At 35.5% G+C, this 115,343-nt stretch carries 101 protein-coding genes and 3 tRNA genes (2 of these 104 only partly in view); 68 read left to right on the top strand and 36 right to left on the bottom strand.

Annotation, left to right across the window (positions count from 1 at the left end; genetic code table 11):
* The 4 genes from recA to FT993_RS07555 form a co-directional block, all read left to right on the top strand.
* Positions 1-367, top strand: the end of a protein-coding gene (gene recA / locus FT993_RS07570; RefSeq protein WP_147861935.1) for a recombinase RecA. Its footprint begins 647 nt before the window's first position; 367 of the gene's 1,014 nt are visible here — the last part of the coding sequence; its start codon lies beyond the left edge, outside the window; it ends in the stop codon at positions 365-367.
* A gap of 157 nt (positions 368-524) precedes the next feature.
* Positions 525-950 (top strand): hypothetical protein, encoded by a 426-nt coding sequence (locus FT993_RS07565; protein WP_147861934.1) that lies wholly within the window; start codon positions 525-527, stop codon positions 948-950.
* Positions 950-1,492 (top strand): RNA polymerase sigma factor, encoded by a 543-nt coding sequence (locus FT993_RS07560; RefSeq protein ID WP_147861933.1) that lies wholly within the window; start codon positions 950-952, stop codon positions 1,490-1,492. Before FT993_RS07565 ends, FT993_RS07560 begins: the two co-directional genes overlap by 1 nt.
* Complete coding sequence (locus FT993_RS07555; RefSeq protein WP_147861932.1) at positions 1,492-2,955, top strand: PorT family protein; 1,464 nt, start codon at positions 1,492-1,494, stop codon at positions 2,953-2,955. Before FT993_RS07560 ends, FT993_RS07555 begins: the two co-directional genes overlap by 1 nt.
* Here the strand turns inward: FT993_RS07555 and FT993_RS07550 are convergent.
* Positions 2,952-3,692: a 1-acyl-sn-glycerol-3-phosphate acyltransferase gene (locus tag FT993_RS07550; RefSeq protein ID WP_147861931.1), complete on the bottom strand. Its 741-nt coding sequence runs from the start codon at positions 3,690-3,692 to the stop codon at positions 2,952-2,954. The genes FT993_RS07555 and FT993_RS07550 overlap by 4 nt on opposite strands.
* Positions 3,693-3,759: 67 nt before the next feature.
* Here FT993_RS07550 and trpS point away from each other — a divergent pair, with 67 nt between their 5' ends.
* On the top strand, positions 3,760-4,731 hold the full coding sequence (trpS, locus tag FT993_RS07545; RefSeq protein ID WP_147861930.1) for a tryptophan--tRNA ligase: 972 nt from the start codon (positions 3,760-3,762) through the stop codon (positions 4,729-4,731).
* A gap of 28 nt (positions 4,732-4,759) precedes the next feature.
* On the opposite strand, the gene dprA is transcribed toward trpS, so the two are convergent.
* Complete coding sequence (gene dprA, locus FT993_RS07540; RefSeq protein WP_147861929.1) at positions 4,760-5,854, bottom strand: DNA-processing protein DprA; 1,095 nt, start codon at positions 5,852-5,854, stop codon at positions 4,760-4,762.
* A gap of 100 nt (positions 5,855-5,954) precedes the next feature.
* On the opposite strand from dprA, the gene FT993_RS07535 reads away from it, so the two are divergent.
* From FT993_RS07535 to FT993_RS12300, 6 genes are all read left to right on the top strand, one after another.
* Positions 5,955-6,887, top strand: a complete 933-nt coding sequence (locus tag FT993_RS07535) for an SPOR domain-containing protein (RefSeq protein ID WP_147861928.1) — start codon at positions 5,955-5,957, stop codon at positions 6,885-6,887.
* A 44-nt stretch (positions 6,888-6,931) separates the two neighbouring features.
* Positions 6,932-7,444 carry an acyl-CoA thioesterase gene (locus FT993_RS07530; RefSeq protein ID WP_147861927.1) on the top strand — a complete coding sequence of 171 codons (513 nt, stop codon included), beginning with the start codon at positions 6,932-6,934 and terminating at the stop codon, positions 7,442-7,444.
* Between the two features lie 19 nt (positions 7,445-7,463).
* Positions 7,464-8,792, top strand: a complete 1,329-nt coding sequence (locus FT993_RS07525) for an MATE family efflux transporter (RefSeq protein ID WP_147861926.1) — start codon at positions 7,464-7,466, stop codon at positions 8,790-8,792.
* Positions 8,793-8,870: 78 nt separating this feature from the next.
* Positions 8,871-9,989, top strand: coding sequence for a VWA domain-containing protein (locus FT993_RS07520; RefSeq protein WP_147861925.1), 1,119 nt, complete (start codon positions 8,871-8,873; stop codon positions 9,987-9,989).
* Between the two features lie 180 nt (positions 9,990-10,169).
* Complete coding sequence (locus tag FT993_RS07515) at positions 10,170-11,633, top strand: magnesium chelatase (RefSeq protein WP_147861924.1); 1,464 nt, start codon at positions 10,170-10,172, stop codon at positions 11,631-11,633.
* 73 nt (positions 11,634-11,706) lie between these two features.
* Positions 11,707-11,877, top strand: a complete 171-nt coding sequence (locus tag FT993_RS12300) for a hypothetical protein (protein WP_187240777.1) — start codon at positions 11,707-11,709, stop codon at positions 11,875-11,877.
* Positions 11,878-12,431: 554 nt separating this feature from the next.
* Here the strand turns inward: FT993_RS12300 and FT993_RS07510 are convergent.
* Positions 12,432-13,073 carry a 2OG-Fe(II) oxygenase gene (locus tag FT993_RS07510; protein ID WP_147861923.1) on the bottom strand — a complete coding sequence of 214 codons (642 nt, stop codon included), beginning with the start codon at positions 13,071-13,073 and terminating at the stop codon, positions 12,432-12,434.
* Between the two features lie 208 nt (positions 13,074-13,281).
* Here FT993_RS07510 and FT993_RS07505 point away from each other — a divergent pair, with 208 nt between their 5' ends.
* Entirely contained in the window at positions 13,282-13,734 is a 453-nt protein-coding gene (locus tag FT993_RS07505; protein WP_147861922.1) for a 6-carboxytetrahydropterin synthase, read from the top strand.
* A 13-nt stretch (positions 13,735-13,747) separates the two neighbouring features.
* Positions 13,748-14,197 (top strand): GreA/GreB family elongation factor, encoded by a 450-nt coding sequence (locus FT993_RS07500; protein ID WP_147861921.1) that lies wholly within the window; start codon positions 13,748-13,750, stop codon positions 14,195-14,197.
* Here the strand turns inward: FT993_RS07500 and FT993_RS07495 are convergent.
* Positions 14,189-15,163 carry an ABC transporter ATP-binding protein gene (locus FT993_RS07495; protein WP_147861920.1) on the bottom strand — a complete coding sequence of 325 codons (975 nt, stop codon included), beginning with the start codon at positions 15,161-15,163 and terminating at the stop codon, positions 14,189-14,191. The genes FT993_RS07500 and FT993_RS07495 overlap by 9 nt on opposite strands.
* A gap of 104 nt (positions 15,164-15,267) precedes the next feature.
* Between FT993_RS07495 and FT993_RS07490 the strand changes: the two genes are divergently transcribed.
* Entirely contained in the window at positions 15,268-15,687 is a 420-nt protein-coding gene (locus FT993_RS07490) for a CBS domain-containing protein (protein ID WP_147861919.1), read from the top strand.
* 80 nt (positions 15,688-15,767) lie between these two features.
* Here FT993_RS07490 and FT993_RS07485 read toward each other — a convergent pair whose 3' ends face one another.
* The 7 genes from FT993_RS07485 to FT993_RS07455 all read right to left on the bottom strand — a co-directional run bounded on the left by FT993_RS07485 (position 15,768) and on the right by FT993_RS07455 (position 24,867).
* Positions 15,768-17,915 carry a prolyl oligopeptidase family protein gene (locus FT993_RS07485; protein WP_147861918.1) on the bottom strand — a complete coding sequence of 716 codons (2,148 nt, stop codon included), beginning with the start codon at positions 17,913-17,915 and terminating at the stop codon, positions 15,768-15,770.
* A gap of 64 nt (positions 17,916-17,979) precedes the next feature.
* A complete protein-coding gene (locus FT993_RS07480) occupies positions 17,980-18,546 on the bottom strand; it encodes a hypothetical protein (RefSeq protein ID WP_147861917.1) in 567 nt (188 codons plus the stop codon).
* A gap of 17 nt (positions 18,547-18,563) precedes the next feature.
* Entirely contained in the window at positions 18,564-20,966 is a 2,403-nt protein-coding gene (locus FT993_RS07475; protein WP_147861916.1) for a TonB-dependent receptor domain-containing protein, read from the bottom strand.
* Between the two features lie 561 nt (positions 20,967-21,527).
* Positions 21,528-22,517: an aspartate-semialdehyde dehydrogenase gene (locus FT993_RS07470; protein WP_147861915.1), complete on the bottom strand. Its 990-nt coding sequence runs from the start codon at positions 22,515-22,517 to the stop codon at positions 21,528-21,530.
* Between the two features lie 131 nt (positions 22,518-22,648).
* A complete protein-coding gene (gene mscL, locus FT993_RS07465) occupies positions 22,649-23,068 on the bottom strand; it encodes a large conductance mechanosensitive channel protein MscL (protein WP_147861914.1) in 420 nt (139 codons plus the stop codon).
* Positions 23,069-23,114: 46 nt separating this feature from the next.
* Entirely contained in the window at positions 23,115-24,215 is a 1,101-nt protein-coding gene (alr, locus tag FT993_RS07460) for an alanine racemase (protein ID WP_147861913.1), read from the bottom strand.
* A gap of 7 nt (positions 24,216-24,222) precedes the next feature.
* Positions 24,223-24,867: a thymidine kinase gene (locus FT993_RS07455; RefSeq protein WP_147861912.1), complete on the bottom strand. Its 645-nt coding sequence runs from the start codon at positions 24,865-24,867 to the stop codon at positions 24,223-24,225.
* 103 nt (positions 24,868-24,970) lie between these two features.
* On the opposite strand from FT993_RS07455, the gene FT993_RS07450 reads away from it, so the two are divergent.
* On the top strand, positions 24,971-25,834 hold the full coding sequence (locus FT993_RS07450) for a hypothetical protein (RefSeq protein ID WP_147861911.1): 864 nt from the start codon (positions 24,971-24,973) through the stop codon (positions 25,832-25,834).
* Positions 25,834-26,508, top strand: coding sequence for a 16S rRNA (cytidine(1402)-2'-O)-methyltransferase (gene rsmI, locus FT993_RS07445; protein ID WP_147861910.1), 675 nt, complete (start codon positions 25,834-25,836; stop codon positions 26,506-26,508). Before FT993_RS07450 ends, rsmI begins: the two co-directional genes overlap by 1 nt.
* Here the strand turns inward: rsmI and FT993_RS07440 are convergent.
* On the bottom strand, positions 26,505-26,918 hold the full coding sequence (locus FT993_RS07440) for a hypothetical protein (RefSeq protein ID WP_147861909.1): 414 nt from the start codon (positions 26,916-26,918) through the stop codon (positions 26,505-26,507). The two genes, rsmI and FT993_RS07440, sit on opposite strands and share 4 nt — an antisense overlap.
* Before the next feature lie 43 nt (positions 26,919-26,961).
* Here FT993_RS07440 and FT993_RS07435 point away from each other — a divergent pair, with 43 nt between their 5' ends.
* From FT993_RS07435 to FT993_RS07370, 14 genes are all read left to right on the top strand, one after another.
* Positions 26,962-27,528, top strand: a complete 567-nt coding sequence (locus tag FT993_RS07435; protein WP_147861908.1) for a uracil-DNA glycosylase family protein — start codon at positions 26,962-26,964, stop codon at positions 27,526-27,528.
* Between the two features lie 24 nt (positions 27,529-27,552).
* The gene (gene recJ, locus FT993_RS07430; protein ID WP_147861907.1) at positions 27,553-29,253 is read left to right on the top strand and encodes a single-stranded-DNA-specific exonuclease RecJ; all 1,701 of its coding nucleotides are present in this window, start codon (positions 27,553-27,555) and stop codon (positions 29,251-29,253) included.
* A gap of 186 nt (positions 29,254-29,439) precedes the next feature.
* On the top strand, positions 29,440-30,522 hold the full coding sequence (gene atpB / locus FT993_RS07425; protein WP_147862020.1) for a F0F1 ATP synthase subunit A: 1,083 nt from the start codon (positions 29,440-29,442) through the stop codon (positions 30,520-30,522).
* A gap of 33 nt (positions 30,523-30,555) precedes the next feature.
* Positions 30,556-30,777, top strand: coding sequence for an ATP synthase F0 subunit C (gene atpE, locus FT993_RS07420; RefSeq protein WP_147861906.1), 222 nt, complete (start codon positions 30,556-30,558; stop codon positions 30,775-30,777).
* A gap of 90 nt (positions 30,778-30,867) precedes the next feature.
* Positions 30,868-31,362 (top strand): F0F1 ATP synthase subunit B, encoded by a 495-nt coding sequence (locus FT993_RS07415; RefSeq protein WP_147861905.1) that lies wholly within the window; start codon positions 30,868-30,870, stop codon positions 31,360-31,362.
* An 8-nt stretch (positions 31,363-31,370) separates the two neighbouring features.
* The gene (gene atpH, locus FT993_RS07410; protein ID WP_147861904.1) at positions 31,371-31,916 is read left to right on the top strand and encodes an ATP synthase F1 subunit delta; all 546 of its coding nucleotides are present in this window, start codon (positions 31,371-31,373) and stop codon (positions 31,914-31,916) included.
* A gap of 47 nt (positions 31,917-31,963) precedes the next feature.
* Positions 31,964-33,544: a F0F1 ATP synthase subunit alpha gene (gene atpA / locus FT993_RS07405; RefSeq protein WP_147861903.1), complete on the top strand. Its 1,581-nt coding sequence runs from the start codon at positions 31,964-31,966 to the stop codon at positions 33,542-33,544.
* 61 nt (positions 33,545-33,605) lie between these two features.
* Complete coding sequence (gene atpG / locus FT993_RS07400; protein ID WP_147861902.1) at positions 33,606-34,472, top strand: ATP synthase F1 subunit gamma; 867 nt, start codon at positions 33,606-33,608, stop codon at positions 34,470-34,472.
* 155 nt (positions 34,473-34,627) lie between these two features.
* Positions 34,628-36,052: a lipopolysaccharide biosynthesis protein gene (locus FT993_RS07395; protein WP_147861901.1), complete on the top strand. Its 1,425-nt coding sequence runs from the start codon at positions 34,628-34,630 to the stop codon at positions 36,050-36,052.
* A gap of 8 nt (positions 36,053-36,060) precedes the next feature.
* Positions 36,061-36,492 carry a dUTP diphosphatase gene (gene dut, locus FT993_RS07390; RefSeq protein WP_147861900.1) on the top strand — a complete coding sequence of 144 codons (432 nt, stop codon included), beginning with the start codon at positions 36,061-36,063 and terminating at the stop codon, positions 36,490-36,492.
* A gap of 25 nt (positions 36,493-36,517) precedes the next feature.
* Positions 36,518-37,531, top strand: coding sequence for a sugar phosphate nucleotidyltransferase (locus FT993_RS07385; protein ID WP_147861899.1), 1,014 nt, complete (start codon positions 36,518-36,520; stop codon positions 37,529-37,531).
* A gap of 1 nt (position 37,532) precedes the next feature.
* A complete protein-coding gene (locus tag FT993_RS07380) occupies positions 37,533-38,888 on the top strand; it encodes a lipopolysaccharide assembly protein LapB (protein ID WP_147861898.1) in 1,356 nt (451 codons plus the stop codon).
* A gap of 4 nt (positions 38,889-38,892) precedes the next feature.
* Positions 38,893-39,666 (top strand): DUF4292 domain-containing protein, encoded by a 774-nt coding sequence (locus FT993_RS07375; RefSeq protein ID WP_147861897.1) that lies wholly within the window; start codon positions 38,893-38,895, stop codon positions 39,664-39,666.
* Positions 39,663-40,889: a murein hydrolase activator EnvC gene (locus FT993_RS07370; protein ID WP_255504445.1), complete on the top strand. Its 1,227-nt coding sequence runs from the start codon at positions 39,663-39,665 to the stop codon at positions 40,887-40,889. The genes FT993_RS07375 and FT993_RS07370 overlap by 4 nt, the downstream gene beginning before the upstream one ends.
* Before the next feature lie 157 nt (positions 40,890-41,046).
* Here FT993_RS07370 and FT993_RS07365 read toward each other — a convergent pair.
* From FT993_RS07365 to FT993_RS07345, 5 genes are all read right to left on the bottom strand, one after another.
* Positions 41,047-41,120, bottom strand: a tRNA-Ala gene (locus FT993_RS07365).
* A gap of 97 nt (positions 41,121-41,217) precedes the next feature.
* Positions 41,218-43,899, bottom strand: coding sequence for a PD-(D/E)XK nuclease family protein (locus FT993_RS07360; protein ID WP_147861896.1), 2,682 nt, complete (start codon positions 43,897-43,899; stop codon positions 41,218-41,220).
* 62 nt (positions 43,900-43,961) lie between these two features.
* A complete protein-coding gene (locus FT993_RS07355) occupies positions 43,962-45,338 on the bottom strand; it encodes an OmpA family protein (protein WP_147861895.1) in 1,377 nt (458 codons plus the stop codon).
* A 115-nt stretch (positions 45,339-45,453) separates the two neighbouring features.
* Positions 45,454-46,650 (bottom strand): glycine C-acetyltransferase, encoded by a 1,197-nt coding sequence (gene kbl / locus FT993_RS07350; protein WP_147861894.1) that lies wholly within the window; start codon positions 46,648-46,650, stop codon positions 45,454-45,456.
* 18 nt (positions 46,651-46,668) lie between these two features.
* Positions 46,669-49,815: an exodeoxyribonuclease V subunit beta gene (locus FT993_RS07345; RefSeq protein WP_147861893.1), complete on the bottom strand. Its 3,147-nt coding sequence runs from the start codon at positions 49,813-49,815 to the stop codon at positions 46,669-46,671.
* Between the two features lie 166 nt (positions 49,816-49,981).
* On the opposite strand from FT993_RS07345, the gene FT993_RS07340 reads away from it, so the two are divergent.
* Positions 49,982-50,590, top strand: coding sequence for a superoxide dismutase (locus FT993_RS07340; protein ID WP_147861892.1), 609 nt, complete (start codon positions 49,982-49,984; stop codon positions 50,588-50,590).
* Between the two features lie 293 nt (positions 50,591-50,883).
* On the opposite strand, the gene FT993_RS07335 is transcribed toward FT993_RS07340, so the two are convergent.
* On the bottom strand, positions 50,884-52,782 hold the full coding sequence (locus FT993_RS07335; protein WP_147861891.1) for an amidophosphoribosyltransferase: 1,899 nt from the start codon (positions 52,780-52,782) through the stop codon (positions 50,884-50,886).
* Positions 52,783-52,835: 53 nt separating this feature from the next.
* Positions 52,836-53,759 (bottom strand): PfkB family carbohydrate kinase, encoded by a 924-nt coding sequence (locus tag FT993_RS07330; RefSeq protein WP_147861890.1) that lies wholly within the window; start codon positions 53,757-53,759, stop codon positions 52,836-52,838.
* Between the two features lie 383 nt (positions 53,760-54,142).
* On the opposite strand from FT993_RS07330, the gene FT993_RS07325 reads away from it, so the two are divergent.
* On the top strand, positions 54,143-54,478 hold the full coding sequence (locus FT993_RS07325; RefSeq protein ID WP_147861889.1) for a hypothetical protein: 336 nt from the start codon (positions 54,143-54,145) through the stop codon (positions 54,476-54,478).
* Between the two features lie 339 nt (positions 54,479-54,817).
* Positions 54,818-55,153, top strand: a complete 336-nt coding sequence (locus FT993_RS07320) for a hypothetical protein (protein ID WP_147861888.1) — start codon at positions 54,818-54,820, stop codon at positions 55,151-55,153.
* A 229-nt stretch (positions 55,154-55,382) separates the two neighbouring features.
* Here FT993_RS07320 and FT993_RS07315 read toward each other — a convergent pair whose 3' ends face one another.
* Together FT993_RS07315 and FT993_RS07310 are read right to left on the bottom strand one after the other, a co-directional pair.
* Positions 55,383-56,021, bottom strand: coding sequence for a viroplasmin family protein (locus FT993_RS07315; RefSeq protein WP_147861887.1), 639 nt, complete (start codon positions 56,019-56,021; stop codon positions 55,383-55,385).
* Positions 56,021-56,608: a phosphoribosylglycinamide formyltransferase gene (locus FT993_RS07310; protein WP_147861886.1), complete on the bottom strand. Its 588-nt coding sequence runs from the start codon at positions 56,606-56,608 to the stop codon at positions 56,021-56,023. The genes FT993_RS07315 and FT993_RS07310 overlap by 1 nt, the downstream gene beginning before the upstream one ends.
* 151 nt (positions 56,609-56,759) lie before the next feature.
* Between FT993_RS07310 and FT993_RS07305 the strand changes: the two genes are divergently transcribed.
* From FT993_RS07305 to FT993_RS07280, 6 genes are all read left to right on the top strand, one after another.
* Positions 56,760-56,996, top strand: coding sequence for an acyl carrier protein (locus tag FT993_RS07305; protein ID WP_147861885.1), 237 nt, complete (start codon positions 56,760-56,762; stop codon positions 56,994-56,996).
* Positions 56,997-57,008: 12 nt separating this feature from the next.
* Positions 57,009-58,262: a beta-ketoacyl-ACP synthase II gene (gene fabF / locus FT993_RS07300; RefSeq protein ID WP_147861884.1), complete on the top strand. Its 1,254-nt coding sequence runs from the start codon at positions 57,009-57,011 to the stop codon at positions 58,260-58,262.
* 14 nt (positions 58,263-58,276) lie between these two features.
* Positions 58,277-59,008, top strand: a complete 732-nt coding sequence (rnc, locus tag FT993_RS07295) for a ribonuclease III (RefSeq protein ID WP_147861883.1) — start codon at positions 58,277-58,279, stop codon at positions 59,006-59,008.
* 113 nt (positions 59,009-59,121) lie between these two features.
* The gene (locus tag FT993_RS07290) at positions 59,122-59,607 is read left to right on the top strand and encodes an IPExxxVDY family protein (protein ID WP_147861882.1); all 486 of its coding nucleotides are present in this window, start codon (positions 59,122-59,124) and stop codon (positions 59,605-59,607) included.
* Positions 59,607-61,037, top strand: a complete 1,431-nt coding sequence (gene pyk / locus FT993_RS07285) for a pyruvate kinase (RefSeq protein WP_147861881.1) — start codon at positions 59,607-59,609, stop codon at positions 61,035-61,037. The genes FT993_RS07290 and pyk overlap by 1 nt, the downstream gene beginning before the upstream one ends.
* A gap of 132 nt (positions 61,038-61,169) precedes the next feature.
* Positions 61,170-61,658, top strand: coding sequence for a hypothetical protein (locus FT993_RS07280; RefSeq protein WP_147861880.1), 489 nt, complete (start codon positions 61,170-61,172; stop codon positions 61,656-61,658).
* A gap of 59 nt (positions 61,659-61,717) precedes the next feature.
* Here the strand turns inward: FT993_RS07280 and FT993_RS07275 are convergent, their stop codons facing one another.
* The 3 genes from FT993_RS07275 to FT993_RS07265 all read right to left on the bottom strand — a co-directional run bounded on the left by FT993_RS07275 (position 61,718) and on the right by FT993_RS07265 (position 66,245).
* Complete coding sequence (locus FT993_RS07275) at positions 61,718-63,604, bottom strand: M1 family metallopeptidase (protein WP_147861879.1); 1,887 nt, start codon at positions 63,602-63,604, stop codon at positions 61,718-61,720.
* A 90-nt stretch (positions 63,605-63,694) separates the two neighbouring features.
* Positions 63,695-65,374 (bottom strand): S8 family peptidase, encoded by a 1,680-nt coding sequence (locus FT993_RS07270; protein WP_147861878.1) that lies wholly within the window; start codon positions 65,372-65,374, stop codon positions 63,695-63,697.
* 7 nt (positions 65,375-65,381) lie between these two features.
* Entirely contained in the window at positions 65,382-66,245 is an 864-nt protein-coding gene (locus FT993_RS07265) for an MBL fold metallo-hydrolase (RefSeq protein WP_147861877.1), read from the bottom strand.
* A 143-nt stretch (positions 66,246-66,388) separates the two neighbouring features.
* On the opposite strand from FT993_RS07265, the gene FT993_RS07260 reads away from it, so the two are divergent.
* Entirely contained in the window at positions 66,389-68,275 is a 1,887-nt protein-coding gene (locus FT993_RS07260; protein ID WP_147861876.1) for a sodium:proton antiporter, read from the top strand.
* Position 68,276: 1 nt separating this feature from the next.
* Here the strand turns inward: FT993_RS07260 and FT993_RS07255 are convergent, their stop codons facing one another.
* Entirely contained in the window at positions 68,277-69,032 is a 756-nt protein-coding gene (locus tag FT993_RS07255; RefSeq protein ID WP_147861875.1) for a YebC/PmpR family DNA-binding transcriptional regulator, read from the bottom strand.
* Between the two features lie 288 nt (positions 69,033-69,320).
* Between FT993_RS07255 and FT993_RS07250 the strand changes: the two genes are divergently transcribed.
* A complete protein-coding gene (locus tag FT993_RS07250) occupies positions 69,321-69,590 on the top strand; it encodes a hypothetical protein (protein WP_147861874.1) in 270 nt (89 codons plus the stop codon).
* 49 nt (positions 69,591-69,639) lie between these two features.
* On the opposite strand, the gene lepA is transcribed toward FT993_RS07250, so the two are convergent.
* A complete protein-coding gene (lepA, locus tag FT993_RS07245) occupies positions 69,640-71,436 on the bottom strand; it encodes a translation elongation factor 4 (protein ID WP_147861873.1) in 1,797 nt (598 codons plus the stop codon).
* 143 nt (positions 71,437-71,579) lie between these two features.
* Between lepA and FT993_RS07240 the strand changes: the two genes are divergently transcribed.
* The 5 genes from FT993_RS07240 (at position 71,580) to dusB (ending at position 79,742) form a co-directional block, all read left to right on the top strand.
* A complete protein-coding gene (locus FT993_RS07240) occupies positions 71,580-73,988 on the top strand; it encodes a TonB-dependent receptor domain-containing protein (protein ID WP_147861872.1) in 2,409 nt (802 codons plus the stop codon).
* 245 nt (positions 73,989-74,233) lie between these two features.
* Positions 74,234-74,488: a hypothetical protein gene (locus FT993_RS07235; protein WP_147861871.1), complete on the top strand. Its 255-nt coding sequence runs from the start codon at positions 74,234-74,236 to the stop codon at positions 74,486-74,488.
* 56 nt (positions 74,489-74,544) lie between these two features.
* Positions 74,545-75,312 carry a GLPGLI family protein gene (locus FT993_RS07230; RefSeq protein ID WP_187240776.1) on the top strand — a complete coding sequence of 256 codons (768 nt, stop codon included), beginning with the start codon at positions 74,545-74,547 and terminating at the stop codon, positions 75,310-75,312.
* Positions 75,300-77,954, top strand: a complete 2,655-nt coding sequence (locus FT993_RS07225; RefSeq protein ID WP_147861869.1) for a TonB-dependent receptor — start codon at positions 75,300-75,302, stop codon at positions 77,952-77,954. Before FT993_RS07230 ends, FT993_RS07225 begins: the two co-directional genes overlap by 13 nt.
* Before the next feature lie 792 nt (positions 77,955-78,746).
* Positions 78,747-79,742 carry a tRNA dihydrouridine synthase DusB gene (gene dusB / locus FT993_RS07220; RefSeq protein WP_147861868.1) on the top strand — a complete coding sequence of 332 codons (996 nt, stop codon included), beginning with the start codon at positions 78,747-78,749 and terminating at the stop codon, positions 79,740-79,742.
* On the opposite strand, the gene FT993_RS07215 is transcribed toward dusB, so the two are convergent.
* Entirely contained in the window at positions 79,732-80,931 is a 1,200-nt protein-coding gene (locus FT993_RS07215; protein ID WP_147861867.1) for an FtsX-like permease family protein, read from the bottom strand. The two genes, dusB and FT993_RS07215, sit on opposite strands and share 11 nt — an antisense overlap.
* Positions 80,932-81,327 (bottom strand): 30S ribosome-binding factor RbfA, encoded by a 396-nt coding sequence (gene rbfA, locus FT993_RS07210; protein WP_147861866.1) that lies wholly within the window; start codon positions 81,325-81,327, stop codon positions 80,932-80,934.
* Positions 81,328-81,389: 62 nt separating this feature from the next.
* Between rbfA and mce the strand changes: the two genes are divergently transcribed.
* The 3 genes from mce to FT993_RS07195 all read left to right on the top strand — a co-directional run bounded on the left by mce (position 81,390) and on the right by FT993_RS07195 (position 82,278).
* On the top strand, positions 81,390-81,794 hold the full coding sequence (mce, locus tag FT993_RS07205; RefSeq protein ID WP_147862018.1) for a methylmalonyl-CoA epimerase: 405 nt from the start codon (positions 81,390-81,392) through the stop codon (positions 81,792-81,794).
* 53 nt (positions 81,795-81,847) lie between these two features.
* Positions 81,848-81,921 (top strand) — tRNA-Ile (locus tag FT993_RS07200).
* Between the two features lie 111 nt (positions 81,922-82,032).
* Positions 82,033-82,278, top strand: a complete 246-nt coding sequence (locus FT993_RS07195) for a hypothetical protein (RefSeq protein WP_147861865.1) — start codon at positions 82,033-82,035, stop codon at positions 82,276-82,278.
* On the opposite strand, the gene FT993_RS07190 is transcribed toward FT993_RS07195, so the two are convergent.
* A complete protein-coding gene (locus FT993_RS07190) occupies positions 82,275-82,865 on the bottom strand; it encodes a riboflavin synthase (protein ID WP_147861864.1) in 591 nt (196 codons plus the stop codon). The two genes, FT993_RS07195 and FT993_RS07190, sit on opposite strands and share 4 nt — an antisense overlap.
* A gap of 100 nt (positions 82,866-82,965) precedes the next feature.
* On the opposite strand from FT993_RS07190, the gene pdxA reads away from it, so the two are divergent.
* The 12 genes from pdxA to FT993_RS07130 all read left to right on the top strand — a co-directional run bounded on the left by pdxA (position 82,966) and on the right by FT993_RS07130 (position 102,419).
* Positions 82,966-84,009 (top strand): 4-hydroxythreonine-4-phosphate dehydrogenase PdxA, encoded by a 1,044-nt coding sequence (gene pdxA, locus FT993_RS07185; protein ID WP_147861863.1) that lies wholly within the window; start codon positions 82,966-82,968, stop codon positions 84,007-84,009.
* A gap of 71 nt (positions 84,010-84,080) precedes the next feature.
* Positions 84,081-84,620, top strand: a complete 540-nt coding sequence (locus tag FT993_RS07180) for a DUF177 domain-containing protein (RefSeq protein WP_147861862.1) — start codon at positions 84,081-84,083, stop codon at positions 84,618-84,620.
* A gap of 7 nt (positions 84,621-84,627) precedes the next feature.
* A complete protein-coding gene (gene rpmF / locus FT993_RS07175) occupies positions 84,628-84,825 on the top strand; it encodes a 50S ribosomal protein L32 (RefSeq protein ID WP_147861861.1) in 198 nt (65 codons plus the stop codon).
* A 223-nt stretch (positions 84,826-85,048) separates the two neighbouring features.
* The gene (locus FT993_RS07170; RefSeq protein WP_147861860.1) at positions 85,049-86,044 is read left to right on the top strand and encodes a beta-ketoacyl-ACP synthase III; all 996 of its coding nucleotides are present in this window, start codon (positions 85,049-85,051) and stop codon (positions 86,042-86,044) included.
* Between the two features lie 27 nt (positions 86,045-86,071).
* Positions 86,072-86,578 (top strand): acetyl-CoA carboxylase biotin carboxyl carrier protein, encoded by a 507-nt coding sequence (accB, locus tag FT993_RS07165; RefSeq protein ID WP_147861859.1) that lies wholly within the window; start codon positions 86,072-86,074, stop codon positions 86,576-86,578.
* Positions 86,579-86,625: 47 nt separating this feature from the next.
* On the top strand, positions 86,626-87,981 hold the full coding sequence (gene accC, locus FT993_RS07160) for an acetyl-CoA carboxylase biotin carboxylase subunit (RefSeq protein WP_147861858.1): 1,356 nt from the start codon (positions 86,626-86,628) through the stop codon (positions 87,979-87,981).
* A 261-nt stretch (positions 87,982-88,242) separates the two neighbouring features.
* Positions 88,243-93,786: an Ig-like domain-containing alpha-2-macroglobulin family protein gene (locus tag FT993_RS07155; RefSeq protein WP_255504444.1), complete on the top strand. Its 5,544-nt coding sequence runs from the start codon at positions 88,243-88,245 to the stop codon at positions 93,784-93,786.
* A 10-nt stretch (positions 93,787-93,796) separates the two neighbouring features.
* Entirely contained in the window at positions 93,797-96,151 is a 2,355-nt protein-coding gene (pbpC, locus tag FT993_RS07150) for a penicillin-binding protein 1C (protein WP_255504443.1), read from the top strand.
* Positions 96,152-96,234: 83 nt separating this feature from the next.
* A complete protein-coding gene (locus tag FT993_RS07145) occupies positions 96,235-96,705 on the top strand; it encodes a GbsR/MarR family transcriptional regulator (protein WP_147861856.1) in 471 nt (156 codons plus the stop codon).
* An 18-nt stretch (positions 96,706-96,723) separates the two neighbouring features.
* A complete protein-coding gene (locus FT993_RS07140) occupies positions 96,724-97,842 on the top strand; it encodes an efflux RND transporter periplasmic adaptor subunit (protein WP_147861855.1) in 1,119 nt (372 codons plus the stop codon).
* A gap of 18 nt (positions 97,843-97,860) precedes the next feature.
* Entirely contained in the window at positions 97,861-101,019 is a 3,159-nt protein-coding gene (locus tag FT993_RS07135) for an efflux RND transporter permease subunit (protein ID WP_147861854.1), read from the top strand.
* The gene (locus FT993_RS07130) at positions 101,019-102,419 is read left to right on the top strand and encodes an efflux transporter outer membrane subunit (protein ID WP_147861853.1); all 1,401 of its coding nucleotides are present in this window, start codon (positions 101,019-101,021) and stop codon (positions 102,417-102,419) included. The genes FT993_RS07135 and FT993_RS07130 overlap by 1 nt, the downstream gene beginning before the upstream one ends.
* A gap of 54 nt (positions 102,420-102,473) precedes the next feature.
* Here FT993_RS07130 and FT993_RS07125 read toward each other — a convergent pair whose 3' ends face one another.
* A complete protein-coding gene (locus tag FT993_RS07125) occupies positions 102,474-102,941 on the bottom strand; it encodes a CYTH domain-containing protein (RefSeq protein ID WP_147861852.1) in 468 nt (155 codons plus the stop codon).
* Positions 102,942-103,035: 94 nt separating this feature from the next.
* On the opposite strand from FT993_RS07125, the gene dinB reads away from it, so the two are divergent.
* The 4 genes from dinB to FT993_RS07105 all read left to right on the top strand — a co-directional run bounded on the left by dinB (position 103,036) and on the right by FT993_RS07105 (position 107,097).
* Entirely contained in the window at positions 103,036-104,133 is a 1,098-nt protein-coding gene (dinB, locus tag FT993_RS07120) for a DNA polymerase IV (protein WP_147861851.1), read from the top strand.
* A 34-nt stretch (positions 104,134-104,167) separates the two neighbouring features.
* Entirely contained in the window at positions 104,168-104,530 is a 363-nt protein-coding gene (rnpA, locus tag FT993_RS07115) for a ribonuclease P protein component (protein ID WP_147861850.1), read from the top strand.
* A gap of 101 nt (positions 104,531-104,631) precedes the next feature.
* Entirely contained in the window at positions 104,632-106,242 is a 1,611-nt protein-coding gene (locus tag FT993_RS07110; protein ID WP_147861849.1) for a S41 family peptidase, read from the top strand.
* A 9-nt stretch (positions 106,243-106,251) separates the two neighbouring features.
* Positions 106,252-107,097 carry a DUF1853 family protein gene (locus tag FT993_RS07105; protein WP_147861848.1) on the top strand — a complete coding sequence of 282 codons (846 nt, stop codon included), beginning with the start codon at positions 106,252-106,254 and terminating at the stop codon, positions 107,095-107,097.
* Positions 107,098-107,100: 3 nt separating this feature from the next.
* Here FT993_RS07105 and FT993_RS07100 read toward each other — a convergent pair whose 3' ends face one another.
* The 4 genes from FT993_RS07100 to rpiB form a co-directional block, all read right to left on the bottom strand.
* Positions 107,101-108,645 (bottom strand): SulP family inorganic anion transporter, encoded by a 1,545-nt coding sequence (locus FT993_RS07100; protein ID WP_147861847.1) that lies wholly within the window; start codon positions 108,643-108,645, stop codon positions 107,101-107,103.
* 106 nt (positions 108,646-108,751) lie between these two features.
* A complete protein-coding gene (locus FT993_RS07095) occupies positions 108,752-109,201 on the bottom strand; it encodes a GNAT family N-acetyltransferase (protein WP_147861846.1) in 450 nt (149 codons plus the stop codon).
* Positions 109,202-109,203: 2 nt separating this feature from the next.
* Entirely contained in the window at positions 109,204-110,109 is a 906-nt protein-coding gene (locus FT993_RS07090; RefSeq protein WP_147861845.1) for a cation diffusion facilitator family transporter, read from the bottom strand.
* 1 nt (position 110,110) lies between these two features.
* A complete protein-coding gene (gene rpiB / locus FT993_RS07085) occupies positions 110,111-110,542 on the bottom strand; it encodes a ribose 5-phosphate isomerase B (RefSeq protein WP_147861844.1) in 432 nt (143 codons plus the stop codon).
* Positions 110,543-111,425: 883 nt separating this feature from the next.
* Between rpiB and rnr the strand changes: the two genes are divergently transcribed.
* Genes rnr through FT993_RS07070 form a run of 3 tightly spaced genes read left to right on the top strand, consistent with a single transcriptional unit; the run spans position 111,426 to position 115,033 of the window.
* Positions 111,426-113,618 (top strand): ribonuclease R, encoded by a 2,193-nt coding sequence (rnr, locus tag FT993_RS07080; RefSeq protein ID WP_147861843.1) that lies wholly within the window; start codon positions 111,426-111,428, stop codon positions 113,616-113,618.
* Positions 113,619-113,628: 10 nt separating this feature from the next.
* Positions 113,629-114,309, top strand: coding sequence for a head GIN domain-containing protein (locus FT993_RS07075; RefSeq protein ID WP_187240775.1), 681 nt, complete (start codon positions 113,629-113,631; stop codon positions 114,307-114,309).
* A gap of 40 nt (positions 114,310-114,349) precedes the next feature.
* A complete protein-coding gene (locus FT993_RS07070; RefSeq protein ID WP_147861841.1) occupies positions 114,350-115,033 on the top strand; it encodes a LysE family translocator in 684 nt (227 codons plus the stop codon).
* 50 nt (positions 115,034-115,083) lie between these two features.
* On the opposite strand, the gene FT993_RS07065 is transcribed toward FT993_RS07070, so the two are convergent.
* Together FT993_RS07065 and folB are read right to left on the bottom strand one after the other, a co-directional pair.
* A tRNA-Cys gene (locus tag FT993_RS07065) sits at positions 115,084-115,154 on the bottom strand.
* 47 nt (positions 115,155-115,201) lie between these two features.
* Positions 115,202-115,343 carry the final stretch of a dihydroneopterin aldolase gene (gene folB / locus FT993_RS07060; protein WP_147861840.1) on the bottom strand. It continues 215 nt past the right edge of the window, so 142 of the gene's 357 nt are visible here — the last part of the coding sequence; its start codon lies off the right edge, out of view — the gene reads right to left on this strand; the stop codon is at positions 115,202-115,204.

The raw sequence follows: 115,343 nt of genomic DNA, 5'->3' as shown, positions 1-115,343 counted from the left end.
TAATGCACTTAAGTTTTACGCCTCTGTTCGTTTAGATATAAGAAGATCTACCCAAATTAAAGACAGTAATAGCGAAGTAAAAGGTAACAAAACTAGGGTAAAAGTAGTTAAGAATAAAGTTGCCCCTCCTTTTAAAACAGCCGAATTTGATATTATGTACGGCGAAGGTATTTCTAAAGTAGGTGAAATTATTGACGTGGGTGTAGACTACGAAATTGTTAAAAAAAGTGGTTCTTGGTTCAGTTATGAAGACACCAAATTAGGGCAAGGTAGAGACGCCGTGAAAAACTTATTGAAAGACAATCCTGAATTAATGGAGGAGCTTGAAACAAAAATTACCGATGCCATTAAAATAGCGAAAGGTTAAAACAAATTTTATTGTTTTTTACTTAGACTGTTTGTGTTAAATTTATTTCTTGTTTTATCCTAAAGCTTGAAAAAAAAATAAACTTAACACAAACAGTCTTTTTTATTTACGCAACCTAAAGACTTTTACTGCATCTAATTAAAAAATACCTATTTTTATGAAAGGCAAATTACGCTATTTAAGCTTTATAATCTTGGCACTACTTGTTTGTACCGCCTGTTTAAATGATGATTTAGACGAAAACGATTTTAATATTGAACTAGCGCCAGCCATTAGTACAAACTTACCCGATACACTGGTATTTGGAAAGTCTTTCAACATTGAAGTAGAATACCAACCTAAAACCACCTGCCATATGTTCGCTGGCTTTAACTATTATGACGGCAACCAGCAACAACAATTGGCTGTAATTACATCCTACTCTTCCAACGAGCAGGACTGCCAAACAGAAGATTTAAAAATAGCCACTTTTGAATTTACCCCGCGTAGAACAGATTTCTATAATTTTGAAATTTATAGTGGAGAGTCTGAAGAAGGCAAGGCCGTATTTTTAGAGAAAAAAGTTTTTGTAAAATTAGAATAATGAAAACTCAAAACCTGATACGTCAATGCCAGAAGCAAGACTTAGCGTCTCAGGAACAGTTATATCATATCTATAACCAAAAATTATTTAGTGTAGCTTTAAAATACGCCAGGAATTACAAGGAGGCCGAAGATCATTTACAGGATTCTTTTATAACCATTTTCAAAAAGATTCACCAATTTAAATTTAAAGGTTCTTTTGAGGGCTGGATGAAAAGAATTGTAATTAACACTTGTCTACAAGCCTATCGCAAGGAGCCTTTTTTTGAAATTATTAATGAAAATCAAATTAAGCAAACCGAAGAAGAGATAGAAGACCAAGATCTTCCGCTTGATTTTTTGCTTAAAATTGTGCAAGAACTCCCCAATCGCTACCGGTTGGTGTTTAACTTGTATGCCCTCGACGGTTATTCACATAAAGAAATTGCAGAATTACTTCACATAAGTGATGGCACTTCAAAATCTAATCTGGCCCGGGCCCGACAAATTTTAAAACAAAAGGTAGAAGCTTATCAAACCTTAACCAACCAAAAATCTGTATAATGAAAGACAAAAAACATATAGATAGATTGTTTCAAGAGAAGTTTAAAGATTTTGAAGCTGCTCCCTCAAATCAGGTTTGGAAAAACATCGAAATGGAGCTAAAACCTAATAAGAAAAAAAGAGCGGCTTTATTTTGGTGGCGCTTAGGCGGATTAGCAGCTGTACTAACAATTGCATTCCTGGCAGGAAATTGGTTTTTTAAAACTCAAAATCAACTATCTAATAGCTCACCTTCTCAAGTTGAAATAAGCGAACCCAAGCTAAGAGATGAACCAGAACAAAATCTATTAACATCAGAAGATAAAGAGGTTGAATTCAGCAATACGACGACCCCTTTAGATATTCAAAAAAACGCAAGTGAAGAAAAAATAATTAAAAAGGAAAAAAGAAGTAACTGGCACGAGCAAAAATTCGTGAAGTTTAAGCAAAAGAAGTACCTAACCCAATCAGCCTTCTCAGCTGCTCAACCAAAGAACAATAAACAAATCGGTCACAAAGATGATAATCAAAGACAATTAAAAGTTTCGCCTAAAATGCAGGTAAAAAACAATGCTATTGCTACCATCAATTCAAATGTCAATGATTTCAATTCTAATAATAATAACACATCTAAAAAGCAAGAACCTAAAGAGATTTTAAACTTTGTAGAAAGTAGCGCCTTCAATCCTCTTGAAAAAGGTATAGAAAAGGCAAATGCCTTGACGGAAAAAGCAAAAGAACAGAAGGATACACCTAACAAAACTGAAGATTTAGTAGCTCAAAACCGTTGGTCTGTTACCCCACAAATGAGTCCGATTTACTTTGGTAATTTAAACGCCAAAGGAAACCCTATTGACGCTCGATTTGCGAGCAATGAGAATGATGGAGCCATCAGTATGAATTATGGTATTCAATTTGGTTATCAAATTAGTACTAACTTTAAAATCAGAAGCGGTATAAATCGTATAGTTGTTGGTAACAAGACCAAGGAAATTGGTTTTACGGCAAGCGCCGAAAATGTAACAACTTTACGTAATTTAAACATCACCCCTACCGCAATGAATCTGAAAGTAGTACCCAATCCCGAACAGATGAAGGGGGTGCAAGGTTTTAGCAATTATATAGCCGGAAATATTCAACAACAAATGGGCTTTATTGAAATACCGTTAGAATTAGAGTATACCTTGTTACAGCGTAAAATAAATATTCATTTAATTGGTGGGGCAAGTACACTTTTATTAAATAAAAATGAGGTGGCAATTAACAGTGAGTTAGGTAATGTTAACCTTGGAGAAGCAAACAACTTAAACAACGTAAGCTTTACCACCAATTTAGGGGTTGGATTGGGGTATAATTTTAGTGAAAAAATCCGTTTTCAATTAGAACCTACCTTTAAATACCAACTCAACACCTATACTGGTAACACCGCCGGTTACTCTCCCTTTCTTTTTGGATTGTATACCGGTATCAACTGGAAGTTTTAAGCCTTATCTGCAGTTAACTTGTTTAAGATGGCCTCTCTCACCTGTTGCTTTAAGACTGTCTTTTCTTCAGTTTTTAAACCTTGCGTAGAAAAGAATGGTAATATCTCTGCACGTAGTTTACCAGGTTTACCCTTGAAAAAACTATAAGGAAATCGTTTTTTGTTATCATAAAAAACCAGAGGCACCACAGCGATTTGGTGTTCTATCGCCAGCCGAAAAGCGCCATCTTTGAAGCTATCTAGCACCAAGTTTAAATCATCTGGCACGCCTCCTTCGGGAAAAATACATATACTATTTCCTTGTTTCAATCTGCGTTGCGCCGAATCGTACACTAGCTTTCTACTTTTTATATTATTTCGATCAACCAATATGCACGTGCGTTTGTAAAAAAATCCGAAAAGGGGGATTTTAGCTAATTCTTTCTTGCCCACAAAAACAAATGGATTTTTTATCACTGCAAGCATTAACATGATGTCAAGCATAGAAGTGTGGTTAGCCACAAACATATAACTCGTATCTTCTTGGGGCACTTGCAGGCGCTTTATTTCTGGATAGCAACCCATGCCATACAAAATGAATAAAGCCCACCAACGGGCAAGCATAAAAAACTGTTTATAATATTGTTCTGATGCTGTAAACAGAAGTAAAAATGGTAATAAAACTATAATGGGTATTAGCACCAATAAATAAAACCAAATACGCCATAATAAAATGGCTAGCTTGCTAAAAATTCTCATAGCTCAAAAATATAAAAAAGCCAAGACCAAATTCTATAAAAAAAGTACCTTTACAAAAATTTTTATTATGTCTAGAATACTTACCGGGGTTCAAAGTACAGGAACGCCGCATTTAGGAAATTTATTAGGAGCTATTATTCCTGCTATTGAAATGGCTAATGATGACAAAAATGAGTCTTTTTTATTTATAGCAAACCTGCATACACTTACGCAAATTAAAGACCCTAGTATTTTAAAGGAAAATACCTATGCTGTGGCAGCCGCTTGGCTAGCTTTTGGTCTAGACACTTCAAAAACAGTTTTTTACAGACAAAGCGACATTCCACAAACTACAGAATTAACCTGGTACTTGAGTTGCTTTTTTCCTTATCAGCGGCTTACCTTGGCTCATTCTTTTAAAGATAAAGCCGACCGATTGGCCGATGTTAACTCGGGTTTATTTACCTACCCAATGCTAATGGCTGCAGATATTTTACTCTACGATGCCGAATTAGTACCAGTAGGCAAGGATCAATTGCAACATATAGAAATGACGCGAGACGTTGCCTCTCGATTTCACGCTCAAATGGGAGATACTTTTGTGCTTCCTGAGGCAAAAATTGAAGAGCAGACCAAGTATATTCCTGGTACAGATGGTGAAAAGATGAGCAAATCTCGCAACAATTACATCAATTTATTTGAAACAGATAAGGTTCTAAAAAAGCAAGTTATGAGTATTGCTACCGATAGCACCCCTCTAGAGAGCCCTAAAGATCCTGATGCCTGCAACGTTTTTAACCTGTATAAGCTCTTGGCTAACGATGATGAAATTTTTAAAATGCGAGAAAATTACTTATCAGGAGGGTATGGTTACGGCCACGCTAAAAAAGAACTTTATCAATTACTACTTGATAAATATGCCGACCAACGCGCCAAATTTGCTTATTACATGAGTAACACCAACGAACTTGACGCCATATTAGAAGAGGGAGCTAAGAAGGCCGAAAAGGTTGCCAATGAGGTTTTAAATAGAGTTCGCAAAAAATTAGGTTATCTTTAGAAAAAAATCCGCCAACGAGCGGATTTTTTTATATCACCTCAAATAATTTTCCTGGCAAGGGCCGTAAAACGCCTTTAAGCTCTAGATTTAGTAAAATAGGGTTGAGTTTAAAAGTAGGTAAATCACAATTTAAGGCAAGGTTGTCAACCTCTGCTTTCCCCATACTTTTGAGTGTTTCATATACCCGCTTCTCCTCGCCTTCTAATTCTACAAACAATTGGGTTTGGATAGGTTTTTCCTTGACATCCCAGTTTAATTGATAAATTAAATCTTCTACTCCCGTTAGAAGCCTAGCTTGATGAGTTTTTATAAGTTTATTGCATCCAATACTCATACTATCTGTGGTACGACCGGGCACAGCGAATACCTCTCGGCTATACGAATTAGCAATTTCTGCCGTAATTAATGACCCCCCTTTTTCTGCGCTTTCAATAACAATTGTAGCTTCGCTAAGTCCCGCAATAATACGGTTACGCCGGATAAAATTTTTACGATCAAAATTAGCATTGCTCCAAAAATCAGTAAAAAAACCTCCATGGTTTAGGATATCAGGCATATAACAAGAGTGTGTTTTGGGGTAAATAGTATCTAAACCGTGGGCCAAACAGGCAATAGTCTGCAAGTTATTTTTCACCGCCGCTTTGTGTGCAGCAATATCTACACCATAAGCAAAACCTGATACAATTACGGGATTAAGCGGCTTTAGGGCTTCTATTAAAGATTCACAAAATGCAACTCCGTGATTGGTCACCTGTCGCGTACCTACAATACTCAACATACGTTTGTTGCTTAAATTAAATTCTCCTTGAGTAAACAATAAGATAGGAGAATCTACACAATGCTTAAGTAAACCAGGGTAATCATCATCTTCAAAAAAAATAGGCTTGATATTATTTTTACGGATGAATTTGAGTTCTTCTTCGGCTCGACTTAAAGTTTCCCCTTCGAGAATGGCTTCTACTCGAAAATCGCCAAAACCATCTAAGCTTTCGAAATCTTTTCGACTAGCCTTAAAAATAGCTTCTGCTTTACCAAAGATTTTTAAAAGCTTTTTAGCTAAGATGTCCCCAATCCCATTTACTCTTTGCAAAGCCAGCGTATAAAGTAGTTCGTTTTCTGTCATTCTACTGAAAATTAATACCTTAAAAATAAGCAAAAAGAATTGTTAATAAAATTAGCTTCATCTTTTTTTAAAACTAATAAAATCTATTAAATTTGTTAATATGAGTTTAGAGCAACAAATAAAAGATTTATTGTACCGGCACGATTGCGTGATTATTCCTGGATTTGGCGGTATATTGGCTCAACGCCAATCGGCTAAAATTCATGAAAGCACCCAAAATATAGCCCCCCCGTATAAAAAAATATCGTTTAATGCTCAACTCAAGCAAGACGATGGTTTGCTGGTTAACTATGTAGCGAAAGCCTTAGATCTATCTCATTCACAAGCAAAAGCAAAGGTTAATGGTGAAGTTAATGACTTAATAAACAGCTTAGAAAAATACAATGAAGTTTGTTTTGGTAGTTTAGGGAATTTTAAATTACATCAAAATAAAGTATTATTTGAAGCTAACCATAGAATCAACTTGCTTACAGAAGCTTTTGGTTTAACTACAACCCAGTTACCCGAAAGTAGAAAATCAGCCGTTGTAAACTTACCTAAAGAATCAAAGCAAGAAAAAGAAAAAACGCTACAACCAAAAGAGTCGAAATTTCCCTTTCTGCGTGTTGCATCGGCGGGTATCATTTTTTTAGGTATTGCTGGATTTTTAGGCTATCAACAACTCAAGCAAGAAGTTAACAGTCATAATTTAGCAGCGCAAGAAGCGGCTAACCAAAAAGTAGAGCAGAAAATTCAAGAAGCTACTTTTGCGTTAAGCAACTCATTACCAGAGATTATTTATAAGGTGAAGCAAGCTCCTAAAGGTAACTACCATATTGTTGCAGGAGCATTTAGAGAAAAAGAGAATGCAAGCAAAAAAACCCAACAACTTCGCGATTTAGGTTTTCCTGCTAGAGAGGTAGGTAAAAATCAATACGGTCTTCACCAGGTTATATATGCTAGTTATCTATATCGTTCTGAAGCACTTAAGGCTTTAAAAAACATACAAACTACTCAAGAAGAAGGTGCTTGGTTACTAGTAAAAGCACTTTAATCCTTATTTTATAAGAATAGCTTATCTTTGCTGAAAAAATTTGAATGAAGGCGAAGACCCCAAGTGAATCACACACTATTTTATCTGATTTGGTTTTACCAGGAGAGACCAATCCATTGAACAATCTGTTTGGAGGAGAACTACTAGCCCGCATGGATCGTGCTGCCAGTATAGCCGCTCGTAGACATAGCCGAAGAATTGTGGTAACCGTCTCTGTTAATCACGTAGCGTTTAAAAAAGCTGTACCCTTAGGTAGTGTGGTAACTATAGAAGCTAAAGTATCACGTGCTTTTAAAAGTTCTATGGAAATTGTAATTGACGTATGGATTGAAGATCGCGAAAGCGGAAACCGCACTAAGGCCAATGATGCAATATATACGTTTGTAGCGGTAGATGATATGGGAATTCCCGTAAGTGTACCTCCAATAAAACCTGAGACAGACGAAGAAAAAATGCATTACGATGCTGCTTTAAGAAGACGTCAATTGAGTTTAGTTTTGGCCAAAAAAATGAAGCCAGAAGAAGCAACCGAACTTAAAGCGCTTTTCACTAGTTAACAGCTAAAATAAATAGGTTTTGGGTCATAAAATTTCTTTCAAAGAAATTAACCAAATTGCTATTCCTGCGATTATCGCAGGAATAGCCGAACCCCTTATCTCTTTAACCGATATTGCCGTAATTGGGAACGTACAAAACAACTCGGTTGAAGCCTTGGCAGCCGCTGGAATTGTAGGTAGTTTCTTATCGGCTATAATTTGGATTGTAGCACAAACCAAAACCGCTATCTCGGCCATAGTTTCACAACACTTAGGTGCCAATAGGCTACACGCAGTAAAAACTTTAGTGCCACAGGCTATTTTTTTCAATTTCATTTTAAGTCTATTTATATATGCTCTAACCGCCTACTTTGCCAGGGCTATTTTTAGCGCATACAATGCCGAAGGACTCATCTTAAATTATGCGCAGGAGTATTATACTATAAGGGCACTAGGCTATCCGCTTACGCTTGTTACATTTGCTATTTTTGGTGTTTTTCGTGGTTTACAAAACACGCTATGGGCAATGAAATGTAGTTTGCTAGGTGCTGTGGTAAATGTAGGATTAGATTTCGCATTAGTATATGGAGTTGAGGGCCTTATTAAACCTATGCATTTGGCCGGCGCCGCCTATGCAAGTGTGATTGCTCAAGCTTGCATGTTAGCGTTAGCGTTTTATTATTTTTTTAAAAAAACTCCTTTTCATCTTAAATTAAGTTTTAGACTCAACCCAAGGTTAAAACCACTTTTAAGCATGGCAGCCAATTTATTTGTGCGTACAGCCGCTCTTAATTTTGCTATTTATTTAGCCAATGCGTATGCCACAGGCTACGGTAAAAATTATATTGCTGCGCAAAGTATTCTTATGAATATCTGGTTGTTCTTCTCGTTTTTTATAGACGGCTATGCCAATGCAGGAAACGCAATAAGTGGTAGGTTGCTAGGCGCAAAAGATTATCAAAAATTATGGTACCTTAGCAAAGACATTAGTAAGTACGCACTCTTAATCGCTCTATTTTTAATGGGGGTTTGTGCCATTTTCTATAATGAAATCGGATTGCTTTTCAATAAAGATCCTAAAGTGCTGGCCTTGTTTGCCAGTGTTTTTTGGATGGTTTTACTAATGCAACCTGTAAACGCTTTGGCTTTTATGTTTGACGGTATTTTTAAAGGCCTGGGCGAAGCAAAGTATTTACGCAATGTTCTTTTAATAGCTACTTTTCTAGGTTTCACCCCTGCCTTATTACTGGCAGATTATTTCGGTTTAAAACTCTATGCGGTGTGGATTGGCTTTTTTGTCTGGATGCTCATTCGTAGTAGCGCTCTCATCATTCGTTTTAGGCAAAAATACCTTAAACAAAGCCTCTAAAACTTCACAAGGCTTTAACAGCTGTCTTAAGAAAATTCTCCGAAATTTCTCTTAATTTTAAGCAACATAAGAATACGTATGCAGTTACATAAAAAAGGCTTTATTTTTAAAACTTACGAGCCAAAACATACTACCCCATTTGAGCGTCTTTTTGAAATTTTTAAAGAAGTCATAACTCATACTTCTGGAGATTTTGATGAGGCCATTGATTGGATGCGAGAACTAGATAAAGAATACCAACTCACCACGGCAGATTATACCCTTGATGATTTTATTGCCGATTTACTTAAAAAAGGATATATACAAGAACGATTAACGCCAGATGGAACGGGTAAAGAAATAAAAATTACTTCTAAAACAGAACAAGCTTTAAGACAACGCGCTTTGAATCAAATCTTCGGTAAAATGCGTAAAAGCGCAAGCGGGAATCACAAAACTAAATTTAAAGGAAATTCAAATGAAAAAACAGGAGAATTCAGGGCTTACCAATATGGCGATGCGCTAGATAAAATATCAATAACCGAAAGTTTAAAAAATGCGCAGATAAATCATGGTTTAAACAATTTTAATTTAACCGAAAATGATTTGGTGGTTGAAGACAGTCAATTCAAATCTCAAATGAGTACTGTATTAATGATAGACATTAGCCATAGCATGATCTTGTATGGTGAAGACCGCATTACGCCTGCAAAAAAGGTAGCCATGGCCTTGGCTGAATTGATTATTACGCGCTACCCCAAAGACAGCCTAGATGTGATTGTATTTGGTAACGATGCTTGGCCTATAAAAATCAAAGATCTTCCCTATTTACAAGTTGGGCCATTTCATACCAACACCGTAGCCGGCTTACAATTGGCCATGGATATTTTACGCCGAAAGAAAAATGCTAACAAACAAATTTTTATGATTACAGACGGTAAACCAAGTTGTTTGCGTTTACCCGATGGCAACTATTACAAAAATTCGATGGGTCTTGATGAGTACATTACTCAGAAATGTTACAATATGGCCGCTCAAGCCCGTAAATTAAATATACCTATTACCACATTTATGATTGCTAGTGACCCTTATTTAATAGAATTTATAAAACAATTTACTGCTTCAAACCAAGGCAAAGCATTTTATACAGGATTAGACAATTTAGGCGAAATGATTTTTGAAGATTATGAAACCAACAGAAAGAAAAGATTACGTTGATATTGCGTTCAAGACGGATTTTGAGGCAGATTTTACTAGCATTAAACCATAATAACTGCGCCAGGGATTGAGCAACTGTTGGAGCTCTTTTTGCTGGCGACAGAAAAAAAGCGACTTGCGAAAGCCCGGCCCTTTTGGGGGCGCCCTGAAAAAGATTAAAAAAATTAAAATCGAAAACTTATGAATCCCAACGCTATAAAAACCTTAGGAGACTTAAAAGCGAGTGAGTATAAATCTAAAACTATTAAAACAGAACTCCGTGATAATTTAATTGCTAAAATGAAGGCGGGAGAACAGGTATTTACGGGAATTTTTGGTTATGAACATACGGTGATACCTGAACTTGAAAGAGCAATTTTATCTAAACATAATATCAATTTATTGGGTTTGCGCGGACAAGCTAAAACACGTTTGGCGCGAATGATGGTAAAACTTTTAGATGAATACATTCCCGTAATTGAAGGTTCTGAAATCAATGACGACCCTTTAAATCCTATATCTAGATACGGAAAAGAAAAGATAGCCGAACATGGTGATCAAACTCCGATTTCGTGGTTGCACAGAGAAAATCGTTTTGCAGAAAAATTAGCCACCCCAGATGTAAGTGTAGCCGATTTGATTGGTGATATAGACCCAATAAAGGCGGCCAATCTAAAATTAAGTTATGCAGATGACCGGGTGATTCATTATGGAATGATACCGCGCGCGCATCGATGTATTTTTGTTATCAATGAACTACCCGATTTGCAGGCCCGGATTCAAGTGGCTCTTTTTAACATTTTACAAGAAGGCGATATACAAATTCGCGGTTTTAAATTAAGGTTACCGCTAGATTTACAGTTTGTTTTTACGGCCAACCCAGAAGATTATACTAATAGAGGGAGTATTGTTACTCCGCTTAAAGATCGCATAGGCTCACAAATTCTAACACATTATCCGCAAAATATTAGCATAGCAAAACAAATTACACAGCAGGAAAGCGGCATTGATAAACATCAAAACGCTGCTATTTATATACCAGAGTTGGCTCGTGATTTGATTGAACAAATTGGTTTTGAGGCTCGCAAAAGTGAATATATTGATGCTAAAAGTGGTGTAAGTGCTCGTATGAGTATTACAGCATTTCAAAATTTAATGAGTACAGCAGAACGACGTATGTTGTTGAATGATGAAAATAAAACCAGTTTACGTTTTGCAGATTTTATGGGTGTTATTCCTGCTCTTACCGGTAAAGTAGAGCTGCTATATGAAGGGGAACAGGAAGGACCAGATTTTGTTGCTAAACACCTTATTGAAAATGCGGTTAAAAGTATTTTCCCTAAATTGTTCCCAGAGATTAAAAAACTTAAAAAGCAAGAGGAAGCGAGCCCCTATGATGAGGTGACTGCTTGGTTTGTCTCGAATGATGGTATTCATCTAGATGAAGACTTTGGGGAGCAAGAATATCTGCAAACCTTAACCCAAATAAAACCATTGGTTAATCTTGTGCAAAAGTACTTGCCAGAGCTTAAAGAGAAAGATCTAGCTTTTACACTTGAGTTTGCTTTATGGGGTCTTACCGCTTTTGATATGCTTAGCAAGCATCAATATAACAACGGCACTCAGTTTCAAGATCTATATAGCAGTTACCTTAGCGGATTGTAATACTAAAGTAAATCAAAAGCAGGCTTAGTTTTTGGCTAGTTGAACAAATTAAAGTATCTTAATTTAAAAAATTATGTTTTTATTGCAACAAACTTTTACCCCAAATCAAGAAAACACCGGCACTCAACAGCAATTTGGCTGGTACAGTTTAACCGACTTTTTAACGGCAAATTGGTTGTATATTATTGCTCTTGTTTTTATTGTAGGTTTGTTTATTTATGTGAATAAGAAAAATAAAAAGTAATTAAGCAGAGCCACTTAAATTTTGTTTAAAACGCATTTATATCTTTTGGCCTTGAGCATAGCATTAGCATCAGGAAGCTTTGGCTTGTTTTCAAGACACCCTAGTAGATTCATAAAATTAATCAGAACTAAAAAACTGATAGCCTATTAATTTTAGAGTATCGCTTAATGGTTTTAGCTTAATAGAACCCCACAAAAGACAATATGTTTCTAAAGCAAAATTAGTCGCCATTATTTTAGAAAAATCGAATCAAGTATGCCTTTTTCTTCAGTAGAAAAACAACCAAGACCTTATATTTACAATAAGGATATTTTACCCTAATCAAGGGAGTAGGTGTTTAATACTGTATTAGGCGCACCACTTTTATTTTTCTGGCTTTAATTCGGTAAACACGAGTTACCGTAAATCGTGTATATAAGATGCTCTATAATAGATTGCCGATAATTTTAGTAGTATTAATAGAATCATCAAACGCCTTGTTTCTGCTCGAGGTATTGAAATTTGCCTCGAATCTTAAACCTGTAATGGCTGTCATTTTAAGACAGCCTATTTTTTTATCTTGTCTTTAGCCATCCGGTAATACTCAGTCGTTTATCATGAGTTACTTTTTTCACTTCATGTTCTAAAACTTGACTTTCAAAAACAACTAGTCTACCTGGTTTTGGTACCACACTTACCTCTCCATTTGGAGTATAAATAATCAATTCGCCACCGTTATCGGGTTTCCAAGTATTATCATTTAAATAACAGACTACAGATAATTTACGCCGTTGGTCATTCATAAAAGTATCTAAATGCCTTTGGTAATAAGTTCCTTTAGGATAAACTGCAAAATGAAACTCTTTATGTAGTATTCCTAAAAAGCAAGTTCTGTTTAAGTAGTGCACCAGATTATTAATTTTATTAAAAAATACCTGCTCGGCTTGATGAGAAGCTTGGGCTTCATCTATCCATAAAATAAAATCGCCACGTATTTCTTTTTCAATCAATTCATTGGTTTTATTACCAATGGCAGATTTTTTAAACTGTTCTTGATCATAAAGCTCCAGTAACCTTTTGCGTAGGGTATTTATTTCTTTTTCGTTAAAAAAGCCATCTACAATACTATATTGCTGCCCTACAAGATTGGCAATAATTTTTTCAAATTGCGGATTTTCTTGAAAATCCAGCTGCTCAAATAATTCGGTTGTATTCAATTTTTCAATTCTAAAAAAAAGCCCAACAAAAATAGATTATTCTTTCTTTAGTTGTATCCTACTAAAATATTTTTTTCGCATTTAAATTGTAACTTTGTCGGAAAATCAAACAAATGGATATTTTGCAATTTTTGAGCGGTAACGGCCTTTTTGTCATTTTAGGTTTGGTGCTTATAGGAGTGGTTTTGTATAATAAATTTAAAAAGTAATGAGTAAAATAAGAATTACCAAGCAATTTAATTTTGAGACCGGACACGCGCTTTACGGATATGATGGAAAGTGCAAAAATGTGCACGGCCATAGCTATAAACTAAATGTAACTGTTATTGGCACGCCTATTCACGATAGCAATCACGTAAAAAATGGCATGGTGATTGACTTTGGGGACCTAAAAAAAATAGTAAAAGAAGAGATTGTAGATCAATTTGATCATGCTACTGTACTCAATAAAAACACTCCACACATTGAGCTGGCCGAAGAATTAATGAAACGGGACCACAACGTTATTTTAGTAGATTACCAGCCTACCAGCGAAAAAATGATCACCGATTTTGCCGATAAGATTAAAGCTAGACTTCCTAAAAATATTGAGCTTTTTAGTTTGAGATTGCAAGAAACAGAAACCAGTTTTGCTGAATGGTTTGCTAGTGACCAAGATTAAGGCTATTTATTAAATGTTAAGTAAAATCGAATTTATTGAACTTTGTGAAAATCAGCTAGAGCAGCATATCAATCTGCTCCAAAATGAAATAGAAAGTCTGCAAAGCGATATGGCGGGAGAATCAAAATCTTCTGCAGGTGACAAGTTTGAGACTAGTAGAGAAATGTTTTCGGCTCGGTTAAATCAATTAGAATTCAGTCGTAATCATTTTTTGCAGCAACGTACACAGCTAAAGCGCTTAAAAATTCAGAAAACTTCAACGGTAGTCGCTTGGGGTAGCTATATAAAAACAGAAAAAGCTAGTTTTTTAATTGGTATACCTTTATCTAATCCAAAACTCGAAAAGAAAGGCATTTATTCCATCGGATTGCAGTCACCTCTTGCTCAAGCCTTTTTAGGCAAAAAACAGAATGACAAAATACAATATGCTAAGCTTACTTACCGCATTATAGAATTAGATTAGTCTTGATTCTAGTAAATCGTCTTTAAGTTCTAACCAGCCTTTTTCTCCCGTTTGCAATTGATTTGGTGTTTCAAAGAATATAATTTCATCTTGATGCCTAGCTTGGTTTAAAAAATGCGTCCCTTGATATAAAGACTGCTCTATTTGTACTGCAACTCCATTCTTTTGCTTTTGACGGTGCCACTTTAATTCAAAAGGATACACTAAAAAAGTACCCTTAAAAGCATCATTAAACCACGAGGCCGGTAATTCATTTACCTCATAAAATAAGGCCGCCACAGCTTTGCTTCTCGGATTTTCGAATAATGCCTTAGGATTTCCTTGAGCGATTGTTTTACCCTTCTCTAATACCAAGACCTCATCAGCGAAAGCTAACATATCATCCCGATCATGGGTAGCAAAAATACAGGCAATATTCTCTTTTTTAAGGTAATTAAAAATACTCCTTCTTAAAGTATTCTTTTTAAAATTATCTATAAAGTTAAATGGCTCATCGAGCAATAATAATTGAGGTGCTTTGGCTAAAACTTGGGCAAGAGCTACTCGTTGACGCTGACCACCACTTAGATTTTTCACTTGAGTATGGGCAAATTCTTCTAAACCTATTACCCGTAACAATTCAACACAACGTCGCTCGTTTTCTTCTGGATGCTGTCTGCTCAAATGCTCTTTTATATTTTCTGAAACGCTCGTATAGGGCATAACATTATCATACTGAGCTAAATACTTCATTTGCGGGTGCCCAGGCACCAAATTATAAGCTGGCCCTAAAACGCGTTCAGCTTTAAAATGAATGCTCCCTTGCTGTAAATCGAATAAGCCATATATACACTTTAATAGTGTGCTCTTCCCACAACCACTAGGACCAATTATGGCTAAATGCCGACTGGATTGTAGGTTAAAACTAATATTTTGTATTCCTAAATTACTTTGATGTAAATAACTGATTTGATGTATCTGGAGCATAATAATGCAAATTTAATTGAAGCTGAAATAAGCTGATTTAAATCAGTTTTTATTTATCAAATTTTTATGAAATTTAAGGTAGAATTTAAATCAAACCAAACCTTATGAAGAAAAGAGAACCCATTTCAAAAATTATGAGCCAAGACGTTATTACCCTAAACACCCAACAAGGTCTTGCCGATGCAGAACGTTTATTTAAAAAACATAAAATACGACACATACCAGTAATAAGCGGTGATAAAATTAAAGGTATGCTAAGCTATACTGATTTGCTGCGCATTAGTTTTGCTGATGCAGTAGACGATGAAGATAAAAATGTAGATACTGTAGTATACGAGATGTTTACCATTGAACAGGTAATGGCAAAGGCATTAACCTCTGTAACGCCCAATCAAAGCATTAAAGAAGTTGCAGAAATTTTAGCCGAAAAAGAATTTCATGCGTTACCGGTTATTGAAAACGAAAAACTAGTGGGAATTGTAACCACTACAGATTTAATTAAATATTTAATAGATCAATATTAAAAAATAAGGCTGTTTAAAAACCAAATATAAAGTTATTAAAACTGGTTTTTAAACAGCCCTATTTCAATTTTGTGCAGTGTTTATAAGTTTTTCACCCCCATATTCCACAGCGTAAAGCCATAAATATCGGCATATTGGTCTATAATTTTACTTACTGGTGTTCCTGCTCCATGACCTGCGTTTACTTCAACACGAATCAAAACTGGGTTGTCTCCTGTTTGCTTTTCCTGCAATTCTGCTGCAAATTTAAAGCTATGTGCAGGTACCACACGATCGTCATGATCGCCAGTAGTAATCATTGTAGCTGGATAGGAAACCCCTTCTTTTACATTGTGTACAGGTGAATATCCCTTTAAATAAGTAAACATTTCTTCGCTATCTTCTGCTGTTCCATAATCATATGCCCATCCAGCCCCGGCGGTAAAGGTATGGTAGCGTAACATATCTAGCACGCCTACGGCTGGTAATGCTACTTGTATAAGCTCTGGTCTTTGCGTCATTGTTGCTCCTACCAATAAGCCTCCGTTTGAACCTCCTCGAATAGCCAAATAATCACTGGAAGTATAATTTTTATCGATTAAAAATTCCGCGGCAGCGATAAAATCATCAAACACGTTTTGCTTTTTTAATTGAGTACCAGCGTTATGCCATTTTTTTCCGTACTCACCACCTCCACGTAAGTTGGCCACGGCGTAAATCCCACCTTGCTCCATCCATACCGCATTGGCAATACTAAAAGAAGGCGTTAAACTTATGTTGAAACCACCATAACCATAAAGTATTGTAGGGTTCTTACCATCTAAAGCAAGGCCTTTTTTATGGGTAATAATCATAGGAACCTTAGTCCCGTCTTTAGAGGTAAAAAACACTTGCTTACTTTCATAATCTTCTGGATTAAAATCGATTTTTGGTGTATTAAAAACTTCTGAATTTCCACTTTCTATATCATACTTGTAAATACTACCAGGAGTTACATAATTGGTAAAAGAATAGTACAATTCTTTATCTTCTTTTTTGGCTCCAAAACCATTTACAGTACCTACACCAGGAAGCTCGACCTCACGAATTAGTTTACCCTTGTAATCATATTGCTTAACCATAGAAACGGCATCTTTCATATAATTAGCGAAGATATACCCCCCTCCTTTGGTAGGTGTTAACACAAATTCTGTTTCGGGAATAAGATCTTTCCAGTTTTCTGGTTGTGGATTTTTAGCATCTACCTGTACCACTTTTTTATTGGGTGCATTTAAGTTGGTTGTTAAAATCAACTGATCTCCTTGATTATCTAACAAATAGGTGTCTGATTTGGTGTGATCTAAAATAGTTACTAATGCACTATTCGGTTCTTCTAAATTTTTAAGAAAAAGTTTATTTCCAGATGTACTTACACTGGCTGCAATAAGTAAATATTTATTGTCTTGGGTAACGGCAGATCGCACATAACGATGTTTTTCTTCTGGGGTTCCTCCAAAAATTAAACGATCATTTTTCTGGGCAGTACCCAATTGATGATAGTAAAGCTTATGCTGATCTGTTTTGGCCGATAATTCACTACCTTTTGGCTTATCATAACTTGAGTAAAAGAAGCCTTCATCACCTTTCCAAGAGATTCCACTAAATTTCACATCTACCAATGTATCTTCTACAATCTCTTTAGTTTCTGCATTCATCACTATAATTTTTCGCCAATCGCTACCTCCTTCAGAAATAGAATATGCTAAAATTTTACCATTCTCAGAGAAACTAAATGCATCTAAAGAAGTAGTACCGTCTTCGCTGAATTTATTAGGGTCAAGAAAAACTTCTGCTTTAGACGCATCCTCATTTTTCTTATGACGATAGATCACATATTGATTTTGCAAACCATCATTTTTACTAAAATAAGTATAATCACCTTCTGTATATGGCGCACCTACTTTTTCGTAATTCCATAATTCTGCCAAGCGATTTTTTAATGAATCTCTGTACGGAATTTGATCTAAGTAATTAAATGTAACTTCATTTTGCTGCTTAACCCATTCTTCGGTTTCAGCACTTCTGTCATCTTCTAGCCATCGGTAAGGATCTTTTACTTCTTGACCGAAGTAAGTGTCAACACTATCTACCTTTTTGGTTTTAGGATATGTCAAAGCAATATCTTTTTGTTGGTTTTGATTATCTTCTTTTGGCGTTTCTTTGCAAGCCATTACGCTTACGGCCAAAAGTGGTAATATTATTTTTTTCATGCTACTGCTGTTTAATTGCCCCTCAAAAATAACAAATTATATCTGAGAAAGTAAGGTTTAAAATTTAAAGGCCTATTTGAATTTGAAAAGCCACCTCAACATCTGTTTCTCCTCCCGTAAAAGAACCCATTGGGTTAGTTACATCTTTAAGGGTTGGTTCATGAATTAATTTCACAACCAATGTGCCGTTACCTGCGGTTTGGGTTTCCCAAATGGTATTTAGCCCAATAGGGATACCTGCTGCATCTATTCCCGAAGCGCTATCATTTCGTGTTAAATCTACCGCTACTTGACCAAAGGCATAAGTAACAAAATGATCATTGCGTTCCTCACGAACTTCATTGGTAATATCTTCAATGTCTTGCGGATTTGATTTGTTAAAAAATTGTAACCCCACTTGATAAGTAGATCCCGGTTTTAGCATAATTACCGGTTCTTGGTAATTTTCATCTCGGTAACTAGGATCGGTATAGGTGTAGGTTTGAGTTTCATTATCTTCATTAACAAATGTTAGCGTCACATCGGTAATTACTTCTTCCTCATTAATGATTTCTGGGGCATCATCATCTGAGCAGCTAGTAATAAGAGTTAAAAATAATAGACTAAATAGGGTAAACGGAATTGTTTTCATGGTATTTAAATTTAAAATTAATAATTATAGGTAAGGTTAAGAATAAAATTGCGTCCCGGTTGATAGGCATAATAACGCAATCTGTTTAAATAATCGTTGTATTGAGTATTCAATATATTTTGAACTTGGAAATTTACTTCTAAGTTGCCTGTATTAAAAGGTGTAAAGCGCGCAGACGATTCAAAACCAAAAAGGATATAGGCTTCTGGCGGCGTACTTATATCGACCAGTACCTCCTCATAGTTACCTTCGTTAAGCACTTCATAGTAAAAATTATTATTAGGATAATTATGTTGTCTTAGGCTATGTTTAGCTTGGACAGTCATTTGAAAATCTTTCCAATTTTCCCGCTTATAGGTTAGCTGATACAAAAAATTAGGCGCGGGCATCTCGTTTAGATAATTATCTGCATCTAGATCACGTCCTACCAAATAAGCAAAACTAACTTGGCTTTCAAAATTTCTGGCTATTCTGTAATTGGCCTGGGCATCTATTCCCCACAACAAGGCATCTACCTGTTCGTATTCCCAGACTGGAAAAGCACCTCTAACAGTGGTTTCTAGCCCCTTTGGAACTAAAGTGATAAAATCTGTAAACCTATTTAAATAAGGATTAGCCACGAAGCTAAACGCATTTAGGTCTTGGGCTAAGTTAAGACTTATTTTATGTGATGTTTCGGGTTTAAATCGCAAGTCGCCCAATTCAATAATAGCTGCTGAATGGTGTAATCCATCCGAAAATAATTCGGCTACATTTGGTGCACGCTGCCCTCTTGTATAATTAAAACTGGCTTCAAAATTATTTTGTTCATATTTCAAACCTCCAATCCACGAAAAGTTTTGAAAATCAAATTTAGGATTGGTTAAGTACTGCGTTCCAAAATCTGCTACTATAATATTAGAAAAATCTTGCTGGTATCCTTTTTTATCCCAACTCGTTTTCAGGTAAAATTTTTGAGCATCGAGATGTGTATAATCAAAACGCAGACCTGCTTCTGCAGTCCAGTATTCATCCCATTTATAATTTCCTGTGATATAACCCCCTACCTTGTACTGCTTGTAATCTGGAATTAAGCGTTTAACACCAGTAAGGGGATTGGCAAAATTATCTTGATAGGTCAGAACCACTCCCGCGTTGACATCATAATTTTTGTCGTAATCAACCTGCAAATTTGTTTGAAACTCATGGGTTTTCAAATTAAGATCTAGTGAGGCTTTTCCTGCATCATCACCTCGACGGATGTCATACTCTAATCTATTGTTTTCCTGATAGGCATAATGCATTTTTATTTTACCTATATTCTCCAACCTTCTGTAATAAGACAGCTTGGCTAAATGATGGGTTACCGATTGTTTGGGTTCATTTATCTTATAAGAAAAGCCGCTCGATCTTAAAGGTTTCTCTCGATTAATCGCTCTGATTAAATCAGACACATTACCAATATGAGCATCTCTTAAAATACCGTTTTCGCTTTGGTAATAGCTATAGTAAACCTCAAAGCCTTGTACAAATTTATTTAAACCACCTCTTAAACTTAGAGCCTTCTCTAAATGGCCGGTATTCGCTAAAAAATTATCTGGCGCCTTTGCATCGCCAAAGCGTTTAAACGACGCATCTGCCTGAGCATACCATCCCTTCTCAAAAGACCTGGTAAGCTGGGTATGTAAACCCCCTCCTCTACCATTACTGGCAGCTACAAGACCAGTATAACCGTAAAGGGTATCTTTTACAGGTATTTTTGCTGGTGAAGTAATTATGGCTCCTCCTAAAGCATCCCCTCCAAGGGCCAAAGCAGACGCCCCTTTAACCATCTCTACTTCTTGGGCGGCTTGCATAGCAATACTAGGTGCGTGTTCTACCCCCCAATCTTGGTTTTCTAAACGTACGTTGTTTTGCATCAATAAAACTCTGCTACTATGTAATCCTTGAATAACGGGTTTTACAATACTATTTCCCGTAGTCAAAGAGGAAACTCCAGCTATTTCTTGCAAGGCATCCCCCAAACTCCCACCTCTGTGTTTGTCTAAAACGGCTCGATCTACCACAACACTAGGGTTAGATTTTGTTTGATCTCTATTAATTTTGCCTACCAAGCTTACCACTTCTAACTCCTCTAAATGATGTTCTAAGTAAATGGTGGTCTTAGTGTTTCGTTCTATCAAAATTGGGTAGATTAGTTCTTGACAATCAGGATGGTTGACGCGTAGATTTTGAGCTCCCTCGCATACCTCTTCAAATTTAAATTCGCCCTTAGCGTTAGTGTATATTATTTGATTGGTATTTAACAATTCTACTTTTGCATTGGCTAAGGCTTGCCCGTCGTGAAAATCAATTACCTTGCCTTCTAAACTGAATGAGCAAGATTGACTATAGACAAAATAGCTTGCAGAAAACAGAAGTAGTTGAACAAAAAACTTCATATTTAATTAATTATGTTTGATTTAATTTACGGTATGTTATTAATAGCAATAAACAAGCACACCATTAATATAATAGCTTAGCGTAAATTGTACTGCAATACAACCGAATCGAAGCCCGATGTATTGATAAAAAAGTTCTAAACGAAAACTAAATTAAATAAGGAGGGGGTTTGTTTTTTAATCCACAAACCGGTAGCTTTTGATAAAGCAAATTTGCGTGCTCCACTATTTTTTCTCGCTCAAGGCGGAAGACGGGAGATTCAAGATGATATTCGAAAAATGTATCATGACTAGCAACTGGTGTTTTTTGGGCGTGAGAAAGCTGACACCAAACACAGTCGTGACCATTGCTTAAGTCATCTTTGTGAGAAACATTATGCAAAACTCCGAACTGGAGCATTACAAAAATTCCTAGCAAAAATGTAGTTACTATATTTTTGACACCATTACTCATCTTGCAGCAAAAATAATCAATAAAAAATCAATTTTTATAAAATTATCTTAAATTCAATAGAACTGAAAACATTTCTTAGGCAGCAAACCTTTTTCTATATCTACTTTTTAGACTAAATTTTGCGCAATTAAATATTCGGCTATTTGCACTGCGTTGGTTGCAGCCCCTTTTCTTAAATTATCGGCAACGATCCACATATTAATAGCATGAGAATGGGAATGATCGGCACGTATACGGCCTACAAAAACCTCGTCTTTACCTTGTGCATAAACCGGCATAGGATAAGCATTAACATCTGGATTATCTTGAAGTTGAACGCCCGGTGTTTCTTGCAAAGCAGCTTTAATATCGCCCACACTAACCGTTTTCTCAAATTCAATATTAACCGCTTCACTATGGCCGCCTACAACGGGAATTCGCACAGCAGTAGCCGAAACCAAAACATTTTCATCTTGTAATATTTTTTTGGTTTCTTGCGTGAGTTTCATTTCTTCTTTAGTGTAATCGTTTTCTAAAAACACATCGCAATGCGGAATAGCATTTTGGTGTATAGGATAAGGATATGCCATCTCCCCATTTTTAGATTGCATCTCGTTCTCCAACTGCTGAACCGCTTTTACGCCAGTTCCTGTAATAGATTGATAGGTAGAAACGATTACCCGCCTCACTCTAAATCTTTGATGTAACGGACTTAATACCATTACCAATTGTACCGTGGAACAATTTGGGTTGGCTATAATAAAATCTTCCTTGGTAAGCTGGCTAGCGTTAATTTCGGGAACAATAAGTTTTTTTGTGGCGTCCATTCTCCAAGCCGAAGAGTTATCGATAACTCTAGTTCCTATCTCGGCAAACCTTGGCGCCCAAAGCAACGAAGTATCTCCACCGGCAGAAAAAAGAGCAATGTCTGGTTGCTTCTCTAAAGCGGTCTGCAAGCCTACAATAGGATATTCTTTTTTCTTAAAAACTATAGATTTTCCAACCGATCTTTCTGAGGCTACGGGAATCAATTCGGTAAGGGGAAAATTGCGTTCTTGTAAAACTTCTAAAATTACTTGGCCTACCATACCAGTGGCACCAACAACAGCTAATCTCATTGTATTTTATTTGGGGTTATGCGAGCAAATATACTATTTTACAAATTTTCGTTTACTTTTAAAAAACAAAAAACCCTAAAAATCTGGTTTTTAGGGTTTCAAATTATCTACTGTTTAATTAAGAATAAACCTTATTTTTTACGCAGCTCGTCTCTTATCTCAATAAGCAACTCTTCTTGACTAGGGCCTTTGGGTGCTGCTGGTTTTGCCTCCTCTTTCTTCTTTGTTTTCTCATAAGCTCTTAAAAACAAGAAAATAAACAAACCTACAATTATAAAATTAATAATTGCTTGAATTAAATTACCATAGGTAATTACTGCTGCGTTGGCTTCATTAGCAGCCTCTAGACTCGCATAAGTTGCCCCATCTAAAGCAATGAATTTTTGGGTAAAATCTGTACCCCCTGTAATTACACCAATTATTGGCGTTATTACATCTTTAACCACAGAATCAACAATGGTTTTGAAGGCAGCACCAATAACCACCGCTGTGGCCAGTGCTACAATGTCTCCTTTCATAAGGAACTTCTTAAAATCGCTAAAAAAACTCATACTATTTAATTAAGGTTAATAAAGCAATTTAATAAAAAATTTGAATTTAATGTATAATTTTGCGCCTAATGCGTTGAGATACCGAAGTAATCAGTTCATAAGATATACTACCTGCCAAATTAGCAAATACTTCAGCACTTAATTCGGGGCCAAAAACAATTACCTCATCGCCCTCTTTGCAATTAATATGGGTAACATCTATCATAATCATATCCATACAAACGCTTCCTATGATGGGTGCTTTCTCTCCATTTATAGAAACATAATTTTTGCCCTTTCCATAAATTCGGTTAATCCCATCGGCGTGACCGAGAGGGAGGGTTGCTGTCTTAGTAAATTTTTCTGCTATAAATTTGCGATTATACCCTACAGATTCACCTGGTTGCACTTCATGAATCTGTGAAATTATTGTTTTTAAAGTAGCTATAGGCTTAAGTGCAGCATCAACCGCAAAGTCATTACTATAACCATGCAAACCAATACCTGTGCGAACCATATCATGGTGCGCTTCTGGGTAATTTAATATACCACTAGTATTACACAAATGCTTTAAAGGCTTATATCCCAATTGATTGATTAATTGCTCACTCATTGCCTCATACTTATAGATCTGTGAACGGGAAAATTCTTTCTCTTCTAAGTCTTCACTGGCCGCTAGATGAGAATAAATGCCCTCAACCTGAACAGCCTTAGAGGTTTTTAACTTTTTAATCACCCCATCCAACTCTTTATTGGCAAAACCCAAACGATTAAAGCCGGTATTCAATTTTAGGTGTATAGGGTAATTTTTTTGTTTATGCGCTTCCGCGGAAGCGATAAATTGATCAAGTACAAATTTACTATAAATGCTAGGAGTAAGACAGTTTTGTAGTAGGGTCTCAAAATGCATAGATTGCGGATGAAGCACCAAAATAGGTTGGGTAACTCCCACCTCTCTTAATTTAACCCCTTCATTTGTATAGGCTACGGCAAAAAAATCTATACCCAAATCTTGTAATTTAAGCGCTACTTCCCCTGCTTCGCTCCCATAAGCGAAGGCCTTAACAACGCCCATTACTTTGGTACTAGAATTAATTTTGCTTTTTAAATATTCAAAATTATGTGCTAAAGACTTTAAATTTATTTCTAATACTGTTTCTCCTATCATTCCTACATTATTTTAAGGGCTCTTGGTCTGTACTTATTTCATTATCAATTATAGACGAATCTTCTCTTTTCTTTTGTTCTCGCATCGCCTTTACATAAGCCGCCCGACTTAGGGGTTCGTATTCTAAGGTTTCTCCCAGTAACACTAAATCTTTACTAGCAGCTTTGCGAAAACTATATTGCGCCAGGTTTCCCGTACGCGTACAAACCGCATGTACTTTAGTCACATATTCTGCGGTGGCCATTAAATTAGGCATAGGACCAAAAGGATTACCTTTAAAATCCATATCTAATCCAGCAACTACCACTCTTATTCCTTTATTGGCCAAATCATTGCAAACGCTTACAATTTCATCATCAAAAAATTGAGCTTCATCAATGCCTACTACTTGACAACCATCGGCTAGAAGGCGAATATTCGCAGCTGCAGGCACCGGCGTAGACCGTATTTCGTTTTCATCGTGAGATACCACAAAATGATCATCATACCGTGTATCAACGGCAGGTTTAAAAATTTCAACTTTTTGTTTGGCAAATTGGGCGCGCTTTAATCTTCTTATCAACTCTTCGGTCTTACCAGAAAACATACTACCGCAAATAACCTCAATCCAACCAAATTGCTCTTCGTGATTTACTGTATTTTCAAGAAACATTTTGTATTTTTCAGCCTTTAATTAATGGGATATATTTTTGTCTTTTTTCTTAAAGTAAAATTAATAAAAATACCACCGCATAAATAAACTTATAAAGAAAGTTATGAAAAAGCAACTAGAAGCCGAGTTAATGAGTCTTGCACACCGTATTTTACAATTACGAAACAGAGCAGATGTGCACGAGTTAAAAGCAATTAGCGCAGAATTGCATGAAAAACTAAGCGTGCTTTCTTTTACCGAAAAACATTTTCAAGGTCACCAACCTACAATTGGTAAATCTCAGGTTGAAGAACGCTTGGCAAGATTTGATGAATCTACCCAGACCCAAACAAAAATCACCCCAACCAGCCAAGAACAGCCCATTGAGAAAACTTCAGAATCTGATCATAAAGATAGTACTGAGTCAAAAAAAGACTCCCAAAAAGAAGAAAACACATCAGATTTAAAAACATCTGAAACTTCAAAATCAATTAACCAAGAGAAAGTTGAAACAGAGGCTAGCCTTAAAAACGAAGAAAACACCACAGATTTTGGAGTTCATTTTGATGAATTACCTCAATTTGAACCAATAAGCACCACAAAAGAACAAGAAAAAACCAACCAACCAGCCCCTACAAAAAAAGAGCAGTCTTTACCAAAACAAGAGATGCTTTTTGGAAGCGAGTTGGCCGAATTTGAACCTAAAAAAACACACAACAACCAAGTTGAACAGAAAAAATCACTCAATCAACGTTTGAAACAAGGCATACAGATTGGTTTAAATGACCGTTTGGCCTACATCAAACATTTGTTTGATGGCGATGCAAACGATTATAATCGCGTGATTTCTCAACTTAACACCTTAGAGCATTGGCAAGAAGCGCATAGTTTTCTTCAAGAACAAGTAAAACCCGACTATAACCATTGGGAAAACAAAGAAGAAATAGAATCACGCTTTATGAATGCAATTGAAAATAAATTTATATAATGAGTAAATTATTTCTAGTTCCTACCCCTATCGGAAATTTAGAAGACATTACCTTAAGAGCTTTACGGATTTTAAAAACGGTCGATTTTATTTTAGCTGAAGACACAAGAACAAGCGGTAAACTTCTAAAACATTTCGAAATAAGCACTCCCATGCATAGCCATCATATGCATAATGAACATAAAACTACAGCCAAAATAGTTGATCGTATTTTAAATGGTGAAACCGCCGCACTCATTAGCGACGCGGGCACACCTGCCATTTCTGACCCTGGTTTCCTGCTCACCCGAGCTTGTATTGAGGCCGGCATAGAAGTAGACTGTCTACCAGGAGCTACGGCTTTTGTTCCCGCATTAGTCAATAGCGGATTACCAAATGACAAGTTTGTGTTCGAAGGTTTTTTACCCGTCAAAAAAGGAAGACAAACCCGCTTAAAGTTTTTAAGCGAAGAAACTAGAACAATGGTATTTTATGAATCTCCTCATAAGTTGCTTAAGACCCTAAACCATCTTGCCGAACACCTAGGAGAAGGGCGATTAGCCAGTATTTCGAGAGAAATTTCAAAAATGCACGAAGAAACTCAAAGAGGCAGTTTAACAGAATTAACCAAACATTATACCGAGAAACCACCCAAAGGCGAAATAGTTCTCATAGTTGCAGGAAAAACCTCTTAATCGGCTTGTGCTATAAGTGCTTTTATTAAATCTATAAGTGCCACTCGGTCTTCCTTTGGATAAGATGTTAAAAAAAAATGTTTCTTCTCCAGATTCAACAGCAAAACTAGCTCATCATCCTGAAGATATGCAGATTTAATATCGGTTATTTTAATTTTTTGCTTTTCATAATTTCTAAGCTTAAAGCGGATAAAAATAGGGTCATAAAGAACTTGATGTTCCCGCAATCGCATAAGAAAGAAACTAGTGATTAACAATAGATTACCTAGTATTATAATGTATAGGTAAATAATGCTATCACTAAGAACATACCCTAGCAAACCAAGGAGTAAAAGTAAGCCCCCAACTAGTATCAACAAACCTAAAATTAAAAGGTTAATTTGCTTAAATTCTAAGGTATCTTGTTGCATAATTGTTTATGGTTTTTCAAAAGTAATTAAATAGCTTTGCTTTATGAAAGACTTATTAAAAGATATTCGTTCTTGTACCTTCTGCGAAAAAAATTTACCCCTTGGTGCCAAACCCATAGTACGCTTCAATCAAAATACAAAAATTCTGTTGATAAGTCAGGCTCCAGGAAGAGCTGTTCACAACACCGGTATTGATTGGAACGATCCTAGTGGCAGAAAATTAAGAGAATGGCTTGAGGTTTCAGAAGAGCAATTTTATAATACCGATAACTTTGGCGTGATGCCCATGGGCTTTTGTTATCCTGGCAAAGCCAAAACTGGTGACTTACCGCCTAGAAAAGAATGCGCGCCTTTGTGGCACAAAAGCATATTGAGCGCTTTTAAAAAACAACCTTTAAAAATACTCATTGGGGCGCACGCATGTAAATATTACCTTGGCGCAAAAAAAAATTTAACCCAAAAGGTTGAAAATTATAAAGATTACCTTCCTCAATATTTACCTTTACCACATCCTTCTCCCGTAAACCGATTTTGGCGAAGCAAAAACCCTTGGTTCGAAAAAGATGCAATTCCTTATATAAGACAATATATACAGCATAAAGTTTTGTAACTTTATCTGTTCAAATCCATAAAAATGCGCTGGACATTAAAACCAATACCCGATATTGATAAGGTCAAACAACTACAAGAGGCACTTCAAGTAGACCAGAATATTGCCACTTTATTGGTTCAGCGCGGAATTGAAAATTTTGAGCAAGCCAAAGCTTTTTTTAGACCAAGCCTAGCCGACCTGCACGACCCATTTTTAATGCAAGACATGGATATCGCTGTAAACAGAATTGAACAAGCCATAAAGCTTAATCAAAGAATTCTTGTATACGGAGATTATGATGTAGATGGTACTACAAGTGTTGCATTAATGAGTTCTTATTTACGCAATTATACAGAAAATGTAGTTTGTTATATCCCTGATAGGTACAAAGAAGGTTATGGTATTTCTTATCAAGGTATTAATTTTGCACACGATAATGAATTCGATTTAATTATTGCCTTAGATTGTGGTATCAAAGCGGTAGATAAGGTAGACTATGCGCAAAAGAAAGGGTTAGACTTCATTATTTGCGATCACCACAGACCAGGACCCGAAATACCAAAAGCAGCTGCCGTTTTAAATCCTAAACGACCCGATTGTAATTACCCTTATAAAGAACTTTGCGGATGTGGAGTTGGTTTCAAATTAATACAAGCTTTAGAAAAAAACCAAGGTAGAGGTATAGAATTTTTAACCCCCTATTTAGATCTTGTAGCTACAGCTATTGGCGCAGATATTGTACCCATAACAGGAGAAAATAGAATTTTAGCTTATTATGGTTTGCAAGTGATCAACAGCTCGCCTCGTGTTGGTTTCCAAGCAATTATTAAAGAAATCAATAAAAAAAATCTAAGCATAACCGATGTTGTATTTATCATTGCACCCCGAATAAATGCTGCAGGAAGAATGGAACACGCCTTACGCGCGGTGGATCTAATGCTTACAACCGACCCAAAAGAAGCACAAGAAATGGCTCAAGCCATTGATAGATTTAACCAAGACCGTCGAGAAACAGATAAAAAAATAACTCAAGAGGCACTAAGTCAAATAAAAAGTTTAAAAGAAGAAGAAAGAACAACCACAGTAGTTTATCAAAAAAATTGGCACAAAGGAGTAATAGGAATAGTGGCATCGCGTTTGACCGAGACCTATTACAGACCCACTTTAGTGTTTACAAAAAGCGGAGAAAAATTAGCCGCCTCGGCGAGATCTGTAAATGGATTTGATTTATATGCGGCTTTAGAGGCCTGTCAAGATTTTATTGAGCAGTTTGGAGGCCATAAATATGCTGCAGGCCTAACCTTGAAAGAAGAGAATTACAGCCTTTTTAAACAAAAATTTGAACAAGTCGTACAACAGCAAATCAACCCAAAATTATTAGAACCCGAAATAAACATCGATTTAAAACTAGATTTCAAATCAGTAACTCCAAAATTTTATAGAATCCTGAGCCAATTTGCGCCTTTCGGTCCAGGAAATCCGGCCCCAATCTTTATGACTGAAAATTTAAAAGAAAATGGGTTTTCTAAACAAGTAGGAGCAGATAAAAATCACCTTAAATGCAGTCTTAACCAAAGGGGCAGTACCTATATCTTTTCTGGGATAGGATTTAATTTAGGTAAGTACCACCATAACCTACGGAAGGCAAAAAGCTGCTCTGCAGTTTATAGCTTAGAAGAAAACGAATGGAACGGCCAAACCACTCTTCAACTCAAGCTAAGAGATTTGGACTTCAGGAATTAGGCCAACCTGTAACTCCATTTAATTCTTGTTAACTGAAAACGAAGTCCTTAAACCAAAAATACGCTTCATCTAGTATTGTCTTACAGCCTGTATAAAAAATTTAATTACAAGTCTTTTAAATAAGTTATAAAAGACTATCTTTGCACAAAATTTTTTAAGCGCAATCCATTAAGTTGATCAGCTATGATGACAACATTTAAATCGTTTAAGTTTCTAATTGCACTAGCAATAACCTTAACTGCGATCCCTTTTAACTCATTGGCTAAAGAATCAAATTCTGAAGCTGAAAAGCAGTTTAACCCTACAGACATGATAATGCATCATATTGGCGATGCGCATGGATGGCACTTTTTAGGAAGTGGTGATAACTCATACACCTTGCCATTACCCGTAATTCTTTATACTGAAGACGGAGTGGTTTCTTTTATGTCTAGTGAATTTCATCACGATATTGAAGGCGAAGTTGTGGTAGAGAAAGACGGTAAGCGCTTTGTTAATTATCACGAGACAATTTATCAACTTAATGCAGGTGAAGAAAAACTAAGTTTTGGCGAAGACCATTACCCTAATAATGCTGCAGCTCCAACTGATTTATCGGTAACCAAAAACGTAGCGGCTATGTTTTTAACGGTAATAGTAATGCTGATTTTCTTCTTTAGTCTAGCGCGTCACCATAAAAAGAGCGACAAAGCGCCAAAGGGCCTTAATAATGCCTTGGAAGCATTGGTTTTGTTTGTTCGTGATGACATCGCAATACCAAATATTGGTAAGAAAAAGTATATGAAATTTATGCCGTTCTTACTAACCGTATTTTTCTTTATTTGGATTACCAATTTATTAGGGCTTTTGCCTGGGGCAGCAAACGTTACTGGAAATATTTCGGTTACGGTTGCTTTAGGATTATTTACCCTGATTTTGATCTTAATCAACGGTAATAAAGACTACTGGGCGCATATATTCTGGATGCCCGGTGTACCAGTGCCTGTTAAAATATTATTAGCACCAATTGAGTTGATTGGTTTATTCATAAAACCAATTGCCTTAATGATACGTCTATTTGCGAATATCACGGCGGGGCATATTATTATTTTAAGTTTATTAGGCTTAATTTTTATTTTAGAAAATGTAGGTGTAGCCGGAATTTCGGTTCCATTCGCCTTATTTATAATGGTATTAGAGCTATTAGTAGCATTTTTACAAGCTTTTATTTTTACCATGCTATCGGCCCTTTTTATTGGAGTGGCCGTTGAAGAACATGAACATCATTAATTTTAATTTTTTAATTTTTTAATTTTTTTTACTATGGAATTATTATATGTAGGATTGGCAGCTTTAGGAGCTGGATTAGCAGTTTTTGGAGCAGCATTTGGTGTTGGTAAGATTGGTGCAGCCGCAATGGAGGCTATCGCTCGTCAACCAGAAGCAGCAAACAAAATCCAAACAGCAATGATTATTGCGGCAGCTCTTGTAGAAGGGGTGGCGTTATTTGGTGTAGTAGCAGCCTTATTAGGGGTGTTAAAATAAGCCTTTTGAAAAAACACTTCTTTTTAACGGTTGGTTAAAAAGAAGTGTTTCTAAAAAAAATTAAATTAATTTTAGATAGTATAAAAACCTATGGATTTAATTAAACCAGATTTTGGATTATTTGTGTGGCAAACGGTTGTCACCTTAATTTTAATATTTCTTTTAGCCAAATTTGCTTGGAGACCTATCCTTGATTCCATAAAGAAAAGAGAAGACTCTATTAATGATGCCCTAGACGCTGCCGAAAAAGCACGTTTAGAAATGCAAAACTTAAAGGCGAACAACGAGAAACTATTAAAGGAAGCGCGTGAAGAGCGTGATAAAATGCTTAAAGAAGCGCGTGCGATTAAAGAACGAATGATCAACGAAGCCAGCACAGAAGCAGAGCTAAAGGCAAGCAAAATGATTAGTGCTGCACAAGAGGCGATTGCACAAGAGAAACAAGCCGCACTGAGCGAAATCAAACAGCAAGTAGCCGAATTGTCAATCGAAATCGCAGAAAAAGTAGTAAAAAAAGAATTAAACAGCCAAGAAAATCACATGCAGTTAGTTGATAATATGCTAGCCGATGTGAAGCTAAATTAATAAAAACTATGGCCAATACTAGAGCAGCACAACGCTATGCCAAAGCAATTTTAGAATTAGCTAAAGAAAAGGCGGTATTAAAAGAAGTGAATTCAGATTTTCGTTTACTAGAGAATACGCTAAAAGAAAATAAAAATTTAGCTAATATCCTTAAGAGCCCTGTGGTAAAGGCAAGTGATAAACAAGCGATTTTAAATCAGATTTTTACAAACGTTAATGCCATCACCCAAAACACCTTTGCTGTACTTATAGAAAATGGTCGCATAGCTCTTATACAAGATGTAGTAAAGCAATTTATTCGTTTGTATGATGAAGATCAAAATATTAAAGTAGCTCACGTAACTACCGCAACCGCATTAACACCGGCTATGCATACTAAATTACTGGATAAAGTAAAACAACTTACCGGTAGTGAAGCTACCTTAACCAATGCTATTGACGAAAGCATTTTAGGTGGTTTTATTTTACGTGTGGGCGACTTACAATATGATGCTAGTGTAGCAGGCAAATTGAATTCGCTTAAAAAGAAGTTTAATCAAAACGCATATATTTAACAGAAATAAAAACGATACGTGCACGTATTCATTTATACTAAATAATTATGGCAGAAGTAAATCCTGCTGAAGTTTCAGCAATTTTAAAAAAACAATTATCCGGATTTGAGGGAAAAGCTTCCTTAAATGAAGTAGGAACCGTACTTACCGTAGGTGATGGTATTGCCAATGTTTACGGCCTTACCAATGCAGAATACGGAGAACTCGTTGAGTTTGAAGGAGGTTTAGAAGGAATGGTACTTAACCTAGAAGAAGATAATGTTGGAGTAGTACTTTTAGGTGCTTCAAAAGCAATTAAAGAAGGGGATACCGTAAAGAGAACTCAGAAAATTGCTTCTATTCAAGTAGGAGAAGGTATCGTTGGTAGAGTAGTAGATACACTTGGAAAACCTATTGATGGTAAAGGGGCTATTTCAGGGGATACTGTTCAAATGCCACTAGAGCGTAAGGCTCCTGGGGTAATTTACAGAGAGCCCGTTACAGAACCTTTACAAACCGGAATCAAATCTATTGATGCTTTGGTACCAGTAGGAAGAGGACAGCGTGAATTGGTGATTGGAGATAGACAAACTGGTAAAACCACCGTTTGTATTGATACTATTCTTAACCAAAAAGAATTTTACGATAGAGGAGAACCTGTTTACTGTATTTATGTAGCTGTAGGTCAGAAAGCATCTACCGTTGCCGGAATTGCTAAAACTTTAGAAGATAAAGGGGCATTAGCCTACACTACTATCGTGGCTGCAAATGCATCAGATCCTGCCCCTATGCAGGTTTATGCTCCATTTGCCGGTGCTGCTATTGGTGAGTATTTTAGAGATACTGGTAGACCAGCCTTAATTATTTATGATGATTTATCAAAACAAGCCGTGGCTTACCGTGAGGTATCTTTATTATTAAGAAGACCACCGGGACGTGAAGCTTATCCTGGAGATGTATTTTACTTACACTCAAGATTATTAGAACGTGCTGCAAAGGTGATCAATGATGATGATATCGCAAAAAACATGAATGACCTACCCGATTCTTTAAAAGATCGTGTAAAAGGTGGAGGTTCTTTAACTGCTTTGCCTGTTATTGAAACTCAAGCGGGCGACGTTTCGGCTTATATTCCAACTAACGTAATTTCGATTACTGACGGTCAGATATTCTTAACTTCAGACTTATTTAACTCCGGTGTACGTCCAGCAATTGATGTGGGAATCTCGGTTTCTCGTGTAGGAGGTTCGGCTCAGATTAAATCGATGAAAAAAGTTGCCGGTACTTTAAAATTAGACCAAGCGCAGTTTAGAGAGCTAGAAGCTTTTGCTAAATTCGGATCTGATCTTGATGCCTCAACTTTAAGCACTATCGAAAAAGGTAAGCGTAACGTTGAGATCTTAAAACAAGCTCAAAACGACCCTTACCCAGTAGAGGATCAAATTGCAATTGTTTACGCGGGTTCTAAAAACTTGTTGAAAGAAGTTCCTGTTGATCGCGTAAAAGAATTTGAAAAAGAGTACCTAGAATTCTTAGATGCTAAACATAGAGATGTTTTAGACACATTAAAAGCCGGTAAGTTAACCGATGAGACTTTAGATGTGATGACAAAAGTAGCGAAAGAGTTATCTGGAAAATATAAAAAATAAAAATGAACTTTAGCAGTACTAGTTTATTAGTACTGCTGAAGTTTAAATTCATAATTTTATAATGGCAAATTTAAAAGAGTTACGCAGCAGAATTAGTTCGGTATCTTCAACTATGCAGATTACCAGTGCCATGAAAATGGTATCGGCAGCAAAATTGAGCAAAGCGCAAGATGCCATTACCGCTATGCGTCCTTACGCAGATAAGTTGACAGAATTGCTTCAAAACTTAAGCGCGTCTTTAGACGAGGGTGCAAATAGTAAATTTGCTGAACAGCGTGAAGTAGAGAATGTATTGGTCGTGGCTATCTCGTCAAATAGAGGTTTGGCTGGTGCTTTTAACTCAAACATCGTAAAAGGAACAAAGAATCTAATTCAAAACGATTTAAAAGATAAAAAAGTTAGCTTACTTACTCTGGGTAAAAAAGCCAATGATATCTTGAAAAAAGATTTTACTATCGCTAAAAACGATACCGCTATCTTTGATCATTTAGAATTTGACCAGGTTGTTCTTCTTGCTGAAGAAATCATGCAAGATTTCATCGATAAGAAATACGATCGCGTTATTTTAGTATATAATTCTTTTAAAAATGCTGCAACCCAAATTGTAAAAACAGAACAGTTTTTACCTATTGAGCCGCTAAATCAAGAGCAAGAGGAAAATACGCTAGCCGACTATAAGTTTGAGCCTAATAAAACCGAAATTATAGAAGAGCTAATTCCTAAATCGTTAAAGATGCAATTGTTTAAAGCACTGCGCGATTCATTTGCTTCTGAACATGGTGCTCGTATGACCGCTATGCACAAAGCAACAGACAATGCTACAGAGTTAAGAGACGCTCTAAAATTATCTTATAACAAAGCTAGACAAGCTTCGATTACAAACGAGATTTTAGAAATTGTAGGAGGTGCAGAAGCACTTAATGGTTAGTCTATATAAATAAAATATTGAAGCCTCGGTTCCCGAGGCTTTTTTTATACCCTATTTTTGTCCGCTTTAAGCTTAATCCAAACCGCTTGTATATAACTTACCGCATTGCTAGATTGCTAATAAATACCTACTTTTAAAACCTCAACTAAAGAGCCTTGAACACATTAAATAATTTCTTTAAAGACACATTAATTTATGGTATGGCCACCGTCTTACCACGATTAATGAATTTTTTATTGGTTCCTTTACTTACAGTTACACTAGAAAACGAAGATTACTCAGACAACACCGTTTTTTATGTTTATGCTGCTTTTTTTAATGTTTTACTCACCTATGGAATGGAAACTGCCTTTTTTAGGTTTTTTAGTAAACATCAAGAAAAAGAAAAGGTATTTTCTACGGCATTTATAAGTCTTACCTTTACTACTTTAGCCTTTATAGTCGGCGTTTACCTTAACAGTGCGTTTTTAGCAGAATGGGTCAATTTAAAACAAGAATACTTTAATCTACTCATTGCGGTAATTGCTTTAGATACCCTTGTGGTAATCCCCTTCGCCTATTTGCGGGCCATAGGGAAACCCATAAAATTTTCTGTAATTAAAATTTTAAATATCGCTTTGTATGTAGGACTTAACTACTTTTTTTTGTGGTTTATCCCCCAAACCAATTGGTCTTTGGGTTTTCTAGATTATTCTCACGATCTAGTTACCTATGTTTTCATAGCTAACCTAGTGGCCAGTTTGTTCACTCTGCTTTTGTTGTCGCCTTATTTTTTTAAAACAAAATGGCAATTTGATACAAAAATTTTTAAGCAGTTAATACAATACGGTTGGCCTATAATGGTGGCTGGATTAGCCTATGTAATAAATGAAAATTTTGATAAATGGCTTATACCTCAACTGCTAAATAAGGATATCAATGGAGCCTATGCTGCTTGCTATAAAATTGCGGTTTTCATGACCATTTTTATTCAAGGTTTTCGTCTCGGCGCCGAGCCATTTTTCTTTAACCACGCTGCACAAAAAAACGCAAAACAAACCTATGCTATTATTATGAAGTACTTTGTGATATTAGGTAGTTTAATGCTAGTGTTTGTATGCGTTTATTTGCATCTTTTTAAACGATTAATAGTAAGAGATGATTCTTATTGGATAGCCATAAACATTGTACCCGTCGTCTTACTGGCTAATTTATTCTTAGGTATTTATTTTAATCTAGCCTACTGGTATAAACTAACCGATAAAACCCGTTATGGTATGTATTTTTCGGTTTTAGGAGCAGGCATTACCATTCTACTCAATTACAGCCTTATTCCTATAATCGGCTTTATGGGCGGAGCTTATGCTACTCTTGCTGCCTATGTCATCATGGTGGTGATTTCTTATCTTTACGGAAGAAAATACTACCACATACCCTACGATTTAACCAATATTTTAATTTATTTAGGATTAGGAATCGGTTTTTCATTTGCTTCATTCTACATATTTAACAGCGATTTATATATAGGAAGCTTGTTACTTTTCTTATTTTTGGGAATCATATACATAAAAGAGAGAAAATTTATCGCTCAATTCTTATAACTAGTCCTATGACCGTTAAAATCATTAATAAATCTAAACATCCGTTACCGCAGTACGCTACACAAGGAGCAGCAGGAATGGATTTACGCGCCAATCTAGAAGACAAGGTTATTTTAGGTCCGCTAGAGCGCACCCTAATTAAAACAGGCTTATTTATAGAACTTCCTATTGGCTACGAAGCTCAAGTAAGACCTCGTAGCGGTTTAGCCTTAAAAAAAGGTATTACTGTACTTAATTCTCCAGGCACAATCGATGCCGACTACCGAGGAGAAATAGGCATTATTTTGGTAAACCTCTCGCAAGAATCTTTTGTTATAGAAGACGGTGAGCGTATCGCACAAATGGTTATTGCCCAACACGAGCAAGCCAACCTAAAAGAAGTTAGCGTTCTCGAGGAAAGCCAACGTGGCGCCGGAGGATTTGGTAGCACCGGAAAATAAGTTAAAACGACATTAAAAATATCTTATGAAAATTATTGTACCTATGGCGGGCAGAGGCTCGCGTTTAAGACCGCATACCCTCACTGTACCAAAACCACTAATACCCATTGCGGGTAAACCCATTGTGCAACGCCTTGTAGAAGATATTGCACAAGTACTCGATGCGCCAATAGATGAAATCGCTTTTGTAATAGGAAAAGATTTTGGTCTGGAAATAGAAGAAAAGCTTAAGCAGATTGCCCAGAATTTAGGTGCCAAAGCGAGTATTTATATTCAAGATCAGCCATTGGGCACTGGTCATGCCATTATGTGCGCACAAGACTCTTTAAGTGGTCCTGCAGTTATCGCTTACGCGGATACACTATTCAAGGCAGATTTCACGTTAGATAAAGAAGCCGATAGTGTAATTTGGGTAAAACAAGTTGAGAACCCCGAAGCTTATGGTGTGGTAAAATTAAATGATAAAAATGAAATAACAGATTTGGTTGAAAAACCAAAAGATAAAGTATCAGACCTTGCCGTTATCGGTATCTATTACTTTAAAGATGTAAGTGTACTTAAAAATCAATTGCAATTGGTTCTTGACGAGAAATTAATGCGTGGCGGAGAATATCAAATCAATGATGGCATAGAAAAAATGAAGCAAAAAGGTTTGGTCTTTAAGCCTGGAAAGGTAGATGAATGGATGGATTGCGGTAATAAAACTGTAACGGTTGCAACCAATAAGCGCATGCTTAATTTTTTGCATCAAGAACAAAAAGAGCAACTTGTTTCAGATGATATTATTTTAGAACAATCAACCATAATTCCTCCTTGCTATATTGGTAAAGGCGTTAAATTGGTGAACACTACGGTTGGTCCAAATGTTTCTATAGGAGAGGCGTGTAGCATAGAAAACAGTCAGATAAAAAACAGTTTAATACAAACCAATAGTAACATTAGAAATGCACAACTCGATGAGGCTATGATTGGAAATCACGCGACATTTGATGGTAAATTCACAAAAATTAGCATTGGAGATTATTCCATTTTAGATTAAGATGAAGCAGTATGCAATAGGACTTTTTATGTGTTCTCTGTTCACCATTACTGGAGTACAGCAAAAGTTTTATGCTCAAAAAAGTCCTATTGTTTCCGATTCGATTAATCAGGCTAACTTGGGTCAAGTAAATGACGAATTTCAAGAACTTTTTTTTGATGCCTTGGCGCAAAAAGCTATTTTAAACCATGAGCAGGCTATAAATTTATTATTAAAAGCCAAAAAATTTGATCGTAGCCAAGCGGTAGATTTAGAACTTGGTAAAAATTATTTGGCCTTAAAAAAATACGAAGAAGCCGAAAATTTGCTTAAACCTTTGACTGAAAAATATCCGCGAAAGCGAGAAGCTAAAAGCTTACTTTTTAATGTTTATCTAAAAACATATCAATACAAAAAAGCCATACCTCTAGCACAAGAATTTGCTAAAAAAAACAACCTGTTTTATGAAGATTTAGCCAATTTATACTTCCTTACCAATAATTATGAAGCTGCACTGGAGAGTATAGACTATTTAAATTTGCAAGAAGGCTATTCTGAATATAGAGAAAATTTTAAAAAAAAGATATTTCAAAAGGCTCCAGCTAGTCTTAAAGAAACTTACTTGCGCAACTATATCGAAAAGCATACTGGAGAGGAAGATGCTTACCTGGTTTTAATGCAGTTTTATCAAGAACAGAATGAATTGGATAAAATGATGCAAGTTGCCCAAAAATTACTACGAGTAAATGCCAACGCTCCTGCAGCTCATTATGCCCTATATAAGCAATATCTCAAAGACAAAAAATTTAATCAAGCCATCACATCTATAAACAAAGTAATCAAAAATGTTGATAATCTAACTATAAAAAAGAGGGTGTTACAAGATTTTGCACAATTTGTCCAGGAACAACCGCAATATAAAAATGAATTTTTAGCTTTGGTTGAAACCGAAATCGAGCGTGAAGCAAATAACGAACTAGTAGCTGAATATATGATCGATGAAAATCAGCTTGCTGCATTTAATCATTATATCTCTAAACTACAAGAAGATCCTTACCATTTTGAAACCCTTAAAAACGTACTTATTTTAGCCCAAAAGCTAAAAAAATATGAGGTACTCTTAGAAGTTAGCCAACAAGCAATTGATGTATACCCCTCTCAAGCACTTTTTTATTATACCCTAGGTTGGGGACAGTTAAACACGCTTAAACTTGAAGCTGCAGAGAAAAACCTTCTAATCAGTTTAGATCTGGTAGTAAATAACCCAAATTTACAGGCAGATATTTATAGGGCCTTAATCAATTACTATCAAGAAATGAATAACTCAGAAAAAATTCAATCATACAAAAATCAACTTCAAAATTTAAAAAATCGCTAGTGGAATGCTTAAAAATATAATTTATTTGTTTGCGGTTAGCCTTATTCTCTTGGGCTGTAAAACCAGTAAACCCCTAAGTGGTAAGGTTTCAAAAGATGTCTCGGTTAGGCAACTTACCAAGATTCACGAGAAGTCTTTTCCCGCTATCAAAACTTTACAAGCACGCTTACGCGGAAGCTACACCAGCAAAGAAGAATCACAATCTATTGCTATTAGTGCACGAATAGAAAAAGATAAAGCCATTTGGTTGAGTGCAAAACTGGCAGGGATTATTCCTTTAGCCAAAGTTTATATCACTCCAAATAGGGTACAATACTATGAGAAAATAGACCAAACTTACTTTGATGGTGATTTTGAATTGCTTAGTGAATGGCTCAATTTACCAGTTGATTTTGATCAAGTACAAAATCTTTTGTTGGGACAAGCAATGCTTACTGCTACAAAAGGTAAATACGATTTATTATATCAAGAAAAGGAATATAAGCTTACCGCTCAACTCAATGCTTTTTTGAGCCAAACTTTATTAATAAATCCGGCTCATTTCCGATTAAATGCTCAACATTATCATAAATTAGGTCAGGCCGAAAGTATTCGCATAAATTATCCCGAATATCAAAAAATTAACGATTTTTGGTTTCCTAAAAAAATTGATATACAAGCAAACAAAGTAAACGAAAAAACACAAATTGAAATCGATTACAGAAGTATAGAAGTGAATAAGCCTGTAAGCTTCCCATTTGAAATCCCAAAAGGATATAAAGCCATAGAATTACCATGATTTATAAAACGCACTTTACCTTTTTTATGTTTTTCTTATGCCTGCTGCTAACCACACCGGTGTTAGCACAAAGCACGGCTCGTGAACGGCTTGAAGCAAAACGTATCGCATTAAAAAAAGAAATTGCGCAAATCAATAATTTACTAGAAAACAACCAGGAAAAAAGTAGGTCGCTACTGGTTCAAGTTGAAGATATTGAGCGTAAAATAAGCTCAACTCAACAACTGATAAAAGTGACCAACCAACAGGCTAATTTGCTTACCCGTGAGATAAATGAAAATTTGAGTAAAATCACCAAACTACGCAAAGATCTAGAGCAATTAAAAGCTGATTATGCAAAAATGATTAGCAAATCTTATCGAAGTAAATCTCAAAAAAGCAGGGTGATGTTTTTGCTTTCATCAGAAAGCTTTTTGCAAGCCTATAAGCGGTTGCAATATATGAAACAATATGCCGATTACAGGCACCAGCAAGGGGAGGAAATTAAAGCACAAACACAAGAGTTAAAAAAGCTAAACAATGAATTAATTGAGCAGCGTAAAGCCAAAGAATCTTTGCTAGCCGATAACCGAAAAACCCAACAAAAACTCAAAGAAGATAAACGAAGGCAAGAAATACTCATTGCTGAAGTTCGAGAAAAAACAGGAAGCTTTAAAGCCCAACTTGCAGAGAGACAAAAGGAAATTAGCGAAATAGATGCGCAAATTCAGAAATTAATTCGCGAGGCCATCGCAGCAGAAAACAAGAAGAAAGGCGCTAAAGTTAGCAAGAACAAATTTGCTTTAACACCAGAAGCCAAAGAGCTGGCGGCAAACTTTGCTGCCAATAAGGGTAAATTACCCTGGCCTGTAAAATCTGGAGTAGTTACCATGAAATTTGGTGAACACCCTTCAAAAACCATTCATACGGTTAAAATTATGAATAATGGTGTTCGTATAGAAACGAATAATAATGAACCCGTAAAAGCAATTTTTAAAGGTGAAGTGTTTAAAATCCAGGCTATAAAAGGCGCCAATAAAGCCGTTATGATTAGACACGGTGATTTTATATCGGTGTATAATAACCTTAACGATATTCGTGTTGAGGTGGGTGAAAAAATTTCTCGCGGCCAAATGATTGGTCAAGTGGGAAAAGCAACTGCTACACAAAGACCCACACTAAATTTTTATATTTTTAAAAATACCACCTATTTAGATCCTTCTTTATGGATTTATAAGATGTAGGTTACTTTTAATAGTGATCTCACAAAAATCTTTTATTGCTTTAGGAAGTACAAACCCTGATTAAATGAGGCTATATTAATTAAACCCAGAATCTTTGCGGCTACTTTTAAAAAATGCTTGGATGGTAAAAAGTTATTTCTAGAAAGGAGAAAAAAAGTGGAGAATATCGGAGTCGAACCGATGACCTCTACGCTGCCAGCGTAGCGCTCTAGCCAGCTGAGCTAATTCCCCTGACTTTGTTGGGTACAAATATAATTTTTTTATTTAAATGCACCTCATTTTTTATTGAATTCTTAGCCTTTTTCTAGATCTTAAAAATCAATGCTTTTTACACCTCTTTTTCTACAAAATCTATTTTAGGATTGAGTATTTCTTCAATCAAACTTAATAAAGTCGCTTCAAAATCGGCTAATAATTTTGCATCAATAAAAGTTTCTTTATCCTGCTTAACCGGCATAAACCCATTTTTTAAATTTTTAAATGAAATTATTCCGCCTTGAGCTTGATCGAAACCTTGAGTGCGCTGCATCATTAAAGCATAACATAAAACCTGTAAAATTTTGCTATATTGGTAATCGTTGATAATGGTATCAAAATCTTTAATTTTCAACTGGCTAGGAGTTACTAAACCGGTTTTATAGTCGATGATACGCAAAACTCCATTTTTACGGTCTATTCTATCAATCTTCCCTCCTATTCCCCAATCGTTTTTGGTATTTAATTTTATTTTGAGGGGTACTTCAAGTGCAAGCAATTCAATTTTATTATCTTTCAACTCTTTTTTTTCTAGGGCTAAAAACCGTTTTATATATCGTTTAGCCACAGCATAAATCAACAAGTTTTGACCAAATAGGTTTTTGGATTGAGCATAAGTATTGGCAAACTGTTTTTGCAGTTCTTTTTCGTAAATTTTATCGAGTTGATCAATAATATTTGCGCTTAGAAATTGCCCCTTATATGGATTATATATATTCTCGAGTGTGTCGTGAATGATGCTCCCAAGGGTATTGTAGGCTACTGTTTCCTCGACTTCTTCTTGATCGTTAATTTTTAATAAATATTGTTTATAAAAATCTTGAGGATTCCGTACATAGCTTGAAAGTGCCGATGGGGAAAACTTTTTGGCCATACTGGTCAATTCCTTAAGCATTAAAGCAGTTTTTTTACTAGTTTTAGGGGTTTCTTTATTGATTCGTGCCTCTGGCATCCAATGGGTAACCTTAAGCTGCCGCTCGTATTCTAATTGAGCGATGAATCTGCTTTTTTCTCCGGCATTCAAGCCTTCAAAATTAGAGTTAAATAACAAGTGTACATCTTTGGCTCTTTGTAGTAATCTATAAAAGTGATAGGTATATATAGCGTCTTTTTCTTTAAAGGTAGGCAAACCATACTGGTGTTTTAAATCATATGGAATAAAAGAATTATTACTCTTTCCTGCCGGTAGTATACCCTCATTCACACCAGCCATAATTACCGTATCAAAATCTAATACCCGGGTTTCTAGCATTCCCATAATTTGCAAGCCCTTAAATGGAGCACCCGTAAAATCAAGTTGATGTTGATTAATACTATCCCTATAAAACCGATGAAGTGCCGAGATGCTTTTAATTTGATCTACCTCATCGAGTAGGTTTTGCAGTTGATTGAATAATTTCTGAAAGTGATAAATGTACTCCCGCTCTAGAGCTTTTTGGGTGGTAAAAAACTTTTCAAAAATTTCAATGATCTGTAAAAAGTTTTCCAAGATCTCTATTGGCTTTTTCTTTTGTGAAAAGCAAAGTTTAAGCAACTCATATGATTCTGCTTTACATAAATCACGTAATTCTTCTAAAACAAAATATACCCTATTTTTTTCGGCTACGTGATGCTGTAATTTAGTTACGTCTTTGGCTAATAGTTGTTGCATAAAAGGATGCTTAACTATTTCTAAAAATTGCTTGTAATAAATCTTCTTACCTCCCGAAAGTTGAATTGCGAAAAGCGTTTCAAAAAAGCTTGCCAATGGGGTTTGACTTAATTTTAAACCCATGGTAATATTCACAGCCTGCACATTATCTGGCAAAGAATTTAAGAGTACTGGCAATAGGCCTTCATCGTTTAATACCAGAGCGGTATTTTGAATTTTCTCTTCTGAGAAACTACGAAGTAGGTTCCCTATGTATTTAGCTTGTCCTACATTCTTAGGTATACCAGTACAATGAATTTCGCCAGAATTATAATAATTTTTGGGCATTTCAGGAAACTTTTTGTCTTGGTAGTAAGGCCATTCGCTTTTATAGCGCCTTATAAATAGCCCTGCGGCATGATAATTTTTATCTAAAAAGTATTGATCGATGTCCCAGAATATTTCTGCTTGTGCTCTCGTTAGTAATTCTTGAAGCAAGGTTTGCTCTGCATTATTTAAGGCGTTAAAACCAATTAAATAATGCTTGGTTTGCTTATTATTTTCAATATAGTCTTTAATTTGGTCGGCTGCTACGCGATAAATCAATCCTTGATAGGCTTTTTTCTGTTTAAGCAAGTTGGCTACAAAATGTTGGTAAAGGCCTGGCAAAGCATTCCAAAATGCCAAATAATTTTGGATTAAATTGGTTTTTCTTTCTTGTTTTGACCAATGGTTGATATCTTGAATATCGCCCAAGTAATTAAAGAAACTATCGGTATCGATTAAGTAACGGTCAATTTCATTAAAATCGTGCAAAAGCGTATGTGCCCATCCGTAAAATGTTTCAAAATCTTCCTTTTTCTCTTTTGGCATTATGGCCTCATACGATTCATAGAATTTAAATAAAGTCTTGTTAGCAGGCAACAGGCTTAGCCCACTTACTTCTTGTATAAACTCTTCTATACTTAATACTTCTGGAGCAAAAATTGTATCCTTTACCTCTTTGCGTAAGATTTCTTTGAGGAATGCCCCTGCTCGCTTGCTGGGTAAAATAAATTTACAATGCTCTAGACTGGGTTCCTGTTTTAAAATTTTAGATACCGTCTCTTCTATAAATGTTTGCATAGCCTAAAAATAAAAAAACGCCTCTTTTCAGAGGCGTTTTCAATATAATTATTTTGGTTTAATTAGTCTCTATTTTTCTCTAAAGAAACCTCAACACGTCTATTTTGCTGTCTACCTGCAGCAGTTTTATTGGTAGCTATTGGTCTTTCTTCTCCGTAACCTTCAGAAGTAATTCTGCTGCTATCAATATTTGCTTGGTTTACTAAGTAATCTTTCACTGAAGCTGCACGTTCTTTTGAAAGTCTTAGGTTTAGTTTATTACTACCTTGACTATCTGTATGCCCTTCTATATGGAAAACAGTATTTGGGTACTCTTCCATAATATCAGCGATAGACTCTAAAGCTTCATATGATTCTTTACGGATTGAAGATTTACCAAGATCGAATAAAATAGTTTTAGAATATTCATTCAATTCATTGATAATTTCAACAGTAACCTCTGGGCAACCATTATTGGCTGTAGTACCAGCTACATCTGGACACTGATCGTCTTTATCTAAAACACCATCATTGTCTCTATCTTGCCATGGGCATCCGTTGTTTTCTGCAGGACCTGCCTCGTTAGGACAGTTGTCATCAGCATCTTTAACCCCGTCGCCATCGGCATCAGGACATCCATTTAATGATGCAACACCTGCCTCATTTGGACAATCATCTTCTGGATCGGCAATACCATCACCATCTGTGTCTGGACAACCCATAAACTCTGCACTTCCTGCTTCGTTAGGACATTTATCATCTTTATCTGGAATTCCGTCTCCGTCAGAGTCAGGACATCCGTTAAATTCGGCTAAACCTGGCTCATTCGGACATTCGTCTTTATCGTCATAAACACCATCACCGTCTGTATCGGTTCCTCCAAAGGCGATTTTAATCCCCATAGAGTGTTGGAAATGATCTGGCCCCTCCATATCATCAAAAGCTTTTTTATATGTACTTTGGATGTTGAAAGCAACGTTTTCTGTAAACCAAAAATTAAATCCTAAAGATCCGTTTGCGGTTCCAAAACCTTCATCATCTAACCAGTTGTATCCTGCACCTACTCCTAGATAAGGATCAAACCATCCGGTTTCATTAATTAATTCTCTAAAGCTGTATTGTACAGCACCATCAACAGCATAGTAAGTTAAATCATCTACGCTTTGGTCTCCAAACTTGTCGATACGGTTAAGCGAACCTGCCACTTCTGCAGAAAAGCCAGATCCGATGTATCTACCTATTGTTAGTTTAGAAACTGAAGGTAAAATGTTGTAATGATCTTTTACATTAAAAAACTCGCTGAACATGCCCCCGCGTGGTGCATCTTCACCTACCGGATAAGCGTCAACAGCGTTGATTCCAATACCAACCGCCCAAGGGTTGTTTTTATCTTGTGCTTGTAGGCTAAATACTCCTAACAAGCATAAAGATGCCAATAATAATTTGCCAAGATGTTTCATATTCAAATATTTTTTTTAGTGTTATTTAGGCAAAAATAGAGGGTTCTTTAACATTTACAAAAATTAAAATAATAAAGTTTTCTTAATGAAAAATGCCTATTTATCAATAATTAGACTAAATAACTCCTAATTCTTTACCCACTTTTGTGAATGCCTCAACGGCTTTTTCTAAATGAGCTTTAGTATGTGCTGCAGAAAGTTGAACACGTATTCTTGCTTGTTCTTTAGGCACTACAGGATAAAAGAAACCTATTACGTAAATTCCCTCTTCAAGTAACCTATCGGCCATTTTTTGAGAAAGTTTAGCATCGTATAACATAACTGGTACAATTGCCGAATCGCCGTCTATAATATCAAACCCGGCAGCCTTCATTTCTTTTTTGAAATAAGCAGTATTTTCCATTACTTGATCTCTTAAATGCGTGCTTGAATTAAGCATCTCAAATACTTTGTTTGAGGCGCCTACAATGGCAGGAGCCAAAGAGTTTGAAAACAAATAAGGTCTAGATCGTTGTCTTAACAACTCAATAATTTCTTTTTTACCAGTGGTATATCCGCCCATAGCGCCACCCAAAGCCTTACCTAGAGTACCAGTAATGATATCTATTCTACCCATTACATCTTTCTCTTCTAGTGTACCTATACCGTTAGCTCCAATAAAACCAGTGGCATGGCACTCGTCTATCATAACCAAAGCATCGTATTTGTCGGCTAAATCACAAATTTGATCAAGTGGAGCCACTAAGCCATCCATTGAAAATACGCCATCGGTAACTATAATTTTAAAACGTGCCCCGTCTTCATTGGCTTGCTTTAGTTGTTTTTCTAAATCGGCCATATTGTTGTTTTGATAACGGTATCTAGCCGCTTTACATAGGCGCACACCATCTATAATTGAAGCGTGATTTAGGGAGTCAGAAATAATGGCATCCTCTTTAGTCAAGATAGGCTCAAAAACCCCTCCATTGGCATCAAAAGCTGCCGCATAGAGAATTGTATCTTCGGTTTGATAAAAGTCTGCTATATTTTGTTCTAATTGTTTATGGATATCTTGCGTCCCGCAGATAAAACGTACACTGCTCATACCAAATCCGCGTTCATCTAAAGTGTCTTTAGCCGCTTGAATCACCTCTGGGTGTGATGACAAACCTAAATAGTTGTTGGCACAAAAGTTAATAACTTCTTCACCAGTTTCAATCTTAATTACTGCATCTTGTGGTGAAGTAATTATGCGTTCTTTCTTATACAGCCCATTTTCTTTAATTTCGTCTAACTGAGCTTGCAGATGTGCTTTAATTTCTTTGCTATACATAGTGTTTTGTTTAAAAAATCAAAGATAAACAATCTTTATGTTCTGCCTGTTTTCTAAATATATTAATACACCTTTCTTCACCGTATATCCTAATTTCTTAATTGCTTCGGCATATTCATTGAGTTGTATTTTATGATCGGGACTGTAAGACCCGGTTTTATAGTCAATTATTACCGCCTCTTTGTTTTTGAGACAGAGACGATCTAAACGCATATAAGCATGATCTACCAAGAGTTCTTTTTCTGTATAAACGGTATAAGCTTTAGTAAAATAGCTGTTTAACTCTGGATGATTTACCATTTTAGTGAAACTTTGCTCGTAGTCGAGAGCTTCTTTTTGGTTCAAATCACCTTGTTCTACAGCATTGGCTAAAGCAGGCTGAATATCTTCTACAGTAATGATTTGACTTAAAATCTCATGTACCATATCTCCATAAGCTATAGCTTCTTCTTGAGACGTAAGCCACATACTCGCATTTTTGGTCATCAAAGCGGCTTGGTGATTTTCTGGCGCCGTTGAAATAAAGCTAAAATCCTGCATAACCCCCTTCTTGTCTTCAATTGCATTGGGCTTAGGCTTATGGCCCCAATGGTAATGTCTAACATCTGCCTCCCACTTGTTTTGTTTTTCTAAAAATCGTTGAAATAGCACACCAAAAGTATTTTCTTCAAGCTGAGCTGTTTTAGAAGTTTCTATTTTACTGATGATATACAACTGCTCTTTTGCACGCGTTAATGCGACATACAGTACATTTATTTCATCTAGTAATTTATGTTGGGCTAGAACATTGAAATCTTCTTTTAATTTTTTACTGTAATGAGGTGTTTCTTTATTTACACTTAAATAGCCTAAGGGAAGCTCAAAATCTTCTATTAATGCCCAAAGACTATCCCGACTAAAATCGTCTAACTTTTGCTGTGCAAACGGATAAATTACAACCGGAAACTCTAGTCCTTTAGATTTGTGAACGCTTAAAATTTGTACGGCTTCTACCCCTTGAGCGGCCACAATACTCAATTTATCTTTTTTCTTGTTCCATACCTCAACCAATTGCATTAAACCCGCATGGCTTTTTTGCGTAAACTCGTAAACAAAATCTAAATAGTACTGCAGATAAGCATCGGCTTTTTCTACAATTTTAAATGATCTTATCACATACTCGGCAGCTTCATATAAAGGCAATTTTTGGAACTGTTGTAAAGAAAAGTGAAATCCGTAAACTTGTAAAGAATCAAAAAATGATTCTATAGAAAGCGATAATCTTTTTTTATAAAAAGCGAGTTCTTCTTCTTGAATTGTAATTTGTTGACTTAAAAAATACAGCAATTCATACCTTATTTCTTTATCTTCTGGGCGTAGACTTAGCTCAAATATTTGCTGCACAAAATTTACCGTTTTACTTTTACTCAGCAATAAGGCATCTGATGAGATTACGGGTATGCCCGCTTCAACCAAATGATTGGCCAATAAAATACCATGTTTGTTTTTCCGCGTAAGCAAACAAATATCGCTTAAAGGTGTACCTTCTTCTTTTAATTCTTGTATTATTTTAACGGTTTTTGCTGCATAGGCCAAACTTTGTTCTTCGCTGTTTTTACCTTCTATAAAGTCAAGCTGAACATAACCTTGCGCATTTTTCACTTTTTTCTGTTCGGCTTGAGCATATAAGTTTCGATAGGTTTCAAATGCAAAACAATCACTTAAAAAAGTAAAAAACCGATTATTAAAATCAATAATTTCTTTGTAGCTGCGGTAATTTGCAGGCAAATTGAGTGTTTTCCCCGTGATAGAAAATGGGGAGTGCCCTTCATATAAATTAATAAATTGCTCGGCTTTACCGCCGCGCCACCTATAAATAGATTGTTTTGCATCACCAACCAAAAATAAATTTCCCGTTTTATTTTCGGTATTAAATCCGCTTAAGCTGTTATTGATTAAGGGCTGCAAATTTTCCCATTGCAAGGCCGATGTATCTTGAAATTCATCTATAAAAAAATTGTGATAACGTTCACCTAAGCGTTCATAAATAAAAGGAGCCGGCTGATTTTTAACTTCTTCGCTTATTTTTCTATTAAAGTCTACCATCAACAACATATCCCGTTCTTCCTTAATCAAATCTATTTCATTTTGAATCGCAAAAAGCAACGATTGTGCGTCGACATTTTTGGCCAGACCCGCATAAAATTTCAATTGGTAATAATTTTCCCTAATCGCATAAAAAAGTTCGGCTATTTGGGGTTGTATTGCATCTATTTTCGCTTGCTCTTCGTTTGATGTTTTACTCTTTGTATATAGTGTGTTATCGGCTATTTTTTCATGCCAAACCGCACCCGAAACCTTAGGCAAATCGCCGTTTAAATTTTTCCTGAAAAAATCAGGTACAGAACCTCTGTTAAAACATTTCTCTGGAATTTGATTTTGTTCAAGCAACTCAAAAAATGCCTCTGCATGCCTTTTGTTTTGCTCCATTAGTTCGCTTTCGGCGGATTTCAACTGATTATAAAAGACATTAAAATCCTTTAATTCATATTCTGTCAATAAATCTAAATAAGCAAAATTGTCTTCTGCCAGTAACAGCTTAGCCATTTTAGTTAAATCTCTACGGATGTCCCAAGACTTATCATCGTCTGCTTTTTTGAGTACAAAATTGATTAAAGCCTGGGTAATTTGAGGCTGGCTACCCGCTTTGTTAATCACTCGATCTACCGCTTCTTCAATTACCAATTCGCTATCTAGCTCTACTTCAAAATTTACGTTGATGTCAAGGTCTTTTGCAAAGGTGCGCAGCAATCTATGCGTAAAACCGTCTATAGTCGATATTTCAAAAGCCGCATAATTATGCAAAATATGATTTACTATGGCCTTACTTTTTTTACGGATTACTTGGGGTTCTAGTTGCACTGATTCAGCGACAGCTTCAAAAAGAGCTCGGCTATTCTTTGGGGTATCTTCTTGACTAAAATCAATTAAGGCATGAAGCACTCGAGATTTTAACTCACTAACCGCCTTATTGGTAAAGGTTATGGCTAAAATATGCTTGTAATAATCTGGTTTTGGCGCTTGCAAAACCAGTTGCAAATACTCTTTGACCATGGTAAAGGTTTTTCCCGATCCGGCCGAAGCATTATAAATGATAAAAGAAGGCTGCTTTTGCTGTGTAGACATAGATAAGAATTTAAGCGAAAATACAATTATTAACAGTAAATATTGAATTGCGTTTAAGCATTCAAAAAAGTGTTAATCATTTAAGTAATTTATAACATATTATTATTGCTTTACTGATTTGTTATAATTATTTTTGATGGAAATAAATTAAAAAAAAATTAAATATATGGCTTTTAAACAAAATGACTTAGCATATGCAAAAGATGCACTAGAACCACATATCGATAAAGCAACCATGGAGGTTCATTATGAAAAACACCATGCAGGTTATACGAGTAAATTAAACAATGCAGTTGAAGGTACCAATCTAGCCGATAAATCTATAGAAGATATCTTAAAGAATCTAGATATGGATAATAAGGCTGTGCGAAATAACGGAGGTGGTTTTTATAATCACAACTTATTTTGGGATGTTATGTCTCCTAACGGAGGTGGTAAACCCACAGGTGATTTAGCCAAAGCTATTGATGAAGCATTTGGTTCTTTCGACGATTTTAAAGAGAAGTTTTCTAATGCTGCCGGCGGTCAATTCGGATCAGGTTGGGCTTGGTTATGCGTTCATCCAGGAGGTAGATTAGAGATTTGTTCAACCCCTAACCAAGACAACCCGCTTATGCCAGGTGTAGGCTGCGGAGGACACCCTGTTTTAGGTTTAGATGTTTGGGAACACGCTTACTATTTAAAATATCAAAATAAAAGACCAGATTACGTTAATGCTTTTTTCAATGTAATTAACTGGGAAGAAGTAGCAAAAAGATACAGTGACGGGAAATAAATAACCCTCATTAAGTCTTTGGTTAACTGCCTACGTTATAACTTTTTTTCATCCCGATAATTTCGGCATTTGAAAAAATAATAATGTAGGCAGTTTTTTTATAATAAACCAAGAGAATTAGCGTTTTTAAAATGTCTAATAAAAAAAGGTGGTAAACACCACCTTTTCGCCCCAAATTTTACCATAAACTTAACCTACTTAGATTATGGATACTCAAATATATATTTTTTAAAACAATAAACCTGAATAAAATCAACAAAAAAGCTAAAAAATTAAATAATTAGCACTTTTGTTTAATATGCTCGGCTTTTATTGCCTTCATAAAAGTTAATAAATGCTCTATTGACCACGCGATTACCCCCGTGGGTAGGATAATCCCCTGTAAAATACCAGTCGCCTAAATTTTTAGGGCAAGCTTTATGCAATTTGTCGATCTTTTGATAAATTACCTTTACTTCTGTGGTAATAGCATCATTTTTTAATAACTCTCCTATTTTATCTGAAATCTCTTCATCGCTAAAAGGTGCATATATTTCTTTTACAAAATTTTTCACCTCGTGATCTTCTAACTCGGTTTGGGCTTTACATTTTTCATACACCTGTTCTACAATAGCGTATTGATTGTTTTCTTTTAAAAGCTCCAAGGCAGCTCGAAAAGCCACAAAATCTTCTAATCTAGCCATGTCTATACCATAGCAGTCGGGGTATCTTATTTGGGGGGCCGAGGATACTACCACTATTTTCTTTGGATTTAAACGATCGAGCATGGTTAAAATACTTTTCTTTAAAGTTGTTCCTCGCACGATAGAGTCATCTATAATGACTAGATTGTCTGTAGGCTTTACTACACCATAAGTAACATCATAAACATGCGCTACCAAATCGTCTCGGCTGCTGTCTTCGGTAATAAAGGTACGCAACTTAGCATCTTTAATGGCTATTTTTTCTGTTCGTAATCTATGCGAGAGAATTTCGGTAAGTCGTTCATCGGTTAGGTTTTCTTTTTCCTTTAAGATAGCCTCATTCTTTTGGCGGTTGAGTTCATCTTGCGCAGCTTCGACCATTCCGTAAAATGAAGTTTCGGCTGTATTGGGTATAAAAGAGAAAACAGCATTAATCGTATCGTGATCTATCGCTTTAAGCACATCGGGCATAATGTATTTACCTAAGTTTTTACGCTCTTGATAAATCTCTGCATCGCTACCTCTCGAAAAATAAATCCGTTCAAACGAGCAAGCCTTTCGCGTTAAAGGCTCAATAATTTTTTTGATTTGGGTTTTACCATCTTTTTTAGTGATTAAAGCGTGACCTGGCTCTAATTCTTTAACCGACTCAAAAGGAACATTAAAAGCGGTTTGTATTACCGGCCTTTCTGAAGCGGTAACCACCACCTCATCATCAATATAATAGTAAACGGGTCTTATCCCAGCAGGATCTCTTAGTACAAAAGAATCACCATGCCCTATTAAACCAGCCATAGCATAACCGCCATCCCAATCTTTTGAAGAGCGTTTTAAGATTTTAGCGACATTCAATTTTTTTGCAATATAAGGTGAAGCCTCTTTTTTGGAGTAGCCTTCTTTTTTTGCTTTTTTATATAATTTCTCTACTTCAGAATCTAAAAAATGACCAATTTTTTCCATTACTGTAACGGTATCGGCTTTTTCTTTGGGGTGTTGCCCCAGCTCTACCAAGTTTTCAAACATGGTACTTACATTAGTCATATTAAAGTTTCCTGCCACAATTAGATTTCTATGCATCCAATTGTTTTGACGCAAAAACGGGTGTACCGCCTCTATACTGTTATTACCAAAAGTACCATAGCGCACATGCCCCAAAAACAACTCTCCTATATAAGGTATATTCTTTTTTTGTGCTGCAACATCATCCGCGTAAGCTGGGTTGTCTTTTAAACTGGTATTGATACGATCGTTAATTTGAGCAAAAATATCTTGAATGGGTTGGGCCTGGTTAGAACGCACCCGACTGATATAACGTTCGCCAGGTTGAGTGTTTAATTTTATACTCGCCAAACCAGCACCATCTTGACCTCTATTGTGTTGTTTTTCTAGCATCAGGTACATTTTATTTACACCATAAAATGCCGTGCCGTATTTCTCTTTATAAAATTCTAAAGGTTTTCTTAGCCTAAGTAGCGCTATTCCGCATTCATGTTTAATCGCGTCGCTCATAATGTGTTGTGTTGTTGTATTAAAAAACCCTGCCAAGCGGGCAGGGTACAAAATTAATTTAAATCTATTTCAAATTGAGTTAAGGATTTAAAAACTTTCAGTCGCTCCTCAATTTCTTGATCTTCAAGATTTAGCATGCGCTCGGTGCCAAATTTTTCTACACAGAAAGATGCTAGGTTAGAGCCGTAAATTATAGCTTTTTTCATATTGCCAAACGAATAATCTTGTGTTTTAGCTAGGTAGCCAGCAAAACCACCCGCAAAAGTATCTCCTGCCCCAGTTGGATCAAAAACCTCTTCTAAGGGTAAGGCAGGCGCAAAAAACATTTCATTTTTATCAAATAACAAAGCTCCGTGCTCTCCTTTTTTAATCACCACATATTTTGGTCCCATTTCTTCGATTGCCCGTGCAGCTTTTACCAGTGAATATTCGCCAGAAAGTTGTCTTGCTTCTTCATCATTTATAGTAATAACATCTACTTTGGCAATCACCTCTTTAAGCTCTGATAGCGTATGATCCATCCAAAAGTTCATGGTATCTAGAATTATCAGTTTAGGTTGCTTAACCTGATTGATCACCCCCATTTGTACCACAGGATGTAAATTACCCAACATTACCACCTCTGCATCTTGAAAAGCATCGGGTACTACTGGATCAAAATTTTCTAAAACATTTAATTGCGTGTCTAGGGTGTCGCGAGTATTCATATCATTATGGTATCTACCGCTCCAAAAAAAAGTTTTACCATCTTGAATTACCTCTAGCCCATCTATATTGATAGACTTTTCATGAAAGATATCTATGTATTTTTGAGGAAAATCGCCTCCCACTACAGAAACAATAGCGCTATTTACACCAAACTTTTGTGCTGCCAAACCAATGTAGGTTCCCGCACCACCTAAAATCTTATCTGTTTTCCCAAAGGGAGTCTCAATGGCATCAAAAGCTACCGTTCCCACAATTAAAAGTTTACTCATGCTTTTTAAATTTTCGGCAAATATAAGGTGTTTAATACAATTTTTAGCAGTAAGAAACAGATGTCTATTTAAATATCTAATTATTTAAGCCCAATTAAGCTAATTAAAAAAAATTATATATTTGAACAAAAGCAGCGATTTACAGCCTCGTAAAAAATGTGAATGATCTTGATTTTAAAGAACAAATGAAAAGTGCTACCCAAGTGATTTATAATACTTATGATTTTGAAAGCTGTATTTATGTTTATTTGCCTTTACAGGAAAGTTAAGGCTAACAGCTTTATGTTGTATAGATTATGCTAAAACCTGATCTAGGTATCACACTAACAATAGAAGACAAGCTCGCTGTACAGCAATAAGACTAATCAGTTATTTATTTACATATGAACGATATTTACTTAAACGGATTATTACTTCTTTTGGCAATATTGTATTTTTTGAAAGAATATAAGCACCAAAAAGAAGCATTGGCTACAGTTAAACACGGTAAAATTTTATTTTTTTTACAATTTATGGCCTCCATGGTATTCATAGGTCTCATAAGTTTAAAATTAATGAGCGTAAAGATTTTATTGCTGTTTATCCCCTCCTTAATAATTAGTTTCTACTTAAACTACCGGCTGTACAAATTAAAACCTTCTACCACCAAAATTATTTATACTCTAAGTGTTTATACCATGGTATTGATAGCCATTAAGGTTTTATTATTCCCGTCATAATAAGTTTTTTTATTGACTTGCTACAAAGTATGGGAGTTTAAAAATTTTTATCTCTAGAAACAACCAGCTATGCTACAAAATCAAACTTTGAGCTACTACCAGTTTGGTTAAGCCATAGTTTAAAATATAAATACCATTAAGAATTAGCTTAATTTGTAGATTACTCTCTGTAAAAACCCTAAATAAATTGTAGCTTGGTTTAAATTATTTAACATTTTTATCTGGTAAAATTTGTTTTAATCGTTTTTTTTTTGATTTGTGGAGTTGTATACCTGCCAATACTGCACGTGCAACACTTTGAGGATTTTAAAACAAAAAAATATAATATAACCATATATTATGAGAATTAATAAGATGATAATTGTAGGGCAGTTATGGATAAACTTACCTATGCTGATTTTTGCTTTTTTCTATGCAGCTGCAATATTAAAAGATTCCGCCTTCCCTTATTTAACAACAACAATTATTTACATCGTGGTTTCAGTTTTATATTGGGCTTATATGTCACCTAAATATCAATTATTCGCAGCAAAAAATTTGGACACTCTAAGAGAATTTAAAAAATTCAAAGTTCTTGCAAATAAATCCTGTTTATTGTGTGATAAAAACTTTTTTAAAAATATAGAAATATGGAGCAGGAAAGATAAAGACTTTTTAAAACAAAAGTTTCAATAAAAAGATTTATTATGATAAAAATGAGAGGTTGAATTCAGCTATAATTTTACTTCCGTCTTTTTTAGTATGTCTATAAATGTGTATACAACTAAATCTATTAAAAAAATCTAAGCTTTTACCTCAAATTAATTTTAAATTATTCTTGTACTTTCGTAAGGTTTGTTTCTGGTAAAAGTTGATGAATAATGGTTAAACTATAACAGAGGGTTTTTTAAACCCTCTGTTATAGTTACTTCCTCCCAAAATCCGCAGGGATTTCTCCCCAGTTTTTAGTATCCCATTTTATGATTTTGGTGGTGAAGTAATTCGTGGCCAGCCATTTTTCGGCACGATCTACCAACTCAAAAATCGCGGCATTCTTAGGGTTTCGTTTTAATTTAGTATTACATTTCTTTTTATACACCCAGCCAATTGCAATTTTTGAATCGGAATAAACGGCGTGAGTATATTGGTTTTTTTTAAGTAAAGCCAGTGCGTGTACAAGTGCTAGAAATTCACCAATATTATTGGTTCCTTCTTCAAAAGGACCTTTATGAAAAATTTGCTTGTTGTTTTTTATCCAAACACCCCGGTATTCCACCTTTCCTGGGTTTCCGCTTGAAGCGGCATCAACCGCCAGCGCATTAAAATCTACTTCTTTAACTCTGCGTTCAAGTTGTTCTAAACTGGGCTCATTTTTATTATGCGCCTTTGCCTTTACCTCATCGTAGGCTTTATTAAAAGCTTTTTGAGCTTCAGTAAAACTAGAAAAACTCTTGTATTGCGCTCCTTGGTAACCTGTTATTTGTGCTTTACAATCTTCCCAAGAAGTAAAAATGCCGGTTTTTTTTCCTTGCCAAACAACATAATACTTTTGCTTTTTAGCCATTATTGCAATAAGTTTTCTATTACTTGAATAAAGTGCTCATGCTCTAAACCGTGAATTTTTTCTTGTAAGGAATCTAAGGTTTCATCGGGTTTAATGGGTACTTTAAATTGCGCTATATGCTCGCCTTCATCATAATTCTCATTCACATAATGAAAAGTTATACCTGTTTCGGTATCATTATTTTGTAAAACCGCTCGGTGTACAAAACTACCGTACATACCTTTACCTCCATATTTAGGTAACAAAGCAGGATGAACGTTGATTATTTTATTAGGAAAGGCCTCGATAATCGCTTTAGGCATTAACCATAAAAAACCGGCCAGTACAATAAGGTCGGGCTTTATTTGCTGCAGCATTTGCAAAAGTTCATTACTTTCATACAAAGCTGCTTTATCAAAATGAACAGCTTGCACCCCATGCTCATGGGCCATTTTTAAGACGGGAGCTGTTTTTTTATTAGAGAAAACGTGACTTACTTCTACCTCAGCGTGGCCATCAAAGTGCTGTATTATCTTTTTGGCATTAGAGCCTTTACCTGAGGCAAATACCACTATTTTCTTAGTCTGCGGAAGGGATTTATCTATCAAAACAAAGCTTTTTTAGTGAATTATTAGGTAGTAAAAATAGTTACTTTGTATAAATTTATGTAAATTGGACACACATTTTTGGCAAGAAAACTTGTTTTAACCTAAAGTTTTTTATTTTTGCCACTTAATCAAATTTTAAAATTAGAAGATTATGTCAGACATTGCATCAAGAGTAAAAGCAATTATCGTTGATAAATTAGGAGTTGACGAGAATGAAGTAGTAAACGACGCTAGTTTCACCAACGATTTAGGTGCTGATTCATTGGACACCGTTGAATTAATTATGGAATTCGAAAAAGAGTTCGATATTCAAATTCCAGATGACCAAGCAGAAAACATTTCAACTGTAGGTCAAGCTATTTCTTATATCGAGGAAGCAAAAAAATAATACATCTCAAGTATGGAGTTAAAGCGAGTAGTAGTTACAGGTTTAGGTGCCCTTACCCCCATTGGTAACAATATACAAGAATACTGGGATGGTTTGGTAAGCGGGAGAAGTGGTGGAGCACCCATCACTTATTTTGATACTGATAAATTTAAGACGAAGTTCGCTTGTGAGATTAAAAACTTCCCTTTTAATGAGTATTTTGATCGCAAAGAGTTAAGACGTCTTGATAAATTTGCACAGTATGCTTTGGTAGCTTCAGATGAAGCAATAGCCGATTCAAAACTAGATCTTGATACCATTAATAAACACCGTGTTGGTGTAATATGGGGTGCAGGTATTGGCGGTTTAGAGACTTTTCAAGAAGAAGTTAAAAACTTTGCCAATGGCGATGGTACTCCAAGGTTTAACCCATTCTTTATCCCCAAAATGATTGCTGATATAGCTCCAGGGCATATCTCAATTAAACACGGGTTTATGGGGCCAAATTACACGACAGTTTCAGCTTGTGCTTCTTCGGCCAACGCATTGATCGACGCGCTTAATTACATAAGATTAGGCCATAGCGATGTAATTGTTACCGGAGGTAGCGAAGCCGCTGTTACCCAAGCAGGTATGGGAGGTTTTAATGCGATGCACGCACTATCAACCAACAACGACAATCCAACCAAAGCATCAAAACCCTTTGATGCAACACGAGATGGATTTGTTCTAGGTGAAGGTGCAGGAGCATTAATTCTCGAAGAATACGAACACGCTAAAGCGCGCGGAGCTAAGATTTATGCCGAAGTAGTTGGAGGGGGAATGTCTTCTGATGCTTATCATATGACGGCTCCACACCCTGATGGGGTTGGCGTAATGGCCGTGATGGAAAATTGCTTAAAAAACGCTAATTTAAAACCAGAAGATGTAGATGCTATTAATACACATGGTACCTCTACGCCACTTGGTGATGTAGCCGAACTTAAAGCTATTTCTAACGTATTTGGAGAGCACGCAAAGAATATCAATATCAACTCCACCAAATCGATGACCGGGCATTTGCTAGGTGCAGCTGGTGCGATAGAAGCTATTGCCTCTATCTTAGCTATGAAGCACAGTATAGTGCCACCCACTATTAACCACGAGGTAGCCGATGAAAACATTGACCCTAGTTTAAACCTTACGTTAAATAAGGCGCAAGAACGAGAGGTAAATGTAGCCATGAGCAATACTTTTGGTTTTGGCGGTCACAATGCTTGTATTTTGTTTAAGAAATTAACTGAATAAGCCTTTGTAATTATATGAGCATTATTCAAAACATATGGAATTCCCGTTCAAAAAAGAACGGGAATTTTTTTGTGGCTATTCAGAAAATTATCGGGTTCAAACCCAAAAATATTGAAGTTTACCAACGTGCGTTTACCCATAGATCTATGAATAAAAAAGATTCTCAGGGTAACGATATAAACTACGAACGCTTGGAGTTTCTGGGTGATGCTATGTTAAGCGCAATAATAGCCGCCCATTTGTTTGAGGAAGCCCCACAGGGAAATGAAGGCTATCTAACCAAAATGCGCTCAAAAATAGTAAGCCGTAAACATCTAAATGAATTAGGTAAAGACCTTAACCTCATCGGTTTAGTTAAAACCGGTTTACCCAAACAAAATTTTGGCGATAACATTCACGGCAATCTTTTTGAATCTCTTGTAGGTGCTATTTATTTAGATAAAGGATATAAAAGCTGTAAAGCATTTGTAAAGCGCCGCGTAATTGACCCATACGTAGACATTGAAGAGCTAGAAGGTTTCGTTATCAGTTACAAAAGTTTACTTATAGAATGGTGCCAAAAGCAAAAAATCGCTTTTAATTTTGAGTCTTATGAAGATACTGGAGTAGCCGAGCAAAAACATTTTGCAGTCAAATTATGGCTAAATGATAATGTACGTGCTAAAGCACGAGCCACCAGTAAGAAAAAAGCAGAAGAAAAAGCAGCAAAAAGAGCCTATTTTGCCTTACAAAATAAGATTGGCTAGTACTTTTATAAGCTACTATTTACCTACTATTCTTCACAATTAGTTAACGTGTTTTTGTGCTGAGATTTTGTTATCTTTGATTTTGGTTGGCACACCAAAAATCAAAAGGAATTATGGCCTATAAATTGCTTGTCGATGAATTGTTAGAAGATGATTTTTACCTTATAGGCATTCACACTTCTTTAGAGCATATTCGATTAGCTTATTTTGCCAATAAATACCTGCAACTACAATTTAAACGTTGTGCAAGCGATTTAGATTTTAAAACAGATGAACAATTGGCTTATTTTGCCTTATTTCATCACCAAGATATCTATCGCGAGGTAGATTACTATTTAGTCGAGAACAAAATCAGTTATCTACCGCAAAAAAAACCAACCGCAGGATCTTTGTTTCAAGATTTACCAACAAATACTAGAAACCTCAACTTGATACCCGAATATCCTAAAGTTGACTTCTGGTTGAAAATAGAAAATGAATCTGACGAAAATGAAATTTTAGGTTTCGTGAGCAAGCTTAAAAAAATAAACCAAGTTTTGACAGCATATATAATAGATGCGTCAAAGCTAAAATCAAAACATCATTTAATTTTTAATTAATGAATAACATAAAAAAAACAAAAATAGTAGCCACTCTAGGGCCCGCAACTAGCAATAAAAGCGTTTTAAAAAGCATGCTTGAAAAAGGAGTGAATATTTTTAGAATTAACTTTTCACACGCCAATTATGACGATGTAAAAAAAAGAATTGCGAGTATTCGCGAACTCAATGAAAAATACGGTTTTAACGCAGGCATTTTAGCCGATTTACAAGGTCCCAAATTACGCGTGGGTATCATGAAAGAAGAAATTGTTGTGAGTAAGGGAGACCAAATCACCTTTGCTACCGGCGAAGAGTTTCAAGGTACAAAAGACCGGGTTTTCATGAATTATAGCGAATTTCCTAAAGATGTGAAGCCAAAAGAACGCATTCTGCTCGACGATGGAAAGTTAATTTTTGAAGTGGTAAGCACTAACCTAAAAAATGAGGTAGTTACCAAGGTTATTCAAGGTGGGCCACTACGATCAAAAAAAGGGGTGAATCTTCCCAATACTAATATATCGTTACCGGCTTTAACCGAAAAAGACTTTAAAGATGCACAATTTGCCATTGAGCAAGAGGTAGATTGGATTGCCCTTTCATTTGTTCGTAATGAAAAAGACCTGCAAGTACTTAACGATCTCATTAAAAAACATAGCGAACACAAAATACCGGTAATTGCAAAAATTGAAAAACCAGAAGGAGTAAAAAATATCGATAAGATTATTAGTGCTTGTGACGGTTTAATGGTTGCACGTGGCGATTTAGGTGTAGAGGTTCCTGCCCACGAAGTACCCCTAATTCAAAAACAATTGGTTTTAAAAGCAAAAAAAGCACGTATTCCTGTAATTATTGCCACACAAATGATGGAAACCATGATCTCTAGTCTCACCCCTACCCGAGCAGAGGTTAATGATGTGGCCAACTCTGTTATGGATGGTGCCGATGCGGTTATGCTTAGCGGAGAAACCTCAGTAGGAAAATATCCGGTACAAGTTATCGAAAAAATGTGCCAGATTGTTAAAAGTGTTGAAAACTCAAAACTCATAAGCGTACCCCATGACCCACCGCATATTCGCACCAACAGGTATATTACCAAAGCTGTTTGTTACCACGCCGCTATTATGGCCAATGAAATTAGCGCTAAAGCCATTTGTACCTTAACCAACTCAGGGTATACCGCCTTTCAAATCTCTGCTTGGCGTCCTAGCGCCCATATTTTAGCTTTTACAAGCAATAAGCGCATACTTACCCAGTTGAGTTTATTATGGGGCGTAAATGCCTTTTATTATGATAAATTTGAGAGTACCGATCAAACCGTTGAAGATGTAAATCTTATTGCAAAAAATAAAAAACTGGTAGCCTCAAACGATTTTGTAATCAACTTGGCCTCCATGCCTATAGAAAATAAAGGAATGGTAAACACTTTAAGGGTTTCAGAAATTAAATAAATTATGCTGGGCGTTTCCCAGTAAGCCTTTCAAAGGATTACTGGGTCGGGCTTTCGCTACTCGCTTTTTGCAAAAAAAATGCAAAAGAGCTTAAACAAGCCGCTCAATCCCTAACGCAAACAAAAGTAACCTATGAAAAAGAGTATATTTAAATTCATTGCTATGCAGGCGCTTATCGGCGCGGTTATTTACTTTATAATTCACTATTTTATCTTCAACAAACAAGAAGATTTATCAGGTAGTTTGCTTACTACTGTGTTTTTTGTAATTTTTATCGCGGTAATTACACCGCTTATTTTTGCTCTTATCCGTAAAATTCGTAAAGACAAACCTTATAATTTGGCTGCAGACGAGCAGGTTTTATATGAAACAATTGCTTTTATTCCCGCCTATATGTCTGTACAAAAAACCAATATCAAGCTTACAGACAGGAACTTTATTTATTGGCAAGGCAACCAAGAATTGGCTATACCCTATCAACAAATAAGTTTACTTGAACTACAAACACCCTTTGGTGATAGCGCCTATAACATACACCTAAAATTAAATAGAAGAAAAGCCCAGTTGTTTTTTACCGAGGATAAAGAAGCTATTTTAAAGATTTTAAAAAACAAACTATAATGCAAAAAAAGCGGCCTACAAGGACCGCTTTTTTTTTACTGACTTCTATTTCTATACTATTATGGCTTGTATATATTGTTTTCTCTATTTACATCGGCCATTTTTTGTGAAGGGTCAATCTCTACCTTCTCTATCTGGTTTTTATCGTTAAATAAAATGATTTCATAAGTAGGGTGACCCCAAGCCCAGGCAGTTAATTTTTCTGCATCTATTGGTTTTTCCCAATACATCATCTCTAACGGAATGTAAAACATCCTGCTGCTACCATCGGTAAAAGTTACCTTTAGCTCGATGGGCATAGGCATTAAACCGTGGCGTTTTAACTTGATTTTAGTGCGCTCTGTAGGTAAAGCATTCACTGCTTCAATTCCGTAATCAATGGTATTGGTAGTTCTTGTCCAGTCATTTAAATACCAGCCTAACTGTGCACCACTAACCTTTTCTGCTACACGAATAAAATCATTAGGAGTAGGGTGTTTAAATTGCCAGTCTTGGTAATAACGCTTTAAAGTTTTATCTAAATTTTCTTCTCCTATTAAATAACCCAACTGCGATAAGAAAACGGCACCTTTCGAATAAGCCGCAAGACCATAAGCTTGGTTTAAGGCATATCTATCGGCGTGTGTAGTTTGCGGTTGTTCTGCACCCGAATTGGCCAAGTAAATATATCCGCGGTAAGCGTTCTTTAACGGAAATTCATTGTTTTTATCTAATACATGATCTTCGGCTAGCGTAGAAATATAGGTGGTAAAACCCTCGTCCATCCATTCGTGTTTAGACTCATTGGTTGCCAGCACAAATTGAAACCAAGAATGAGCCAATTCATGTGCCGTAACCCCTAATAGGCTTTCGTAGGTACGGTTTCCTGTAATTAAAGTGCTCATACCGTACTCCATTCCGCCATCGCCACCTTGAATTACAGAATATTGCTTGTAAGGGTATGGACCAATATGTTCATTAAAAAAATCTAATAGCTTTTCTGTATCGGGTTGTAATCTTTTCCAGTTGGCGGTGAAATTGTTTTCTTGCTCATATTCCGGATTATCTTTATATAAAAAGTGCAAGGTTACCCCCTCTTTGGTTACGCGTTTATCGTGTACAAAATCGGGATCTGCTCCCCAGGTAAAATCGTGTACTTGCGGCGCTACAAAATGCCAAGTTAACTTTTTTCCTTTGTGCTCTATGCGAGTACCTTCGGCTTCGTAGCCATGACCTATTTCTTGTGGATTTTGTAAATAACCAGTTCCGCCTAATGTATATTCTTTATCGATAGTGATTTTCACATCAAAATCACCCCATACCCCGTGAAACTCTCTTGCGATATAAGGGTTAGCGTGCCAGCCTTCAAAATCATACTCGGCTAATTTAGGGTACCATTGCGCCATAGATAAAGCTACACCCTCTTTACTATTACGCCCCGACCTTCTTATTTGTTCTGGTATTTGCGCCTTCCAGGTCATTTGTAAAGTGGTTTGTGCACCAGGCAATAAGGCTTGATTCAGCTTAACTTGCAGAATACTCCCTATTGTTTTATGCTTCACAGCAACTCCGTCTTGAGATAAGGTGTTTACTTTGATATACCCCATTTCTTTATCATTTAGCAAAGCAATGCGACTTACTGGTTTAGGGTTTTCTTTAGTGCCTTGATTTTCTACCATTCTACCATCTGGATCTGGAATATCTTGTAAACGTGCATCCATCTCACTTCCCGGTTGAAAAGCGTTGAAGAAAAGATGATAAAAGACTTGTTTTAAGGTGTCTGGAGAATTATTGGTATATACCAACTCTTGTTTACCGGTGTAAGTGTAATTTTTTACATCTACATCGATTTCCATTTTATAATCTACATGTTGTTGCCAGTAAGAACCGTTTCCGCCTTGAGCGAAAACAGAAAAGTAACTTAAACAAGCAATACAAAAAGTTAAAAAAGTTTTTTTGTCTATCATTATAATTGGGTTAAAAAAAAGTGTTCTCTAGGAGCGGCAAATAAAATTATCGACTCTTTAGAGAACACTTAATTAAAATTAATATTAATATTATTTGCTCATTTTATCGGCTAAAATAAAGGCATTGTACAAGTTAACCATTTTTCCTGAAACAGAAAGTTCACTAAACGGTCTAACGTCTTCTGGGTTACCACCAACAATTACATCTGCACTTGAAGATAAACCACTTTGCATAATTACTTGTTTAACTTGCGCTGCAGTAAGTTTAGGATAGTAAGAACGTATTAACGCCGCTACACCTGCTACTGCTGGAGCCGCCATCGATGTACCTTGTAAGTACTCATACTGATCTAAAGGTGTGGTAGCCCAAATTTTTGTGCCCGGTGCAAAAACATCTACATTTTGTTTACCATAGTTAGAAAAACTTGCTACTAGCTTGTCTCCATAGGCATAATTTGAAGCACCCACAGTAAGGAAATTATTGCTTATCTCTTGGCTTTCTCCTGGCTTTTGATCGTTTGGATAAACCATTTTGGTATCTAAATCTGTCGCATCATTTCCTGCAGCGTTTACAATAAGTACGTCATGCTTAGCCGCATATTTGATCGCATCTGTAACCCATTCTGGATCTTGTGAAAAGTATTTACCAAAACTGGTGTTGATTACCTTAGCTCCGTTATCAACTGCATAACGTATAGCCAATGCGATATCTTTATCATACTCATCACCATCTGGAACTGCACGTAAAGCCATTATTTTTACGTTTTTAGCAACTCCATTCATTCCTATGTTATTGTTTCTCTCGGCAGCGATGATCCCTGCAACGTGGGTACCGTGCTTAGCGTCTTCTTTTTTCTCATCTGGACCGTCTACATCATTATTACCGTAGTTAACATCGGTAATATCATAAGGGTCATCGCCAACTATAGCTCTACCGTCAAGTTCTAAGTTAAAGTGAGACTCTAGTCGAGTATTAAAATAATCTATACCCTCCTGCAGTTGTTCTTTAGCTTCTTCTAAATCACCAATATTCATCATGATATTATTAAGAAAAGCTTGGGCTTGCTGCAACTCTGGGGTATCAGCTTCCATAGCCATTAATTCTTTACGGCTAAAATCTTCTTTCCCTAACTTTTCACTAACCAATTTTGACGAGTTGTTTACGCTGGCCAACAATTGTTGGTAGTAGTTTTGGTTTTGTGTGGTTTCGTTATATTCCTTTTCAAACTCCTGCTGCGCCGCTTGGTACATTTCAAACTCAGCTAAATCTGATGCTGCCACATCATTTTTGGTTTTACCTTCATATTTAGGCTGCAGTCTTTTAATAATTCGTACATACTCTAAATTTTCAGCAATGGCATCACCTAAGAAATTCCATCCGTGTATATCGTCTATGTACCCGTTTTTGTCATCGTCAATTCCGTTTCCTGGAATTTCATCTTCATTTACCCAGATAACATTTTTTAGATCTTCGTGTTCTATATCGACACCACTATCTATTACCCCAACTATTACCGTTTTTCCTTGGTAGTCTTTAATGATTTCATCATAAGCTTTTTGCACACTCATACCCGGTATGGTATCTTGTACCAAATCTGCTCCTCCCCAACCTTTAAGCTCAACATCTGTAAGCGCAATATTTTTTAACGGTTGTTGATCGATGTTTTGTATGGGTGTAGAAGTAATCACGGGGCTGGTTGTCCCACAACTTGCGGCAATAAGGGCAACGGTTGCCGCTGCAAAAGCCGATTTTAAAAATGGTTTTCTCATGGTTTATTTAATTATTAAAAACTTCGTTAAAGGTGTATATTTTATCTACTCTCACTCCTTTTTCTGTATTTTTAAGCGTGATGATTTCATTATGTGCATCGTGCTCTAAGAACAAATAATATTGTTGAGCTGCCGCTTCTTCTAAAAAGGCTTTCTTTTCTTGTAAAGTTAGCAAAGGTCTTGTATCGTACCCCATTACATAAGGTAAAGGCACGTGCCCTGCTGTAGGTAACAAATCGGCCATAAAAACCAATTTTTTACCTTGATAATTGATATGTGGAATCATTTGCTTTTCGGTATGTCCATTTACAAATCTTATTCCAAAATTTAATTCTTGGTTGTGTTGGAAATCTTGACCGTTACGAGGTAAAAAACTTAATTGCCCGCTTTCTTGCATGGGTAATAAATTCTCTTTTAAAAACGATGCTTTTTCTCTATCATTAGGATTGGTTGCCCATTTCCAATGCTCCTCATTAGTCCAAAATTTTGCATTTTTAAAGGCGGGTTCATATCCTGTACGGTCTTTATTCCAAGCAATTGAACCTCCGCAGTGATCAAAGTGTAGATGAGTCATAAAGACATCGGTGATATCATCTGGATGAAAACCTGCTTTTTTTAATGATTTTTCAAGAGAATCATCGCCCCAGCGATAGTAATAACTGAAAAATTTATCAGATTGCTTATCGCCTAAACCATTATCAATCAAAATCAATTTATCTCCTTCCTCAATCAAAAGACAGCGCGCTGCGATATCTATCATATTGTTAGAATCGGCAGGATTTGTTCTAGACCATAAACTTTTAGGTACCACACCAAACATGGCTCCGCCATCTAACTTAAAGTTTCCTGCTTCAATAGGATAAAGTTTCATAAAAAATATAAAATTTATTTTTGCTGCAAAATAATAAAATCATTAGGTTTTATTGGGTTTAAAGGGATATTTAACACAGCTTTTTTAACATTGTCAAAGGCATTTTTTAAAAAAATAGTATTTTCGTTTCAAAAATAAAACCTATGGTAGAATTAGCCGGAATTATAATTTTAGGAATATTAGCCCAATGGGTAGCTTGGAAATTTAAAATACCGGCCATCTTACCACTCATTCTTATTGGTTTATTTGTAGGCCCAATTGCTACTTTGTTTACAGAAGATGGGAGCAAACTTATAGAACCTATATGGAATGGAACCTCTGGTCTTTTTCCTGGTGAGAGTTTATTTTATTTTGTTTCATTAGCCATAAGTATTATACTTTTTGAAGGAGGTTTAACCTTGAGGCGGAATGAAATTTTAAACGTAGGACCGGTTATCGTAAAGTTAATTACGGTGGCCGTGGTGGTCACTTTTATTGGGGCCGGAATAGCAGCACACTTAATCTTTGGGCTCTCATGGCAAATATCGTTTCTTTTTGCAGCTTTAATTATTGTTACAGGACCTACAGTTATAACTCCTATACTACGTAACATTCCGCTTAAAAAAGACGTATCGGCTATTTTAAAATGGGAAGGTATTTTGATTGATCCGATAGGTGCTCTTGTCGCTGTATTGGTTTTCGAATTTATAAGTGCTGGTGAAGGAAGAGAATTTACTCAAACCGCTCTAATTGAATTTGGTAAAATTGTCCTTTTCGGATTTACTTTCGGGTTCACTTTTGCCCATACCCTTGCTTTTGCAATTAAAAAAAACATAATACCGCATTATTTATTAAACGTATTTACCTTAGCTACCGTTTTGGGAGTTTTCGTATTATCTGATGCTTTCGCGCACGAAAGCGGACTTTTGGCGGTTGTAATTATGGGATTGGTAATGGGTAATATTAATCTGCCTAATATTAAAGAAATACTATATTTTAAGGAGTCGCTAAGCGTATTGCTTATATCTATCCTCTTTATTTTGTTGGCAGCCAATATAAATATGGAAGATTTACTCTTGGTTTATAATTGGAATGCCTTAATCTTATTTGCCATTGTAGTCTTTGTAGTTAGGCCTTTAGGAGTGTTTTTAAGCAGCATCAACTCAAGTTTAAAAACCAATGAAAAAATCTTTATCAGTTGGGTGGGTCCGCGTGGTATTGTTGCAGCGGGTATTGCTTCTTTATTTGGCTTAAAACTAGCCAGTCAAGGGGTGGCCGGGGCAGAATACATCACTCCCTTGGTATTTATGATTGTGTTGGGTACCGTTTTACTCAACGCAACTACAGCAAGAAGTTTTGCTAAATTGGTGGGTGTATTTCTTACCCATAGCAGTGGCATTTTAATTGTTGGTGCTTCTTCGGTGTCCCGACTTATTGGTAGTTATTTAAAACAGAACAACCGCCACGTGGTGTTGGTAGACAATAACCGAAACAACATCCGTAAAGCAAAAAACCTGGGATTAGAAGCGATAGAAGGGAGTGTATATTCAGATGAATTGACCAATAATATAGAACTTAATGATGTAGGTTATTTGATGGCGCTAACGGGAAATACGGAAATCAACCAAACTGCTATAGAAAAGTTTCAAAATCATTTTGGTGAGAACGGTTCTTTTAGACTGGTATCATCAGATGAGATGACTGACCCCGAAAACAATCCTAAAGAAGGTTTATTTTCACCTACCGATGATTTTATTAAGCTTACAGAAACAGCGAGAAAGTACCCTCAAATAAAAGAAATAAAGCTTAATTCTCAAGAGCATTACAGCGGTTTGATAGAGATTACAAAGACAGATCCAGATATCATTCCGCTATTTGTAAAAGATAAGCAGGGCGAATTGAGTATCATTCCTTCGCATAGTCAAGAGGTAGAAATTGAGCAAGATTATATCTTGGTGTATCTAGGAAAAACTCTTGAAACCGAAGCCAAGCAAGAAAAAACCGACTTAAAAGAGACTGTAGAACCAAAAGAAAGGGCAAAAACCGAGTAGGCTAATCGGTTACGCTGGCTAAAAGCTCTTCGGTAATTTCGAGGGTATGATACACGTTTTGTACATCATCATCTTCCTCAAATTTATCGATTAAATCAAGAATTTCTTGGGCTTGCGCAATAGGTAATCTAGTCGTATTGAGCGGAATTCGCTGTAATTCTGAGCTTTTAACTTCTATGTTTAAACGCTCAAGGGCCTCACTCATCTTCCCAAAATCGGTAAAATTGGTATAGATGTAAATAAAATCATCGGTCTGCTCAAATTCTTCGGCCCCAGCCTCAATTAGCGCCAACTCAATATCTTCAAAATTTACGCTTAACTTTTCTTTCTCTATCGCAAAAACCCCTTTGCGATCAAATAAGAATTCTAATGAGCCATTGGTGCCTAGATTACCTCCATTTTTTGAAAATATAGATCGAATAGAGGCAACGGTACGGTTGGCATTATCTGTAGTGCACTCTACAAAAATTGCAATGCCATGTGGGCCATAACCTTCAAAACTCACCAGCTCATAATTATCGGCATCTGCGCCACTTGCTTTTTTGATCGCCCTGTTGATCGTGTCTTTAGGCATATTAACCCCTTTGGCATTGGCAATTGCATTGCGCAGGGCTGGGTTGGCATCCGGGTCTGGCCCTCCACCTTCTTTAACTGCCACACTTATTTCTTTAATTGCCCGGGTAAATTGTTTGGCTCTTTTTTTATCCTGCGCTCCTTTTCTATGCTTTATATTGGCCCATTTACTATGACCTGCCATAATTGTGAATTTAAAAATTAAAACAATAGATTATAGCTATTTTAAACTTAAAAAGCAACCCATAAAAAGCTAATTATAACTAAAAGGAAATATTAGGCTCTAATTTGTTTACTATTCTATCTATTTACTTTTCTAAATGGTATAATTGTAAGACTACTTAATATCGTAATTAACGGAATAGAGGCAGCTTACATTAAATTTTAGTATTTTTTTAATAAAAATGACACAATAATTTGCATTTTAAATAAAAACTTTTAATTTCACATTTTATTAACAAAACATATTAAAATGAAAAAAATTATTTTTATGGCCTTAACGGCTGGAGTTTTTGCGTTTACCTCTTGTTCAAGTGATGATGATGGAGGCTCATCAAACGATTGTCAGACTTGCTCTTTAGATTTTGGTGATATGTCTATTAGTAGTGAATTTTGTGACAATGGAGATGGCACAATTACCCAAATAGATGAAGATGGTGACGAGACTATTGTAGATTTGGAGGGAATGAGCTTTCAAGAATATATTACCGCTATGGAGCAAACAGGAATGAACTGTAAGTAATATCGTTTCAAAATAAAACCCCTTGTGAAAGGGGTTTTATACATAAAAGTTAGTCATTTAATTTAAGTACTGCCATAAATGCTTCTTGTGGTATCTCTACATTACCTACTTGTCGCATTCGCTTTTTACCTTTTTTCTGCTTTTCTAAAAGTTTACGCTTACGAGAAATATCACCACCATAACATTTCGCCGTTACATCTTTACGCAGCGCTTTAACTGTTTCTCTTGCAATAATTTTTGCTCCTATAGCCGCTTGTATAGGAATATCAAATTGCTGCCGCGGAATTAATTCTTTTAATTTTTCACACATTTTCTTCCCAATATCATAGGCATTATCTACGTGAAGTAAAGCCGATAGCGCATCTACCGTATTCCCATTAAGCAAGACATCTACCTTTACCAATTTTGAAGGTTTAAGGCCAATTGGGGCATAATCAAAAGATGCATAACCTTTAGATACCGTTTTAAGACGATCATAAAAATCAAATACAATCTCGGCTAAAGGCATATTAAAAGTAAGTTCAACACGCTCTGGGGTTAAATAGGTTTGGTTTACGATTTCGCCTCGTTTTTCAATACACAAAGACATCACTGGGCCTACAAAATCGGCTTTGGTAATAATAGTTGCCTTGATATATGGCTCTTCAACCCTATTCAACTTGGATGGTTCGGGCAAATCTGACGGGTTATTAACCAAAATTACCTCATCGGGTTCTTTATTGGTAAACGCGTGATATGAAACGTTAGGTACCGTGGTGATTACAGTCATATCAAACTCGCGCTCTAATCTCTCCTGTATGATTTCTAGGTGTAACATCCCTAAGAAACCGCATCGGAAACCAAAACCTAAAGCGGCAGAACTTTCGGGAGTAAAAACCAGCGAAGCGTCATTTAGCTGTAGTTTTTCCATAGAGTTGCGCAGCTCTTCATAATCTTCTGTATCTACCGGATAAATACCCGCAAATACCATTGGTTTTACATCCTCAAATCCGGCAACGGCCTCGGTGGTAGGATTTTTAGCATCGGTAATCGTGTCTCCTACCTTAACATCACGCGCATCTTTTATTCCCGTGATTAAATAACCTACATCTCCCGTTTTTATTTCTTTTTGCGGACTCTGTTTTAGAAGCAAAGTACCTACCTCATCGGCGTAATAATCTTTACCGGTCGCTACAAATTTTATGTGTTGGCCTTTTTTAATGCTTCCATTAATTACCCTAAAATAGGTTTCTACACCACGAAAAGGATTATAAACCGAATCAAAAATAAGCGCCCTAAGAGGAGCGTCAACTTTTCCTGTAGGTGCAGGAATACGTTCAATAATAGCAGTTAAAATCTCTTCTATACCTATACCGGTTTTTGCACTTGCAGGAATTACTTCCGATGCATCGCAACCCAATAAATCAACAATATCATCGGTCACCTCCTCGGGGTTGGCACTGGGTAAATCTACCTTGTTTAAAACAGGAATAATTTCTAGGTCATTTTCAAGCGCTAAATATAGATTTGATATGGTTTGTGCCTGTATGCTTTGTGCCGCATCTACCACCAATAGAGCTCCTTCGCAGGCAGCAATAGATCGAGAAACCTCATAAGAGAAATCTACGTGACCAGGTGTATCGATCAAATTAAGCACATATTCTTCTCCTTGATAAGGAAAGCGCATTTGTATGGCATGACTTTTAATGGTTATGCCACGTTCTCGCTCTAAATCCATACTGTCTAGAAGTTGTGCTTGCTTCTCTCTTTCGGTAACCGAACCTGTGAAATCTAAAAGCCTATCGGCCAAAGTACTTTTACCGTGGTCTATATGAGCGATGATACAAAAGTTTCTTATGTGCTTCATAAATAATATTCTAAAAAATGGGTGACTCGTAAGTCACTTTTTACTTGTAATTGCAAATATACTATTTTGATTTTCAAAAATAAGTTGCAAAAGCTAAATAGAATTAAGTAATTTCGTATCCACACGATGTAATTGGTTATTAATTGGTAAGATTTTTTATTTATACTTGTTTTTTATTAGCGTTTAGCAGCAATCTTAACGCTCAATTACATATAAGGGGTAAGGTTTTTAATAATCAGCAAAATCCTATAGCTTTTACCAATATTTTATTGTATCAAGCCGCAGATTCAAGCTTTGTAAAAGGCACCAGCTGCAACAATCTTGGTGATTTTCATTTTGATAACCTAAGCAGCGGTAAATATAAAATTGAGGTTAGTTACATCGGATACAAACCAATAACCAAAACAATTAATTTAGATAAAAATATAAACTTGGAAACATTTATATTAAAAAAAGATGAATCGCTTTTAGAGCAGGTGGCTATTACTTTAAGAAAACCTAAATTAATACAGCTGGCAGACCGACTTATTTTTGAGGTAGCCAACACCAGCCTCTCAACCAGTAGTGCTTGGGATATTGCTAAGCATACTCCTGGAGTAGTAAACTTAGGCGATAAACTAATGGTTAAAGGTGCTCAAGCAAGCGTATACATAAATAATAGAAAGGTTTATTTAAGCCCAGAAGAAGTGCAAAACATGCTCGAAAATTACAGCGGAGAGGCCGTAAACAAAATTGAATTAATTACAAACCCCTCTACGGCTTATGATGCCAACGAACGTGTTATTTTAAATATTGTAACCAATTCTTTATGGTTGCCTGGTTACAAAGGCAGTGTTGCCGCACAATATAAACAAGGAGTATATGCCAAATATCAATTAAATAGCAACCATTTTTATAAAACCAAAAAGCTTAATCTTTTTGCCAACCTATCGTTTTCGCCAGAAAAAAAGCTCAAGCAAGATGAAAGTTATATCAATTTTTTAAATAATCAAGACCTAATTTTTGAGAATTGGCAAACCGACTTTGAAAAAACAACGCAAGCAAGAAGTTATCAAATAAATACAGCTATTGATTATATTTTGAGTAACAAAGAAAAGCTTTTGTTGAGCTTAAATACCAATTTCACCCCTTTTCAAGAAGACAATATACGAGGAAAAACTCAAATATTTAATAGCCAGAAAACCAGAGACTCTTTATTTAACACCCGTAGTCTTTTAGATACAGAGCGCTTAAATTTAGGCCTAAATCTGGCGTATCATTACCAAATAAATGAGCAAAGCTTAATTAAAGCTCATTACCACCAAACTTTTTTTGACCGAAGCATAAATCAAGACATACAAACTATTTATAAAGCAGATGATTTAAGTGTGCTCAATGAAAATAGTTTTACCACAGCTGCCAACCAAAAAATTGATATTTATGCTACGGGGTTAGACTTTGAGCAAAATTTCAAAAAAATAGACTTTGTTGCCGGCATAAAACTATCGCATATCAATTCTGAAAATAGTTTAGCTTATACCAATATTAAAAGTGATGCTCAGGCAGTACAGAATGTACCCAATTTCAACGCCTTTGACTATAGAGAAAATATCTGGGCAGCTTATACCAGCGTAAAAACAAATGTTAAAAAATGGACCGCTCAAGGCGGACTGCGTGTAGAACACACCTATAGAAAAGGAGAAAATATTGCCAACACTCACAATTTTAAACGCGAGTACACCAGTCTTTTTCCTAAAATAAACCTTAGCTACGCCATCGACGAAAAGCAGCAACTAGTCTTTGATTATTCCCGTAATATAGATCGGCCCAATTATGAATTATTAAATCCGTTTTCTTATTTTATCAATGAAAATAGTTTACGCACCGGTAATGAAAGGCTGTTGGCAGCAATAAGCAATAATTTTTCTTTTAAATATCTTTTTGGAAATAATTATAGCCTAGATTTATATTATCGTGATAACGGCAGAAACACCACTCAGTTGACTTTTCAAGACAACAGCTTGCGTCTGTTACAAAACATACCTCTAAATGCAATTGACAGTAAATCATGGGGATTAGATGTTTTTCACGGTCGTTATCTCTTCGATTGGTGGTATGCACAAGCCATACTATCTGTTTTTCATGAAGAAGAACGCTTTCCTGCACTTTTAAGCATAGAAAACGCATATACCAATGAGGTTAACGGTTTTTACAGCTCTTTATATAGTAGTTTTACCTTATCAAAAGACCAATCTTGGAGCGCAGATGCCTCGTTTTTATATATTTCAAATTACTTAAGTGGTTCTTTTGTAGTTGATAATTTAAATAATCTTACTATAGGAGTGAACAAGTCTTTATGGAACAATGAAGGTGAATTATCGCTTCAAATTGCCGATATCTTTAATCAATATGCGTCCCGATTAAAATCGGTTTATCTCAACCAAAATAACGGTTACTATGCCTTGCCAGAAAATAGATATGTACAACTTGGCTTTACTTATAATTTTGGAAATACTTTACTTAAAGACAACCAAAGAACCATAGACCAAAGCGAACGCGAACGCCTGGATTAATTTCGCTTAAAGCGGATAGAATTACTCCTAATAAAAACAAGAGTGGTTGTAAAAATAAAATTACCTTTTAGCTATATCATAAGCCTACTGGCTCGTGAATAATACCTCTTTTTTTGAGGCAGCCTTATAACAGTAATTCGACTTTTAACAACCTACTTTCAAAAAATAATCGATTAATATGCTAAAAATTTGGTTAAATCGTTTTTTTTTTTAGGTTTGATTAATATTAACTTAAATTTTTTATTATGAAAAAATTATTATTCTTTTTTTGTTTGATTTTTGCAGCAAATTTTGCCTTTGCAGATAGTGCTAATAATTTAAAAAATCATAATTTGCAAGAAAGCTATGGCACTTGCACTTATTATATTACGAGAATAACTATTCATGAAGATGGTAGAGTTACAGAAACCACAACAAAGTACACTACTTTTGCTTTTAGTGAGTCGCATTGCAGAGAAATAGCCAAAGCACATGCCGCTTTTTTAAATGAAGTGCTCTAAAATAAGTTTTATTAAATGCTACGCATTTTTGAATGCGTAGCTTGCATTTAAGAATTATGAAGCAAATCTTACAAATTATTAGCATTTTTTTATTCGTTAATGCTTATGCCCAAAATGCTAATCAACTACTGGTTGAATACCATTTTAAAAACGACTATTATAGTAATGAAGAAACTTTAGTTGTAAAAAATAACACGACTCTTTATACAAATGATGAATTGAATCTAACAAACGAAGATAATGTTGCCCAAGATGAAGACGGCAGTTATTTAATAGGTCAAAAAAAAATCAGTTTAAAGAAAAAATCTATTTACGGGAATTTAAAGAACAATACCTATAGTATTATCATGCCTTCTAAGAAAAAAACCTATTTTGTAAAAGATTCTTTAGGTGATTTAGATTGGAAGATTCACCCTAAAGACACCCTAAAAATTGGTGACTATCTTTGCACCAAGGCAACTCTCAATTTTAGAGGAAGAGACTATATAGCCTATTTTACAGAAGAAATACCCATACCTGCAGGGCCTTGGAAGTTTAAAGCTTTACCTGGCTTAATATTGTTTATTCAAAGTACTTCTGGAACACTCACTTATTCTTGGCAGGTAAAAAAAATAGTATTGCCGTATAACGCAAAAATAGATTTGCAATCGCCTAATAATTTTAATGATAAAGCTATCTCTTTAAAAGAATACGTAGGAATTATTGATAAAAAGCATTTAAGCGACGCTAAGATTCTCGACGCTAGAGCCTCAAAAGATACGGCTGTTGAATCTACAAAAATTAGACGACTAGGAATTGAATTGGTTTATGAATGGGAAGAATAGCGTTTACTTTACTCCTTTTCATTTCTACAATATCCTCGGCGCAAGTAAAATTATTTGGCACAATATCGAGTAAATCAACTTTAGAAACTCCTGTAACCGTAAAAGTAAAAGACAGTTTAAATGAGTCGATTATTGCTTATACCTTTACAGATCATAATAATAAGTACAAGCTTACCGTAAACAAAATTGGTAAGTTCAATTTAGTTTTTACCGCACTAGGTTTTGAGAAAAAAATCATACCAATTACAATTACAAAGGAGCAAACAGAATTGAATACCAACGTAGTACTTGTAGAAAAGTCTATGCGATTAGATGAAGTGGTTATTCAAGCCGAAAAAGCTATAAAAGTAAATAATGATACTATAGTGTTTAAATCAAAGTTTTTTAAAGTAGGAACAGAAGAAACGGTCGAAGATTTACTTAAGAATATTCCAGGCCTACAAATTGATAATGAAGGAACAATAAAGGTAGGTAATCAAGAAATTGAAAAGTTAATGATTGATGGGGATGATTTTTTTAAGAAAGGCTATAAAGTATTGTCTAAAAATATGCCCGCTTACACCATCGAGGAGATTGAAATCTTAAAAAATTTTTCGAATAATAGCCTCTTAAAGGGTATTGAAGAGAGCAAAAAAGTTGCTTTAAATTTAAAGGTAGCCGATAAATTTAAACGCGTTTGGTTTGGCAACCTTGAAGCCGGTTTAGGAAATGATAATTTTTATGAATTTAGAGGGAACCTGATGAACTTTGGTAAAAAGAATAAATTTTATTTTTTAACCAATTTGAATAATATCGGTTACGATAGCACAGGAGATTTACAACAGTTAATAAGCCCAATAGGGGGTGGTGAGGTTACCAATATCGGTAATAACCAAGGCGCTAAGCAGCTCTTAAATTTGTCGCCAAGCACTACGAATTTCAATCAAAATCGAACCAATATCAATAATGCAGAATTAGCTTCTTTAAATGCAATCTTTAATCCTACTAAAAAGCTAAAAATTAAAACCTTAGGCTTTTTTAACTGGGACGAATTAGACTTTTTTAAAAATAATGTAAATGTTATAGAAACTGAAGGAACAAGCTTTACCAATATAGAGAATTATAAATTAAAGAATCAAAAATCAATAGCCTTTGGTAAGTTAGAACTAATTTATAATAGCTCAAAAACCACTTTATTAGAAGCTACTACCAAATATAATAATGCCCGTTTTAACGATGCCTCTAATCTACAATTCAACAATACTTCAACTATTCAAGATTTAAAGCACTCTAAAACGCTTTTTGATCAAAAAATAAGCTACACCCAACAACTTAAGAATAAAAAAGCAATAGTACTTTTAGGCCGTTTTATAGACGAAAAAGCACCTCAAAATTATAGTATAAACCGTTTCTTTTATCAAGATTTATTTCCAGAAAATAGAGATGCTAGTAGTGTTGCGCAAAGCAGCGAAAATCAAATGCAATTTGCAGGAATAAATCTTAATTTTTTAAATCGCAAAAAAAATAATGACTTGTTAGCTATTCAATTAGGAAACGAATACAGACAAGATGTGTTAAGAAGTACCTTCTCTCTTTTAAAAGATAATGATGTAGTAGCGCAACCTAAAGCTTATCAAAATGATTTAACCTATTTGGTTAATGATTTATATTTTAAAGGTAAATATCGTCTAGAGTATAATGATATTGGTGTTACCGGAAAATTTGCAACACATCAACTCTTTAATAAATTAGAAAACAAACAATTTTCTTCAAAACAAAACCCCTTCTTTATAAACCCGAGCATTGGGTTAGATTGGAAAATAAACGATAAAAATAAGGTTGCTACTGCCTACAGCTATAATACTACCAATGCAAAAATTCTAGACGTATACAGCAATTTCGTTTTAACAGGATTTCGTTCGTTTGAAAGTGGAAGCAATAATTTTAATCAACTTGATGCATCTCGATTTAATTTAAATTATCAATTAGGCAATTGGACCGACAAGTTTTTTGCTCATTCATATTTGGTGTACATCAAAAATCATAATTTTTTATCCTCAAACACTTTAATCAATCAGAATTTTACTCAAACTGAAAAAATATTGATAAAAGATCGTAAATATTTTAGTGTAAACTCATCTTTAGATTATTATTTAAATTTAATCTCTTCTAATATTAAATTAGATGTGAGCTATTCTAAAAGCGATTTTAAAAATGTAGTAAACAATTCAAATCTTCGAGAAGTAGTCTCAAAAAATTACAACTATGGTATCGCGTTACGCTCTGGATATGACGGAATTTTCAACTATCATATAGGGACTAAATGGACTACCGCAACTATAAAAACATCTATAGCTAACTCTTTCACAGACAATATGAGTTTTTTAAACTTATCTTTTGTTTTCAGTACCAAGTTCAACATTCAACTTCAATCCGAACGTTATTATTTTGGCAACCTAACAACCAATAACACCTATTATTTTTTAGATTTTAATGCACGCTATAAATTAATTAAGAATAAGCTAAGCCTAGGAATATCAGGAAATAATTTATTTAATACAAAAACGTTTAGAAGTTACTCGGTAAGCGATATTGGCTCTTCTACTACAGAATATAGACTCTTGCCTAGGTTTTTACTTTTAAAAGTAAATTACAGGTTTTAAAAAAATACCACACAATTAGAAGGTATAGATCAAGTAAGCACTACTATTTACACCAGTTTACCAGAAAATACCTATACGCTTAACGGGGCAATAAACAAAAAAATACCTAAATACAGCTTTAGACTACGTGCCAACTTTAGCCTATCAAACTATTCAAGAATTATAAACAATAATACAAACGATTACCAGTCCCAAAATTACCGATACGCTTTTGAAGCTTCTACTCGTTATAAAAAATGGCCCAATTTAACTTTAGGCTGGGAACAGCGTTTTAGTAATTTTGCATCCAGTACTTTTAAAAATAGCTTTACCCAAATCAATCCGTTTGCCTATTTAGAATGGGATTTTTTAAACGATTTTATTTTTAAAGCCAATTATACCTATAGTTATTACGAGAATAAAAACTCCCGTCAAATCAATCGGTTTAACCTAGGAAATCTATCCCTTTACTACAATAAAGAAGACAGCCCGTGGGGTTTTGAGCTAGCGGTAGATAATATCTTTGATGTCCAGTATAAAAGAGAAAACGCTTTTAACCAGTTTCTAGTAACCGACAGAAATATTTATGTGCAGCCCAGAACAGCATTATTTAAACTAACTTATAAACTTTAATATTTTGGGCAAAGCCTACGGCCCGGGCTATACATTACAATCTTTTTTTGCCATTTATAAAAGCAAAAAAAGTATTTTCACTGCTATCCCTTTTGCATTAAAAAATTCTACACCAGCACAGCATACTACAATTGCTACTTATTTCTTAATTTTGCAGCACAAACGTATTAAAATTCAATTTTGGCAAAAATAGGCGATATAAATGTAGGAGAATTTCCATTGTTATTGGCTCCAATGGAAGATGTGAGCGACCCCCCTTTTAGAGCGCTGTGCAAAGAGCAAGGAGCAGATGTAGTATACACCGAGTTTATCTCGTCTGAAGGTTTGATACGTGACGCCGCCAAAAGCGTCATGAAATTAGATATTTATGAAAAAGAGCGCCCCGTAGGCATTCAAATTTTTGGAGCCAATTTAAAATCGATGTTAGAATCTGTAGAGATTGTAGAAAAATCTGGGCCAGATATTATCGATATTAATTTTGGTTGCCCGGTAAAGAAAGTAGTCTCAAAAGGAGCTGGCGCCGGCATTTTAAAAGATATCGACCTTATGGTTTCCTTAACCGAGGCAATGGTAAAGCATACCAATTTACCCATAACAGTAAAAACCCGATTGGGCTGGGACCATGACTCGATTAAAATTGTAGAAGTAGCCGAGCGTTTACAAGACGTGGGTTGCAAAGCCATCTCTATTCATGGCAGAACACGCGCTCAAATGTATAAAGGAGAAGCCGACTGGCGCCCCATTGCCGAAGTAAAAAACAATCCGCGTATGCACATTCCTGTATTTGGAAACGGCGATGTAGACACCCCAGAAAAAGCGATAAAAATGCGAGATGAATTTGGCTTAGACGGAGCTATGATTGGTAGAGCTAGCATTGGGTATCCTTGGTTTTTTAGAGAGGTAAAGCATTTTATAAAAACAGGAGAGCATCTAGCTCCTCCCACCATGCAAGAGCGTCTCGATGCTGCTCGTAGGCATTTGCAAATGGCTATAGATTGGAAAGGCGATCGCTTAGGTGTTTTTGAAACCCGCAGGCATTACACCAATTATTTTAAAGGCATTCCTCATTTTAAAGAACACCGTACCCGTATGGTCACCAGTGATGAGGCGGTAGATGTTTTTAAAGCATTCGATTTAGCCGAAGCCGAATTTGGAGATTTTCAATTTAGCCGTTAATAATTTTACCTATTCGGGTGGCACCAATATAAGATGCAGTAACTCCTAAAACCATAATAGTTACCAAAACTAAAACCAAGTTTTGCCACTCAATCTCAACTGGATAAGGTAAGGTAGGCGTAATCATAATCAAATGAAATTGCTGCTGTAAAACAATTATGAGGTAGCCTAAAAATAAACCCAATATTCCTCCAATAAAGGTAAGTAAACTACCTTGTAACAAAAAAATGCGCTTAATTTTATTAGATGAGGCACCTAAAGCATAGAGCGTATTGATGTTTTGGCGTTTATCTAAAATAGACATAACAATAGCACCACCAACGTTAAATAGAGCAATAATGAGCACCAAAGTAAAAATCATATAAACCGCCAAATTTTCTGTATTCAGCATTTTATACAACTTATCATTAAGCTCAATTCGGTTTTTAATTTTTACGGGGTAATCAAATAATTCATAAAGCTGTTCTTTTACCCCTTCTTCGCTAGTCCCAGGTTGCAAATTTAATTCGATACCGCTAATTTCATTCGGCTCATAGCCCAACAACTCTTGAGCCAAAGCTTTTGGCGCAAAAACATATTTATGGTTTAAATCTTCATTTATACTATATATCCCAATTACCAGGGTACTAACACTTTCAAAAGCTTCTTGCGCACTACTAAGTTGCCCCACCCCAGGCTTAGGAACCATTAACTTTAACACATCACCATAACCCGCAAAACCCAAGGCTAATTTTCGGGAAATACCACTACCAATTACTACTTGATTTTCTTTAGGGTGCAACCAAGTTCCACCTATCAAACTGCTGTCTACGGCATTGACGTTTAAGTAATTTTCATCTATCCCTTTAATAAAAGCCGGTAAATGTTTATTGTTAAACTGCAGCAATACCTTTTCTTCAACTACCTGGGTGTACTGGCTAATACCCTTTATATTTTGCAGTTTATTAATTTGAGATGAATGAAGCCTTATTGTTTTTCCCTCATACGGAATCACCTTGAGATCCGGATCAAATTCATTGGTAAAAGACAAGCTAAACGCTTTAAGTCCGGCAAAACCAGATAAAACAATAAACAAAGCTGCTGCACCAGCAAAAACGCCCAATGCTGCAATACCAGTTATGATATTTATAGCATTAGTCTTACTTTTTGTTCCTAAATAGCGCTTTGCGATGTATAAGGAAAAACCCATTTATGATTTTTTACGACGATCTAATAAATCTCGATTTTCAATAGGATTTTCTTTTTCGTTTACCGCTTTATCTATATTTTCAATATAATCAAGCGAGTCATCTAAATAAAAAGCCAAATCGGGCATCTTGCGCAACTGATTTTTAGTGAGCTGAGCCATTTGGTGTTTAATTTTTGGCTTAATCTGATTCAGTTCGGCTAACAAACCTGCAGCATCTTTGGTTGGGAATATACTCAAATAAGCCTTAGCTAAAGATAAGTCTGTAGTTACCCGCACTTTAGATACCGATATAATAATATGTGTAATTCCGGCATTTTTTAATTCTTGCTGTAAAATACGAGCCAAGTCTTCTTGCAATACGCCCGCAATTTTCTTCTGTCTATTTGTTTCTTCCATACTGCAAAAGTAGTTTATTTAAAAGGAATTGTATTTTTGTGTACAAAAATAATAAAGATATGATGCAAAAAATAGAACATTTGGGTATTGCCGTCAAAGATTTAAAAGAAGCCAATAAAACCTACCAGGCTTTATTGGGAGTAGCACCCTATAAAGAAGAAAGAGTAGCCAGTGAAGGCGTAGTTACCTCATTTTTTAAAACAGGGGAAAGCAAAATAGAATTGTTGGCAGCAACCAATGAAAATAGCCCAATAGCCAAGTTCATCGCCAAAAAAGGCGAAGGTATTCATCATATTGCATTCGCTGTCGCGGATATAAATGCAGAAGTAGAGCGATTAAAAAAGGAAGGATTTGTGGTGCTTAACGAAACCCCAAAACGTGGCGCCGATAATAAAATGGTGGTTTTCTTGCATCCTAAATCAGCCAACGGGGTGCTGGTAGAATTATGCCAAGAAATAAAAAAATAGATTTTTTGTTGCACAGTAAATAAGTATTATTTAGTTTTGCCTACCGAAAATCAGGACCCATAGCTCAGCTGGTTAGAGCACCTGACTCATAATCAGGGGGTCGATGGTTCGAGCCCATCTGGGTCCACTTTTCTTTATAAGCTCGAAAATATTTACCTATCATCGATTTATTTTAACATTCTTTGCTAAGTTTTCATCAAATAATGTTTAATTTTACCGCCTAGAGATAAAGTGTAGAATGAAAAGAATATTAAAACTTGTCGCCATTGTCGCCATTTTATTGTGGGCAACAGATAGCTCTGCTTTTCAATACTCTGCAGCAAAAAAATCACCGCCCCCACCAAATGATCGTGCCACAAGAGCTAATCCTCAAGGAATACCTCCACCACCTGGTTTAAACATAGATAACCAGACTTGGTTGTTACTTGTAGCAGCCGGAGGAATAGGAATTATTTACTTCCGTAAAAAAAATCAAAAAGCTTAATTTTTTAATTCTAATAGACGTTTAACGTATTTTCCTATCACGTCAAACTCCAAATTAACGGTATCGTTAACCCTAAGTTGATTTAAATTGGTATGCGCTATCGTGTAAGGTATTATAGCCACGCTAAAACTGTTATTCTGGCTGTTTACAACCGTTAGGCTAATTCCATTAACGGTAATAGAGCCTTTTTCTATAGTCACATTATTCAGTTTAGAGTCATAAGCAAATGTAAACAAAGTACTCCCCCCCTTTGGCTCAATATGCGTACACACTGCTGTTTGGTCAACGTGGCCCTGCACAATATGACCATCTAGGCGTTGAGACATTAACATGCCACGTTCTAAATTAACGGCGTCTCCTACTGCCCAAGAACCTAAACTGGTTTTGGCTATGGTTTCCTGAATAGCAGTAACTTTATAGTTATCATCAAATATTCCCACTACCGTAAGACAAACACCATTGTGTGCAACACTCTGATCTATTTTTAGCTCGGGGGTCATCGCTGCCTCAATATAGAAATGCAAATTACCTTCTTCCTTTTCAATTTGTTTTACAACGCCTATTTCTTCGATGATTCCTGTAAACATAGTTATAAATACTTACCTTTGTAGTGCAAAAATAGGTATAATTTTAAGTTACTCACTAAAATTAACCTGTCTTTCTTTATGAATTTAAACTGCGACACAAGTGAAAAAACAGAATATAAAAATAGGCATAAGCATTGGCGATTTAAACGGAATTGGAAGCGAAATTATCTTAAAAACATTTGCAGATAACCGAATGTTAGAGTTTTGCACCCCAATTGTGTTTGCCAACACCAAACTGATGTCTTTTTACAAAAAGCATTTTGATGTAAATACAAATATTCAAGGAATCAATAACGCTAGTGAAGCTATAGAAGGAAAATTTAATGTGGTAAATGTGTGGAAAAATCACCTAAAAATTAATTTTGGTAAAGAAGATAACTTTTTAGGCGATTTTGCTTTCCAATCGCTTGAAGCCGCTACTGCAGCTTTAAAAGCAAACACAGTAGATGCTTTGGTAACCGCACCAATTCACAAAAAAGTAATTCAATCTGAAAAATTTAAATTTCCTGGGCACACCGACTATTTAGCTCAAGCTCTAGAAGGTGAAAGTCTTATGTTTATGATTTCAGAAAATTTAAAAGTAGGCCTTTTAACCGATCATGTACCAGTTAAAGACGTTCCAAAAGTCATAACCGAAAAACTTATCACTCAAAAACTTCAATTAATCACCCATTCGCTTAAAGCGGATTTTAAAGTACAGCGACCAAAAATTGCATTTCTAGGTATCAATCCTCACAGCGGAGACAATGGCGTAATTGGAGATGAAGATGATAAAATACTAAAGCCAACCATAGAAAAATTACGTGAACAAGGGCATTTGGCCTTTGGTCCCTACGCTGCCGACAGCTTTTTTGGTACCAAAAATTATGAAAATTTTGACGCCGTTATTGCGGCTTATCACGACCAAGGTTTAATCCCATTTAAAACTTTGTCTTTTGGCTCAGGCGTAAACTATACCGCTGGCTTATCGCGTGTAAGAACTTCGCCTGATCACGGTACTGCTTTTGAAATTGCTGGTAAAAATGAAGCTAACCACCAATCTTTTCAAGAAGCGGTGTACGCTGCAATCACTATTTTTAAAAACCGAAAAGAATATCAAGAGCTTACCAAAAATCCGCTAAAAAAGAAAGCTGAAAAATTATAAACATTTCTTGTTAATAAATACTTGTATCGAATTTATTTTTTTATATTTGCACGCTTGAAATCGATGATGTAATGAAAAAGCTAAAAGAATATATCATTCCTTTTGTAGGATTGAAGGTTGGCAAACATCATTTTGATTATCAAATAGATAATCATTTCTTTGAGTTCTTTGAATATGATGATTTTAATACCGTAAAGGTTTCGGTAGATTTACTTTTAGAAAAAAAAGCCAATATGCTAGAGCTACACTTTAGTATTGAGGGTACTGTAAATCTTAATTGCGATGTTAGTAATGAAGCCTACGATCAACCTGTTGAACATCAATTGCATTTGGTGGTAAAATTTGGTGAAGAGTACAACGATGAGAACGAAGAATTATTAATTCTTCCGCATGGTGCCTATGAAATTGAAGTGCACCAGTACATCTATGAAGCTATAGTTTTGGCTTTACCCTACAAGCGATTACACCCAGGCATTGAAGACGGTACATTAGATTCAGAAATATTAGATAAATTAGAAGAATTGCAACCTGTACAAAAGGAAGTAAATAAAAATAATGAGGTAGACCCTCGCTGGAATAAATTAAAAAACCTGTTAAACGACAATAAATAACTTAGTTATGGCACATCCTAAGAGAAAAATATCTAAGACTAGAAGAGATAAAAGGAGAACGCATTATAAAGCAAAAGCTCCACAAATTGCTACAGACCCTACTACGGGAGAAGCTCATCTTTATCACAGAGCACATTGGCACGAAGGAAAACTCTATTATAGAGGTCAAGTACTTATTGACAATACAGAAGAAGTTGAGGCTTAATAAGCATTAAATTTTTTTTATAAGACTCTCCGCAGTGCAGCTGTGCGAGAGTTTTTTTGTTTTATCTTATTTCTAGAATACTATGAGCGCATAATAGTTTTTCTATATAAGTTGATAAATTGACAAAAACACCTTAATTTGCATCTGCTAAATTTTATAAATTTACTCAATATCAAGTTTTAAAATAATTTAGCGGTAATTTTGCTGAAATAATTTCAATTGTATGAATACAATCAAAGCGGCTATAACCGCTGTAGGATCCTTTGTTCCTGAGCATGTGTTATCTAACAAAATGTTAGAAGAGATGGTAGATACCAATGATGAATGGATTACTACAAGAACAGGAATAAAGGAGCGTAGAATATTAAAAGATGCCCAAAAAGGCACCTCTTATTTAGGTATAAAAGCAGCCCAAAACTTAATTAAAAAAGCCAATCTTGACCCTAAAGAAATTGATTTGGTACTTTTTGCAACGGCTACACCCGATATGCCTGTGGCTTCAACAGCGGCTTTTACCGCGAGTGAAATTGGTGCCACAAATGCATTTTCTTTTGATTTACAGGCTGCCTGTTCTAGCTTTCTCTATGGTATGTCTACCGCTGCAAGTTATATTGAGTCTGGCAGATACAAAAAAGTCTTACTAATTGGTGCAGACAAAATGTCTTCTATCATCAACTATGAAGACCGGGCCACTTGCATCATTTTTGGTGATGGTGGAGGCGCTGTTCTCTTTGAACCTAATGAAGAAGGTTTAGGTTTACAAGATGAATATTTGCGTAGTGATGGCGTAGGAAGAAATTTTCTGAAAATAGAAGCAGGAGGATCTTTACTACCCGCCTCTGAAAAAACAGTGAAAAATAAATTACATTATGTTCATCAAGACGGTAAAACCGTATTTAAGTTTGCGGTTTCCAATATGGCAGATGTAAGCGAGAAAATAATGAAGCGCAATCAACTTGAAGAAAAAGATGTCGACTGGTTGGTGGCGCACCAAGCCAATAAGAGAATAATCGATGCCACTGCAAAACGCATGGGACTAAAGGATGACAAAGTACTAATGAATATACAACGTTACGGTAATACCACTTCGGCTACCCTACCGTTGTTGCTAAGTGACTACGAAAAACAACTTAAAAAAGGAGATAACCTAGTTTTCGCCTCTTTTGGCGGGGGCTTTACTTGGGGTTCGATTTATTTAAAATGGGCCTATAATTCTTAAAATCACAACGATTAATACCACAATATTATGGAATTAAAAGAAATTCAAAACCTAATAAAATTTGTAGCCAAATCTGGTGCTAGCGAGGTAAAATTAGAAACCGATGATGTGAAAATTACCATTAAAACTTCATCTGGCGATGATAAAGAGACTACCATCGTACAGCAAGTACCTATGCAAGGAATGCCACAGATGCAAATGCCTCAAATGCAAGCTCAAGCACCTGCTACACCAGCCGAAACTACAGCTACACCAGAGCAACAAGAAACTGCTTCAAATGAAGATGACTCAAAATACATTACGGTAAAATCTACAATTATAGGAACTTTTTACCGCAAGCCTTCACCAGACAAACCTACTTTTGTAGAAGTAGGAGATAGTATTAAAGAGGGAGACGTACTTTGCATTATTGAAGCAATGAAACTATTTAATGAGATTGAAAGCGAAGTATCTGGGAAAATCGTAAAAGTATTGGTAGACGATTCATCTCCAGTAGAATTTGACCAGCCATTATTCTTAGTAGACCCATCTTAATCTATTTAGAATAAAAAGTCTTTCGTGTCCAAAAAAATATAAACAGTATGTTTAAAAAAATATTAATTGCCAATAGAGGTGAAATTGCACTACGTGTAATTAGAACCTGCCGTGAAATGGGAATCAAAACTGTTGCGGTATATTCAAAAGCTGATGCAGAAAGCCTTCATGTGCGATTTGCAGACGAAGCCGTATGTATTGGTCCAGCTCCAAGTAACGAGTCTTATTTAAAAATACCCAATATTATTTCGGCGGCAGAGATTACCAATGCAGATGCAATTCATCCAGGATATGGTTTTTTAGCAGAAAATGCAAAATTTTCCAAAATCTGTGATGAGCACGGTATTAAATTTATTGGTGCATCACCAGAAATGATTGATCGAATGGGCGATAAAGCTTCGGCTAGAGCTACTATGATGGCCGCTGGAGTGCCTTGTATCCCAGGTTCCGATGGCCTATTAAAAGATTATAAAGATTGCCTGAATACAGCAAAAAAAATGGGATTCCCTGTTATGCTTAAGGCAACAGCAGGAGGAGGCGGAAAAGGAATGCGCGCCGTTTGGAAAGAAGAAGAACTTGAGGCTGCTTGGGATTCTGCAAGACAAGAAGCTGGTGCGGCTTTTGGTAACAACGGAATGTATATGGAAAAGCTTATCGAAGAGCCTAGACATATCGAAATACAAGTAGTTGGTGATAGCAAAGGTAAAGCTTGCCATCTCTCTGAAAGAGACTGTTCTGTGCAAAGAAGACATCAAAAACTTACCGAAGAAACTCCTTCTCCTTTTATGACCGATGAATTGCGCGAAAAAATGGGAGAAGCAGCGGTTAAAGCTGCCGAATATATTAAGTATGAAGGGGCTGGTACAGTGGAATTTTTAGTTGATAAGCACAGAAATTTCTACTTTATGGAAATGAATACGCGTATCCAAGTAGAACACCCAATTACAGAACAGGTTATTGATTACGATTTGATACGAGAGCAGATTTTGGTTGCCGCTGGCGTAGAAATATCAGGAAAAAATTATTTTCCTAAATTACATTCAATAGAATGCCGTATCAATGCCGAAGACCCGTATAATGACTTTAGACCTTCACCAGGTAAAATAACCAATTTACACGCTCCTGGAGGGCACGGTGTGCGCATAGATACGCATGTTTATAGCGGATATTCTATCCCTCCAAATTATGACTCAATGATCGCCAAGTTAATTACTACGGCTCAAACAAGAGAAGAAGCTATCCATAAGATGAAACGCGCATTAGATGAATTTGTTATTGAAGGTGTTAAAACAACGATTCCTTTCCATAGGCAATTAATGGATCATCCCGATTACCTTGATGGAAACTATACCACCAAATTTATGGAAGATTTTGAGATGGATGAAAAATATCAAGATCACTAAATTGATTTTTATTATAATAAAAGCCTTTTACCAGCGTATAAAAGGCTTTTTTCTTTTATAAGCCTTTTTGATTCGGGTATTAATGCAATAGATAACTCTCAAAATATTTGAGATCAATCAATTATCGTTTGCCACAAGAAAATAAAAAAGTTTTAAATTGTTTTCAATTAAGCTTTGTCTATCTTTGGCATAATTCATCATTTCTTAATTTTAAAATGGGCCAATTTTTTTAATCTGGCTAAAACATAAACCTATTCTATTATGAGATTTAGTATGCGCTTTGGTTTTAATTTTTTTTTCTTTTTTACCCTAATATTATTAAGCTGTAACAGCAAAAAAGAAGATCAAGAAGTAGATAGCTTATTTAATTATAAGGCTTACATCAGTACGCATACTTACGGAAAAACCTCTATAAACGAACCCATTCTAATTAGCTTTAATAAGCCTTGGCCCGAAGTTGAGCTTAACCAGGAGGTAGCAGAAAAATATCTAGAAATTTCTCCTGCCGTGAAAGGGAAACTATATCTTGAAAATGGAAAAAAACTAATTTTTAAACCTCAAGAAAAATTAAAAGCGAATACTACCTATTTTGTAACTATACCCTTAGATCTAATTTATAAGGATATTTCGAATGAACTTAAAAGCTATACTTTTAGTTTTAAAACTCTGGAGCAGAATTACAAACTTAATTTAGGTAACCTACAATCTTATAACGACTCTAAGCAATATTTAACGGGTCAAATAGAAACTGCTGATGTTGCCGAGCTTAATCAAGTCAAGAAAATTCTTAAAGTAAAACAAAAAGATCAAGAGCTCCCCATAATTTGGGAAGAGAATTTAGAAAGCAGTCAGTATTTCCGTTTTAAAATTGATAATATCACCCGATATATAGAAGACTCTCAACTTACAATTACTTATGATGGTACTCCGATACAAGCAGACTATAGCGGAAAAGATGAATACTTAATTCCTGGAAAAGATAATTTTAAAATTGTAGATATACAAACCCATTCTGGAGCCGAAGCTGCATTAAGCCTGAATTTTTCAGATGCACTTGATCCTAACCAAAATTTTCAAGGCTTAATTAAGTTGGCAGAGAACAGTAACTTAAAATTTGAAGTAGAAGGTAATGTATTATACATCTATCCCAATGTACGACCTGCTGGCGAAGTTTTATTAGAAGTGTTTGCCGGTATAAAAAATTCAGCCGGTTTCAAACTTAAAAACACCTATACCAATAATATTTCGTTTGAAGAGCTCAAACCAACTGTACGTCTAATTTCTAAAGGGAACATTTTACCCGCTTCAGCCAAATCACCTATTTATTTTGAAACGGTAAATTTACGCGCGGTCGATGTTCGTGTAATCAAAATTTATAAAAACAACATCCTCGATCATTTACAAGATGCTTCTTTAGGGGCTAACTACAATTTAAAGCGTGTGGGGCGAAAAATAGCGCAAAAAACTATAGTTTTTGATAACAAGACTGCATTTGGCTTAAAAAACTGGAAAGCCCATGCGCTAAATTTATCTGATTTTTTTAAATCAGATCCGGGTGCACTTTATAGCGTAGAGATAAGTTTTAGAAAAGAATACAGCAATTATGATTGTGGTGAACAAGAAAACCAACAGCCCATCTTGCAAGCAGAAGTTAGCTATCCCGAAGAAAATTACAGAGAAGAACAATATTGGAACAATGAACTTTACAATTGGCGAAAAACACCCTATAACTGGAGAGAAAGAGATAACCCTTGTAGCCTTTCTTATTATGAAGATGATCGTTTTGCTACCATTAATATTTTAGGTTCAGACTTGGGTTTAATAGTTAAAGAAGGTACAGATAATACCTACCACATATCGACAAATAATTTGCTTAATACGCAACCCGAAAGTAAAAGTAAGGTGAGTTTATACAATTATCAAAAACAATTACTTAGTCAAGCCTACACCAATAAAAACGGGCAAGTTAAGCTTAAAACCAAACAACAAGCTGCTTTTGTAGTGGCACAAAAAGGAAAACAATATGCTTACGCCAAGCTAAGCGGTGGCAACGCACTTTCTCTTAGTAAATTTGATATAAGTGGTCAAGAAGTTCAAGACGGATTAAAAGGCTTTATCTATACAGAGCGAGGCGTACATCGCCCTGGAGATACTATACATTTAAACTTCGTTTTAAACGATATTGAAAATCCATTACCTAAAAAACATCCTGTCCAATTATCGGTTTTTGATGCAAGAGGCCAATTGGTTTTGCAAAAAAATAAGAGTGAGTTTTCGCATCCCACCCAAGCCATTAATAATTTTTATTATTTTCCTATACCCACCAAAGAACAAGATGTAACAGGCAATTGGCAAGCGCAGATAAAAGTAGGTGGCGCAAGTTTTTCAAAAACTTTAAAAGTGGCTACCGTAAAACCGAATCGATTAAAGATAAATTTAGATTTTGACGAAAAGGTTTTAAGCACCAATAAGCCATTAGTGGGTTCATTACAATCTAATTGGCTACATGGCGCTATAGCCAAAAATTTGGAAGCAGAAATAGAAGTAGAGCTCAGTCCGGCGGCGGTGCCATTTCCTCAATATAAATCTTATATTTTTCAAGATCCAGTTCGCAAATTTGAAAGCATCACTAAACCTTGGATAAAAGATAAAATAGACCATAATGGACGTCTTGATTTTAAAGAACAAATTAACTTAAATAAAAATGCGCCTGGAATGCTGGAGGCAAATTTTTTAACCAAAGTTTATGAGGGTGGTGGAGATTTTTCTATAGATGTGAAAACTAAAAAATTGGCTCCGTATACACACTTCATCGGACTTAAATCTCCTGAATCAAAGGCTTTTGGTGCGCACAAAACCGATGCCCAAATTCCTTTTGATATAATTAGTTTAAATGCCAAAGGACAAGTTGCCCCATCACGTAAACTTAAGGTATACGTATATAAAATAGAGTGGCGCTGGTGGTGGAGTAGAGGTAAATCAAACCTTTCTCGTTACGAAAATACCCAGGTACATTCTCCATTTTTAGAAAAAACTATAACTACAGATTCTGATGGAAAAGGCACCCTTTTTATAAAAGTACCCGAAAACCAAGCTGGTCGTTATTTAATTAGAGTAGTTGATTCTATCTCTGGTCATGCTACAGGAGTGACAAGCTACTTTTTTAAAGATTATTACTCTCTAGGGTCAAATGCCGCAGCGGATGCCGCGAAAATGCTTCTATTAAAATCAGATCAAGAAAGCTATGAAGTGGGAGAAAAAGCACGTATTAGTTTCCCGTCAAGCAAGGTAGGTAGAGCATTGGTAAGTCTTGAGAACGGTAGCCGAGTGCTTTCGCAACACTGGGTGACTACAAAAAAAGGCAAAACACAGCTAGAAGTACCAATTACTTCTGCAATGGCACCAAATATTTATGCGCACATCACTTTGCTACAACCCCATGCACAAAGCAAAAATGATCTCCCTATTCGGTTGTATGGGGTAATACCTTTAAAAATAACAGATTCTAAGACGCAATTAAATCCTGTAATTGAAATGCCGAAAGAATTAAAGCCAGAGCAACAATATGATATCCGCATAAGCGAAAAAGACAAAAAAGAAATGACCTATACCTTGGCAGTAATAGACGAAGGTTTGCTCGATTTAACAGGCTTTAAAACACCAAATATTCATCAGGCATTTTACGCTCGTGAAGCTCTAGGAGTAAAAACCTACGATGTATATGACCAAGTAATTGGAGCTTATGGTGGAAGCGTTAATAACGTATATGAAATTGGTGGTGGCGAATTGGCGGCGGGTGCCAAAAACCGAAAAGCAGATCGTTTTAAACCTGTTGTTTCTTATTTGGGTCCATTTAAATTAAAAGCTGGTCAAAAAGCAAAGCATCGGCTATATATGCCAAATTATGTAGGGGCAGTTCGGGTTATGGTGGTAGCTGGAAATCCAAAAACCGAAGCCTATGGTAAGAACGAAAAATCGGTTCGAGTGGCCCAGCCATTAATGGTACTCAGTTCGCTTCCGCGGAAGCTAAGCCCTGGTGAAGAAATAAATTTACCGGTAACTGTTTTTGCAATGGAAAACAAAATAAAACAAGTTGAAGTAACTCTAAAGCTTGACGAAGCATTGCAAGCTATAGGACCCACCCGTAAAAAAGTAACTTTTGAAAAACCAGGTGAGCAAATAGTATATTTTACTTTTAAAAGTAATTATACCTCAAAACCTCAAGCAATAAAGGTTTTTGCTCAAGGACATGGCGAAAAGGCCTATAGCCAAACCGAAATAGATATTTTTAACCCTAATCCTGTAAGTTATAAATCAACTAGTAGTACCTTACAACCTAAGGGAGAATTAAGTTTAGACTATAAGTCGTTTGGCGAATCAGGAAGCAACTCGAGTCAGTTGGTGTTTTCGAGCCTACCTACAATCAATTTAGAAAACAGGTTAGATTATTTAATTGACTATCCTCACGGATGTTTAGAACAAATTACTTCGGGTGCATTTCCGCAATTATTTTTAAGTGATTTGGTGGACTTACCTGCCCATCGTAATGGAGAATTAAAAAGAAATGTTCAAGGGGTTTTAAACCGTTTAAAAGACTACCAGTTAAGTAACGGCGGTTTCTCCTATTGGCCAGGACAAAGTGAGGCTCACGATTGGGCAACTACCTATGTAGGGCATTTTATGATTGAAGCCAAAAGACAAGGTTATGCTATACCAGTAGGTTTGCTAGATAACTGGATGAATTACCAAAGACGGGAAGCCAGAAGATGGCAAAACCGTTTAACCTCTTATAACACAAGTTTAAATCAAGCCTACCGACTTTATGCTTTGGCTTTATCTGGTAATGCAGAGCTGGCGGCGATGAATAGACTTAGAGAGTCTGAAGAAATGAGTAATACTGCGATTTGGCGATTGGCAGCGGCATATGCCGTGCTTGGAAAAAAATCGGTAGCCGAAGATTTAATGAAACCTGTTCAAGACAATTTTACTAGTAAAAACCAAATCAGCTCTAGCTTTCAATCAAAATTTAGAGATAAAGCAATGGCCTTAGAAACGCTAGTGCTACTTGAAAAAACAGAGCATCAAATGGAATTTGCACAATCTATAGCCAAAGACTTATCCTCAGATCGTTGGTTTAATACGCAAGAAACTGCTTATGCCTTACTGTCACTTGCAAAAATGGCTGCTGCCAATGCTACAGAGCCTTTTTCTATAGTTTATGAAATACAAGGCGAATCTAAAGAGTTGAGCACAAATAAAACTATGGTGGCTGTTCCTTTACCCGAAAATAAAAATCACGTAAAAATAAATATTACCAATAAAGCACAGAATCTCGTCTTTATAAATTTAAACCAACAAGGTATTTTACCTATAGGCGAAGAGCTAGAAGAAAAACAAAATCTACAGTTAGATGTACAGTTTTTAAACACCAACAATAAAAGTATAGAGGTAGCTAAAATTAAGCAAGGTACAAGCTTTACAGCCAAAATAAGTATACAAAATCAAGGAATAGATAAGGTAAATCACGTAGCGCTTAGTCAGTTTTTACCTAGCGGATGGGAAATTATAAATACCAGTTTTACCAATTTTGGCACTAATCGTTCTGCTGCTAATTACCGTGATATTCGGGACGACAGGGTATATATTTATTTTGATCTAAAACCAGGGGAAACCCAGACTTTTGAAATTGAATTAAACGCTTCTTATTTGGGTAAGTATTATTTGCCGGGAACTCAAGTTTCTGCCATGTATGACGGAAATTATTTTGCCAGAAATAAAGGAAAGTGGATTGAAGTTATACGTTAAAAATTTCGGTTTGCTCAAAAAGAAACGATTATACTCACTAAAGAATAAAGTTTTTCTTTTGCTTCTGTTTTTGGGCATGGGAGCAATTTGGTGGTTTTGCTTACCACAGAAACTGTTTGATAAGCCTGTTTCTACAGTTGTTTATAGTCAAAACGGATATTTGCTCGGTGCTCGTATTGCTAAAGATGGCCAATGGAGGTTTCCTTCAAGCAAAAAAATTCCTTACAAATTTGAAAAAGCAATTTTACAGTTTGAAGATGCTTATTTTTATAAGCATCCTGGGTTTAATCCAGTTGCTATAGCAAAGGCCGCCTATCATAATTTAGCTTATGGTAAAAGGCGAGGAGCCAGTACCATAACCCAGCAGGTGATAAGGCTTTCTAGAGGCTCGACTAAACGAACCTATACCGAAAAACTCATTGAATTTGCAAAGGCACTACGCTTAGAATTGAGATACTCAAAAGAGAAAATTTTAAATTTTTATGCTAGTTATGCCCCTTTCGGGGGAAATGTAGTAGGGCTAGAAACAGCATCTTGGTGTTATTTTGGTGTATCGGCAACAGATTTAAGTTGGGGACAAGCAGCTGGTTTAGCTGTTCTACCTAATGCGCCTTCACTTGTTTTTCCTGGTAAAAATGAAAAGCTTTTAAGGCAGAAAAGAAATCGCTTACTCAAAAAATTACTAAAAAATAAAATTATAGACCAAGCGACTTACCAACTAGCTTTAGCCGAAGATTTACCTCAAGAACCTTTAGCGCTTCCAGATCTGGCTCCTCATTTTGTAGAAAGAATAAAACAGCATCAACCCAAGAATCCAGTAACCAGCGATATCGATTATTTTTTACAGCAACATATCAATCAAATCGCTAAACAACACGCTCGACAACTATCACACAACCAAATTAAAAATTTAGCCATTTTAGTTTTAGATGTGCCCACGCGAAAAGTTATCGCTTATTTAGGCAACCAACCCGATTCACCTCAAGATCCTTATGTTGATGTTATACAACAACCCAGAAGTGCGGGGAGTATTTTTAAGCCCTTTTTGTTTACCGCGGCATTAGATGAAGGGAATATTTTACCAAATACCTTATTGGCCGATATACCTACCAATATTAATGGGTATTCCCCTTTAAACTTTGATAAATTATACCGTGGTGCCGTACCGGCAAACGAAGCCTTGGCAATGTCTTTAAATGTTCCTGCCGTTCGATTATTGCAAGATTATGGAGTAGAAAAATTCTATAAGAAACTAAAACAGCTTAATCAGCACAAGGTCAATAGGCCTGCTGCGAGCTATGGTCTATCTTTAACTTTAGGTGGTGCCGAGTGCAGTTTATGGGAAGTAACCTATGCCTATGCCAATATGGCCAGTACGTTAAACTTCTATTCAAAAAATTCTAGTACTTATAGAGCTAATGAGTTTAAAATAAATACAATTCTGCCTGAAAAGGCTGAGCATTTTGGAGCGCTAACACAGGAATCACCTGTTTTTGGAGCTGGTGCGATTTATCATACCTTTAAGGCGCTTAAAAAAGTAAATCGCCCCCAATCTGAATTGAATTGGCAATTTTATTCCAGCGCACAACCCATTGCTTGGAAAACAGGAACCAGCCATGGTTTTAAAGATGCTTGGGCTGTAGGAGTTACCCCAAAGTATGCAGTAGGCATTTGGGTAGGCAATACAGACGGTGAAGGCAGGCCCGGTTTAACAGGAGTTAAAGCCGCTGCCCCCATTATGTTTGAGGTTTTTTCAAAATTACCTGTTTCAAAAGATTTTGATATTCCATATGATGATCTGATAAAAAAGAATATTTGTAAGCATAGCGGTATGTTAGCTGGTTTGCAATGCCCTGAAACAGAAGAATCATATATTCCTAAAAAAGGAGAAAACACAAGCACATGTAAATTTCATCAAATCATCAATTTAGATTCGAATTTAAAATACCAAGTAAATTTAAATTGCTATGACAAACAGAAAATTAGACAGCAATCCTGGTTGGTTTTACCCACACTTTGGGCATACTACTACAAACAATTTAATCCACATTATAAAGACATACCAGCTTTTTCGCCTGAATGTTCTCAAAGCTTGCCAGATATAATGCATTTTATTTTTCCGGTAAATCAAGAAAGTATTTTACTTCCCAAAGGATTTAACGAAAAATCTAATCCTCTTGTTTTAAAACTAGCTCATCGCTTTCCAGAAAAAGAAGTGTATTGGTATTTAAATAAAAAATTTATTGGAAAAACCCAACATTTTCACGAAATGCAAATCTCTGCGCAAGTAGGGAAATATCAGCTGCTGGTTTTAGACGAATTGGGTAATCATTTATCTCAAGATATCGTCATTCAAAACAATTAAAAATCATTTGAAGAAAATTAACATTAAATTAGTTCAGTTGTTACTGAACTAATTATACTTTTGCATTCCAAATTCTATTTATTATGGTAAGTTGTAGTGAAGAAAAGAAAAACCTAGTAGAGCGTTTAGGTATTCAATTTGAGCGTGAATTAAACATTACTCCACTGGCTGCCCGCATATTGGCCTTGCTTATATTAACTCCGTCAGAGGGTCTTACATTTGATGAAATCACGCAAATTACTGGAGCCAGTAAGAGTTCTATTTCGACCAATGTGAATTTACTGCTTCAATTAAAGACTATAGATTATTTCACAAAGCCAGGAGATCGTAAACGTTATTTTAAAGTAACAAGCAATTATTTAGAGATTAACTTAAATGAGAATCTTTTAAAGGTAAATCGAGAATTAGAGATAATCGATAGTATAGATCAATTCAATAGAAAATATGAAGATAACCAGTCAGAAAAGCGAAAAATACGGCAGTTATACCAGGAATATCTCAGATCTCAACAAGAAAATTTGAAAGAAACTATAAAGAAAATATCTAAAATCTAAGTCAAGAAAAATAATACTATGAAAAACAATAAAATACCTTTCGTTTTTGCAATATTAACGGCTTTAATACTGGGCTCTTGTAAAGAAAATGCATCGGCTGGACCCGGTGCGATGGGCCCTAAGCAAGTTCCGGTTACAAAAGCAATCACTAAATCGCTCACAGGCTATGAAACTTACCCTGTTAGCATAGAAGGCACAATAAATAGCCAAGTTAGACCAAAAGTAACGGGATATATTACCCAAGTAAAAGTTGATGAAGGCCAGCAAGTAAAAGCGGGAGAGGTACTTTTTAGGTTAGAAACTGAAAGTTTATCACAAGATGCCCAAGCAGCTAAAGCTAATGTAAATGCAGCACAAGTAGAGGTAAATAAATTAAAACCACTAGTTGAAAAAAATATTATTAGTGCCGTACAACTTGAAACTGCAAAAGCAAAATTAGAGCAAGCAAAAGCCAATTACAACAGTGTATCGGCTAGCATAGGTTATGCGACTATAAAAAGTCCGGTTAACGGGTATGTAGGTTCTATAAATTATAGAAATGGCGCTTTAGTTTCACCAAACGATGTCTTGACTACAGTCTCACAAACCGATAATGTTTATGCTTTTTTTAGTATGAATGAAAAGCAATATTTAGATTTTATCGCTAATGCGGAAGGAAAAGATTTACAAGACAAAATAGATAATTTTTTACCTGTAAAACTGCGTTTAGCCAATGACGAAATCTATAGCGAATCGGGAAAAATTGAGACGGTTTCAGGTCAAATAAATAAACAAACAGGTACGGTAAGTTTTAGAGCTCAGTTTCCTAATCCTAATAGAATTTTAAGCAATGGTAACAGTGGGAAAATATTAATTCCGAAAAAATATGACAACAAGGTTGTAATACCAGAATTGTCAAGTTTTGAAAGACAAGGTAAGGTTTACGTTTTTGGCGTTCAAGGAGACACTTTAGCGGTAGAAAAACCTATTGAAGTGCTTGATCGCGTATCTAACTTGATTGTGGTAAAAAAAGGGATTAAGGAAGGTGATACATTTGTAGCAAAAGGTACCGGGCAGCTTAGAAACAATATGCCTATCAAACCTATGCTTGTACCATTCGACAGTATTGCCAAGCCTATTGAAACCATATTTAAATAATTAATAGCTCAGCTCATTATGTTAAAGAAATTTATAGAGAGACCTGTATTAAGTACAGTAGTCTCCATTGTAATTGTGATTTTAGGAATTTTAGGGATTATAAGCCTTCCTGTCTCACAATATCCAGATATCGCACCTCCAACCGTACAGATTACCGCTAATTATCCAGGAGCCAATGCAGAGACCGTTCTTGAAAGTGTAATTATTCCTATTGAAGAGCAAGTAAATGGGGTAGAGGGTATGGACTATATTACCTCTACCGCAAGTAATTCAGGTAGGGCAGAAATTCAAGTATTTTTTAAACAAGGTTACGATCCAGACATTGCTGCGGTTAACGTACAAAACCGGGTTGCCCGAGCCAACCCCTTATTGCCGGCAGAAGTTGTGCAAGCTGGTGTAATCACGCAAAAACAACAAACCAGTGCATTGATGTTCTTGGCTGTTTTATCTAAAAATAAAGATTATGATGCTACTTACATTCAAAATTACTTAAATATCAATGTTCTACCCGCTTTAAAAAGAATTGATGGGGTAGGAGATGTAACCGTTTTTGGAACACGTAACTATGCCATGCGAGTATGGTTAAAACCTGAAAAATTAGCTGCTTATAACCTGATGCCTTCAGACATACGTGCAGCAATTAACGAGCAAAGCACCGAAGCTGCCGCAGGTAGTTTGGGTCAAAACAATGCCGAGTCTTTTGAATACGTTATCAAATATAGCGGAAGATACAAAACTGAAGAGCAATACAAAGAAATCATAATAAAAGCCTTAGACAACGGAGAGTATCTTAGACTTGGCGATGTAGCCGAAATAGAGCTAGACGCCGAAGGGTTTAATGTTCAAGCTACCACCAATGGTTACCCCGCAGTTAATATGGCAGTTTACCAAACGCCAGGTTCAAATGCACAAGAGATTATTAAGCAAGTACACGAAGAATTAGATGAATTTGAGAAAAGTTTCCCGGAAGGTTTAGAGGTTTACATCAACTTAGATTCAAACGAATTTTTAGAAGCTTCTATAAGTAAGGTTATCAGTACGCTAATTGAAGCTTTTATTCTAGTTTTTATCGTTGTTTTTATTTTTTTACAAGACTTTAGATCAACGTTAATTCCTGCCATTGCAGTTCCTGTTTCTATTATTGGTACATTTTTCTTTTTAAATTTATTTGGTTACTCTATTAACCTACTTACCTTATTTGCTTTGGTTTTGGCTATTGGTATTGTGGTAGATGATGCGATTGTGGTGGTTGAGGCTGTACACGCCAAATTAGAAGAAGGGGCAAAATCAGCTTTATCGGCCACGCGTACCGCTATGGATGAAATTACAGGGGCAATTATTTCAATTACCTTGGTAATGGCTGCGGTATTTATTCCGGTGACCTTTATAACGGGTCCAACAGGTGTTTTTTATGAGCAATTTGGTATTACATTGATTGTAGCCATAGCTATTTCAGCTATTAATGCCTTAACCTTGAGTCCGGCATTGTGTGCTTTATTTTTAAAAACCAACCACGAAGAGCACCAAAATAAATCTTGGTTACAGCGTTTTTACCATAAATTCAATACAGCTTTTGAGGCTACTACACAACGCTACGTTAAAAGTTTATCTTTTCTCTATAAACATAAGTGGATCACGCCATTCATATTGGTTTTGGCTGTAGCCGGAATTTACTTTGCAGTAGAGAAAACACCAACAGGCTTTGTTCCTAATGAAGATAGAGGGGTTCTTTTTGCCAATATAGAGTTGCCTGCGGGTGCATCTTTAGATCGTACAGTGGCAATTACCAATCAATTAAAAGATAAAGCCAATCAAATTCCTGGTGTAACCGGAGTAACTGTTGTAAATGGTTTTAGTTTAATTAGTGGACAAGGAAGTAACTTTGCAATTGCCTTTGTGCGCCTGGCTCCTTGGGATGAGCGAACAGATGATGCTTTATCATCAGATGCCATTACCGGACAACTATTTGGTATAGGTGCACAGATTCAAGGTGCAAAAATGATATTCTTTGCACCACCTAGTATACCTGGATTTGGAGTTTCTTCTGGTTTTGAGTTTAAATTACTGGACAAAACTGGGGGAAGTTTTAATGATTTAGACTTAGCTGCTCAAAATTTCTTGAGTAAATTAAATCAGCGACCAGAAATACAGTATGTTCAGAGCTCGTTTAACACTAATTACCCCCAATATGAGCTTAATATAAATGTACCTAAGGCAAAAGAGGCAGGGGTTTCAATTGCTAGCATATTTAATACACTACAAGGTTATATTGGTAGTATTTACACCGCCGATTTTTCGCGCTACGGCAAACAATATCGTGTTTTCTTACAGGGCCTTCCCGAAGATCGAGCTAGTGTTGAAGATTTAAACTCTATATACGTACGAAATAATACAGGTGAAATGTCACCAATTACTACTTATATCGATTTAAAACGCGTTTATGGTCCGCAACAAGTAACTCGATTTAACCTATTTAATTCTGTAGGCATAAGTGGAGCTTCGGCTCCAGGATTCTCTTCTGGTGATGCTATTGCAGCCTTACAAGAAGAAGCTAGTCAACTTTCAACAAAATATGGAATTGGATATTCTGGTTTAACAAGAGAAGAAGTAAATGCAGGATCACAGGCTTTCTTCATTTTCTTATTAAGTATTGTTTTTGTGTATTTTATTTTAGCAGCACAATACGAAAGTTATTTTATACCATTTGCGGTACTACTATCATTACCTGTTGGGGTAGTAGGAGCCTATATGGTTACCTATTTTGCAGGATTGCAAGCCAATATTTATTTTCAAATTGCATTGATTATGCTGGTTGGTTTACTAGCAAAAAATGCCATTTTGATTGTAGAATTTGCTATGCAGCGTAGGCAACATGGCATGCCCATTGTAGAAGCGGCTTTAGAAGGTGCAAAAGTAAGATTAAGACCAATTCTAATGACCTCTTTGGCTTTTATCATAGGTTTATTGCCTTTGGTTTTTGCCTCTGGTACAGGTGCAGAAGGTAACCGTTCTATTGGTACAGGTGCAGTAGGCGGGTTATTAATAGGTACTATTTTAGGGGTGTTTATTATTCCTATACTTTATATTTTCTTTCAGTGGTTACAAGAAAAAGTTGTGGGTAAAACCATTCTTGAAAAAGAAAAAGAAGCACAAGAATTAAACGAAAAAAATGCATAATGAAAAAAAATAGAATATACAATCTTTTGCTAATTGCCAGTATGCCCTTTTTGTTGGTTTCCTGCTTTGCGGCAAAAGATTATCAAAAGCCAGAAGTGCTTGAAGAAGCTCATTTTAGAACAGATCAAATAGCTAAAGACTCTACTTCATTAGCCCAAGTATCTTATCAAGATTTATTTACTGATAGTGTTTTGCAAGACCATATCAATACCGCGCTTAAAAACAATATCGATATCCGGGTGGCTTTGCAGCAAATTATCGCTGCCGAAGCTTATCTAAAACAAGGTAAAGCAGGATATTTACCTAGTTTAAACGCCAATGCACAATGGACCCACCAAGAATTGGCTAGAAACAGTCAATTTGGTAGTTTCTTTGATGGTGCTTTAGATCAATATGAATTAAGTGCCGGCTTATCTTGGGAGGCCGATATTTGGGGAAAAATAAGAAGCCAAAAAAGAGCATTTGAAGCTTCTTACCTGCAAAGTGTGGCCGCACATAAGGCTGTTAAAACACGATTAATTGCCTCTGTAGCGAATATTTACTACCAATTACTTGCCTTAGATGAACAGATTAAGATTACCGAACAAACCATAGAAAACAGGCAAAATAGTTTATCAACTACCAACGCCTTGAAAGAAGCTGGGAATTTAACAGAGGTTGGGGTTCAACAAACCGAAGCGCAATTGTATACCGCTCAAGCCATATTGGTAGATTTGCAAAAACAGGTACGCTTATTAGAAAACAGTATGTCTATTCTTTTAGGAGAGGCACCTCAATTTATTCCTCGATCGGCTTTGAGCGAGCAACAAATTATTACCGAATTAAAAACTGGAGTGCCAGCACAACTTTTAAGCAATAGACCCGATGTAATTGCTGCCGAGATGGCATTTAGAAATGCTTTTGAGCTTAGTAATGTTGCCCGTAGTAACTTTTACCCATCTTTAACTTTAACCGCCAATACAGGCTTTCAGAGTTTAGATTTAAGTGAGTTGCTTGATGCCAACTCATTATTCGCTAATGTAGTTTCTGGCTTGGCCCAACCTATATTTAATAAACGCCAAATAAAAACGCAATATGAAGTAGCTCAAGCCCAACAAGAACAAGCAAGATTGCGTTTTAAAGAAGCTATTTTACAAGCGAGTAAAGAAGTTTCAGATGCTATGTATGCCTACCAGGCTGCTGAAAAAAAGCAAATTCTAAAACAAAAAGAATTTAATGCTAACCAAAAGGCTACAGATTATTCTGAAGAACTATTAAATAATGGGTTTGCTAACTATTTAGAAGTGCTTACCGCTAGAGAAAATGCTTTAAATTCTCAATTAGGTATGATCGATGCAAAATACAATCGTTTAAAAGCAATTGTAGATTTATACCGTGCCTTGGGAGGCGGATGGCAATAGATAAAATTGTATTACAGGCAAAAAAGCAAATCGAAAAAATCGATTTGCTTTTTTTTACCAGTTTATAAAGGGTAATTTCATTAAGGAGGCATTATAATAAGCCTTATTACCTGTCACTTCTTCTCCTATCCAATCGGGTAAAGCAAGTGGTTGATTTATATTTTCTAATTCAGCTTCAGCTACCACTAATCCGCTATTTTCTCCTAGAAATTCATCTACCTCAAAAACTTGACCTTCAAATTTCACGTAGTAGCGATACTTTTCAATTTTACCCGGCTCACAGATTTTCAAAAGTTTTTCTGCATCAGCTACAGCTATAGATTGTTCCCACTCAAACCGACTCAAGCCTTTTTCATCAGATTTACCTTTAACGGTTATCCATGCTTTTTGTTCTTGAATTCTAATACGTACACTGCGTTCAGGATGCGTATTTAAATAGGCTTGAATGGTATATTTTCTCTCAAAAGCCAAGGCTTTATACCGGCTGTTTTTTACTAAAAATTTACGTTCTATTTCGTGCATTTGTATGAACGGATTTAAAAAATATTGTATAGAAACAAAGGTATTGCTAAATGCATTGTTAGCAAATCATTATTTCTTATTCTAACTTTGTAGCATGGTAAAAGAGCGCAAAATAATACATATAGATATGGATGCATTTTACGCCTCTGTTGAGCAACTGGATCATCCAGATTTACGAGATAAACCCATTGCAGTAGGCGGTGGCGGTAAAAGAGGTGTGGTAGCCGCCGCGAGCTATGAGGCCCGTAAGTTTGGGGTACGAAGCGCTATGAGTGGTAGGTTAGCTAGTAAGCTTTGCGCAGATTTAATTTTTATAAAACCACGATTTGAACGTTATAAAGAAATATCTGCGCAAATACGCAGCATCTTTTTAAGTTATACGCCTTTAGTAGAGCCTTTGTCGCTTGATGAAGCTTATTTAGACGTGACTGAAAACTTAAAAGACTTAAGTAGCGCAACGCAAATTGCTCGTTTAATACGAGCAGAAATAAAAGAGAAAACTGGGCTTAATGCTTCTGCAGGCATTTCAATTAATAAATTTGTAGCTAAAATTGCTAGTGATATAAACAAGCCTAACGGCCAAAAAACCGTACCTCCCGAGGAAGTTGAACAATTTTTAGAAGATTTAGAAATAAAAAAGTTTTTTGGTGTTGGTAAAGTTACCGCACAAAAAATGTATCAGCTTGGAATTTTTAAAGGTTCAGATTTAAAATTAAAATCACTAGAATTTTTAGAAAATCATTTTGGGAAAAGCGGTAAATTATATTACCAAGTTGTAAGAGGGGTGCACCTAAGTGAAGTGAAGCCAGAGCGAGTACGTAAATCTGTTGGTGCCGAGCGCACTTTTTCAAACAATATTAGTTCTGAAATTTTTCTTGAAGAACGCTTAAGCCAAATTGCTACAGAAGTAGCTCAGCGCCTAGACAAAAATAAATTCTCAGGCAAAACCATTACGCTTAAAATAAAATATGGCGATTTTAGTGTACAAACTAGAAGTAAAACTCTAGCTTTTTATATTCGAGATAAAGCACTTATTCTTGAAAATGCTAAGACACTTTTGTATCAAGAAAAATTGCAAAATTCGGTGCGTTTAGTAGGGATATCAATAACTAATTTAAAAAAACCTGGACATGCATCCGTAAAGCAAGAACCAACAACAATTATAGGTAAACAACTTAAATTTGAATTTTAATCTAGGCAGCTTATTTACTTGTTATATTTACAGCATGAAAAAAACCTTAGGAAAAGATCAACGTTTAAAAAGTAAGACAGCTATAAAAGCGCTGTTTGAAAATGGAGAAACGCAGAAAAAATTTCCGCTCAGAATGGTATATAAACCTGCTTTCAAAAAAGATCAAGAAGCTCCAAAAATAATGGTTAGCGTTCCTAAGCGCAACTTTAAACTTGCTGTAGACAGAAATCGCATCAAAAGACAAATACGCGAAGCTTACCGGTTACAAAAAGACCAGGTTAAGCTGCATAAAAACTATAATATCTTGTTTATTTTTCTAGGTAATAGAAAGCAGACTTCTACCACTATTTCAAAAGCAATGCAGCAGCTTTTAATCGAATTTAATAAAAAAGTTTAGCTTTAAGAGCCACTAAAAATCTAATCTATACTTGAATTTTATTTGCTTATATTTACCCAACAGGTTTTCTTCTGTAATCAACTTTTTAAAGCAAAACATTCATGAAAAAAGGAATAATAGGAATAATGCTGGTAGGTATTTTTATACTTACATCGGGATTTAAAAATGATTTTTTTGCTATAGCCAAGCAATTAGAACTTTTTACTTCTGTTTTTAAAGAAATAACCATGAATTATGTAGATGAAACCAATCCTGCAGAATTAATGGATACAGCTATAACAGCTATGTTGCGTGAATTAGATCCTTACACCCAGTATTACAATCAACAAGAGGTTGAACAAGCACGCATTAATCAATCGGGTGAGGTAGCCAGTATTGGGGCACGTATAAAAAGTAATGAAAACAAATTAATTGTTGTAGCCTTAACCCAAGATTCCCCGGCAGATCAAGCTGGATTACAACCCGGCGATGAATTAGTACGAATAAATGATATTACAATAAGTGAATATGCAGATAATGCCATCAACTTACTCAATGGGGCGGCTAATACCAGTGTGAATATTGCGTATAAACGCCAAGGTAAAATTTATGAGGCTCAAATAAAAAGATCTGCTCGAAAAGAAAAGGCGGTACCTTTTTATAATTTAGATAAAGAAGCCAACGGGTATATTGTACTTAAAGAATTTACGAGAACTGCTTCTTTTGAAGTAGGAATGGCGGCAAAAGATTTAATAGATCAAGGCGCAAAAAGATTGATTTTAGATTTACGTAACAACCCAGGCGGATTGTTAAGTGAAGCGGTAAATGTTGCTAATTTATTTGTACCAAAAAACACTTTGATTACCTACACCCAGTCTAATATTGATAAATACAATCAGAATTATAAAACAAAAAATGAAGCTTTAGATACACAAATACCCTTAGCTATACTTATAAATGCAAAAAGTGCTTCTGCAAGCGAAATTGTTGCGGGTAGTTTACAAGATTTAGATCGGGCAGTGATTATTGGAGGTAAAAGTTTTGGTAAAGGATTGGTACAACGCCCTAAAAATTTGAGCTATGGTTCTCAAGTTAAAATAACCATTTCGCGGTATTATACCCCCAGCGGAAGATGTATTCAAGCTTTAGATTATAGCAAAAACGGCCAGGCTAAAGAAAATAAGAAGCACAAAGCATTTAAAACCAAAGCAGGTAGAATAGTTTATGATGCAGGAGGTATAACACCAGACGTAAGTTTAGCTTCTTCTTTAGTAAGTCCTGTCACCCAGGCACTACTAGACCAAGATTTGATATTTGATTTTAGCACTCAATATTACCTTAATAACAAAGGGGTAAATATGAATTCTTACCCTAAAAACTCTGCAATTTTTAAAGCATTTAACCAATTTCTTAAAAAGGTTGAATTTAATTATGAGACCAACACTGAAAAAGATTTAAAAAAGCTTAAAGAACAAGCCGAAAAAGAAGGAATGGCTACAAAATTGAATGATGCATTAAGCAATTTAGAACTTCAGCTTAAAAACACAAAAGCCGAAGCTATTGAAAGACAAAAGGAAGAGATACTATACTGGATAAATAAGCAGTTATTATCTAATTATTTTTATGAAAAAGGAGCCTATGAATATTTTTCTAAACACAATTCCGAAATTTTAGAAGCCAAACGCATTTTAAATGATACTAAGGCTTACGCCGATATTTTAAATAAAGCTTAATTTATAAATATGCGCGAGAGGTATAAAAATCAATTACAATTCTTGGGTTATCAAAAAACTCATCATTTAATTTTACCAGATTCCTTTTACGGAATAGATTTTTTTAAACTTCCCACTAAAGAAAACCCTATACAAGCTGAAGAATTAGCATCACTGCCCGATAAATTAGTTTTAGGTAAACGTGCTGAAGCATTTTTTGAGGCCGAAATAAATAAATCTAACCGCTATGATATGTTGGGTAGCAACCTGCAAATAATAGAGGATAAAATAACCTTAGGCGAGATTGATTTTTTACTGAAAGATTTAAGTTCTGGTGATTTTTTGCACGTGGAGCTAGTATATAAATTTTATTTACTTGATACCCGTATTCAAAATCCGCTTGAAGCTTGGGTGGGAGCTAACCGAAAAGATTCCTTATTACGGAAATTAGATCATTTAAAAAATCATCAGCTTCCGCTTTTACAAAATCATAGCGTTCAGTATTTTTTAAAAAAATTGGGTATTAACCCCAACCAAATTAAGAATCAATATGCTCACTTTAAAGCCCATCTTTTCTTACCAAAAGGATATAATAAGTCCATTTTACCTTATTTAAATCCTAACTGTATTTCGGGTACTTACGTAGATTTAAATAGCTTTACAAGTGATACGTATTTTAGAGATAAATTTTATTATTCTCCCTTTAAAAAAGACTGGAGTATATCTCCTCATTTAGATGTGAATTGGGTAGATTACAACAAACAATTAGAAGAAGTTGACTTTCTTGCTCAAAATAAGAAATCATCTTACTTATGGGTAAAAAATAAGCTCGATTTGATCGAGCTTATTTTTGTAGTTTGGTGGCCTATCGGTTAGAAATTAACTTACTTTGCTACTTCCCATTACGGTATAAGAGGGGTCCTCAATAATATTCACTTGTATAATTTTCTCTGCATTATGTAAAAGTCTTCTACAATCTGGACTTAAATGTTTGAGGTGTATTTTTTTACCTTGTTTTAAATAGCGTTTGGTTAGTTTGTTAACGGCATCGATGGCACTCATATCTGCAATTCTACTTTCGGCGAAATCAATAATCACTTCATCGGGATCATTTTCTACATCAAATTTACTCGTAAAAGCCGTGGTCGAACCAAAAAATAAAGGTCCGTACAATTCATAATGTTTCACTCCCTTTTCATCTACATATTTTCGAGCACGTATTCGTTTAGCGCTTTCCCAAGCAAATACCAATGCCGATATAATAACACCAATAAGTACAGCTAAGGCTAAATTATGCAAAATAATGGTTATAAAAGTTACCACGAGCATAACAAATATATCGTGTTTAGGCATTTTTGAAAGTGCTTTAAAACTTGCCCATTCAAAAGTACCAAAAGCCACCATAATCATAACGCCAGTTAAAGCCGCCATTGGTATTAATTCTATTACAGGAGCTCCCACTAATATTATTACTAATATGGTTAAGGCCGCCACAATACCCGATAATCTTGCTCTAGATCCGGAGGATAAATTTACTAGAGTTTGCGCAATCATAGGGCAACCTCCCATTCCAAAGAAAAAACCGTTGGTAATATTGGCAGCACCCTGCGCTAAGCACTCCCTATTGCTATTTCCTTTGCTATTGGTAATTTCATCTACAAGGTTTAAAGTTAGAAGTCCTTCGGTTAAACCTACTGCCGCCATTATTAGGCCATAGGGCAAAATTATCTTAAGCGTTTCTAAGGTAAATGGAATGTCAGGAATATGAAATGGAGGCAAACTACCGCTTACTGAGGCAATATCTACAACCTGTTTAGTATCTATATTGAAGACTAGTACCAATATAAAAACAACCAAAATAGCTACTAAAGAAGCAGGAACAGCTTTTGTTATTTTTGGTAAAATTAGGATAATACCTATGGTTAATGCGGTAAGACCAGCCATAATTAAAAATGGTGTTCCTGTAAGCCAAGTATACTCTCCATTCATTTTAATTTTGAATTGCTCTAGCTGAGACATAAAAATAATCACCGCTAAACCATTTACAAATCCAAACATAACGGGTTGTGGAACCAACCGAATGAATTTACCTAGTTTAAAAAGCCCTACCAAAATTTGTATAATACCTGCAATAGCTACCGCTCCAAAAACGTATTCTAAGCCATGCGATTGCATTAATGCGATTAATACCACTACGGTAGCCCCAGCACCGCCAGAAACCATACCTGGTCTACCTCCAAAAATGGCGGTAATTAATCCCATTATAAAAGCCGCATATAAACCCACTAGCGGAGGGAAATCTGCTAAAATGGCGAAAGACAGCGATTCTGGAATCATTGTCATAGCTACGGTTAAACCGGCTAATATTTCTGTTCTATAATTTACTTTTTGCTTAAAGTCAAATAAATTGAGTACTTTTTTCATAAGGTAATGGGCTTTATCACTTGAAAATCAACCTGAAAGCTCGTTTTTTAAAATAGCTTGCAAAAGTAGAAAAAATAGATGACTTTATGGGTCTATATAGCTTAAGCTATTTATAGTAAAGCATATTGATATGCGGTATCCCATCTTCTAAGTAAGAGTCTCCTGTTTTCACAAATCCTAAGAAGGTATAAAATTCTAATAAATAAAGCTGTGCTGAGATTCGAATAGAGGAGGTAGAGTAGTGTGATGCTATTGCCTTTATGGCGTGGTGCATAAGTTGTTGTCCAAAAGCTTTTTTACGTTGGTTTTTTGCAACCAAAACCCTGCCAATACTAGCTTCAGTAAAATAAAGTCCGGGTTTAAAACAACGAGCATAAGCTACCAATTCATTATCTTTATAACCAAGTATATGCAAAGCCTGTTGATCTTTATTATCTAGATCTGGATACAAACAATTTTGTTCGAGAACAAAAACATCAGCGCGAAGTTTTGCAAGCGCATACAGCTGATTTAAAGAAAGTTGATTGAAAGTTTTTTGATAAAAGGTAATAAGCATATTTAGTCTTGTACAATTATTTCTTTGGTATCCTCCTTATTAAATTCTGGTTGAAGATTAAAATGATTAATACCGTATTTTTGGTTCAGTAATACTTTTAGTTTTTCTAATATTTCATTAAAACTTGAAAGCGAAATATCGTGATGAAAATCAAGATGAGCTTCGAGATGAATTTCGGTTTCATTTAGTGACCAAATATGCACGTGATGCATGTTTTTTATTTCGGTTAAACTACAAGCTGTTTTTACTAAATCTTCTGTTCGAATGGATTCTGGGGTAAAGAGCATCAAAATATTAAAAGAGGATTTTAATAAATCATAACCCATTACAATTAAGTAAACTGCAATACCGGCAGTAAGCAAACTATCTATCCAATAAAATCCGTAAAAACGCATTAATAAACCTCCTAATAATACCGCTACAGAAGCTAACATATCAGTTAATAAATGAAGATATGCCGATTTCATATTCATATTTGCTTTACTGTCTTTTTTCATCAGTAAAACACTAAACCCATTACCTAAAATGGCCACTGCGGCCAACACGATTACTATAGTAGAATCTATGCTTTGCGGATTTAAAAATCGATCTATAGATTCTTTTATTAAAAGGATAGAAATAACCATAAGGCTAGCGGCATTAACAAATGCTGCAATAATTTCTGCCCTTTTATACCCGAATGTTTTACTAAAAGAGGCACTTTTTGAAGCCATTTTGTTGGCCCAAAAACTTATAATAAGACTCACCACGTCTGTAAAATTATGTAAAGCATCAGATAATAAAGCGAGGCTACCGCTTATAAGGCCTCCTATAACCTGTGAAATGGTTATGAGTATATTTAAAAAAATAGATATTTTTAAATTCTTACCTGAAAGTTCTGGATGCTTATGATCGTGGTGGTGACTCATATTATTGGCAAGCGATTTTATTTACCCGGTTTTGATGTCTTCCGCCTTCAAATTGAGTACTTAAATAAGTGTCTACCATTTCAATTACTTGCGGTAGACTGGTAAAACGAGCAGGAATACTTAATATATTAGCATCATTATGTGCTCGAGCTAGAGCAACTATTTCTTTAGTCCAACATAAAGCGCATCTCACGTCTGCATGTTTATTAGCGGTCATAGCAGCACCATTACCGCTTCCGCAAATAATTATTCCTAAATCTACCTTTTGCTCACTTACCGATTGAGCAACAGGGTGAATAAAATCTGGATAATCTACACTCTCTTCGTGGTCTGTACCATGATTAATTACTTTTATTCCTTTATTCTCTAAATGCTTAACAATAGCTTTTTTGTATGCCGTACCGGCATGATCGTTTCCAATTGCGATGGTCATAATAAAATTTTGTGTTGTTGATAGAGGCAAAGGTATGAAGTTTTTCAACCAGAATGACTATTTACAGGTGTGTTAATTAAAAATGATAAACACTTCAGCTTAAAGCAATTAATAATTCACCTTTTTTGTTGATAAGTGCTAATATTTTCTTAAAACTTATTTTTGGTTATTCCATTATTATTTCAATATGAGCGTTTAATTATCAAAGTCAAGTAAAGTTATTTATTTTTTAGAAAAAGTTTTAGGCTATAATTTCACACTTATCAACATGTTTTTTCAAAATCTTTAATAAACATTCTATTGTTATTTTACTTATTAACAACTGTTAACAAGTGAGTCGAAAACTATATAAATCAATATTTTACTATTAACAAATGCAAGGAATTTAGTTTAAGTTTTGTGTTTAATGATAATTCAAAAAAATGATATGTAAAATTATACCGCTATTCACAAACAATAATAATCATCATTTTTTTTTAAATTTAAATAAGAAGAAAATAATAATACAATAGAATGTTGATAAGTTGGCTAAAGAGAAAAAGAACCCGAATTAAACTTAAAAAAAAAGAGATAGACTAAAACTACCTATTTAGAAAATGGCATTAATCGAAAAGAAAATACTTAGATAGCCCAAAATAAAAATGAGAATAAATAAGAAAAGATATTTTTTACTTTTAGACATCAAAAATTGATTGTTTATAATGTATACCTCAAAAATACAATTTTTTTGCATTTATTTAACATTGTTAAGAGTTTAACTATTAGTTATTTTTACGTAAAGTTGAGGCATTTAATTGTTTTTTATCTTTGAATACAAAAGTTTATATAAAATATTCTTAGCATTCGTTTATATACTTTACTTTTATCCAAGTAAATAGATACTATGACAAAAAGAAAAAAGAAAAAATCCTCTCAAAATAAAATAAATAATCTATCTCAAAAGATTTTAAGCATTTTGCGTGAACATCCTGAAAAAACTTTTAATTACAAGCAAATTGCGGCTAAGTTAAAGGTAAATGATGCTTCAGGTAGAAATCAAATCATTAAAAAACTCAATCAATTAGCTGGGAAAAAAGATATTCTAGCTGTTGATCGAGGAAAATTTCAAATCAATTTACAGCATAATTATTACCAGGGTGTAGTTGACATGACTTCAAAGGGTGATGCTTATATTGTGCTCGAAAATGAAGACAATGATGTTTTTGTGCCCAATAATCAGCTTAACAAAGCTTTAGATGGAGATTTGGTAAAAATTTATATCTATAACAAAAGAAGAAATAGAAGGAGCGAAGGTGAAGTGGTTGAAATTGTTAAACGCAATAAAACAAAATTTGTAGGTACCTTGACCAAACAAGAGAATTTTGGCTTCGTTGTAGTAAATGATCCTAAAATGTATACCGATATTTTTATAGGCAAAGATCAACTGGATAAAGCAGAAAATGGAATGTTGGTTTTGGTTGAACTTCAAGAATGGAAGAAGAAAGGAGATTCACCACTAGGGAAAATCATAGAAGTTTTGGGTAAACCCGGAGAACACGAAACAGAAATGAAGGGTATTTTAGCCACGAATGATATTGCGTCTGAATTTCCGGAAGAAGTAGAAAGATTTGCACAACAGCTAGATACAAGTATCACCCAACAAGAAATTAGTAAAAGAAGAGATTTACGTGAGGTGCTAACTTTTACTATAGATCCTAAAGATGCCAAAGACTTTGATGATGCTTTGAGTTTTAGAACTCTTGAAAATGGAAATGTAGAAATAGGGATTCATATTGCCGATGTTTCGCATTATGTACAACCCAATACCCCTTTAGATGATGAAGCATACGAAAGGGCTACTTCTATTTATTTAGTTGACCGTGTAATTCCCATGTTACCAGAAATTTTATCAAATAAAGCTTGTTCTTTGCGACCTCACGAGGAAAAATTTACTTTTTCGGCTATTTTTGAACTCAATGCACAAGCCAAAGTAATTAATCAATGGTTCGGAAGAACGGTCACCTATAGCGACGCCCGTTTTGCTTATGAAGAGGCACAGCATATTATTGAAACTAAACAGGCTAATATACCGGCAGAGATTGCAATTGAAGGCGAAAGCTATGAAGCCGATTCAAGGGTGGTGGAAGCGATATTGAGTCTAGACAAATTAGCTAAAATTTTACGTAAAAAACGTATGCAATCGGGTGCGATTTCTTTTGATAAAGTTGAAGTTAAATTCAATTTAGATGAAGATAATGAACCTTTAGGTGTATTTTTCAAAACCGCGAAAGACGCCAATAAATTAATTGAAGAATTCATGTTGTTGGCCAATAAAAAAGTAGCCGAATTTATCGCTAAACAAGAACCAAAGAAAACTTTTATATACCGCTGCCACGATGAACCTAACGATGAAAAATTAGCTTCTTTAGAGACTTTAGTCGCTAAATTTGGTTACAAACTTAATTTGAGTAGTCCTAAAGCTATTTCTAATTCCTTAAACGGATTGCTAGAAGAAGTACAAGGTAAAAAAGAACAAAATCTGGTTGATACGCTTACCATTAGAAGTATGAGTAAGGCTTATTATAGTACAAAAAACATCGGTCACTACGGCTTAGCTTTTGATGCATATAGTCACTTTACTTCCCCTATTAGACGTTACCCAGATATTATGGCACATCGTTTATTGCAGCATTATTTAGATCAAAAACCTAGTCCAGACGATGAAGTTTATGAAGATCGATGCAATCATTGTAGCGACATGGAGAATTTTGCCACACAAGCAGAACGCGATTCAATCAAATATATGCAAGTAAAGTTTATGAAAAACCACCAAGACGAAACCTTTTTAGGCGTTATTTCTGGTGTAACCGAATGGGGTATTTATATTGAAGTACAAGAGAATAAATGTGAAGGAATGGTGCGCTTGCGCGATTTAAATGATGACCACTACGATTATGACCCAGAAAATTTTGCTGTGGTTGGGAGAAATTCTAAAAATGTGTATCAATTAGGAGATGATGTTTTGGTAAAAGTTAAAGAAGCCGATGTAATTAAAAGACATCTTGATTTTCACTTATTAGGTCATGCCGAATCTTAATTCAATTAATATGAAAAATGTAATAGGAGTATTTGTTATTTTATTGTTGGCGACGCTGAATCCTCAAATTCTAAAGGCCCAAAAAAAATTTGAAGTAGATGAATTCAAAGAGATAAAAGTTTTTAGTAAAATTCACGTACAAGTAAAAATAGCAGAAACCAATCGAGTTGAAATAAATGCGGGAAATCCAGATGATATTTCAATATTTGTAGAAGAAGGAGTTTTAAAAATTAAATCGACCTTAAAAAATCTTTGGGAAGATGAGGATATACAAATAGATGTCTATGCTAAAAATCCTGTGATTTTAGATGCTAATGAAGGCGCTTATATCTATGCAGAGAAAATAAATCAGCCAGAGCTGCATCTAAAAGTACAAGAAGGTAGTGAAATAAAAGTAGTAGATGTTGATGTAAAAACTTTAAGATTGAAAGCGGTAACTGGCGGAATTTTAACTGCCAAAGGTTTAGCAGAAGACCAGATAGTTAAAGTAAGAACAGGTGGAGAATATGATGGCCAGGGTTTAATAAGCAAAAAAACTACTGTAGAAATTAATGCTGGAGGATTGGCGCGCGTACATGCCACAGAAGCCTGTGACGCAAAAGCCAGTACTGGAGGTAATATTCTAATTTATGGCAAACCCAAAAGCCTGAATAAAAAGGCAAGCTTTGGCGGAAGCATCTCTTTAAAATAAATCAGTTGCTTACCTTTGTACAAGATAGATGCTTGCAAGTATGATAGATATTATTTTGAAAGCGATACCCTTAGGCTTTTTTTTAGCTTTTTTATTAGGTCCCGTTTTTTTTGTTTTACTCGAAACAGCAGCTTTAAAAGGATTTAGAGCGGCTATATCTTTTGATATAGGCGTAATTGTAGCTGATATTGTCTTTCTATGCATTGCCTATTTTAGTACCAGTAAACTTTTAAATAGTATTAAAGATGATCCTGCTCTTTTTATTTTTGGCGGAGGTATTCTTATTACCTATGGATTAATTACCTATATAAAAGGTAAAAAAGCAGTAAATACACATAATGATAATGAGGTACGCCAATTAAAAAAGAGTGATATTGCTGGGCTTTTTGCAAAAGGATTTCTACTCAACTTTGTAAATATTGGCGTGTTGGGATTTTGGCTGGGATTAATCATAATTTTTGGTCCCCAATTAGATATGCAACCCGATAAATTATTGGTTTTCTTTGCCAGTGTATTATTGAGTTATTTTGTGGTTGATTTGTTAAAGATTCTATTAGCCAAAAGATTGAATCATAAATTAACCCCAAAAAGAATAATTTCTATCAAAAAGATAATAAGTTTACTCATTATAGTTTTTGGGCTGGTTCTGGTGGGTAGAGGTATTTTCCCCGAGGAGCTCAATAGCTTTGAAAAGGATGTTGAATATACTTTACCGCAAGAATAATTAAATGAAAACAAAAAAAGCAACAATTTAAATTGTTGCTTTTTTTTTTGAGGTGCCGAGCGGATTCGAACCGCTGTAGATGGTGTTGCAGACCACTGCCTAGCCACTCGGCCACGGCACCTTATCATTGCAGTGCAAATGTAATGAAAAAAAATCTATAAAAACAAATTATCGTTTAGCCTTTAAAGTGATACTTACCGATGCTACATCACCACCAAGTGGCGGATTTACTTTAGCTACACTTACTTCTGCTTTAGTAACTTGTTTTAAATCAGTAAAAATACGGTCTAAAATACGTTGAGCCACGTGT

It is taken from the genome of Mesonia sp. HuA40, assembly GCF_008017835.1.
Lineage (GTDB): Bacteria > Bacteroidota > Bacteroidia > Flavobacteriales > Flavobacteriaceae > Mesonia.
This window is presented reverse-complemented; position numbering and strand designations above follow the sequence as displayed.

What these genes read in the sequence shown, in the direction of transcription:
- FT993_RS07375 (WP_147861897.1), top strand. Translation starts at nt 38,893, where the DNA reads ATGCTTAAAAATATAATTTATTTGTTTGCGGTTAGCCTTATTCTCTTG.
- atpB (WP_147862020.1), top strand. Translation starts at nt 29,440, where the DNA reads ATGACAACATTTAAATCGTTTAAGTTTCTAATTGCACTAGCAATAACC.
- FT993_RS07415 (WP_147861905.1), top strand. Translation starts at nt 30,868, where the DNA reads ATGGATTTAATTAAACCAGATTTTGGATTATTTGTGTGGCAAACGGTT.
- FT993_RS07095 (WP_147861846.1), bottom strand. Translation starts at nt 109,201, where the DNA reads ATGCTTATTACCTTTTATCAAAAAACTTTCAATCAACTTTCTTTAAAT.
- FT993_RS07105 (WP_147861848.1), top strand. Translation starts at nt 106,252, where the DNA reads ATGCGCGAGAGGTATAAAAATCAATTACAATTCTTGGGTTATCAAAAA.
- FT993_RS07450 (WP_147861911.1), top strand. Translation starts at nt 24,971, where the DNA reads ATGAAAAAGCAACTAGAAGCCGAGTTAATGAGTCTTGCACACCGTATT.
- dut (WP_147861900.1), top strand. Translation starts at nt 36,061, where the DNA reads ATGACCGTTAAAATCATTAATAAATCTAAACATCCGTTACCGCAGTAC.
- FT993_RS07135 (WP_147861854.1), top strand. Translation starts at nt 97,861, where the DNA reads ATGTTAAAGAAATTTATAGAGAGACCTGTATTAAGTACAGTAGTCTCC.
- FT993_RS07270 (WP_147861878.1), bottom strand. Translation starts at nt 65,374, where the DNA reads ATGAGAAAACCATTTTTAAAATCGGCTTTTGCAGCGGCAACCGTTGCC.
- FT993_RS07090 (WP_147861845.1), bottom strand. Translation starts at nt 110,109, where the DNA reads ATGAGTCACCACCACGATCATAAGCATCCAGAACTTTCAGGTAAGAAT.
- rnr (WP_147861843.1), top strand. Translation starts at nt 111,426, where the DNA reads ATGACAAAAAGAAAAAAGAAAAAATCCTCTCAAAATAAAATAAATAAT.
- FT993_RS07110 (WP_147861849.1), top strand. Translation starts at nt 104,632, where the DNA reads ATGAAAAAAGGAATAATAGGAATAATGCTGGTAGGTATTTTTATACTT.
- FT993_RS07435 (WP_147861908.1), top strand. Translation starts at nt 26,962, where the DNA reads ATGAAAGACTTATTAAAAGATATTCGTTCTTGTACCTTCTGCGAAAAA.
- FT993_RS07265 (WP_147861877.1), bottom strand. Translation starts at nt 66,245, where the DNA reads ATGAAACTTTATCCTATTGAAGCAGGAAACTTTAAGTTAGATGGCGGA.
- FT993_RS07125 (WP_147861852.1), bottom strand. Translation starts at nt 102,941, where the DNA reads ATGCACGAAATAGAACGTAAATTTTTAGTAAAAAACAGCCGGTATAAA.
- FT993_RS07360 (WP_147861896.1), bottom strand. Translation starts at nt 43,899, where the DNA reads ATGCAAACATTTATAGAAGAGACGGTATCTAAAATTTTAAAACAGGAA.
- FT993_RS07380 (WP_147861898.1), top strand. Translation starts at nt 37,533, where the DNA reads ATGAAGCAGTATGCAATAGGACTTTTTATGTGTTCTCTGTTCACCATT.
- FT993_RS07180 (WP_147861862.1), top strand. Translation starts at nt 84,081, where the DNA reads ATGAAAAAGCTAAAAGAATATATCATTCCTTTTGTAGGATTGAAGGTT.
- mce (WP_147862018.1), top strand. Translation starts at nt 81,390, where the DNA reads ATGCAAAAAATAGAACATTTGGGTATTGCCGTCAAAGATTTAAAAGAA.
- FT993_RS07480 (WP_147861917.1), bottom strand. Translation starts at nt 18,546, where the DNA reads ATGAAAACAATTCCGTTTACCCTATTTAGTCTATTATTTTTAACTCTT.
- FT993_RS07140 (WP_147861855.1), top strand. Translation starts at nt 96,724, where the DNA reads ATGAAAAACAATAAAATACCTTTCGTTTTTGCAATATTAACGGCTTTA.
- FT993_RS07225 (WP_147861869.1), top strand. Translation starts at nt 75,300, where the DNA reads ATGGGAAGAATAGCGTTTACTTTACTCCTTTTCATTTCTACAATATCC.
- FT993_RS07560 (WP_147861933.1), top strand. Translation starts at nt 950, where the DNA reads ATGAAAACTCAAAACCTGATACGTCAATGCCAGAAGCAAGACTTAGCG.
- FT993_RS07325 (WP_147861889.1), top strand. Translation starts at nt 54,143, where the DNA reads ATGAACGATATTTACTTAAACGGATTATTACTTCTTTTGGCAATATTG.
- atpA (WP_147861903.1), top strand. Translation starts at nt 31,964, where the DNA reads ATGGCAGAAGTAAATCCTGCTGAAGTTTCAGCAATTTTAAAAAAACAA.
- pyk (WP_147861881.1), top strand. Translation starts at nt 59,607, where the DNA reads ATGAATAACATAAAAAAAACAAAAATAGTAGCCACTCTAGGGCCCGCA.
- FT993_RS07515 (WP_147861924.1), top strand. Translation starts at nt 10,170, where the DNA reads ATGAATCCCAACGCTATAAAAACCTTAGGAGACTTAAAAGCGAGTGAG.
- FT993_RS07565 (WP_147861934.1), top strand. Translation starts at nt 525, where the DNA reads ATGAAAGGCAAATTACGCTATTTAAGCTTTATAATCTTGGCACTACTT.
- FT993_RS07345 (WP_147861893.1), bottom strand. Translation starts at nt 49,815, where the DNA reads ATGTCTACACAGCAAAAGCAGCCTTCTTTTATCATTTATAATGCTTCG.
- FT993_RS07550 (WP_147861931.1), bottom strand. Translation starts at nt 3,692, where the DNA reads ATGAGAATTTTTAGCAAGCTAGCCATTTTATTATGGCGTATTTGGTTT.
- FT993_RS07170 (WP_147861860.1), top strand. Translation starts at nt 85,049, where the DNA reads ATGAATACAATCAAAGCGGCTATAACCGCTGTAGGATCCTTTGTTCCT.
- FT993_RS12300 (WP_187240777.1), top strand. Translation starts at nt 11,707, where the DNA reads ATGTTTTTATTGCAACAAACTTTTACCCCAAATCAAGAAAACACCGGC.
- rbfA (WP_147861866.1), bottom strand. Translation starts at nt 81,327, where the DNA reads ATGGAAGAAACAAATAGACAGAAGAAAATTGCGGGCGTATTGCAAGAA.
- FT993_RS07215 (WP_147861867.1), bottom strand. Translation starts at nt 80,931, where the DNA reads ATGGGTTTTTCCTTATACATCGCAAAGCGCTATTTAGGAACAAAAAGT.
- FT993_RS07355 (WP_147861895.1), bottom strand. Translation starts at nt 45,338, where the DNA reads ATGAAACATCTTGGCAAATTATTATTGGCATCTTTATGCTTGTTAGGA.
- FT993_RS07195 (WP_147861865.1), top strand. Translation starts at nt 82,033, where the DNA reads ATGAAAAGAATATTAAAACTTGTCGCCATTGTCGCCATTTTATTGTGG.
- rpiB (WP_147861844.1), bottom strand. Translation starts at nt 110,542, where the DNA reads ATGACCATCGCAATTGGAAACGATCATGCCGGTACGGCATACAAAAAA.
- FT993_RS07130 (WP_147861853.1), top strand. Translation starts at nt 101,019, where the DNA reads ATGAAAAAAAATAGAATATACAATCTTTTGCTAATTGCCAGTATGCCC.
- FT993_RS07250 (WP_147861874.1), top strand. Translation starts at nt 69,321, where the DNA reads ATGAAAAAAATTATTTTTATGGCCTTAACGGCTGGAGTTTTTGCGTTT.
- fabF (WP_147861884.1), top strand. Translation starts at nt 57,009, where the DNA reads ATGGAGTTAAAGCGAGTAGTAGTTACAGGTTTAGGTGCCCTTACCCCC.
- FT993_RS07255 (WP_147861875.1), bottom strand. Translation starts at nt 69,032, where the DNA reads ATGGCAGGTCATAGTAAATGGGCCAATATAAAGCATAGAAAAGGAGCG.
- FT993_RS07440 (WP_147861909.1), bottom strand. Translation starts at nt 26,918, where the DNA reads ATGCAACAAGATACCTTAGAATTTAAGCAAATTAACCTTTTAATTTTA.
- kbl (WP_147861894.1), bottom strand. Translation starts at nt 46,650, where the DNA reads ATGTATAGCAAAGAAATTAAAGCACATCTGCAAGCTCAGTTAGACGAA.
- FT993_RS07495 (WP_147861920.1), bottom strand. Translation starts at nt 15,163, where the DNA reads ATGCTCCAGATACATCAAATCAGTTATTTACATCAAAGTAATTTAGGA.
- FT993_RS07320 (WP_147861888.1), top strand. Translation starts at nt 54,818, where the DNA reads ATGAGAATTAATAAGATGATAATTGTAGGGCAGTTATGGATAAACTTA.
- atpE (WP_147861906.1), top strand. Translation starts at nt 30,556, where the DNA reads ATGGAATTATTATATGTAGGATTGGCAGCTTTAGGAGCTGGATTAGCA.
- FT993_RS07535 (WP_147861928.1), top strand. Translation starts at nt 5,955, where the DNA reads ATGAGTTTAGAGCAACAAATAAAAGATTTATTGTACCGGCACGATTGC.
- FT993_RS07530 (WP_147861927.1), top strand. Translation starts at nt 6,932, where the DNA reads ATGAAGGCGAAGACCCCAAGTGAATCACACACTATTTTATCTGATTTG.
- FT993_RS07280 (WP_147861880.1), top strand. Translation starts at nt 61,170, where the DNA reads ATGAAAAAGAGTATATTTAAATTCATTGCTATGCAGGCGCTTATCGGC.
- FT993_RS07145 (WP_147861856.1), top strand. Translation starts at nt 96,235, where the DNA reads ATGGTAAGTTGTAGTGAAGAAAAGAAAAACCTAGTAGAGCGTTTAGGT.
- accC (WP_147861858.1), top strand. Translation starts at nt 86,626, where the DNA reads ATGTTTAAAAAAATATTAATTGCCAATAGAGGTGAAATTGCACTACGT.
- FT993_RS07100 (WP_147861847.1), bottom strand. Translation starts at nt 108,645, where the DNA reads ATGAAAAAAGTACTCAATTTATTTGACTTTAAGCAAAAAGTAAATTAT.
- FT993_RS07075 (WP_187240775.1), top strand. Translation starts at nt 113,629, where the DNA reads ATGAAAAATGTAATAGGAGTATTTGTTATTTTATTGTTGGCGACGCTG.
- FT993_RS07500 (WP_147861921.1), top strand. Translation starts at nt 13,748, where the DNA reads ATGTTAAGTAAAATCGAATTTATTGAACTTTGTGAAAATCAGCTAGAG.
- FT993_RS07315 (WP_147861887.1), bottom strand. Translation starts at nt 56,021, where the DNA reads ATGGCTAAAAAGCAAAAGTATTATGTTGTTTGGCAAGGAAAAAAAACC.
- FT993_RS07290 (WP_147861882.1), top strand. Translation starts at nt 59,122, where the DNA reads ATGGCCTATAAATTGCTTGTCGATGAATTGTTAGAAGATGATTTTTAC.
- FT993_RS07155 (WP_255504444.1), top strand. Translation starts at nt 88,243, where the DNA reads ATGAGATTTAGTATGCGCTTTGGTTTTAATTTTTTTTTCTTTTTTACC.
- FT993_RS07470 (WP_147861915.1), bottom strand. Translation starts at nt 22,517, where the DNA reads ATGAGATTAGCTGTTGTTGGTGCCACTGGTATGGTAGGCCAAGTAATT.
- FT993_RS07275 (WP_147861879.1), bottom strand. Translation starts at nt 63,604, where the DNA reads ATGATAGACAAAAAAACTTTTTTAACTTTTTGTATTGCTTGTTTAAGT.
- rnpA (WP_147861850.1), top strand. Translation starts at nt 104,168, where the DNA reads ATGAAAAAAACCTTAGGAAAAGATCAACGTTTAAAAAGTAAGACAGCT.
- FT993_RS07330 (WP_147861890.1), bottom strand. Translation starts at nt 53,759, where the DNA reads ATGAGTAAACTTTTAATTGTGGGAACGGTAGCTTTTGATGCCATTGAG.
- rsmI (WP_147861910.1), top strand. Translation starts at nt 25,834, where the DNA reads ATGAGTAAATTATTTCTAGTTCCTACCCCTATCGGAAATTTAGAAGAC.
- rpmF (WP_147861861.1), top strand. Translation starts at nt 84,628, where the DNA reads ATGGCACATCCTAAGAGAAAAATATCTAAGACTAGAAGAGATAAAAGG.
- rnc (WP_147861883.1), top strand. Translation starts at nt 58,277, where the DNA reads ATGAGCATTATTCAAAACATATGGAATTCCCGTTCAAAAAAGAACGGG.
- FT993_RS07475 (WP_147861916.1), bottom strand. Translation starts at nt 20,966, where the DNA reads ATGAAGTTTTTTGTTCAACTACTTCTGTTTTCTGCAAGCTATTTTGTC.
- FT993_RS07555 (WP_147861932.1), top strand. Translation starts at nt 1,492, where the DNA reads ATGAAAGACAAAAAACATATAGATAGATTGTTTCAAGAGAAGTTTAAA.
- FT993_RS07070 (WP_147861841.1), top strand. Translation starts at nt 114,350, where the DNA reads ATGATAGATATTATTTTGAAAGCGATACCCTTAGGCTTTTTTTTAGCT.
- FT993_RS07490 (WP_147861919.1), top strand. Translation starts at nt 15,268, where the DNA reads ATGAAGAAAAGAGAACCCATTTCAAAAATTATGAGCCAAGACGTTATT.
- atpH (WP_147861904.1), top strand. Translation starts at nt 31,371, where the DNA reads ATGGCCAATACTAGAGCAGCACAACGCTATGCCAAAGCAATTTTAGAA.
- FT993_RS07235 (WP_147861871.1), top strand. Translation starts at nt 74,234, where the DNA reads ATGAAAAAATTATTATTCTTTTTTTGTTTGATTTTTGCAGCAAATTTT.
- FT993_RS07190 (WP_147861864.1), bottom strand. Translation starts at nt 82,865, where the DNA reads ATGTTTACAGGAATCATCGAAGAAATAGGCGTTGTAAAACAAATTGAA.
- FT993_RS07340 (WP_147861892.1), top strand. Translation starts at nt 49,982, where the DNA reads ATGGCTTTTAAACAAAATGACTTAGCATATGCAAAAGATGCACTAGAA.
- alr (WP_147861913.1), bottom strand. Translation starts at nt 24,215, where the DNA reads ATGATAGGAGAAACAGTATTAGAAATAAATTTAAAGTCTTTAGCACAT.
- FT993_RS07520 (WP_147861925.1), top strand. Translation starts at nt 8,871, where the DNA reads ATGCAGTTACATAAAAAAGGCTTTATTTTTAAAACTTACGAGCCAAAA.
- mscL (WP_147861914.1), bottom strand. Translation starts at nt 23,068, where the DNA reads ATGAGTTTTTTTAGCGATTTTAAGAAGTTCCTTATGAAAGGAGACATT.
- FT993_RS07370 (WP_255504445.1), top strand. Translation starts at nt 39,663, where the DNA reads ATGATTTATAAAACGCACTTTACCTTTTTTATGTTTTTCTTATGCCTG.
- dinB (WP_147861851.1), top strand. Translation starts at nt 103,036, where the DNA reads ATGGTAAAAGAGCGCAAAATAATACATATAGATATGGATGCATTTTAC.
- FT993_RS07335 (WP_147861891.1), bottom strand. Translation starts at nt 52,782, where the DNA reads ATGAGCGACGCGATTAAACATGAATGCGGAATAGCGCTACTTAGGCTA.
- accB (WP_147861859.1), top strand. Translation starts at nt 86,072, where the DNA reads ATGGAATTAAAAGAAATTCAAAACCTAATAAAATTTGTAGCCAAATCT.
- FT993_RS07485 (WP_147861918.1), bottom strand. Translation starts at nt 17,915, where the DNA reads ATGAAAAAAATAATATTACCACTTTTGGCCGTAAGCGTAATGGCTTGC.
- FT993_RS07455 (WP_147861912.1), bottom strand. Translation starts at nt 24,867, where the DNA reads ATGTTTCTTGAAAATACAGTAAATCACGAAGAGCAATTTGGTTGGATT.
- FT993_RS07385 (WP_147861899.1), top strand. Translation starts at nt 36,518, where the DNA reads ATGAAAATTATTGTACCTATGGCGGGCAGAGGCTCGCGTTTAAGACCG.
- FT993_RS07230 (WP_187240776.1), top strand. Translation starts at nt 74,545, where the DNA reads ATGAAGCAAATCTTACAAATTATTAGCATTTTTTTATTCGTTAATGCT.
- atpG (WP_147861902.1), top strand. Translation starts at nt 33,606, where the DNA reads ATGGCAAATTTAAAAGAGTTACGCAGCAGAATTAGTTCGGTATCTTCA.
- FT993_RS07305 (WP_147861885.1), top strand. Translation starts at nt 56,760, where the DNA reads ATGTCAGACATTGCATCAAGAGTAAAAGCAATTATCGTTGATAAATTA.
- FT993_RS07505 (WP_147861922.1), top strand. Translation starts at nt 13,282, where the DNA reads ATGAGTAAAATAAGAATTACCAAGCAATTTAATTTTGAGACCGGACAC.
- recJ (WP_147861907.1), top strand. Translation starts at nt 27,553, where the DNA reads ATGCGCTGGACATTAAAACCAATACCCGATATTGATAAGGTCAAACAA.
- lepA (WP_147861873.1), bottom strand. Translation starts at nt 71,436, where the DNA reads ATGAAGCACATAAGAAACTTTTGTATCATCGCTCATATAGACCACGGT.
- dprA (WP_147861929.1), bottom strand. Translation starts at nt 5,854, where the DNA reads ATGACAGAAAACGAACTACTTTATACGCTGGCTTTGCAAAGAGTAAAT.
- trpS (WP_147861930.1), top strand. Translation starts at nt 3,760, where the DNA reads ATGTCTAGAATACTTACCGGGGTTCAAAGTACAGGAACGCCGCATTTA.
- FT993_RS07260 (WP_147861876.1), top strand. Translation starts at nt 66,389, where the DNA reads ATGGTAGAATTAGCCGGAATTATAATTTTAGGAATATTAGCCCAATGG.